Below are 95,125 nucleotides of genomic sequence, written 5' to 3'. Positions count from 1 at the left end.
TGTTTCCAGCTTATCAGATGTTTTCCGCTCCGTTTTCCGGAGTTTCATTCATTCGATTCGCTTTCGCCTTTCGGCGCTCCCGAACTCTATCAGAGCTTTTCGGTCCGTTTTCCCCGGTCATTCTCGAATTACTATTCGAGCTTGTTCCGAGGGGCCGTCCCGTGGGGCAACCCGGAGAACACTACTCCCCTCCGGGGCGGAGACCAAATGCTCAGACCGCCGGGCTCGGCCGGGTGACCCGCTCGGCGACCGCAACCGTGGCGCGTCGCGGCAGGAGCCGGGGTGCCAGGGTCCCGAGACGGTTGAGGAAGCCGTCGACGACGCTCGGCCGCCCCTTCTCCAGCGCCGCCAGCGTGGTGGCGACGACCTGCTCGGGCCGTCGGCGGATGCCCACAGCGGCCTGCTCGCCGGCGACGTCGAAGAAGGGGGTGTCGGTGGCACCGGGGCAGATCGCCAGGGCGCGGACGTTGCTGCCGCGGAGTTCGTTCGCCAGGGCTTCGGTGAAGGAAAGCACGTACGCCTTGGTCGCGCCGTAGACGGCCATCCGGGGAATCGGCTGGAATGCGGCCGTACTCGCCACGTTGACCACCGCGCCCCGGCCGCGCTCGACCATGCCGGGCAGCAGCCGGGCGGTCAGGTCGGTGAGTGTGGCGCAGTTGAGCTGCACCTCCTCGGCCATCCTCGTCGGATCGCTCGTGGCGACGGCGCCGAAGGTCGCGAAGCCGGCGTTGTTGATCAGGACGTCGACCGTCACCTCCAGCTTCTCGACGCGGTCCTGCAGCTCCGCGGCGGCGCCGGGGCGGGCGAGGTCGAGCGGGACGACGTGCACGGTGACGCCGTGCGCCGCTGTCAGCTCCTGCTGGAGGCGGTTCAGCTTGTCCTCGCTGCGGGCGACGACGACGAGGTCCGACCCGCGGGCGGCGAGCTCGCGGGCGAAGGCGGCCCCGATGCCGGTGGACGCTCCCGTGATCAGGGTGGTCTTGCGGGCGAAGTCCATGACTCTCCTCGATACGACGGGGTGCGGTTGTGGTTGGCGGCTGGCGCTCGGCAGTCGGCGGTCGGCGGTCGGCGAACACCCGGGTCCGCTCCACGGGCCCCAATGTAGACACCGACAACAATGTTGTCAATGACTACATGCTCGTATGCTGATGCCCATGCGAACGGGCCACTACCACCACGGAGACCTCCGCGCCGCGCTACTGGAACGCGCCGAACAGACCCTGCGCGAGCAGGGCGCCGACGCGCTGTCCCTGCGCGAGCTCGCCCGCTCGCTCGACGTGAGCCACGCCGCGCCCAGCCGCCACTTCAAGGACCGGCGCGCCCTGCTCGACGCCCTCGCGCTCGCCGGCGTCCAGCGGCTCACCGCCGCGGCCCGCAGCGGTCTCGCCAGGAGCGGGGACGGCTTCCGCGAGCGGGCCTTCGCCGTCGCCCGCGCGTACGTCGACTTCGCCGCCGACCACGGCGCACTGCTGGAGCTGGCCTTCGCCCGCAAGCACGACCCCGCCGTGACGGACGGACTGGAGCTCGCCTGGCAGCCGCTGAAGGACGACCTCCGCGCGCTCATCGCCCTCGGCCAGGCCCAGGGGCTGATCCGGGCCGGCGACGCCGACCGGATCGGCGCCATCCTCTTCACCGCCGTCCACGGCGTGGCCGCCCAGACCGCGAGCGGTCGGCTCTCCGGCCCGGCCCTGGACGAGGTCTTCGACGACCTGCTCACCCACCTGCTCCGCGGCCTGGCGCCGGGCACCGACGACGAACCGCTGGCCGCGCCCGCCGCCCCGACCTGCTGACCGCCGCCCAACGGCTGCCACCCCGCCGAAAGGCAGCCGACCGCACCCGGCCTGCGCCGAGTGCGGTCGGGTCGGGTCGGGCCGTCTCCTACTTGAACAGGCGGTCGCCGCTGGTGGCCATGCGGTGGGTGCCGCTGTGGCGGTTCACCCAGTCCTTGACCAGGTTGACGGCGTTGGCGCACTGCCAGCTGTTGTCGTACTCCCGCACGCCGGTGAAGGCGCCGTAGCCGGCGATGATGCCGTCCACCTGCGCGTCGCCCAGCAGCTTGTCGACGTACCAGGGGTCGTTGTAGGTGGTCGTCCAGGAGAGGGTGGCCGCGAGTCGTCCGGCGGCCCGGTCGGCGGCTCCCTTCTTCAGTTCCGCGCAGGTGTTGTAGGTGGCCTCCGTGCAGTTGCCGAAGCCCTTGGTGATGTCGCTGTCGCCGTAGTCCATCGCCCGGCGGCCGGCCGGGAAGCCGGCGCCGGACTTGGCGAAGGCGCTCTGCACCTGGTCGCGGGTGCCGGTCGTGGTGATGCCCTCCAGCGGGCCGAGCCTGCCCTCCAGGCTCTTCCAGCCCCGGCCGCCGACGTCCGGGGTGCTGCCGCCGTGGTACTCGTAGAAGCCGTAGAGCACCTGGATGCCGGCGGCCGTCAGCCGCTGGGCCTTGTCGCGCAGTCCGGCGACGCTGCAGGTGCGGTTGGGCTCCTCGCCGCAGTAGTTGGGGTCCTTGATGTCCAGCCAGACCAGCGACAGCCGGCGTCCCGCGTCGGCGTTGGAGACGATGCGGTCGAGCATGCTGTCGAAGCTGGGGCCGAGCCGGTTCTCGCCGGCCGAGGAACAGTCGTGGTAGGCGCGCCACTCGTTCGGGTTCCACCAGGCGCAGACGTCGATCTCGATGGCGTTGGCGCCGTGGTTGATCGCGGCGTCCACGCCGTCCAGGGTGTCGACCCGGTGCGCGATGGCGTAGATCGGGTGACGCTGGTCGGCGGCGGCCGCCGCCGGGGTGGTGCCGAGCGCGGTGGCGCCGACGATCCCGCACAGCGCCGCCGCCAGTGCCGGGAGGGTTCGCGAGCGGGCGCCGCGCCTGGGGTGAGTGGCCAAGGGGAACACTCCTTCTTGTTGGTGTACTGACAGGACGATCCCACCAACTGCGCCTCGGCGTACGGCGAACGGGCGATGAACGGCATCCGGGGGACTCGGCCAGGACACCGGAACGGTCGTCCGTCAGCCGAGCGGCGCCAGCACCCCGTGGTCGTCGGAGGAGTACGCGTCGAGGCCGGGGTGGCGCTTGAGCAGGTCCGCCACGTCGTCGAGCGCCCCGGGCTGCTCCGTCATCCGCCGCGGCACCACCAGCCGGCCGCCCTGCTCGGGCGGGACCAGCCCGCCCACCAGGGTGCGGCGGACGGTCCGCTCGTGCCGGGTGCCCCGGCCGGTGCTCCCGTACGGGTCTCGGGCCAGGGCGCTGACGCCGCCGCGGGCGGAGAGCTGGTCGAGCTCCGGTACCAGCCGCCAGACCTGCTGGGCGTGGTGGCTCTGCACCGAGCCGGCCAGGTTCGCCTCCAGGCCGTGGGCGTGGCACAGCTCCACGAAGAACCGGATCTCCTCCAGCGAGAGGATTCCGGCCCTGGCCAGACCGTGCCGGTCGGTGTCGTGGCGGTCGAGGTCCGCGAGCTCCGGGCTGCCGGCGGTGGAGACCAGTCCGATCCGGGCGACCTTCAGCAGGATGCTGGTGTCCACCATGATCGCGTCGGCACCGGCCGCGGCGCTGGCCTCGACCACCGCGCGGATCGCCTCCCGGTCGGTGCGACGGCCCGGCGTCAGGCCGTGACTCCGGTGGGCGAAGGGCTCGTTGACGGCCACGAAACCGGTGGGCGCCTCCGCCGGCAGGGCGCCGGACGCCCTCAGCCCGGCCAGGTCCGGCCGCCGGCCGTCGAAGAGCGGCCCGCCGTGCACGTCGAGCAGCGCGTCCGCGTATTCGGCGAGGTCGAACGCCCCGGGCGTGGACGGCGCGCACGGGTAGTACTCCCGCAGGCCCACCAGGGCGCGCCGCACCTGCGGCAGCGTCTTGCGGGCGTCCCACAGGTCGAGGTCCTGGGCGAACAGTACGGACATCACCCGGGTGTGCGACAACTGCTCGCTCCGGCGCAGCGTCGCCGTGATCTCGCCGAGCACCTCGGCCAGTTCACCGGTCCGCATGCCGTCCAGGCCGACCTTGACGATCCCGCAGGGATGCACCCGGGTGCCCATCGCCAGGGCGACTCCGAGGGCGGCCTGCGCCGCCTTGCCGACCTGCTCGTACGCCGACTTGGGCAGGGCCAGGCCGTTCTCCGCGCGCCGGAACAGCAGCTGGTCCTCACCGATGTTGGTGCTCAACTGGACCGGGAGGTCCCGCCGGGCGGCCAGCACCGCGTCCGCGATGTCCATGATCCGGCGCGGCTTGATGGTCCCGAGCGCGCTGCGCGGATCCTCGCTGTCGATGATCCGCGCACCGCCGAGGACCGCCTCCCGCGCCTCCTGCGGGTCGAAGACGCTGACCAGCAGCCGTCGATCCGCTCCGACCGCGCCGGGTATGCCGGACATTCCGATGGTCGACACCGTTCCCCCTCCGAAAGCTGACGCTCGTTTCGGGGGTCAGTCTTGACCGCCGGGGGACCCCTGCCGACCGATCGACGATCGGCCACCACTCGAAGGAGTGAAGATCCTTGACATTCCCCCTCCGCGACCTGCGCCCGCTCGCCCGAGGACCTCGCCGAACTCGCGGGCGGGCCCTGGGTCAGCGCCTCGGGCCGACAGCGGCGTACAGCGCGCCGCCGGTCACCAGCAGCGCCACCGCGGTCCAAGTGGACGCCTCCGTGCCGGGGGGAAAGGTCATCCAGCCGAAGGCCTTCCCCACGGTGGTGGGCGGCAGCGGCGGGACGAGGACGGCGAACGCCAGCCAGCCGGTCGGCAGGACCCAGGCCAGGTGCGCCCCGCAGAGCACCGCCCCGAGCGCGGCCAGGCCGACCAGGCCCGCGCTGTCCCGGACGACGACCTCGGTGGGGACGAACGTCGGACCCACCGCCTGGACCGCCAGCAGCGCCGCACCGGCGACCGCGCCGATCAGCACCGTGTGAGCCGCCCGGCGGGGCGCCCAGCGGATCGCGGCCGTCCGGTCCAGTGCGAGGTCCTGCCCGCCGAGCCCGACGGAGCCGGCCGCCACGCCCGCGGTGAGCAGGTAGAACGCGGTCGGGTCCATCGCATCCGTCGCGCCCGTACCGTAGCCCCGGGTGAGGGCCCACACCGCCAGCGCGACGAGCACGACCGCGGCGGCCGAGGCGGGCACCTGCCGTGAACGCGCGTACAGCGTCAGCCACCTCATCACGACACACCTCCCACCGGCACCTCGCGCAGCCTTGCCGTGCAGGAGAGGGCTGCGGTGCGCAGCTCGGCGATCCGCGAGCGCTGCTCGGCGGGCGCCATCCCCTTCAGCTCCTGCCAGAGGGCGTCGGCGTCCGCCCATGCCCTGCGCGAGAACGCGTCGGTGTCCTGCTCCGCCATCGGCCGGAGGGCGGGGTCACCGAGGGCCCAGCTCACGACGGCGCTCTGGAGGGCGACGTCGTTCTGTGACCCGCCCTCCCGGGAGGTGCGGGCGTGGCAGCTCGGTGCCAGCCCCTGGGCGACCAGTGCGCGGGTCAGGTCGTTGCCGGTCGCATCGATGAACAGCTGATCGTCGAAGTCGACCAGCACCGCGTCGGCGGGGAGCGAGCGGGGATCGCCGAGCGCGCGCAGCGCGGTGTCCTCCCGTACCGAGGTCGGCGCCTTGTCGCCCAGGGACTCGTGCAGCACGCGCAGCGCCTCCCGGCCGCGCGGCGCGAGCTCGGCCAGGTGCGAGCGGCTGGCCCGGGTCACGCACACCGGTCCGTCGCACACCATGGCCGCGGCGGCCTTGTCGACGACGTAGCTGTCGCGCGCGGCGGCCGGCAGGACCAGCAGGGCCACGGCGGCGCCGGCCAGGACGGGGGCCACCGCGAGCAGCCGGGCCCGGCGGGTGGCGGCCGCCAGCAGCGCGAGGCCGGTGGCGAGCAGGCCGAGCAGCCAGACCGTCTGGCCGAGGTGGACGGAGTCGGAGAGGGTCAGCAGCATCTGCCGCGGGTCCGCGGTCACCGGGGACAGCAGGCCGATCCGGTTCGACGTCCTGCTCTCCGGCACCTCCCCTTCGATCCGTATCCGCAGCATGCCCGTCACCGCGAGGCAGGCCACCACCAGGGCGGGCGGGGTGAGGACGGAGGGCAGCGTCCGCGCGACGCCCATGGCGAACACGGCGGCCGCGACGAGGCCCAGGACCGCCACCAGCGAGATCGGCAGCCAGCCGAGGCCCATGTAGGTGGTCGGGCCGAACGCCACCTGCGCTCCGCCCACGACGACGAGGAGGCCGAAGCCCACCGCCAGCGCGAGCGCGATCGCACCCGCCGGCAGCACCGCACGGCGCCAGGCCGGCAGCGGCGTGGTCGTCAGCAGTTCGGTCATCCGCGAGCGGGGCTCACGCAGCCCGTACACCGCCCCGATGCCGACCACGAGCGGCAGCCAGAAGGCCAGCAGGGAACGGGTCCACATGGCCATGGTGGTCCACTGGGCCGTCCACCCGGCGGTGCCCCTCGACCAGATTCCGTCGTACAGGAGGAAGACCGCCAGGCTGCCGCCCAGGACGACGGCTCCGGCCCACGGGGCGGCCGAGCGCTTCAGTTCGGTTCGCAGCACACGTCGGTTCACCAGGCGCTCCCCTGCTGTCCGGAGGTGCGGAGCAGCGCCGAGTAGCCGCGCTCCAGGGGGCTGTCGCCGGGGTGCTCGGTGCTGCCCGCGGCGGCCAGTTCGTCCGGCGTGCCCTGGAAGACGAGGCGGCCGTCGGCGAACAGGACCACGTCGGAGCAGGCCGCCGCGACGTCCTCGACCAGGTGGGTGGAGACGACCACGCAGGTGTCGCGGCCCAGGTCGTGCAGCAGCTCGCGGAAGCGCAGCCGCTGTGCCGGGTCGAGGCCGGCCGTCGGCTCGTCCAGCAGCAGCACCGCCGGGGAGTTGACGATGGCCTGGGCGATGCCGGCCCGCCGCACCATGCCGCCGGAGAGGGTCTTCATCCGGTGGTCGGCGCGGTCGGCCAGGCCCACCCGTTCCACGGCGCGCTGGACGGCCTCGGGGACGTCCTTCTTCGGGACCTCCTTCAACCAGGCCATGTACTCGACGAACTCGCGCACCGTGAAGCGCTTGTAGTAGCCGAAGTCCTGCGGGAGGTAGCCGATGCGGCGGCGCAGGGCCCGGTGGTCGCCCGCCCGGCCCAGGGAGGTGCCGAGCATCTCCAGTTCGCCCTCGGTGGGGCGCAGCACCGTGGCCAGGGTCCGGATCAGGGTGGTCTTCCCCGCCCCGTTGGGCCCCAGGAGGCCGTGGGCGCCGATGCCCAGGGAGAGGTCGAGGCCGTCGACGGCCATCTTGTTCCGTCCGACGCGGACCTTCAGGCCGTCGGCCCGGATCTCCCAGGCGTAGGTCTTCGGCGCGGTGTCGGCCGCGCTCGTCACGGGTGTCATGCGGTGGTCCCTTTCGATGGTGGACGTTCGAGGGTGGACATGGGTTTCACAGCGTCGAGTACGCGTCCCTGCGGGCGATCACGGCGCCGGCGCCGAGCGCGAGGAGCAGCCCCCACAGGGGCAACCGGTCCGGTTGCAGGGCCAGTTGCAGGACGGAGGGGACGCGGCCGGTGAGCGACGCGGGGGCCAGGACGACGGCGCCCCAGGCGAGCGCCAGCCCGACGGCGGCGCGGGTCACCCCGACCACGCTGCCCAGTGCCAGGGCGGTGGAGGTGAAGGCCAGGGAGGGCAGCAGCCACTGCGCGGCCGTCATGGTCCCGGTCAGCCATCCCCCCAGCAGCAGCGGGGGCAGGACCACCACGAGGACCGCGGTGGTGCGCCTGAGCAGCAGGGGCAGACCGGCCCGGGCGGTCGAGGCGGTCAGTTCGTGTGCCGGGTCCAGGCCGCTGGACCACGACGCGGCGACGCCGCACAGCGGCAGCACCGGCGCGATCAGCGACACCAGTGAGGAGCCGCCGAAGCGCTCCGCCGGCGCGACCGCGTCCAGCAGCAGCGCCAGCAGGGTGACGACGGCGGTCATGGCCAGCCACGGGGTCATCACCGGCGTCAGCCAGGACGACACCCATCCCGGCCGGTGCCTCCGCGGGGCCACTGCGGCCGCCGCGTCCAACTGCGGTTCCAGGCCGGCCCGGACGGTGTCGACGAGCGCGGCGATGCCGGGCACCCCGGTGGCCACGGAGGCCGCCAGCCGGCTCCGGCACGGCGCGCAGGTCTCCAGGTGGGCCTCCAGTGCCCAGACCGTGTCCGCCGCGATCGTCGTGTCGCCACGTGCGTAGTCGTCGATCAACTGCCTGGACGCGTGTTCCCTGCTCATGCAAGTGCCTCCCGCATCGCGATCCGGGCCCGACGGGCACGGGTCTTGACCGTGCCTTCGGGCAGTCTGAGCAGGACGGCGGTCTCCCGGACGGAGAGCCCGTCGAGCACCGTGGCCTGCAGTACCTCGCGGAGTTCCGGCGCCAGCCGTCTCAGGGCGTCGCCGACGTCGCCGCCGACGGTCCCGGCGAGCGCCTCCTCCTCGGCCGCGGGCACCACGGCCCGCTCGGCCGCGGCGACCGGCGGTTCGGCGTGGTGGGCGCGGCGCCGGAACGCGTCGACGAGGCGGCGTGCCGCGATCGTCCACAGCCACCCGACGGCCGTCCCGCCGACCGCGCTCCCGGCGAACGCGCCGGCCGCGCGCCACACCGCGAGATAGGTCTCCTGCATGACTTCGGCGACGATCTGCTCGTCCGCGCAGCGGCGGCGCAGCCGCACCGCCAGCCATGGCGACGTACGCCGGTACAGCTCGTCGAACGCCCCGCGGTCTCCCCTGGCCACCAGCCGGAGGAGGCGCTCCTCGTCCACCTCGTCCAGTGCTCTCCTGCGTGATCTCACACCAGCCAGACGCGAGATCCGGCGCCCGGGTTCTGGATCCGGCGTGACCTGCGCCACATTCCGCGCCCGGGCCGCCGGCTCCGGCTGATCGGTCGGTCAGCCGGAGGGCGGGACCGGCGCCCGCGCCGCCGGTAAGGTGGTGGATCGTGGCCAGTCGTAAAACGTCGATCATGGAAGCAGCGGCGCGGGTGATCGCGCGGCGCGGGGTGCGCGGACTGCGGGTGGAGGAGCTCGCGGCCGAGGCGGGTGTGTCCACCGCGCTGATCTACTACCACTTCAAGGACCGTACGGGGATCCTCCGGCAGACGCTGGAGTTCATCAACGACCGGGCGGAGCGGTACACGACCGAACGTGCCGAGGACGCCCCGCCGCTGACGCCCCGCGAGGAGTTGGAGCAGACGCTGCTGCTGGAGCTCCAGGACACCCCGGAGGTGCGGGAGAACAGCACCGCCTGGGGCGAGCTGCGGGCGAGCGCGGTGTTCGACGAGACGCTGCGCGAGGACCTGGCGCGGGCCACCCGGATCTGGGTGCAGGAGGTCGCGGAACTGCTCGGCGACGTGCGGCCGATGGCCTCCGCGGTCGCGCTGGCCGGCGCGGCGGAGCGGCTGACCGCGCTGCTGGAGGGGCTGAGCACGCGCTGGCTCAGCGGCAGCCTGCCGCTGGCGCACGCCCGCACCCTGCTGACCGAGGCGATCGAGGTCGAGGTGGCCCGGCTCGGGTCCTGATCCGCACGGACCGCGCAGGGCTTGTCACGCTGCGCGGGGATCCCGTCAAGGATGCGTTATGGCGCGCCCATGAGTTTGACTGAACTTTCAGTCAGTGCGAGCCTGAAGCCGCAGGAAGGGTGCTGCCGCCGGCCCGTCCCCGTGGTGCGCCACCGCGTCGCGGCGCGAAGAGTGGGATCCGGCGGCCCTCGGCGCCCTTCCCGGCACCGTCGCACGATCTGGAGACCCTCATGACCCACTACCCCGACGACCGCTCCACCGGGCCGTACCCCTGGGTGCCGGCGGACGACGTGCCGCACGCGCGGACCTGGATGTCCTGGCCCTCCCGCAGGGGCGTGTGGGGACTGCGCCTGGGCGGCGTCCAGGAGGACATCGCCCTGATCGCCCGCACGATCGCCGAGTTCGAGCCGGTGGTGATGTGCGCCCCCGACGACTGGACCGCCGGCAAGGCCCGGTCCCGGTGCGGCTCCGGAGTGGAGGTGATCACCGCCATCCCCACCGACGACCTGTGGATGCGCGACACCGCGCCGGTGTTCCGCCGGGACGGGTACGGCGGCCTGGACGCCGTGATCCTCAACTTCAACGGCTGGGGCAACAAGCAGGTGCACCACGACGACGCCCGGGTCGCCGAGCGCCTCGCCGCCCGCCGCGGCCTGCGCCACACCTACGCGGACTTCGTCGGCGAGGGCGGCGCGATCGAGACCGACGGCGACGGCACGGTGATGGCCACCGAGAGCAGCCTGGTCAACAAGAACCGCAACCGCGGCATGAGCCGGGCCGAGATCGAGGAGTCCGTCCTGGAGGCCTACGGCGCGGACACCATGATCTGGCTGCCGGGCATCAGGGGCGAGGACATCACCGACGACCACGTGGACGTCACCTCCCGGTTCGTCCGCCCCGGCGTGGTGATGGTGCAGCTGCCGCCGGCGGACCGCAACGACTCCTGGGCGCGGGACGCCCGCGAGCAGTTCGCGATCCTCTCCGCCGCCACCGACGCCCGGGGCCGCCGCCTGCACGTCATCCCGGTGCACGGCCCGGACACCGTCCGCTCCCGCAGCTCCAAGTTCGTCGACTCCTACCTCAACTTCGTCCTCGTCAACGGGGGCGTCATCACCGCCGAGTTCGGCGACGCGTACAAGGACGCCGCCGCCCGGGAGACGCTCGCCGCGGCCTTCCCCGGCCGCGAGGTGGTGCAGATCGACGTCGACCGCCTGATGGCCGGCGGCGGCGGCATCCACTGCTCGACCATGCACGAACCGCTGCCGTAGCCACCGGGCGGCCCGCGTCGCAGCCGCGGCCGCCGCACCGCACATCCCGTCCACCGCACCGACCACCACAGCCGGAGTGCCCGCATGTCCCCTGCCCTGTCCCGCCGTACCCTGATGCGCCGCCTCGCCGGTGTCGGCGCCGGTGTCGGCGCCCTCACCCTCGGCCTCACCGCCTGCGACCCCAACGGCATCGAGGACGGCGCCACCCTGCCGCCCCCGCAGCCCGGCGGCACCCCCGGTGTGCGCCGCTTCGGCGCCGAGTGGGAGAAGCACCTGCGCACCGTGATGTCCTGGCCGGCCTCCGAGAACATCTGGGGCGAGCAGCTGCCGGACGTCCGCCGGGACGTCGCCGGCCTGGCCCAGGCCATCGCGGCGCGCGAACCGGTCGTGCTGATGGCCCGCCCCGAGCAGCAGGACGCCGCCCGGAAGGCCTGCGGCTCGGCCGTCGAGGTGGTGCCGATCGCCGTCGACGACCTGTGGGCCCGGGACACCCTGCCGGTGTTCGTCGAGGAGGGCGGCACGGTCAAGGGCGTCGACTTCAACTTCAACGGCTGGGGCGGCAAGCAGCAGCGCGGCAACGACGCCAAGGTCGCCCGGACGGTACTGGCCAAGTACGGCGTGGAGCGGGTCGAGACCCGGCTGGTCGCCGAGGGCGGCTCCTTCGAGACCGACGGCCAGGGCACCCTGATGGTGACCGAGAGCTCCGTCGTCAACGACAACCGCAACCCGGGCATGACCCGGGACCAGGTCGAGGCCGAGCTGAAGCGGGTCCTCGGCGTGAGCAAGGTGATCTGGCTGGCGGGCGTCAAGGGCAAGGACATCACCGACGCCCACGTCGACTGCCTGACCCGCTTCGCCGCCCCCGGCGTCGTCCTGCTCGACCAGGCCTTCCCCGGCACCCCGCCGGACGTCTGGTCCCGCTCGGCCGACCAGGCCCGCGCCGTCTTCAAGGACGCCACCGACGCGACCGGCCGCAAGCTCCAGGTGGTGGAGCTCCAGCAGCCGGACCCGGACCGGATCACCGGGCGCGGTGACGCCTTCGTCTCCTCGTACATGAACTTCTACATCGGCACGAAGGGCGTCTACCTGCCGAAGTTCGGCGATGCCAGGGCCGACGACCGGGCCCAGCAGATCATGAAGCAGTACTTCCCGGGCAGGGAGATCGTGCCGGTCAAGATCGACGCGATCGCGGCCGGCGGCGGTGGCATCCACTGCGCCACCCACGACATCCCCGCCCTGGGCTGAGCGGGCGGCGGGCCGGCTCCCCGGGTCGTCCCGGAGGGTCGGCCCGGCGCCCGGGGCCGGGTCCGGTCGGCGGGCCGGACCCGGCCCCGCCTCGTCACGCCGCGGGCTGCTGCTGGGTGACGCAGTGGATCCCGCCGCCGCCCGCGCCCAGGCTGTCGATGTTCAGCTTTTCGACGGTGCGGCCGGGGAACATCCGGGCCAGGGCGGCCCGGGCGGCACTGTCGGCCTTGGTGTCGCCGAACTGCGCCGCGATCACCGCGTTGTTGCACAGGTAGTAGTTGGCGTAGGAGCCGACGAAGTTGGGGTCGGTCGAGCGGATCAGGTTGTAGTCGGGCCCCTGGATCTGGCTGACCCCGAACGGAGTTCCCTGGGCGCTGGTGGAGGTGGTCAGGATCCGGTACTGCTGCCGTGCGTCGTTCGACCAGGCGTCGGTGTCGCTCGCCAGCGGCATCTGCACCGCGGCCGTCCCCGCGCCGAGGAAGCGGGAGGTGGCGTCCACGTGGTCGTCGGTGATGTCCTGGCCGGCGACACCGTTGAACCAGATCACCTTGGTGGCGCCGTAGGCGGCGCACATCGCGCTCTCGACCGCGGCCTGGGACATGCCGGGGTTGCGGTTGGCGTTGAGGATGCTGCTCCGGGTGGCCATCAGCGTCCCGGCCGCGTCCGTCTCGATGGCGCCGCCCTCGGCGACCAGCCCGGCGGCGGTGAACGGCAGGCCGAGGTAGGCGGCGACGCGCCCGGCGACCAGGGCGTCGTTGCCGTGCGGGTTCTGGTGGTTGCCCCAGCCGTTGAAGTTGAGGCCGATCGTGTCCAGGCCGCCCGCGCCGTCGGTGCGGAAGACCGGGCCGGTGTCGCGCATCCAGCAGTCGTCGACCGGGACGTCCCCGATGACGGTGACGGTCGAGCCGCACATCGACCGCGCCTTGGCCACACTGGCCGGGTTGGCGCACATGGTGACCGGCTCGTACTTCGCGATGGTTCTGGCGATGAGGGCGATGTTCGACTGGACACCGCCGAGCTTGTTGCGCCAGATGGTGCTGCTGTCCGGCCAGGCCATCCAGGTGCGGGTGTGCCGGACGGTGTCCAGCGGCACCCGGAAGCCCGCGGCGAGGCCGGCGCCGGCGGCGGCACCCGTGGCGGTGCGGCGGTGCGCCGCCTGGGCCGGCCCGCCGGTCGCGGCCGTCAGCGCGGTGCCGGCGACGACGATCCCGGCGGCCGTCAGGAACCGGCGGCGGCCGAGCCCCTCCGCGGCCGTCGTCTCGGTTCTGGAGCGGTCGTCCATCACTGCCTCCATGTCAACGTCCACTGCTTGTGCAGCAGTTGACCGAAAAGGTAAAACTGGCCAAGCGCTCGGTCAATACTTTGCGCAGCCATCGTTCCCGATGCGCCCCTGCGGCACTCCCCCGGTCGTTACAGTGACGGCCATGGCGACACAGGCGACAGGCACGGCCGCACGAACGGCCTCCGCGGCGGGCGGCCCCGGCCGGACCCGCGCTTCCGCCAAGGGCGAGCAGACCCGGGCCCGGCTGATCGCCGCGGCCCGCACCCTGCTCGCGGGCGACGGCGCCGGGCGGTTCACCACCCGCAACGTGGCCGCGCTGTGCGGGGTCTCGCACGGGATGTGCCACTACCACTTCGCGGACCGCACCGACCTGATCGTCGCGGTCGTGGCGGACATCCGGCCCGAGTGGATCACGCCGCTGGAGGAGGCGGTCGCCGGTCCCGGCGGCTACGCCGAGCGCTCCGAGCGGGTCCTGACGCTGCTCACCCGGCCCGAGAGCCCCGACCTGGCCCGACTGCACGCCGCCCTGCACTGGCTCGCCCTCAACGACGAACGCGTCCGCGCGAGCCTGGAGGCCGAGTACGCGCGCTGGCGGGCCTCCTTCGTGGGCCTGTTCCGCTGCCTGCTGGAGGAACGCGGCGACGGCGGCGACCCGGTCCCGCTCGGGGAGGCCTTCGCCGCCGCCGTGGACGGACTCGCCGCCATCGGGTCGCTGGACGGGACGGTGGACGCCGAGCGGGTGCTGCGGACCCTGCTGGAATCGCTGTCGTCCACCCCCCGGCCGTCCGGCGCCTGACGGTCCGCGGAGGGACCGCACGCCGCCCGGACCCGCGTCACCCGACCGTCCGGAGCCCGACCCTCCACAGCCCGATCCGCACGGCCCGCCCCCGCGCCGCCCGACCCTCCGCAGCCCGACCGGTCACGGGGTGGAGCCGGGCGCCACGGGCTGCTGCTGGGTGGCGCAGTGGATGCCCCCGCCGCCCGAGGCGATGTGGTTGATGCCGACCTGGGTGACCTTGCGGCCCGGGTGGAGATCGCCGAGGATGCCGGCCGCCCGGTCGTCGGTGGCCTGGTCCCCGAAGCGCGGGACGATGACGCCGCCGTTGCAGACGTAGTAGTTGATGTACGTGGCCAGGAAGTCCTTGCCCGCGCCCGGGATCAGGGCGGTGTCGGGCTCGGGGAGGTCGACCACCTTGAGCGTGCGGCCCTGGGCGTCCGTCTCCGTCTGCAGCACCTGCAGCGCCTGCGCGGAGGCGGTGGTCCAGACGTCCGGCGGGGCGTCGGCGGCGGGACGGTGCAGGACCACGGTGCCCGGCTCGGCGAAGCGGGCGAGGGCGTCGACGTGGCAGTCGGTGATGTCCTGCCCGGCGACGCCCTGGAACCAGATCACCTTCTCGACGCCGAGCAGGTCCTTGAGGCTCGCCTCGATCTGGTCGCGGGACTTGCCGGGGTTGCGGTTGCCGTTGACCCAGGAGCTCTCGGTGGCCATCAGCGTCCCCTCGCCGTCCACCTCGATGCCGCCGCCCTCGCCGGTGATCGGCGCCTGGATGCGGGTGATGCGGTAGTGGTCGAGGAGGTAGCGGGCGACCAGGCTGTCATTGGCGTGGGTCTGCTTGTCGCCCCAGCCGTTGAAGTTGAAGTCGACCCCGGCCAGCCCCTGCGGGCCGGTGACGAAGGTCGGGCCGGTGTCCCGGGCCCACAGGTCGTCGACCTTCAGTTCGAGCACCTCGACCGAGGAGCCGACGGCCTGCCGGGCCTGGGCCGCCTGGTCGGGGCGGGCCAGCAGGACGACCGGTTCGAAGCCGGCGATCGCCTGGGCCAGCCCCGCGATGTCCTGCCGGACCCCGGGCAGCTGGTCGCCCCACACCTCCTCCAGCGCCGGCCAGGCCATGAAGGTGCGGGTGTGCGGGCCGGACTCGGCCGGCATGGCCCACCCCCCGGCCGCCGGGCTCGTGGACGGGGCCGCGCCCGAAGCCGTACCGCTCCTGTCGGACTGCTCCTCCGATCCGCCGTCGGAGGAGCAGCCACCGGCCAGGGCCAGCGCGGCGAGCGCGGCCCCGGACCGCAGGAGTGAGCGGCGGGACGGCCGGGGGTGAGCCATGGGGCCTCGTTCCGGTTGGTGTCGGGGTTCGGCTCCGCAGGCTACTGACCGGAAGGTCAGATTCCGGCGCGGCGCGCACCCGCCGTTCGGGGGAATCCGCTCACGGCCCCTCGGCCCTCTCTTTCGGATCACGTCAGGCGGCCGCCTCCCGCTCGCGGCGCAGCCGGTGCTCGGTGCGGATGCCGGACCAGGCGGTGCAGGCCAGGCTGGCGGCGATGACGCCCTCGGCCCAGAAGAACGCCACGTAGTCGATCAGTGATCCGATCGGCGGCGACCCGGGGGCCGCGTTGCGCATGCCGATCAGGGCGAACAGGCTCGCCGCCATCCAGCCCAGGGAGGGCCAGACCAGCCCCTCGCGCTTGCGGTACAGCACCTCGGCGGCGCCGAGGACGGCCAGGGCGATGGCCCACATGGCCGCGATCATGAACCAGGAGAGGATGAAGGTGCTGCGGGACCGGGTGATCCGCGCCTCCAGGGTCACGGCACCGGAGCTCGCGGTGGTGACCTGCGGGCGCAGTACGAAGAACGGGTCGGTGTCGGTGAGGACCAGGCCGACCGGCACGGCCGCGCCCCCGCTGGTGGCGGTGAAGCCGGCCTCGGTGCGGTAGCGGTCGAACGGGTAGTCCGTCTTGGTGCCGTCGTACGTCCCCACCTGGACGAGCTGGGACGCCGCGGCCTCCCCCTCGGCCGCCCGGATGGTCACCCTGGGGGTGCCGGTGACGGTGATCTCGACGGGGCGGGCGAAGGTCTGGGAGTCCGGCCCGGCGGCGAACCTGCCGTGCGGGACGGGCGTGACGTAGAGGGTCAGCTGCTGGGCGGTCGGGTCCACGTCCTGGGCGGTGACGTCCAGTTCGATCCAGTCGGGCGTCGACGGGATCGCGAGTTCCCTGGTCTGTTCGCGGGTGTCGCGCTCGTTGAGGTACAGCCCGATCCCCGACCCGCAGAGGGTGATGACCACCGCCAGGACGGCGGCGAACCGCCAACGGCGGCGGGGGGCTCGGTGCGCGGCCCGGTCGGTCGCGCTGGTGTCGTCGGTGGTGACCTGCACGGTCGTCCTTCCTGCGGCGGTGGCGCCGGGCCGGCAGGTTCGCTGCCGCCCGGCGTCGCCCGCCGGTGTTGCTCGGTCGCCCCGGCCCGGCGGGTCCCACCACCTGCCGGGCCGGGGCCGTCTTACAAGGCGCGGCGCGCGGCGGCGATCCGGTCGGGATCCCAGCCGGGCCGGGGGACGGACTCCAGCAGCAGCCGGGTGTAGGCGTGCTGCGGGGAGTCCAGGACGTGGGCGGTGGGGCCGGATTCGACGATCCGTCCGTGGCGCATGACGACGACCTCGTCGGTCACGCAGCGGACGACGCCGAGGTCGTGGGTGATGAACAGGTAGCCGATGCCGGTCTGTTCGCGGATGTCGGCGAGCAGGTTCAGCACCTGCGCCTGCACGGACACGTCCAGGGCGGCGACCGCCTCGTCCAGCACCAGGACGGCCGGCTGGACGGCCAGCGCCCGGGCGATGGCGACGCGTTGGCGCTGGCCGCCGGAGAGCTGCCGGGGCAGCGCGTCGGCCGCCCGGGTGCCGAGGCCGACCTGGTCGAGGAGCTCCCGGATCCGGGCCTCGTGGTCGGTGCCGGGGAAGTGCAGCCGCAGGGTCTCGCGGAGCGCGGCCTCGACGCTGGTGCGCGGGTCCAGGGAGAGGTACGGGTCCTGGAAGACCATCTGGACCTCGCGGGCGCGGGCCAGCCGCTCGGCCCTCCCCCGCACCCGGCCGCCGCGGGCCCGGCCCCGGACGGCGACCCGCCCCTCGTCGGCCTGTTCGAGGCCGACGACGATCCGGGCGGTGGTGGTCTTGCCGGAGCCCGACTCGCCCACGATGCCGAGCGATCCGCCGGCGGCGAGGGTGAAGGTGACGTCGTCCACCGCCCGTACGGTGCCGAAGGTCCGGCACAGTCCGGTGACCTCCAGTACGGCCTCAGGCATCGGCGCGGCTCCCTTCGAGCGGGTGGTGGCAGGCGACCGGGAGCGCCACGGGGGTCTCCTCGCGGCACCGGGAGGTCGCGTACCGGCACCGCGCGGCGAACGCGCATCCGGTCAACTCCTGGCGCAGGTCCGGCGGTTGGCCGTCGATCGCGGCGAGGCGGCGGCTGTCGGACTCCAGCCCCGGGGTGGAGGCCAGCAGCGCGGCGGTGTAGGGGTGGCGGGGACTCTCGAAGAGCGCTGCGGCGGGGCCCGTCTCGGCGATCCGCCCGGCGTACATGACGTAGACGCGGTCGCTGATGGCGGCGGCGAGGCCGAGGTCGTGGGTGACGAACAGCAGGCCGGTGCCGAAGCGTCGGCGCAGCTCCCCGAGGAGTGCGATGACCTCGGCCTGGCTGGTGACGTCGAGCGCGGTGGTGGGCTCGTCGGCGAGCAGCAGGACCGGGTCGCCCATCAGCGCGGCGGCGATCATGACGCGTTGGAGCATGCCGCCGGACAGCTGCCCGGGGTGGCGGTTCAGCAGTTCCGGGCCGAGGCCGACGGCGTCGAGCAGTTCGGCGGCGCGCCGGTCGGCGTCCTCCCGGCCCATGGCGCCGGTGAGGCGGACGCTCTCGGTGAGGAAGTCGCCGACGCGGCGCAGCGGGTTGATGGCCGCCCGGGGGTCCTGGAAGATCATGGCGGCCCGGCCGGTGCGCAGGGCGCGCAGCCGGTCGGGGCCCATGGTCAGGACGTCCTCCCCGTCGACCAGGACGCTGCCCTCGGCGGTGGCGCCGGGCGGCAGCAGGCCGAGGGCGCTGCGGGAGGTGAGGCTCTTGCCGGAGCCGGACTCGCCGACCAGGGCGACGGTCTCCCCCGGGCCCACGGTGAGGTCGACGCCGTCGAGGACGGGCCGGGCGGTGCCGGGCAGGCGGAGCCGCAGGCCCCGGACGTCGAGGGCGTTCACACGCTGCTCCGGTTCGTGGCTGCTGCGGTTCATGGGGTCCTCCGGGCGACGCGGTCGGCCCAGCGCTCGCCGACGACGTTGAAGGCGACCACGGTGAGCACGATGAGGACGCACGGCAGGATCGCGGAGAGCGGGTAGCCGTGCTGGATCGCGGTCTGGCCGTCGAAGACCATCCGCCCCCAGTCGGGGGTGAGCGCGGGGACGCCGAGCCCGAGGAAGGAGAGGCCCGCGAGGTCCATCAGGGCGTAGCCGAAGTTGATCGTGGACTGGGCGAGGACGATCGGGGCGATGTTGGGCAGGACGTGCCGCAGGCAGATCTGCAGGGTGGAGTGGCCCTGAACCTGGTAGGCGCTGACGTACGGGCGGGACCGTTCGGCGAGGACGAGCGAGCGGGTGAGCCGGGAGACGTACGGCAGGTAGGCGACCGCCAGGGCGACGACGGGGGCGAGCAGGCCCTCCCCGTACACCGAGACGATCAGGATGGCGAGCAGCATGCCGGGGAAGGCGAAGACGAGTTCGGTGCTGCGGGACAGGACGGAGTCGAGCCAGCCGCCCCGCCAGCCCGCGGCCAGGCCGACGGCCACGCCCGCGACGGTGGAGAAGGCGACCACGCCGAGCGGGCCGAGCAGGGAGGTGCGGGCTCCGAGCAGGAGCCGGGAGAGGGTGTCGCGGCCGGCGGTGTCGACGCCGAGCAGGTGGTCGGGCGAGGGGCCGGCCAGGGCGTTGCCGAGGTCGACGGCGTTGGGGTCGTCCGGTGCGATCCAGGGGGCGAGCAGGGCGGCGAGCACCACCAGGGCGACGATGCCCAGGCAGGCCAGGTGGAGCGGGGCGCGGGCGGCCTTGAGGCGGCCGAGACCGGGCCGGCGGGCGAGGGCGACACTCATGCGTCGGACCTCCTCGTGCCGAGGGCGACCCGGGGGTCGACCAGCGGGTGGAGCAGGTCGACGACCAGGTTCACGGTCATGAACAGGGCGACGACGAGCAGGGAGATGGCCTGGACGGTCGGGAAGTCCTTGGTGGTGGTGGACAGTTCGAGGAGCTGGCCGATGCCGCCGACGCTGAAGGCCGACTCCACCAGGATCGTGCAGACCAGCAGGGTGGAGACGATCAGGCCGCCGGTGGTCAGCACGGTGCCCAGCGAGTTGCGGAACACGTGGCGGCGGATCACCTCGCGTTCGGGCACGCCCCGGCTGCGGGCGACGGTGACGTGCTCGCCCTCCAGGGCGTCCAGCATCGCCGAGCGGGTGACCCGGGCGAGCATCCCGATCAGGTACAGCGCGAGGGCCACCGCGGGCAGGGTGAGGTGCCACAGCAGGTCGGCGAAGCCGTCGCCGGTGCCGCTGGTGGGGAACCAGCCCAGCTTGACCGCGAACAGGCCCTGCAGCAGGACGGCCGCGACGAAGGAGGGGGTGCCGACGGCGAGCGTGGTGGAGAGCAGGATCGCCGAGTCGGTCGCGCCGCCGCGCACCGCGCCGATCCAGCCGAGCGCCAGACCGATGACGACGACCACCACCAGGGCCATGGCCACCAGCGTCAGGGTCGCCGGCAGGCGGTCGGCGAGCAGCGCGGAGACGTCGGTGCGGTAGGTGATGGAGCGCCCGAAGTCCCCCTGCAGCACCTGGCCGAGCCAGCGGAAGTACCGGACCAGGAACGGGTCGTCGAGGTGGTACTGGTCGTTGATCGCCTGCAGGGCGGCCGGCGAGGCCGACCGGCCCGACAGGAGGAAACTCGCCGGGTTGCCCGGCGCCAGGTACATCGCGCCGAAGACCACGAAGGAGGCGCCGAGCAGGGTCGCGGCCATCTCCGCCAGTCGCCGGGCGGCGAATCTCAGGAAGTTCACCGGGCGGCCCCCACGTCGGCGGCCCACGGGTAGTACATGTACGCGATGGTGGTGGGGGCGCCGGTGATGCGCTTGTTGAGGAAGACGGCGGTCGGCCACTCGGCGACCGGGATCCAGAGCAGCTGCTGGGAGGCGGTCTGCTGGAGCTTCGCCTCGATCGCGCCGCGCCTGGCCGGGTCGTACTCGGCGGTGGCCTGGTCGACGAGGTCGTCGTAGGCCTTGTCGCTGTACCCGGCGAAGTTCTGGTAGGCGCCGGTCCGGAAGTTGACGAGCAGGTCGAGCGGGTCGGTGATGGAGTCGTAGTACGTCTCCGGGAACAGGTCGATGCCCTCGCGCGCCTTGGGGTCGGTGAACAGCGCGGTGAAGGCGTTCGGGGCGATCGTCCTCAGCTGGACGTCCAGCCCGATCCTCGCCCCGGCGGCCTGGACGGCGGTGGCGAGCAGGGAGACGTCCTGGCCGATGGTGCTGGTGGCCATGACGATCGTCCGGCCGCTCGCGCCGGCCTCCTTGACCAGGGCCTTGGCCTTGTCGATGTCCTGCGCCGTGGGGGTGAGGCCGTCGAAGGCCGTCCTGCGGACGTCGTCGGGGGCCGCGCCCCAGGCCGCCCTGGTGGTGAGGGAGCCGGTGACGGTGCCGGCGCCGGAGAGGCCGGCCTTGACGAAGCCGGAGCGGTCGAGGGCCAGGGACAGGGCCTGGCGGACGCGCAGGTCGCCGAGCGGGCCGTGCATGCTGGTGACGTTGACGTTGACGGTGCTCAGGCCCTCGCCGAAGTAGAGCGTGCCCGGGCCGTCCTTCTTCAGCCGGTCGTAGCTCTCGGTGGGGATCAGGTAGCCGCCGTCGACGTCCCCGGTGAGCATCGCGTTGGTGCGGGCGGACGCGTCGGTGAGGAAGCTGAAGACGACCTTCCCGGCCTTGGCCCTGGTGCCCCAGTAGCCGTCGAAGCGCTGGAGTTCGATCGACTGGCCCTTGGCCCAACCGCCCAGCTTGAAGGGGCCGGTGCAGTCGAGGCCGCCGCTGGTGCCGTAGTCCTTGCCGGCCGCCTCCACCCCGGCCCTGGCGGCGACCACGCCGGCGGCCGTCGCCATGTACTGGGGGAACTGGGAGTCGGGCTGCTTGAGCTTGACGGTGACCTGGAGCGGGCCGGTCGCGGTGACGGAGTCGACGTTCTGGAACACCTGCGCCCAGGCGGAGGCGTTGTCCGGGTTGGTCTGCCGGCCGAGGCTGTACACGACGTCGTCGGCGGTCATCACCGTGCCGTCGTGGAAGTGCACGCCGGCCCGCAGGTCGTAGACCCAGGTGGTCGGGTCGGGGCTGGACGCCTTCTCGGCCAGGCCGGGGGCCAGGGTGAGCTGGGGCGTCCAGCGCATCAGGCTCTCGCAGACGTTGGCGAGCACGGTGTTCTGCGGGTAGTCGAAGGCCTGGACGTAGTCCAGGGTGGGCGGTTCGGCGTAGGTGGCCCAGGTGAAGGAGTCGAGCTCGCCCTTGGCCGCCGGGGTGTCGGCGGAGAGCTGTACGGCCGACCCGCCCGCGCCGCGGGGCGGGCCGGAGCAGGCGGCGACCAGGGCCGCGGCCGAGAGCAGGGCGGTGGCGAGGACGAGCCGCCGCCGGGCCGCGGTGCGTCTCGCGGGCGCGGTGGGAGTCATGAGGGTTTTCTCCGTTCGCTGGCGAGGGTCAGGCGCGAGCAGCCGCGGACGGCGTGGCGGTGGTCTGCGTGGCATCGGCCTGCGTGGCGGTGGCCTGCGTGGCGGCCGGGATCTGCTGGGTGATGCAGTGGATACCGCCGCCGCCGTAGGCGATCACCCGGGCGCGCACGCCGACGACCTTGCGGTCCGGGTAGGCGGCGGCCAGCACGGCCAGCGCCGCCGCGTCCTCGGGGTGGTCGGCGACCGGCACCACGACGCCGCCGTTGGCGAGGTAGAAGTTCAGGTAGCCGACCTCCACCTCCCGGCCGTCGACCTCGACGAAGGCGGCCTGCGGCAGGTCGACGATCTCGAAGGGCCGGCCCTGGGCGTCCGTGGAGTGCTCCAGCACGGCGCGGTTGGCCCGCATCCGCACGTAGTCCGGGTGGTCGGGATCGGCCGGGAGCTGCACCACGACCTTGCCGGGGGCGACGAAGGCGCAGACGCCGTCGACGTGCCCGTCGGTCTCGGTGTCCAGCGCCCCGCCGTACGGCAGCCAGACGATCGTGGTGACGCCGAGCCGGGCCTTCAGCTCGGCCTCGATCTCCTGCCGGGTCATCTCCGGGTTGCGGTTGGGGTGGAGCAGGCACTGCTCGGTGGTGATCAGCGTGCCCTCGCCGTCGACGGTGATCGCACCGCCTTCGAGGATCATCTCGGAGCGGATCGCCGGGGTGCCGAGGTGCTCCAGCAGCAGGCCGCTGATCCGGTCGTCGGCGTCCCAGGGGCTGTGCTTGCGGCCCCAGGCGTTGAAGCGGAAGTCCACGCCGGCCCGGCGGCCGTCGCCGTCGAGGACGAAGATCGGCGCGGAGTCGCGGAACCAGGAGTCGTCGGTGGGGAGTTCGACGACGGTGATGCCGGTGCCGGTGCCGGTGCCCGTGCCGCAGTGGGCGCGCGCCTCGTCGCCGTGGCCGGGCGGGGCCACCATGGTGACCGGCTCGAACTCCGCGATGGCGCGGGCGACCGCCGCGTACTCGCGCTTCACCTCGGCCAGGGTGTCGCCCCACAGGTCCGGGCGGACGGGCCAGGCCATCAGGCAGCCCTCGTGCTCGGTCCACTCCGCGGGCATTCGGTACGTCACGGGAAACCTCTTCTGGTCGGTCCCCGGCCGGCCCGGCGCGTTCGGGGCGCGGGCCGGTCGAGGGGGAGGGTGGTGGGAGCGGAAGGATCCCCGGCGGCCCGCCTCCGTGGGGTACCGGACGGGCCGCCAGGGGGTCTCAGAGCGCCGGCGGGACGGCCGGCTGGGACTGGGTGGCGCAGTGGATGCCGCCACCGCCGGAGGCGATGGTGTCGATGTTCAGCTGGACGACGTCGCGGCCGGGGAACTCGGCCCGCAGGATCGCGTAGGCCCGGGCGTCGGCGTCGGCGTCGCCGAACTGCGGGACGAACACGGCGCCGTTGGCGACGTAGAAGTTGGTGTAGCTGGACAGGAAGTCCTTGCCGCGGCCGCGGATCCGGGCGCGGTTCGGGCCGGGGAGTTCCACGACGGTCAGCGGGCGGCCCTGGGCGTCGGTCGCGGTCCGCAGGACCTGCTTGGCCTGCTCGTAGACGTCGATCCAGATCCGGTCGGTGCCGGGGCCGGGCCGGTCGAGGAGCACCCGGCCGGGCGCGGTGAAGCGCGCCAGGCAGTCGATGTGGTAGTCCGTGATGTCCTGGCCCGCCAGACCGGCCAGCCAGATCACCTTGTCCATCCCGAGCGACGCCTTCAGGGCCTGTTCGACCTGGTCCTGGGACATCCCGGGGTTGCGGTTGGGGTTCACCAGCGAGCTGACGGTGGCCAGCAGGGTGCCCTGGCCGTCCGTCTCCAGGGCGCCGCCCTCGCCGACGAAGGGGGCCCGGACGCGGTCGACGCCGTACTCGGCGAGGAGGGCGGCGGCGACCGCGGCGTCCTCGGTGTAGCGCTGGTAGTAGGGGGTGCCGGTCTTGCCCCAGCCGTTGAAGTTGGTGTCGACGCCGGCGACGGCGCCCGGTGCGACCACGAAGGTCGGGCCGAAGTCGCGGATCCACAGGTCGTCGTTGGAGATCTCGACCACGGTGATCGCGTGGTAGGCGCCGGGGCCGCAGTAGTAGCGCGCGTCGGCGGCCTGGCCGGGGCGGGCGACCACGACGACGGGCTCGTAGCGGGAGATCTCGTACGCGACGCGGGCGATGTCGTCGCGGACCGCCGAGAGCTGGGTCCGCCAGATCGAGGACAGGGCCGGCCAGGCCATGAAGGTGCGGTCGTGCCGGTCGCTCTCGGCGGGCATCCGCAGCCGCGTGGTGCTGCCCGCCGCGGCCGGGGCGACGGCGTCCGCCGCGGCGGGGGCACCTGGCGGGCCGGCGGTCGCGGCCCGGGCGGTGGCCGGAAGGGCCGTCCCCAGGGCGATCAGGGGTACGGCGGCGGCGCCCAGCCGGAGCAGGCCGCGTCGTGAGGGTGTGGGGGTGTGCATGGCGCTCCCTGGATGACGTGGGAGGTGGGGGGTTGCCCCGCATCCTCTACCGTACTGAAAATTCAGTCAAGCTTTTGATGCAGGACTCCTCGAAAACCCTGAAACGATCATCAGGCAGCTGGCCCGACCAGCCGAGGAGCACATAGAGTGGGCGCCCATGTCGGACCGTCGGACAGAAATACTCAAGGCCGCCACCAGGGTCATCGCCCGGCGCGGCGTACGCGGACTACGGGTGGGCGAGCTGGCGAGCGAAGCCGGGGTGTCCACCTCGTTGATCTACTACCACTTCACCGACCGGGCCGGCCTGCTGCGCCGGACGCTCGACTTCATCAGCGACCGCGCCGACCACTACACCGCCGAACCGGACCCGGTGCCCCGGACCGAGGACCCCCGCGCCGACCTGGAACAGGTGCTGCTCCTGGAGCTCCAGGACACCGTCGAAGTACGGGAGAACAGCACCGCCTGGGGCGAGTTGAGAGCCACCGCGGTCTTCGACCCGGAGCTTCGCGAGGACCTCGCGCGAACCACCCACACCTGGGTGCACGACGTCGCCGAACTGCTCGCCCGGGCCGATCCGGGCGGTACCGCGCCGGCGCACGCGGCGGCCGCCGAACGGCTGACCGCACTCGTCGAGGGCCTGAGCGTGCGCTGGCTCAGCGGCTCGCTGCCGGTCGAGCACGCCCGCCGCCTGCTGCGCGGGGCGATCGAGGCGGAGCTGGGCGACCCCCGGTGAGGCGCCGGGGGCGGCGGGGACGCCGGGACCGGCGGGGCCCCGGACGAGCCGGCGGCGACGGATTCGGCCAATCCTGACGGAACCTCTAAACTCTGCGAGGCCGTGCCCGCCGCACGCCGCTTCCGCGGCCGTCGGGCCCCGCGCGCCCGAGTCCCCGACCGCCGACGTCCCGACCGCCGACACCACCGACCGCCGACGTCCCGACCGCCGACGTCCCGACCGCCGAGAGAGGCAGCCCGCATGTCCGCTGACCGATCCCCTTTCGCCCTCCAGCCGGTCTTCCAGGAGCTGACCCCGGACGACCCGCGCGAGGTCGGCGGCTACCGGCTGTACGCGCGGCTCGGGGCCGGCGGCATGGGCCGGGTCTACCTCTCCTACACCCCCGGCGGGCGGCCGGTCGCACTCAAGGTGGTGCGGCCCGAACTGGCCGAGGACCCGGAGTTCCGCGCCCGGTTCGCCCAGGAGGTGGCCAGCGCCAGACGCATCCACGGACTGTTCACCGCCCAGCTCGTGGACGCCGGCGTGGAAGCCGCCCCGCCGTGGCTCGCCACCACGTACGTGCCGGGCCCGTCCCTGCAGCAGGTGGTCCGGCGCTTCGGCCCGCTCCCCGAACGGACCGTCCTGCTGCTGATCGCCGGCATCGCCGAGGCGCTGCAGGCGATCCACGCCACCGGGGTGGTGCACCGCGACCTCAAACCGGGCAACGTGCTGATCGCCCCGGACGGCCCCCGGGTGATCGACTTCGGCATCGCCCGGGCCGCCGACGCCACCGCGCTCACCGGCACCGGGCTGCGCATCGGCTCGCCCGCCTACATGGCGCCCGAACAGGCGATGGGCCGGCCCGCGACCCCGGCCACCGACGTGTACGCCCTCGGCGCCCTCGCCGTCCACGTCGCCGGCGGCAACCCGCCCTTCGGCGACGGGCCGGACCCGTCGACGCTCTACCGGACCGTCCACGAGGAGCCGGACCTCACCCCGGTCCCGGCGGGCCTGCGCGAGCTGCTGCTGCACTGCCTCGCCAAGCGGCCCGAGGACCGGCCGACCACCGCCGAGGTGATCGCCGCCGCCCGGAGCCACCCGGCGGTCGGCGGGCACCTCAGGTTCGGCGACGACTGGCTGCCGCACCGTCTGACCAGCCAGATGACCCGGCACGCCGAACTGCCGCAGGTGCCGGCCGAGGCCGAGCGGGGTGATTCCGGCGGGCAGGGCGGCATCGGTGATCCGGGCGGTTCCGGCGGGCAGGGAAGTTTCGGTGATCCGGGCGACCGGACGGACGGGCCGGGCTGGGCCTCGGCCCGTACGGTCCTCGCCCCGGTGGCCGTCCCGACCCCCACCGTCGTCGCGTCCGGGCCGCTGCCGGAGCCCGCCGCGGCCTCCGGGCGGGTGCCGGCGCCCTCGGCGTCCGGCTCCGTCCCGGTGCCCTCGGCCGGGGGCGGCCCGGCGGGGCGCACCCGGGCCGGAGGAGGCCGCAGAGGGGCCCTCGGACGAACGGCGCTGATCGCCGCCGTGGCCCTGACCGTCGGCGCCGCGGCGGCGGTGTTCCTGCTCGACGACCCGGACCAGGTGGAGGCCGCCACCGAGGAGGCTCCGGTGTCCGGCACCGCCGCACCGGTCACCCCGGCCCCGCCCGGCCCGTCGGCCCCCACCGGATCCCCGTCCCCCACCCGGTCGGCCCCGACCGCGCCGACCGCTTCCGCACCGCCGCCCGTCACCGACTACGCCGCCGTCTACCGCGGGGTCGAGCTGACCTCGGCGGACTCCTCCTACGAGTTCGACCTCGCCACCGGGACCGTCGTCCCGGTCGACAGCGCGATCTGGTACGTCGGCCGCGGCGACGGCGAGTTCCTCGTCCCGGAGGCCGCCGACACCTTCATCGGCCGGGACGCCGGCCTGGGCGTCGCCGACTGCCTCAAGGGGCTCGGCGCCCGGCCGGCCGGGCGGGTGCCGTTCGGCGCCGTCGGACCGCGCGGCGCGTTCTGCGTCCGGTCCGCGGACGGCCGGGACCTCGCCGTGGTCCGGGTGCTGTCGACCGCCGGCGCGGACGGGCCGGTCAGGGTGTCCCTGGACCAGTACCGCCGCAACGGCTGAGAGCCGCCGCTCCCGCACCGACTGGTGGGGAGCGGCGGCTCTCGGACGTCCCGGGCGGTACGCGGCCGACGGGACGGTCAGGGGTGCCGGGCCGGTTCGGCCGGACCGCCGCCGGACGGACCGCCGCCACCGGAGGGGGCCGTGCCTGACCGGCCGGTGCCTGACGCGGCTCCACCCGGCTGGGTCCCGCCGGATGGGGCACCGCCGGACTGGCCCTCGCCCGCCGGGGCACCGCCGGGCGGGGCCGCCTCCTCCCGCAGGGCCGCCGTCTCGGACTTCAGGATCCGCATCGACTTCCCCAGTCCGCGCGCCATGTCGGGCAGCTTCTTGGAGCCGAACAGCAGCACCAGCACGGCCACCGTCACCAGCACGTGCCAGGGTTCCAGACCATTGCGCAGCATCGCCGCCTCACCCGGCCTTTCATCGTCGTGACCGGGCCGTCCGTTCGGCGGCCCGGTCGTCTCGGGGTGGTTTGGGTGACTTCACCGTAAAGCTTGACTGATTTTTCAGTCAATGCGAGAGTTCAGTCTCGGTGATGCCGGACGACCCCGTCCACCGGGACGACCTCGTCCACCGCCCAACCGGCGCCGCGCGACCGCTCCCCCGGAGCCCGCCCCTCCCGCCGAACCGGAACCACCCCCAGCCCCACCGGAGTCCAGCGTGTCCCAGCCCTCCCTCGCCCGCCGCACGGTACTGCGCTCGCTCGCCGGCGCCGGCGCCATCGCCCTCGGTGCGACCGCCTGCGCCGCCTCCGGCGACGACCCGGCCGACTCCGCGGCCCCGACGGCCTCCGGCACCCCCGGCCAGGCGCCGACGCAAGCGCCCGCACAGCCCCCCGCGTCCACCCCCGCCCCGGCACCCGCCCGCGGACGCCGGCTCGGCGGCGAGTGGGAGAAGCACGAGCGGACCTTCATGGCCTGGCCCGCCTCCGAGAACGTCTGGGGCGAGCAGCTCGGGGCAGTCCGCCGGGACATCGCCTCGGTGGCCAGGGCCATCGGCGAGCGCGAACCGGTGGTCCTGCTCGTCCGCCCCGGCCAGGAGGCCTCGGCCCGCAACGCCTGCGGCTCGGACGTCGAGCTGCTCTCCGTCCCCGTCGACGACCTGTGGGCCCGCGACACCGTCCCGGTCTTCGTGGAGGAGGGCGGAAAGGTCCAGGGCGTCGACTTCAACTTCAGCGGCTGGGGCGGAAAGCAGGAGCACACCAACGACGGCCGGATCGCCCGCACCGTCCTGGAGAAGTACGGGATCGAACGGATCGAGACCCCGGTCACCGCCGAGGGCGGCTCCTTCGAGACCGACGGCGAGGGCACGCTGCTGGTCACCGAGAGCTCCGTGGTCAACGAGAACCGCAACCCGGGCCGCACCCGCGACGAGATCGAGGCGGAACTCAAGCGGGTGCTGGGCCTCACCAAGGTGATCTGGCTCGCGGGCGTCAAGGGCAAGGACATCACCGACGCCCACGTCGACTGCCTCGCCCGCTACGCCGCCCCCGGGGTCGTCCTGCTGGACCGGGCCTTCCCCGGCACCCCGCCGGACGTCTGGTCCCGCTCGGCCGACCAGGCCCGCGCCGTCCTCGCCGAGGCCACCGACGCCGCCGGCCGGAAGCTCAAGGTGATCGAGATCGGCCAGCCCGACCCGGACCGGATCACCGGCCGGGGCGACGCCTTCGTCTCCTCGTACATGAACTTCTACATCGGCAACAAGGGCGTCTACCTGCCGAAGTTCGGTGACGCCAAGGCCGACGGCCACGCCCAGGAGGTCTTCAGGGACCAGTTCCCGGGCCGCGAGATCGTCCCCCTGCCGATCGACACCATCGCCGGCGGCGGGGGCGGCATCCACTGCGCCACCCACGACCAGCCCGCCGGCTGACCCCGCCGTCCCGCACCCGTCCCCCTCTGTCCCCCTCTGTCCCGCACCGTCCCGCACCGTCCCGCACCGAGGGAGAAGGGAACCCCTGTGCAGCTGACCCCCACCGAACGCGACCGGCTGCTGATCTTCACGGCCGCCGAACTCGCCCGCGCCCGCCGCGCCCGCGGCCTGCGGCTCAACGTCCCCGAGGCCGTGGCACTCATTTCGGACACCGTCTGCGAGGCCGCCCGCGACGGCCTCCGGCTGGCCGAGGCCGTCCGGCGGGGACGCTCCGTCCTCGCCGCCGACGATGTGCTGCCCGGCGTCCCCGACCTGGTCACCGAGATCCAGGTCGAGGCCGTCTTCGAGGACGGCACCCGGCTCGCCGTCATCGCCGACCCGTTCGGCGGCGGCACCCTCGGCGCGGCCGCGCCGGGCGCCGTCCTCCACCACGGCGACCCCGGCGACGGCACGAGCGGCCACGGCCACGGCGACGGCCGCACCGCGCCCGGGCCGGAGCCCGTGCACACCCTTACCGTGCGCAACACCGCGGACGTGCCGATCTCGGTCACCTCGCACTTCCACTTCTTCGAGGTCAACCCTCGGCTCGCCTTCGACCGCGCCGCCGCCTACGGCACCCACCTCGCGGTACCGGCCGGCTCCTCGGTGCGCTTCGACCCCGGCGCCACCGTCGAGGTCGACCTGGTGCCGATCGGCGGCGAGCGCGTCGCGATCGGTTTCGCGGGGCTCGTGGACGGCCCGCTGGACTCGCCGCGGGCACGGCAGGAGGCCCTGCGCCGGGCGGCCGAGCAGGGCTACCTCGGAGCGGCCGAACAGGGCCGCTCCGGAGCCGCCGAACAGGGCCGCCCCGGAGCAGTCGACGACGGGCAGGAGAACCAGCCGTGAGCAGCAGCATCGAAGCGTCCGATTACACCGCCGTGCACGGCCCGCGCGCCGGGGACCGGGTCCGGCTCGGCGACAGCGGTCTGGTCGTCCGGGTCGAATCCGACTCCCAGCGGCCGGGCGACGAGTTCCTCGTCGGCTTCGGCAAGACCGCCCGCGACGGCCTGCACCTCAAGGCCGCCGCCGTCCGGGACACCTGCGACCTCGTCATCAGCAACGTGCTGGTGATCGACGCGATCCAGGGCATCCGCAAGACCTCGATCGGCATCCGGGAGGGCCGGATCGCCTCCATCGGGCGGGCCGGCAACCCGGACACCCTGGACGGCGTGGACGTGGTCGTCGGCACCGGGACGGCCATCGTCTCCGGCGAGGGCCTGATCGCCACCGCCGGCGCCATCGACACCCATGTCCACCTGATGTCCCCGCGGATCATGGAGGCCTCGCTGGCCTCCGGCGTCACCACCGTCATCGGCCAGGAGTTCGGCCCCGCCTGGGGCGTCGGCGTCAACTCGCCCTGGGCACTGCGCCACGCCTTCAACTCCTTCGACGCCTGGCCCGTCAACATCGGCTTCCTGGGCCGCGGTTCGTCCTCCCACCCCGCCCCGCTCGTCGAAGCCCTCGCCGAGGGCGGGGCCTGCGGCTTCAAGGTCCACGAGGACATGGGCGCGCACACCCGCGCCCTGGACACCGCGCTGTCCGTCGCCGAGGCCCATGACGTCCAAGTGGCCCTGCACACCGACGGGTTGAACGAGTGCCTCTCGGTCGAGGACACCCTGAGCGTCCTCGACGGGCGGACCATCCACGCCTTCCACATCGAGGGCTGCGGCGGCGGGCACGTCCCCAACGTGCTCAAGATGGCCGGCGTGCCGAACGTCATCGGCTCCTCCACCAACCCCACCCTGCCCTTCGGGCGGGACGCGGTGGCCGAGCACTACGGCATGATCGTCTCCGTCCACGGTCTCAAGACCGACCTGCCCGGCGACGCCGCGATGGCCCGCGACCGCATCCGGGCCGGCACCATGGGCGCCGAGGACGTCCTGCACGACCTCGGGGCCATCGGCATCACCTCCTCCGACGCCCAGGGCATGGGCCGGGCCGGCGAGACGGTGCGCCGCACCTTCGCCATGGCCGGCAAGATGAAGGCGGAGCGCGGCCCGCTGGAGGGCGACGGCCCGGACGACGACAACGAGCGCGTGCTGCGCTACATCGCCAAGCTCACCATCAACCCGGCCATCGCCCACGGCCTCTCCCACGAGGTCGGCTCCATCGAGATCGGCAAGCTCGCCGACATCGTGCTGTGGCAGCCGGCCTCCTTCGGCGCCAAGCCGCAGCTGGTCCTCAAGGCGGGCTTTCCCGCCTACGGCGTCACCGGTGACCCCAACGCCGCCACCGAGACCTGCCAACCGCTCGTCCTGGGGCCCCTGTTCGGCGCTCACGGCGCCACGCCGGCCGACCTCTCCGTCGCCTTCACCAGCCGCGCCGCCGCCGAGTCCGGCACCCGGGACCGCCCCTACGACACCATGACCACCCGGCGCCGCCGCGTCGCGGTCCGCCACACCCGCGGGATCGGCCCGCGCGACATGGTCCGCAACACCCGCCTCGGCGAGGTCCTCGTCGACTCGCGCGAGGGTCTCGTCACCCTCGACGGCACGCCGCTGCGGTCCTCCCCCGCCGAGGAAGTCCCGCTGAACCGGCTGTACTTCCTCTGAGCCGCCCGCACTCCGCCGGCCTCCGTCGGGCAGCCGCCCGCCGTCCGAAGAGGGCCCGCACGGCGTCGCCCCGGGCGCCCTCGTGCCCGGGGCGGCGCCGTGCGCGGTGCCGTCAGTAGGTGACGATGCCCGGGTCGGAGAGGCCGGGGGCGCCGGTCTCGACGTGGCCGGCGAGGCGGCGCACGAAGTCGGCGGTCGCGCCCGAAGTGACGGTCACGTCGTACCAGTTGCGGCAGGCGCTCAGGTCGACGGTGCACGTGACGGTCGCACCCCGGCGGACGGTGAGGGCCTGCGGCGTGCCGCCGTAGGCGTTGGTGAGGGTCAGCACGACGTCCGCGGCGCCCGCGTTGGTGAGGGTGAGGTCGAGGTTGCCGGTGGTCGCGTTGTGGCGGGCGGCGACCTCGGGCCCGGCGGTCTTGCCGGGGTTGCGGAAGCGGCGCAGGAAGCCGTTGGGGCCGAACACGGTGAGGTCCGTGACGCCCTTGGAGTACGTGGTGTTCCAGGCGTCCGCGATCGTCCGGCCCGCCTCCGTGGTGTACGTCCACGGACCGTCGGTGCGGTTGGGCGAGGTCACCAGGAACTGGGCGCCCGCCGCCGCGCCCGCGCTGAAGGTGAGGCGGTACTTGCCCGCGGCGGTGTCGGCCGCCCCGTCCACGTACGGCGCGTACGCCAGCGGGCGGGTGGGCTTCGCGCCCGCCTCCTGCTTCGGCATGGTGCCGGTGGCGGGCGGGGCGGGCACGTAGTCCGGGTGGCGGTTGCGGTCCGCCGGGGCGTAGCCGGCCGTCGAGGGGAGCGCCGCCGCGGTCGTGTTCGACGCGGTGAAGTCGAAGGCGGAGGTCAGGTCGCCGCAGATGGCGCGCCGCCAGGGCGAGATGTTGGGCTCCTGGACGCCGAAGCGGCGCTCCATGAAGCGGATGATCGAGGTGTGGTCGAAGGTCTCCGAGCAGCTGTAGCCGCCGGTGCTCCAGGGCGAGACGACCAGCATCGGGACCCGCTGGCCGAGCCCGTACGGTCCGGCCGAGTAGCCGATGCCGCCGCCGAAGTAGTCGGCGGTGGTCGCCACGGTGGACAGGCCCTGCGAGGCGGAGGAGGGCGGGAACGGCGGCACGACGTGGTCGAAGAAGCCGTCGTTCTCGTCGTAGGTGATGAACAGCGCCGTCCTGGCCCACACGTCGGGGTTGGACGTCAGCGCGTCCAGCACCTGGGAGACGTACCAGGCGCCGTAGTTGGCGGGCCAGTTGGGGTGCTCGGTGAAGGCCTCGGGGGCGGCGATCCAGGAGATCTTCGGCAGGGTGCCGGCCTGCACGTCGCGCCGCAGGTGGTCGAACAGGCCGTCGCCCGCCTTGGCGTTGGTGCCGGTGCGGGCCTTGTCGTACAGCGGGTCGCCCGGCTTGGCGTTGCGGTAGTTGTTGAAGTAGAGCAGCGAGTTGTCGCCGTAGTTCCCGCGGTACGCGTCGCCGATCCAGCCCCACGAGCCGGCCGCGTCCAGTCCGTCGCCGACGTCCTGGTAGATCTTCCAGGAGATCCCGGCCTTCTCCAGCCGCTCGGGGTAGGTCGTCCAGCTGTAGCCGGCCTCCTGGTTGCCGAGGACCGGACCGTTGCCGGCGACCCCGTTGCCGGTGCAGCCCGTCCACATGTAGTAGCGGTTCGGGTCGGTGGAGCCGATGAACGAGCAGTGGTAGGCGTCGCAGATGGTGAACGCGTCGGCGAGCGCGTAGTGGAAGGGGATGTCCTGGCGGGTCAGGTAGGCCATCGTGGTGGCGGTCTTGGCGGGCACCCACTGGTCGTACTTGCCGCTGTTGAAGGCCTTGTGGCCGCCGGCCCAGTCGTGGTTGAGGTCCTGGACGAACTGCATCCCGAGGTCGCTGACCTGGGGCCGGAACGGCAGCACCTCCCGCTTGAGGCCGTCCGTCTGGTGCCACACCGAGCTGCCGCTCGGCAGGGTGACCGGGCGGGGGTCGCCGAAGCCCCGGACGCCCTTCAGCGCCCCGAAGTAGTGGTCGAACGAACGGTTCTCCTGCATCAGCACGACGATGTGCTCGACGTCCTGGAGGGTGCCGGTGCTCCCCTGCGGGGCGATGGACGCGGCGCGCGCGATGCTCTGCGAGAGCGACGAGAACGCGACGGTGGCACCGGCGAGTTGGAGGAAGCGACGACGATTCAGCTCTGCCATGGGTGGATTGACCTCAGCATGTCAGGAGGGTGGAGGACGGCGCCCCCAAGGACAGCGCGCGCGGGGTACCAACCGGCGGCCCGTTCATGACCGGCCGCCGTACGGCAGACGAACGCATCAAGTTGTACGGACAAGGTGTGAATCCGCTTCCGTGCGCCGCGAAGTCCACCAGCGCGCCCCGGTGCGAAGGGTGCGCAGGTGGTGCGCCGGACCGCAGACTGGGTCCCGACCCCTCACCGGAGGAACGACGATGCCCACCGCCAGCCGACCACCGGCCCCTCCCGTCGCACCCGGACGGCTCCCGCTGATCGGCCACGCGCTCGCACTGTGGCGGCGTCCGCTGGAGTTCCTCGACAGCCTCACCGCCTACGACCCGATCGTGGCCACCCACCTCGGCCCGAAGCCCAGCTATGTGCTGACCGGCCCCGACCTGGTCCACCGCGTACTGGTCACCGAAGCGGCGAACTACGCCAAGGGCCGCTCCTTCGACAAGCTCCGCCCCTACCTCGGGAACGGACTCGCCACCTCCGAAGGGGCCTTCCACCTCCGCCAACGGCGCCTGGTGCAACCGGCGTTCCACCACCAGCAGATCGCCCACTACGTCGACACCATGGCGCGGCTGGCCGCCGAGCGCGCCGACTCCTGGCGGCCCGGTCAGGTGGTCGACGTCACCCGGCAGATGCTGGAGCTGTCCCTCGCCATCGTCACCTCGACGCTGTTCTCCACCTCCCTCGACGCCTCCGCCGCCGCCGAGATCCGCCACGCCATGCCCGTCGTCCTGCACGGCATGTACACCCGGGTGCTGGACCCCACGAACCTGTGGCACCGGCTCCCCACACCGGGCAACCGCCGCCTCGCCGACGCCCACGACCGGCTGCGCCGCGCCATCGACCACCTGATCCACGCCGACCGGGCCGACCGGGCCGACCGGGCCGACCGCACGAGCGGGCGACCGGACCTGCTGTCGATGCTCCTGCAGGCCCGGGACGCCGACAGCGGCGAGGCCATGACCGACCGCCAGCTCCACGACGAACTCATCACCCTGCTGGTGGCCGGCACCGAGACCGCCGCCGGCGGGCTCGCCTGGCTCTTCCACGAACTGGGCCGGCACCCGCACCTCGACCGGCGACTCCACCAGGAGCTGCACGACCACGCCGTACTCCCCCTCACCGCCGACCAGTTGCCCCGGCTCGGCCACACCCGTCGCGTCGTCGACGAGGCCCTTCGGATGCGCAACCCCGGAGGCATCACGATCCGCCGCGCGATCACCGACGTCGAACTCGGCGGCTACCGCTTCCGCGAAGGCACCGAGTTCATCTTCAGCGCCCTCGTCCTCCACCGGAACCCCCGGCACTTCCCCCATCCCCTGCGCTTCGACCCCGACCGCTGGCTGCCCGACCGGCCCCCCGCCCCGCGCGGCGCGTTCGTCCCCTTCGGCGCCGGCCACCACCTGTGCATCGGGGAGGCCTTCGCGCGCACCGAGATGCTGACCGTGGCCGCGACCGTGGCGAGCCGCTGGCGGCTGACGCCCGCCCCGGGAGCACGGGTCCGGGGCGTCATGACCAGCACCAACCACCCCGACAACCTCCTCATGACGGTGGAACCGCGCCCAGAAGCCGACTGAACCACCCGCACCGACCGGAAGCCGACCACCCCGAACGGCGGGCCCGGTGCGCGGCGATCAGGTCGCGGTACCAGCCGTACGAGGCCTTCGGGGTGCGGTGCCGCGTCGCGAAGTCGACGTGGACCAGGCCGAAGCGCTGGCGGTAGCCCTCGGCCCGTCGAACAGCCTGTCGTTCCATCCGTGACGGTACTCTGCCAAGCCGTCGAGGAGAAGGTCGGCAAGCCAGCCGGAGGTACGGACCGGTGACGGGCAGCGCTGGCCGAAGCGCCGCCGCGTCACGGCGCGCGTGCGGTGCCGCCCGGCTCAGAGCCAGCCGCGACGGCTCGCCTGGACGCCGAGCTGGAAGCGGGTCCGCGCGCCGAGCAGCTCCTGGAGACGGGTGATGCGGCGGGCCACCGTCCGCTCGCTGACGCCGAGTTCGCGGGCGATCGACTCGTCGGTCAGGCCACCGCTGAGAAAGCTGAGGAGCCGCCGGTTCTCGGCGGTGGCAGTCGTCGCGAGATCGTCCCCCGTCTCGGCGGCGGGCAGCGGGACGGCGATCTGCCAGAACGACTCGAAGATGCCGATCAGCGCGTCGAGGAGGTCCGACCGCTGCACGAGGATGTGGTGGCGGCGGTCCCAGTCGCTCGCGGGAGGACACACCAGGGCGAAGCGGTCGTCGCACACGGCCATGTTCAGCGGAACGTCGGGAAAGACCCGTGCTCGCTCGCCGAGTTCCACGGAAGTCCGGACGGCCGCCCTGGCGGCCCGGTCGCGCAGGACGTGGGATCCGTAGACGACCGAACACGTGACGCCGCGCGCCAGGGCGTCCCGACTTCCCGGGGCCAGGGTGTTGGACTGCGCCGATCGGCCGGTGTAACCGATGGTCAGGGCGCGGATCTGCTCGGTGGCCTCGTCGTAGAGCCGCCGGACGAGTGCGCTGCGGGCCGCCGCCGTCCGGGCGATCTCGATGTAGTCGGCTCCTCCGACGTGGTGGTCGCGCCAGAAGCGGGACAGCTCCTCGATGCCGCTGCGCAGCGCGGCGAGTTCCCTGCTGCGACTCTCCACCACCGCGTCGAGGGCAGCCCGCGGGGGGCGGGCGACCAGCTGCGGTCCGTCCGGTTCCACCAGGCCGAGCCCGGTCAGTTCGCCGATCGCGGTGCTCATGGCACGCGAGCTCACGCTCAGGGCGCTCGCCAGTTCCGGCACCGCCGCCGGGCCGCGCTCGACGAGGGCGAGGTAGGCATTCTCGGCCGTTTTGCTGATATCTATACCAACAATCGAATGCATATGCCAATTCTCGCACGTACGGTCCCCACCGGGCGAGTGCCGTCGGACACAGCGCCCCGCGTCCGTTTCAGCACGGTGGGCGCGGTCGTCCGGCGCTCTCCGAGGACGTGGTGGTCCGGCGCTCTCCGAGGACGTGGTGGTCCGGCGCTCTCCGAGGACATGTGGGACCTGTCTGCTTCCTGCCATGCCGGATTTCGACACAGCGAACTCTTCAGTAACAGATCCGTTCCTCGCAAACTCTGCATACGGCACAGCCGACCGTTCCCCCCCTCCGCCGGAAACCCCCATGTCGTCTCGCACATCTAGGAGTTCACTCGTGAAGAAGACCCTCGCCTGGGCCGTCACCGTGGTGACCGCGGCGACCTGCACCCTCGGTGCCGCCCTGCCGGCCGTGGCCGCCGACACCACGACGCCCCCCGCCGCCACGTCAGCCGCCGTCACCTCCGCCGCCCCCGGCTCCACGTTCGACACCTCCCGCCTCTCCCCGGACCTGAAGGCCCTCGCCGACCAGGCCCTGGCCCAGCTGCCCGCCGACTGGCAGCAGCACCGCGATGCCGCCACGGCCGCGTTCGGCATCCACGACACCCAGTGGGCCGCCCTCCGCGACAGCGTCATCAACCCGGGTGACTACCAGTGCGAGAGCAACGCGCTGAGGGACTACCAGCGCACCCTGCTCCAGGGCGCCAACTTCGAGCCGCTCTTCTTCCTCTACTTCCTGGGCGTGTTCGACATGCCCACCTACGACGCGCTGTACTTCGGCAGTGAGTCGAAGTCCAACACCTTCGGCGTCAACGGCGAGTACACCAACGAGCTGACGTCCGAGAGCAAGGACCTGAAGAGGTTCTGGGACATCCACTCCGACGACATCCAGCTCGTGCCGATGCACGGCCGCGAGCTCTTCTCCTCCCCGGAGCGGCTGGCCCCCGTGGTGAGCCTGATGTACGGCATCCCGGAGGAGAACCGCAAGGTGGCGCTGGGCCTGGCCTCGCTGATCATCGACGTGATCAACCTCGACCCGGTCCTCCAGGGCGGCGACAACCCGTTCTTCACCCTCAACGCGTTCGCCTTCTCCGAGAAGGGCGCCCCGCACCCGGCGGGCATCGGCGACCGCATCGTCATGGGTGACGGCATCCTGGAGGCCATGCGGGCCATCGGTCTGGGCGCCACCGCCCCGCGCGCCATCCTCGCCCACGAGTTCGGCCACCACGTGCAGTACGAGGACGACCTGATCGGCGACCGGGACGGCACGCCGGAGGGCAGCCGCCGCGTCGAGCTGATGGCGGACGCGTACGGCACCTACTTCCTCACCCACTCGCGCGGCGAGGCCCTCAACGCCAAGCGCCTGCTGGACTCCGAGAAGTCCTTCTACCAGGTCGGCGACTGCGCCTTCTCCAGCCCCGGCCACCACGGCACCCCCAACCAGCGCTTCGCGACCGCCTCGTGGGCCGCCGGCGTGGCCAACGACGCCGCCAACCAGGGCCACATCCTGCCCTCGCTGACGTTCGACGCGCTCTTCGAGACGAAGCTCCCGGACCTCGTCAAGCCGGACGCGACGAACTGAGCACCCCGAGCGACCGGTTACGGCCCGGCAGGCCGCGAGGCCTGCCGGGCCGACCGACCGACCGACCGACCGACCGACCGACCGACCGACCGGGGCACTGTAGTCGAACAACGCCTCAACTACGGCTCCACGCAGGTCGGTTGCCGCTGCGGGCACTTGAGCAGTGACACGAAGTCCCGGACCGCGACGACGTGGTGCTCGTGGAAGGTCCGGACCCGCTCGACCGGGGACGGAATGCCCGGTCAGGTGACCAGGCCGTGGCGGTAGGCATGGACGACGGCCTGGACCCGGTCACGGAGTTGAAGTTTGGTGAGGATGCGGGAGACGAAGGTCTTGACGGTCTCCTGGCTGATGACGAGGGTTGCGGCGATCTCGCGGTTGGAGAGGCCGTCGGCGATGAGGCGGAGAACTTCCAGTTCGCGAGGTGTGAGCGGGATGTCTCGGTGGGTCTTCTCGGCGGGGCGGATGCGGGCGGCGTAGCGCCCGACGAGGCGGCGTGTCACGTCGGGGTCGAGGAGGGCCGCTCCGGTGGCCACGGTCCGGATGCCGTGGAGCAGTCGGTCCGGAGGGGCGTCCTTGAGGAGGAAGCCGCTGGCGCCGACGCGCAGTGCCTCGTAGACGTATTCGTCCAGGTTGAACGTGGTCACCACGAGGACCTTGGCGGGGTGGGGCACTCCGACGCCGGCCAGCAGGCGGGTGGCTTCGAGGCCGTCGAGGACCGGCATGCGGATGTCCATCACGACGACGTCGGGTCGCACCTTGCGGGCGAGGTCGACCCCGGTCCGTCCGTCTCCGCACTCGCCCGCCACCTCCATGTCGGGCTGGGCACCAATGATGGTGACCAGGCCGGTGCGGACCAGCATCTGGTCGTCGCAGACCAGGACCCGGATCGGTGCGCTCACGAGGTGCCGTCGGCGGGGATGCGCGCCCGGACGGTGAAGCCGCCGTCCGGGCCGCGGCCGGCGCTGAAGTCGCCGCCCAGAACGTCGACGCGCTCGCGCAGGCCCGCCAGGCCCCGTCCGCTGCCGGAGGCGACGGCGGTGGCGGTGGCGGCGGGTGAGCCGGTTCCGTCCGTGCTGACCTCCACGGTGATCTCCCTCTCGCAGCGCTGAACCCGCACGGAAGTGCGGCTGCCGTGAGCGTACTTGAGGGCGTTGGTCAGTGCTTCCTGCACCACCCGGTAGGCGACGAGGTCGGCGCTGCCGGTCGAGGCGGGCGCTGTGCCCCGCTCGGTGAAGTCCACGGGCTGTCCGGCCCGGCGGGTCTGCTCGACGAGCGTGAGGACCCTGCCGACGGCCGGTGTCCTGGCCTGCGCGGCCTCCGCCGGGCCGACGCCGTGGTCGGTGCCGTGGTCGGTGCCGTGACCGGGGTTGAGCAGGTCCAGCAGGTGACGCAGGTCGGTGAGGGCGCGGCGGCCGGTGTCGCTGACAGCGGTCAGGGACTGCTCCAGCCGCTCGGGTGCGGCGGTCAGGTAGCGGGCGGCCTCGGCCTGGACGACCATCGCGGTCACGTGGTGGGTCACCACGTCGTGCAACTCGCGGGCGATGCGGCCGCGTTCGGCAGTTCGGGTCTCGGCAGCCACACGCTCGCGGCGTGCGGCCTCCGCGGCCCGCGCGGAACGCAGCCACGCCCCGGCTCCCCAGGCCAGGGCGAGCGCCAGGTAGAACGTCACGAACCCCGTCGCCGTCTCGCCGCCCGAACCGAGCCGGGCGAGCGCGATCGCCAGCGGCACGTACGCCACGGACAGCAGGACCACGGTGGTGCGCCGGCGCCGCTCCAGATGGAAGCCGGCACTGATCAGCGCGACGGGCAGGGCGGTGCCGGCGGCCGAGTGGTAGCCGCACAACTGGTCAAGGGCGAAGCCGCACGCCACCAGCGCGAGACAGCTGACCGGCCACCGCCGGCGCACCACGAGGGAGAGGCATTCGAGCGCGAGGGCCACCACGGCCAGCGCGTCGAAGGGGCGGGTCGGCAGATCCCCGACCTGCGTCCCGTGGCCGCTCAGACCCGGCAGGAACGACGCGACCAGGAACAGTGTCCCGAGAGGGAGGTCGCGGAGGGTGACGTCGAGCCGGCGCCACACCTGACCGGCCCCCTGAAGGCTCATCACCGGGCGAGTGCAGCCAGGGCGTCGACGCGCTCGGCACGCCGGCGGGGGACGATGTGGCCGCGCCGACGGGCCAGCCACAGGAAGACGACTGTGAGCAGCGCGCCGAACAGCGTCGCGTACACGCTGGCCTCCGGGCCGAACTCACCGCCGGTGATCAGCTTGGCCCCCGACGTCGAGGCGTCCAGCAGTCCGTGCGTGTCGCCGTTGCCCGAGACCTCGGTGCCGAAGATGCCGGACTCCGCGAAGTTCCAGCCGAAGTGCAGGCCGATCGGCAGCCACAGGGAGCGGGTGGCGGCGTACGCGGCGGCGAGCATGCCGCCGGCCTCGATGGCGATGGCGAGGCCGCCCAGCAGGGTGGCGTCCTTGTTGAGCAGGTGGGACGCACCGAACACGGTGCCGGACAGGGCCAGCGCGAGGTACGTTCCGAGGCCGCGCTCCACGAGCCGGAAGAGCAGGCCGCGGAACATCAGCTCCTCCGTGACGGCGGCGCCCGCCATGAAGCCGACCAGCCCGATCGCCCCGGTCGGCGAGCCGAGGCCGTGCACCTCGTAGTCCCCGAGGAAGTAGATGTTCGCGATGACGGATCCGAACATCGCGACCCCGATCACCAGCCCCCGCAGGAGCGCCCCGGGCGCTCCCCCGCGGGCCAGTTCCGTGACCGGGCGCCGCTCGGTGCGCCCCACGACCCATCGGTAGACGAGCACCGAGAGCACGACCGTCAAGCTGCCCACGAGGAGCGAGAGCCACGGGTTGTCCTGGACCGCGGCGGCACTTTGGCCGCAGACCGCACCGACCAGGACCACGGCCAGGACCTGCCACACCGGTTTCATGACGACTCCCTCTTCGGTTCCGTTTCCGGTTCCCAGTCCGGTCCGCGACCGAGGCGCCGCGGCTGAACTGAACGTTAGGGAGACGGTGATCAGGAGTCGTCACCTCACAGGGGACACCTGCGCGTAGCTCTCACGGGGGACAGAACCCCGATTCCGGTCCGCTACCGCGCCGCGAGCTTCGCCCGGTGGGCGGCGATCAGGTCGCGGTACCAGGCGTACGAGGCCTTCGGCGTGCGCCGCTGCGTCGCGAAGTCGACGTGGACGATGCCGAAGCGCTGGTGGTAGCCCTCGGCCCATCGAACAAGCTGCCGTTCCATCCGTGGCGGTACTCTGCCAAGCCGTCGAGGAGAAGGTCGGCAACCACCTCCTCGACCGCGATGCGGATGCCCTCGCCGTCGAAGTCGCCGTGGTAGCGCAGGAATGCGCCGTCGTCGGAGAGTCGGCGCAGCAGTCGATCACGGCGGTGTTGGGCCAGCCGGAGATGCAGACCAGTGGCGGGCAATGCCGGCCGAAGCTCAGATCCGTTCCGCACGGCCGGCGGGGGCCGGGCCAAGGATCACGACGGTGTCTCCCGTCTGCGGAGACGGGATGTCGTGTTCGGTGACCGGAACCAGGCGGCCGTCGGTGCGCACCACGAACAGGGCGTCGTGCCCTGCCGGCGTCGCGCCGTTCACCGGTTGCGCCACGACGTCGGCCCCGGCACCGTACCGGCGCATCAGCCGAGGCCTGGTGAGCCCGGCACCGAACAGGATGTCACCGCCCAGGAACGGGGCGACGACGCCGTGGCTGGCTGCTGGAGGCCCGATCCGGTAGACCGGTCCTTCCACGCTTCCCCGCAGGACCACCGACGCCAGTGCGTTGAAGTCGTCCTCGGCAGTGAGAAGCAGTACCACGGTGATGCCCTCCAGCTCGGCGCCCTCCCCGGTGGCTGCCGCCAGCAGTTCTCCGGGTGCCAGCTCGAGTCCGGCTTGTTCGATGCGCTCACGCTGTTCTTCGAGACCGGCCCAAAGCAGCACCTGAAGACCAGCGGCTTTCAGGGCCAGGCCCAGGTCGACCACCCAGGGCTCACCGCCCACCAGCAGCGGCCGGGAACGGCCCGAGCGCACGACCCCCAGGCGTCGGGCGACGAGCGTCGCGGTCAGCCCGTAGAGCGTCACCGTGGCGACGATGACCACGAAGGTAGCCGGGAGGATCTTCGAGGCGCCGACGATCCCCTTGTTGACGAGGCCGGCCGAGAAGGTCGAGGCGGTTGATGCCGCGATGATGCCGCGCGGCGCCATCCAGCCGAGGAAGGCACGCTCCCTGCGGGGAATGTCAGTGCCGAGCGTGGACACCAGAGCCACCAGCGGCCTGGCGACGGCAACCAGGACGGCCGACAGGCTCAGCGCGGGGAGCAGTACGTGCCGCAGCGACTGCGGTGTCACGGTGGCCGAGATGGAGACGAAGAGCACCCCGAGGATCAGGGTGACCAGTGTCTCGAAGAACGGCCGACGCACTGGGAAGTCGAAGCGTCGCAGGTTGGTGACAGCCAGGCCCATCACGACTGCGGCGATCAGCCCGGTGTCTTCGCGGAGCACGTCGCAGACCGCCGCCACGCCGATCACCACGGCGAGCTGCGCGGCGGTGCCGAGCACCTCGCCCAGCCGCAGTCCCTGCACCAGCGCCCACAGCAGGACCGCTCCGACGGCCCCACCGGCCAGGCCGACGCCCACGCTCCCCAGGAAGTGTGCCGCCCCGCTCCCGAACCGACCCCTGGTACTGGCGTCGACCGCGTGGAAGACGAGCGCGCCCAGGATCGCACCCACCGGATCGATCAGCGAGCCCTCCCAGACCAGGAGGTGCCGCAGCCGGTCCGTCGGGCGGACGAAGCTGAGCAGCGGTCCCACGACAGTCGGCCCCGAGACCACCAGGATGGCCCCGAGCATCACGGCCGCTCCGTAGTCCAGGCCGAGCAGCGGTTTCGACACGAGCGTGCCGATCGCCCAGGTGAGAAGCACCCCGATCCAGATCAGCCGGATGACGACGCGGCGCATGTGCCCCTGCAACTTCGCCAGGTCGAGCCCGAGACCGGCGTCGTAGAGGATCACCGCCACGGCGAGCGACACCAGAGGCGAGAAGGCTGCGCCGAGCAGTCGCTGGGGATCGACGTCGCTGGTCAGCGCGCCTGCGGTGAAGCCGACGGGCAGCAGGACGATCAGGGCGGGGACGTGCAGTCGGCTGGCCAGGATCTGCGAGCCGACGGCGAGCACCAGGATCAGGCTCGTCCCGATGAGGATCTGGTTCGTCGTCATGTCATTGCTCCGGCAGGCCAGTTCACCGGAGGGGCTGGTAGCGGCTCTTGCCGGCCGGCCAGCGGCCGAGCAGCGGCGTCAGGGTGACGATCGCCCGGTCCTCGCGTTCCGCCCACCAGGTGCGCATCGGCGCGAGTCCGGCTCCCCCCGAAGCGGACGCGAACGTCGTCGGAAGCTCCATCACGAACGGGGCGGCGTGCCTCGGGTGGACAGGAGGACGGCTCCGATTACCACAGCCAGGCGCGCGAGCCACGCGAGCAGGACGGCAAGCCCGTTGCGTACGCCGTTCCGCGCTTGGAGGATCAGGATGAACGCGGCGATCGGCACCGGTTCCGGAGTGATCGCCAGGCCGATGAGGACGAGGTCGAGGAACCATGGCCTCGGTCACTTCCCCCATGGCGAGATGCCCCATCTGACGGTGTGCCGCTCGCCCGGTCCGAGGGCGACGATCGACGCACCGTTGCGGAGGGCGTCCGGCGGACAGGACATCGGTTCAATGGCGACCGCGCGACGACGTTCCCCCTCCGGCAGGGTGTCGCCGGTGTACACCTGCAGGAAGTCCGCCCCCTCGCCGAGCCAGACATCCGTACCGTGTTCCCCCGACGGGTGGGCCAGGCGTACCACGGCACGACCACGGGCGTCCCGGTCGAGATCGCCGAACGGGGTGTCCAGGTGCTGGGCGCCGATCGCCCTCGGTGTGCGGAAGTCGTACGGCGTGCCCGCGACCGGTTCGACGGCCACGGGCAGGCCCAGGTCATCGGTGCGGACCCAACTCCGCGCCGGAACGGTCAGCACCGCGTCGTCGACCGTGGCCGTGCCGACGGTGAGGTAGGGATGCTGGCCCACCCCGTACGGTGCGACGCTCGCGCCCTGGTTCAGAGCGGTCACGGCCACCTCGAGGCCCTCGTCGCCCAGGACGTACTCGGCTCGGACCCGCAGGTGGAAGGGATAGCCCGGCTGCGGCCACAGCGTGACTTCCAGCACGGCTCGGCTGTCCGCCTCCTCCAGCACCTGCCACGAGGTCCAGCGGAGCAGACCGTGGATCGCGTTGCCGTTCACCGGCTCGGTCAGCGGCAGTTGCAGGTCCTGTCCGTGCCATCGGTAGCGGCCGCCCCTGACCCGGTTCGGCCACGGCACCAGGAGTTGGCCGCGTCCTCCCGTGATCCGGTCGTCGGCAGCGAAGCCGTCGAGCACCGGACGTCCGCCGGTCGCGTAGTCCCGAAGGGCACCGCCCAGTTCGACGATGACCACGGACTGACTCCCATGACGCAACGTCAGCTGCCGTCCGGTCCGGCTCTCGCGCACGCGGCCTCCTCGCACTGCCCGAGGGTGGGCACAACCCACGAACCCGGGCGCCGTGGCGGCCCGACAGGTGCAGGCCCCTCGATCGGCAGGGTGCGGGCGCGCAGGGTCCAAATCAAGCGAGACACGATCCCGCCTCCGGAAGAGCTCGGTGGGTTCGCCCTTTGAGACGATTCCTGGCGCGGTGGGCGTCCTCATCAACCGTCCGGTGAAGCTCTCGATGAGATCCCCGCTCCCCGACAGCCCGAGCCGTTCGGCCAGCATGGCCCCCAACGTGCTCTTGCCTGACCCGGAAACGCCCAGAACCACGAGGATCGTCGTCCGGCGCGGTGATTCCGCGCTTCGTTGCCATGCCACGATCCTCGGACCACTCTTGGGCTGTCGCCTCCCGCAGTGCCGCCGTGGGTGTCAACGGCTGTTTCGAAGGCTGATCTGCCGCCAGATCGCTCGTTGGAACCTGAGTGTGAGGACACCCACCGCGATCAGCACGACGATGTTGAGCAGAAGCTGCAGCAGTGAGCCACGCGCCTCGCTCCAGCTCGCGAAGGCACAGGACACGCCGATGTCAGCGGCCGCCGGGACCGTGGTGACCGAGATGAACACGCCGAGCAGGGCGCTCGTCCTGGCCTGGGTCAGCGACATGATCCCGACCATGCCGGCGAGCACTGCGACGGCCAAGGAGAAGAAGTTCGGCGTGTTGATCAGGTCGGAGACCGGCCTGACACCCAGCGTGAACGCCTTCGGCTGAATTCCCAGACCCCGGACCAGTAACGAGAACAGGAGCGTGAAGGCCACGGCCAGCGAGAAGCCGACGAGCAGCGCAAACAGCCCTTGCCGAATCCGCGGCCCGTTCCTCCGGTCTATGCCCAGAGCCACGCTGGTGATGGCGCCGTACTCGGGCCCCACGACCATTGCCGCGACGATCAGGATCTGGGAGTTGGTGAGGATTCCCACCGAGCCGATGATTCCAGCGATGATCAGATAGACGTAGAAGCTCGGCAGATAGGTCCCCTCGGCCCGGATACGCGCCTCGACCGCCTCCCACACCGGTGCATGCGCGAGCGCCCCGAGCTGGTGTGTCTCCGCCTCCTCCGCGAGTCCGGAGAACGCCATGTCGACCGACTCGATCACGACCGAGCCACGCCGGTCGACGTCCAGCTCACGGAGGTTGCGCAGGACCTCGTTCGCCGCACCTGCCAGCACGTCGCACTCGATGGCGTCGCCGTCCGGGTGACGTGCCGTACTCGCGAGCACGACCAGGTTGAAGACGTAACGGTCGCCGGTCAGCATGTCGACCGTCTCGTCGGTGACGTCCGGCGGAGTCACCAGCCGGAGATGGACCATCTCCATGTAGCCCCTCCGCAGCCGGGGAAGTCCAGTGGCGGCGCGTGCGTACCGCCCGAGGCCAGTACCGCCGGGGGGACGATCGTCGGCAAGTCGAGCGGCCCGGCCGGTACCGCTTCCGGGCGGTCTGGGCCGCGGCCTGTCCCGGTCCTGCCCGCCGACGCCGGGCAGGCACGTGGCTGCTCCGCCTGGAGTACCAGGCGGGCAGACGCGCCCTTCCTGGTCACAGCGGATTCCGGGAGTCGTCGGCACCTGTCGTGGAGCGCGTGCGCGCGGCTGGTCGGATAGTGGAACGCAGGGGGTCCTCCCGAGATTGCGGAGACACCATGGACCGCTACCCGCCTATAGCCGACCACGGCCTGGTGGGCGACCTGCAGACCGCCGCGCTGGTCTCGTCGCAAGGGGTCGTCGACTGGTTCGCAGCTCCTCGCTTCGACTCGCCCAGCATCTTCGCCGCCCTGCTCGACCACGACCGGGGCGGCTACTTCCTCTTCGCACCGGAAGAGACGGAGGTCACGTACAAGCAGCTCTACTACCCCGACACGGCCGTCCTGGTGACCCGGTTCATGTCCCCCGACGGGGTCGGCGAGGTCGTCGACTGCATGCCGCCCGACCGGACGGGCAAGCCCACCGACCGGCACACGCTGATTCGCGTCGTGCGCGCGGTGCGGGGCACCGTGCGGTTCGTCCTGGACTGCCGACCGCGGTTCGACTACGGCCGCGCCACTCACGTACTCGATCTCCAGGGCGAGACCGCGGTGTTCCGTGCCCCGGAACTTGCCGGATACCTGCAGAGCACCTTCCCCGTGGAACGCAACGGGGACGACGTGCGCGGAGAGGTCACGCTGAACGCCGGGCAGCTGGCGGGTGCCGCCTTCACCGTCTGCGGCCCGGACGGGGCCCCGCCCGCGCCGATCACCGTGGAGGAGCTCAACGACCAGCTCTTCGACATCGGCAACTTCTGGCAGGGCTGGCTGCGCACCTCCACCTACCGCGGCCGATGGCCGAACATGGTGAACCGCTCCGCCATCACGCTCAAACTGCTCACCTACCACCCCACGGGCGCCCCGGTCGCCGCGGCGACCATGGGCCTTCCCGAGCAGGTCGGCGGCGAGCGCAACTGGGACTACCGCTACACCTGGGTCCGTGACGGCTCACTGTCCGTCCGAGCACTGCTCGACCTCGGATTCGTCGAGGAGGCCACCCGGTTCACCCACTGGCTGCGCGATCGCTTGGCCGAACGAGCGAGCTCCGACGGCGAGCGTCTGCAGATCATGTACCGGGTCGACGGCGATCCCGACATCCCCGAAGTGATCCTCGACCACTTCGAGGGCTACCGCGGCTCGGCCCCGGTCCGGGCCGGCAACGCCGCCATGGACCAGCTGCAGCTCGACATCTACGGCGAGGCGCTCTACGCCCTGGCCGAGGGCGGCACGGTGGGCCAACAGACGGGCTATCACGGGTGGAAGGCGCTCGCCGCCACCCTGGACTGGCTCGCCGACTCCTGGGACCGTCCCGACGAGGGCATCTGGGAGACCCGTGGCGGACGCAAGGACTTCACCTACAGCCGGGTGATGTGCTGGGCCGCCTTCGACGTCGGGCTGCGTCTGGCCACCGAGTTCAGCAGGCCCGCCGACCTCGCGCGCTGGACCACCGCCCGCAACGCCATCCTCGAGCAGGTGATGACCCGCGGGTGGAGCGACAAGGAGCAGGCTCTCGTCCAGCACTACGACGGGGACGTCCTGGACGCGTCCTTGCTGCTCATCCCCCGGGTCCGCTTCCTCGCTCCCAAGGGCCCGGGCTGGCTGTCCACGCTGGACGCCATCGACCGCAAACTCGTCTCCGACAGCCTCGTCTACCGCTACGACCCGGCCGCCTCACCGGACGGTCTGCGAGGCTCCGAGGGCACGTTCAGCCTCTGCACCTTCCTCTACGTCGATGCGATGGCCCGGGCCGGCCGGACCGAGCAGGGGCGCTACGCCTTCGAGAAGATGCAGACCTACGCCAACCACGTCGGTCTCTTCGCCGAGGAGGTCGGGCCGCGCGGGGAGCAACTGGGCAACTTCCCACAGGCGTTCACCCACCTCTCGCTGATCATGGCCGCCACCACCCTCGACGAAGCACTCGACCGCGAACAGACCCGCTGAGCATCCATGACGACGCACACAGGATCCGCCGGCCCACCACCGCTGAGTTCGGCCGAGTTCCGCGCGCTCTACCAGCGCGTGCGACGCGAGGCCTTGCGGGACACCGCCGACCGCGGCGCACTGGACACCCTCGCACCGACGCAGGTGCTGGCAGCTGCCGGTGAGGTCCGATCAGGTCGCACCGTCACGCTCGCCGCCGTCATGGAAACCCGGGTGCGCCCCGGCAATCCCGAGCCGTGCGAGCACCAGATGACCGGCGTCGTCGACGGCAACATCGAGGCGAACGGCCTGCAGTTCGCTGCGGACCGCTTCGCCATGAACGTGCACGGCGACGCCGACAGCCACATCGACGCCCTGTGTCACGTCGTCTACGACGGCACACTGCACAACGGCGTGGCCGCGAGCAGCCTGACCGTGACCGGGGCGACGAAGCTGTCCATCGACGTGGCGCGGGACGGAATCGTCGGCCGCGGCGTGCTGCTCGACATCCCCCGTCTGCGCGGCGTGCCGTGGCTCGAACCCGGCGACCACGTGACCGGAGAGGAACTGGCCGCCGCCGAGACCGCGCAGCATCTGCGGGTCACTCGAGGGGACCTGCTCTTCGTGCGGGTCGGCCATCGCCGCCGTCACCGCGAACTCGGGCCGTGGAACGCGACCAAGGCTCGCGCCGGGCTTCACCCCACCGCGATGGAGTTCCTGGCGGACCGGCAGGTCGCGGTGCTCGGCAGCGACGGCAACAACGACACCGCTCCCGGCACCACGGAGGGTGTGGCCTTCCCGGTGCACGTTCTCGGCATCCACGCCATGGGACTGCACCTGCTGGACTACCTGCAGTTCGAGGATCTGGTGCCGATCTGCGAGGAGCAGGACCGCTGGTCGTTCCTCTGCGTGATCGCCCCGCTCCGGCTTCCCGGCGCCACCGGATCACCCGTCAATCCCATCGCGATCCTGTGACGTGCGAACACTTCGAGAACGGGAGCCCATCGTGGCCGACGCCCAACACTACGACGTCATCATCATCGGCACCGGCGCGGGTGGCGGCACGCTCGCCCACCGGCTGGCGCCCTCCGGCAAGCGGGTGCTGATCCTGGAGCGCGGGGACTACCTGCCTCGCGAGATCGACAACTGGGACTCCACCAAGGTGTTCGTGCAGGGCAAGTACCTGGCGCAGGAGACCTGGTACGACCGGCACGGCCACGAGTTCACCCCGGAGGTCAACTACTACGTCGGTGGCAACACCAAGTTCTACGGCGCCGCGCTCTTCCGGCTGCGCCCCCAGGACTTCGGCGAGCTGCGCCACCACGACGGCATCTCGCCCGCCTGGCCCATCCGCTACGAGGACCTGGAGCCCTACTACACCCAGGCCGAGCACCTCTACCTGGTGCACGGCAAGCACGGCGAGGACCCCACGGAGGGTCCGGCCGGCGCGCCGTACGCCTACCCTCCGGTGGAGCACGAGCCGCGCATCCAGCAGCTCAGCGACGACCTGGAGAAGCAGGGGCTGCATCCCTTCCATCTGCCGATCGGCGTGAACCTCACGCAGAAGGAGAACGGGCGGGCGACCCATGACAGCGTCTGCATCCGCTGCAACCGGGTCGACGGCTTCCCCTGCCTGGTGAACGGCAAGGCCGATGCCCAGGTGGTCTGCGTCGATCCAGCGCTGAAGCACGACAACGTCTCGATGATCACGGGCGCCGATGTGCGCCGCCTGGAGACCGATCCGACCGGACGCACCGTCACCGGCGTGGTCGTGGAACTCGCGGACGGCTCGGCGACGGGGTTCAGCGCCGACATCGTGGTCGTCGCCTGCGGAGCAGTGAACTCCGCCGCCCTGCTCCTGCGTTCGGCCGACGACCGGCACCCGAACGGGCTGGCCAACAGCTCGGACGTGGTGGGACGGCACTACATGCGGCACAACAACCTGGCCCTGATGGCGATCTCGAAGGAACCCAACCCCACCCAGTTCCAGAAGACCCTGGCGCTCAACGACTGGTACCTCGGCTCGGACGACTTCGACTACCCGCTCGGCGGCATCCAGATGCTCGGCAAGTCGGACGCCGAGCAGATCCACGGTGAGGCACCGCGGTGGGCCGGCAAGTTCTCGCCGAACATGCCGTTCGAGGTACTCGCGCACCATGCGGTCGACTTCTGGCTGTGCGGTGAGGACCTGCCGCTGCCCGACAGCCGCGTCACCCTCGACGGCGACGGGAACGTCCACCTGTCGATCGACGAGAAGAACAACACGACCGGGCTGAGGAAGCTGCAGCACAAGCTGCAGGGCATGCTCGGGCAGCTGGGCATGCACGAGCACCGCCTGCTCGACCACAGCATCTACCTGCACAAGGGAATGCCGATCGGGGCCACCGCCCACCAGGCCGGCACCGTGAGGTTCGGCGACGACCCGAGAAGCTCGGCCCTGGACGTCAACTGCAAAGCGCACGACCTGGACAACCTCTACGTCGTCGACACCGCCTTCTTCCCGAGCATCGGCGCGGTGAACCCGTCACTGACCGCCATCGCCAACGCCCTGCGGGTCGGCGACCATCTGATCGACCGGCTGCGCTGAACGCCCTCAGGTCCGCACAGGACAGCGGCCGAACCGGAGGGGGCCCGGTCGGGCTAGGGGTTGTCGCCCGGTGCCTGAGCCCCTCGCGTATCGGAGTCGGTGAGGGGCTCCAGGTCGCCGAGCGTGTCGAGACGGTAGAGCAGGACGAGGGCCGGCCCGACCAGCACGACCGCGATCACCGTGACGATCGCCAACCAGCGCAACGTGTGGGCGGCTCCCGCGGCCTGTGCCACCGTCAACGATGTGGGCAGCAGGTACGGGCGCTGGGCGAGGCCCCAGGCGGCCACGGTCAGAGCGACGCCGGCCACCGAGGTGTAGCGGCACCAGCGGTACTCCCGCCGCGCGAGCAGCAGTGCGGTGAGGGCGGCGGCGAGGGCGGCGAGGATCACGAGCGCCAACCCGGCTCCATGGGTAAGGCCGTGCCAGACGTACTCGGCGTCGTGGTGGGTGACGGGGATGCCAATGACCGCCAGCACCACGATGGCTGCGAGGCTGCAGAGCGCTCGGAACCGGAAGTACCGGACCAGGTCGTCGGCTCCGAAGCGGCGCGCGTCCGCGGTGAGGAAGACGGCGCCGAGGTACGCGGTGGCCGCGACGGTGAGCAGCCCGGCGACGATGGACGTGGGATTGGCCCAGGCGTCGGAGGAGGCCGTGGCCCCGGGCGCGACCCGGCCGGAGGCGATGCCGCCGATGACCACGCCGAAGAAGAAGGGGGTGAGCAGTGAGGAGACCGCGAAGACCGCGCCGTAGATCCGCCGTCCGGCCAGGCTCCGGGTCGGCTTGCGCAGGGCGAAGCCTGCGCCGCGCAGGACCAGGCCGATGGCGGCCAGGGCCAGCGGCAGCCACATGGCACCGAACACGGCCTGGAACATCGTGGGGAAGCCGGTCCACATGATGATGAAGACGAAGATCAGCCAGACGTTGTTGGCCTCCCAGACGGGTGCCATGGCATGGTCGATCAGCCAGCGGGGCCGCTCGCCGCGCTCGGCTCCCCCGGCCAGCAGATCCCAGAACCCGGCGCCGTAGTCGGTGCCCCCGGCGCAGGCGTAGGCGGCGACTGCCAGCACCAGGACCCAGGAGATCGCGTCGGCCATCATGACGCACCACCAGGTGACTGCGGCGTACCGGGATCCGGCGCGGCTCCGGTGGTTGCCATGGTCCCTTCCCTTGGGCCGTACGGAGTGCCGGCCTCCGGACCGAGCGCGCCGGCCTGCCCGGCCGGGCTCTCGTCGGCGATCCGCCAGCGGGTGCGCATCTTCAGCAGCACGGCGAGGAAGGCACCGAAAATGAGCACATACACGGCCACCACGATGCCGAACATCGTCCACAGTGAACTCACGCGGGTGGCGGTGACCGCGTCGGAGACCCGCATGTTGAAGTAGACGATCCAGGGTTGGCGGCCGACCTCGGTGGTGATCCAGCCGCACTCCACGGTCAGCAGACTGGCGGCCCCGGCGACGGCAGCGCAGCGGAAGAACCACCGGGATCGGGGGAGATCACGGCGGCGCCACCAGCACCACGCGTACCAGAGGGCGAGCAGGATCAGCAGGCTGCCGATGGTCGCCATGATGTCGAAGGCCCAGTGGACGATGGTCGCCTGGGTGGCGGTGGGGCGGTCGTCGGCGGCCACCGAGGTCAGGCCGGTGACCTGGGTGCTGGGCTTGAATCCGGCCAGGATGGAGTCGAGTTGGGGGATCTTGATGCCGCCGGAGATCGTTCCGTCCTCGTTGAGGCGCCCGAACAGGTACTCCGGCACGTGGGTGTCGGTGTTCCAGACGATCTCGGCGGCGGCGAACTTGACCGGCTGCTTGTGGAAGACCTGCCGGGCGAGATTGTCGCCCAGGAAGAACTGGACCGGCGTGAGGATCGCGGCGACGGTGAACGGCACGGTGAAGCCGAGCCTGTGGTACCGGTCGCGGCGTCCGCGCAGCCAGCCGACCGCGTAGACCCCGGCGACCACGTAGCCGGCGGTCAGGAACATCGCCACCGCGAAGTGCCAGTACTGCGGGCCGAAGATCGGTGTGAAGATCGCCTGCCGCACCGTGACATCGACCGGGTTGCCCTGGGCGTCGAGAGTGAAGCCCTGCGGGGTGTTCATCCAGGAGTTCGCCGCGATGATGCCGAAGGCTCCCAGCAGCGCGGCCAGCGGCAGCGGCGTGCCGAGCCAGAAGTGCGTCCAGGGCCTGAGCCTGCGCCAGCCGTACAGGTAGATCGCGATGAGGACGGCTTCAAGGAAGAACGCCCAGGCCTCGACGCCGAATCCGAGACCGAACACGTCCCCCCAGCGGCCCATCATCCTCGGCCACAGCAGTCCGAACTCGAAGGAGAGGACAGTACCGGTGACGATCCCGATGGCGAACTGCACGGCCATCACCGCCGACCAGCGCCGGGCCAGCTTCAGGGCCACGACGTCACCCTTGCGCAGCCCGCGATGGTGCATCAGGAGCGTGATGAAAGGCAGCGCGACACCGAACGGGACCAGGAGGATGTGGGAGCCCAGGGTGAAGGCCATCAGCTCGCGCGCGGGCAACGTCTGGGGTGGGGTGTTCGCGAGAAGAAGTGTGGTGCTGTGCATGTGTGCCTCGATGGCTCGATCCGTGTGGCGCTGGGTCAGTGAGCCGGCGGGGCCGGGTCGGTCGGGGCGCGGGTTCCGGCGGAGGTGAAAGCGCGCTCGCGGCGGGACCCGGAGGCGAACACGATCAACCAGGTGAGCAGCGCTCCGATCCTGCTGCGGAAGCCGGTGAGGAAGGCGATGTGGATGAACAACCAGGCCAGCCAGCCCGTGACCCCTGACACGTTCAGCCGTCCGACCTTGACGACCGCCCGGCCCCGGGAGATGTAGGCGGCGCTGCCGAGGTCCAGGTATCTGAAGGGCTTCGGCTGTTTGGTCCGGCCTTCCACGGCGCGGCGGATCGCGCGGCCCGTGCAGGCACCCGATTGCATCGCGACCTCGGCCAGGCCCGGCAGCCTGTTCAGACTCATCAGGTCGCCCACCACGCGGATCTCCGGGTGGCCGGCGATCGTGAGGTCGGGCTCGACGAGGATCCGGCCGGCCCGGTCCTGCTGGGCGCCGGTCGCCCGGGCCAGCACCCCGGCGAGCGGTGGCGCCTCCATGCCGGCCGTCCACAGCACGGTGCGCGCGTCGATCCGGGTGATCGCGCCGGCACGGTCACGCGCCGTCAGGCCGCGCTCGTCCACGCCGATGACCATCGCTCCCATGTGGAGCTCGACCCCGAGGCCCTTCAGTGTCCCGGCCGCGCGGCGGGCCAGGGTCGGCCCGAACGCGGCCAGCACGGAGTCGGCCCCCTCGAGGAGCAGCACCCGCGCCTGCCCGGGCTCGATCGTGCGGAACTGCCTTTCGAGCGTGTGGCCGGCGATCTCGCGGATCTGCCCGGCGAGTTCGACTCCGGTCGGCCCGGCCCCGACGAGCGCGAAGGTGAGCCACGCCTGCCGCTCCCGGGCGTCCGTGGCCGACTCAGTCCGGGCGCAGCGGTCGACGAGGGTCACGGCGACGGGCGACCGGCGCAGCGCCCGGGCGGCGAACAACCCGGCGAATCCCCCGCCGAGGATCACCACTCGGCGGGGCGTGATGTGGTCCTCCATCGCGGTGTCAGCCGCCGGTTGCGAAGCCGGGGAAGAGCGTCATTCCGCCGTCCACGTAGAGCGTCGTGCCCACCACGTAGTCGAGCAGGTCGGAGGCCACTGCCACGACGGCGTTGGCGATGTCCTCCGGGTCACCGACGCGGCGATAGGGGATCAGCCGGAGGAGGTCGGCCTCGGCCTCGGGGGTGTCCCAGGCGTCCTTGTTGATGGGGGTGCGGATGGCGCCGGGGGCGACCGCGTTCACCCGGATCTTCTTGGGCGCCAGCTCTTGGGCGAGCGTCTGCATCATCATGCCGACGCCGCCCTTGGAGGAGGCGTAGTTCACGTGCCCCGACCAGGGAATGATCTGGTGGACCGAGCTCATGCAGATGATCTTTCCGGCGGCACGGGACACCTCCGGGACGACGCCACGCCGCAGGAACTCCTTGGCCGCCTCCCGGGCGCAGAGGAACTGGCCGGTGAGGTTGACGTCGATGACCTTGTTCCACTGGGCCAGTGTCATCTCCGTGACGGGAGCGTCCCGCTGCAGGCCCGCGTTGGCGACCATGATGTCGATGGTGCCGAGCTCGTCGACCATGCCCGAGACCATCTGGACGACCTGCTCCTCGTCGGACACGTCGGCCTCGTGCGCGTAGGCACGGACCCCGAAGGCCTCGATCTCCGCGACCACCTTCTCGGCCTCGTCCGCGCCGACAACGTAGTTGACGACGACGTCCGCGCCGGCCCGGCCGAGAGCAATCGCCGTGGCCTTGCCGATGCCGGAGTTGGCACCGGTCACCAGGGCCTTCTGCCCGGCCAGGAGCTGCGAGTGGATCACCCCGCGATTCTCACCGACACTGCCTGCCACGACTTCTCCTTCGGATCTGTGGGCGGCCCGGCGGGCAGTGACGGACCGCCCGCCCCGGTGCCCATGCTCTTCCAGGCTCCACACTTCTCGGCGAGAGAAGCACCATCAGGCACGACGAGCCCGAAGCGCCACGCAGTGCTCACCCGTTCGGTAGTGAGCGCCACGCAATCGGACTAGAAAGCGCCGCACGATCCGGAGATGTCGGCTCGAATGACCCTTGACGGTCCCGACTTCAGCAAAGCGTGGAGGAATCGGACCTTCTGCTGTCAGCATCGACCGAGTCGGCACAGTAGGTGGTGTCGGGAAAGCGACTTGATGTCACCGGACGAGCCCACGGGCGATCCTGCGGCGGCGCCGCCCGCCGACCCATTCGGCCCCCTGCGGACCAAGGGCTACCTGGCGCTCCTGGTCATCTCGGCCGTCCTCGGCGTGCTCCTGTCAGCGGGCGCGTACGGCTTCCTCCAGGCCGTCGACCAGCTCCAGAAGGCGCTCTACACCGATCTGCCGAACGGACTGGGATTCCACGGGGCACCGCCCTGGTGGCCGCTGCCCCTGATGGGGCTGGCAGGACTTCTGGTGGCACTGACCGTCCAGTACCTGCCCGGCAACGGCGGCCACCAGCCGGCCGAGGGGCTCAAGACCGCAGGCGTCCCTGCGGCCGCCGAACTGCCCGGGATCCTTCTCGCAGCGCTGGCGTCGCTGGGTTTCGGCGCGGTGATCGGGCCCGAGGCGCCCCTGATCGCGCTCGGCGGAGGCCTGGCCGTGTACGTCGTCCGGCTGCTCAAGCCGGGCGTCGATGCCAGGGCCCAGGCCGTGGTCGGCGCCGCGGGAAGCTTCGCGGCCATCAGCGCCCTGCTGGGCTCGCCCCTGCTCGGAGCGTTCCTGCTGATGGAGGCGTCAGGACTCGGCGGCCCGGTGCTGGGGATCGTACTGCTGCCCGGTCTGCTGGCCTCCGGAGTCGGGTATCTCGTCTTCATCGGGCTCGGCGCCTGGACCGGGGTCGGGGCTGGCACGCTGACGATTCCCAGCCTTCCCGCAGTGAGCCATCCGAACGTCGCCCAGTTCGGCTGGGCTCTCGCCATCGGGGTGGCGGCGGCGTTCGCCGGCACGGGAGTCCGGTGCCTCGCGCTCTTCCTCCAGCCGCGCGTCAACCACAGACGGTTGCTGCTCACACCGGTGGCCGGCCTCGCCGTGGCAGGGCTCGCCATCGCGTACGCCGAGGGCGTGGGGAAGCCGCCATCCGACGTCCTGTTCTCCGGTCAGTCCGCGCTGCCCCAACTGCTGCTCCACAGTACGAGTTACTCGGTGGGAGCACTGACACTGCTAATCGTGTGCAAGTGGCTCGCCTACGGTGTGTCATTGGCGGCATTCCGGGGAGGACCGATCTTCCCAGCGCTGTTCCTGGGTGCCACGGCAGGGATCGCGCTCTCCCACCTGCCCGGGCTGCCCGTCATCTCCTCCGCCGCCATGGGCATGGGCGCGATGTCGGTCGCCATGCTCAGGCTGCCGATGACCTCCGTACTACTGGCGACCCTGCTGCTGGGGTCCGACGGCGTCACCGCCATGCCGCTGGTGATCGTGGCGGTCGTGGTCTGCCATGTCACGTCGTCCAGGCTCGCCCAGCCGGAAACGTCACGACCGGTGTCCGGGACCCCGCACGCTTCCTGATGTCGTTGTCCAGCCGTCTCGGTCACCGGGGGTGAGAAGACGTGCTGGAGCCTGCGGTGGTAGACGCTCGGCCGGTGGAGGTTGCCCCCGTTCAGTCAGGTCAAACCAACCGTGCCTGATCGAGCCGCGGGCTGAACCACTGGCGAAGACCGCCCGACCCGTCGAACACCCTGTCATCCTCCCCGAGTGCGGTGTGCAGCCATGGGTTTGCGTTTCACGAAGCCCCGCCGGACCTGCTCGATCCTGACGGTTGCCACGTCCAACCCGGAGCCCAACTATCAACCGTGCCCGGATCGGTGGGCGGCGATCAGGTCGAGGCACCAGGCGTAGGAGGCCTTCGGCGTGCGCTGCTGCGTCGCGAAGTCGACGTGGACGATGCCGAAGCGCTGGTGGTAGCCCTCGGCCCGTCGAACAGCCTGTCGTTCCATCCGTGACGGTACTCTGCCAAGTCGTCGAGGAGAAGGTCGGCGACCACCTCCTCGACCACTGCGCTGCGCAGTTCGGCGATGGAGTCGACGAGCGCCCGGTCCCACGGGGCGGGCGTGAGGCGCCCCGGATCGGGGCCCCGGGGAACCCGGGACACGGCGGCCCGGTAGTCGTCGGCCGCCATCCGCCAGGGGACGGCTCCGGCCTTGGCCATGACGTGAGCCGCGATGCGGATGCCCTCGCCGTCGAAGTCGCCGTGGTAGCGCAGGGAGGCGCCGTCGTCGGCGAGTCGGCGCAGCAGGTGGATCACGGCGGTGTTGGGCCAGCCGGAGGTGCAGACCAGTGGCGGGCAGTGCCGGCCGAAGCGCCGTAGGGCGAGGGCGAGCACACTGGGGTTCTCGGTGACGTGCACCGGTCCTGCGGGACCGGTGAATTCGCCGGGTGAGCGCAGCTGGGCGAGGGTGAGGCTGATGGGGTGACCGGACGCGGCGCAGATCCGGGAGACCCCGGCGACCGGGCCTGCTCCCTCGGGGCGGAGGCCGACGGCGAGCACGGTGGCCGACAGTTCGTCGTCGGCGACGCCGGCTCGGCTCCAGAGCGAACGTCGCCCCTCGGCGGCATCCGGCATGTCGGTGCCGTACAGCACCGCCAGTGCACGCAGGACGAGGGAGGACAGCCGAGTCCCGTCGTCGAGGGCGTGCGAGTCACCGAGGAGGCGAGCGGCGAACACAGGCAGTGGCTCGCCATCGGCCGGGAGTGCGGCCAGGACGGCCAGCGCGGCGGTCAGGAGGCCCCTGGTCCGGTCGGGAGAGCCGTCGACGAGGCCATTGGCGCGTAGATGGCCGACCCATTCGAGAAGAACGGGCTGGGCGGTGACCACCTCGTGCCCTGCCAACCAGCCCCACAGGGCGTCGCGCTGACCGGTCCTGCGCTCACGCTCGGCGGCCCGGTCGTCGATCGGGCCGATGATCGCGGCCACCGCCTCCCGGACCGGCCGACCGCAGGCGTCCACCACAGCGGCTTCCAGTACCGCGAGGGGGATCGTCGGTTCGGCACCGGGGAGCCGGTCCAGTCCGAGGAGGTCGGCCAGGGCCTCCCGGCCGGCTTCGTCGAGCGGCCCCGACCGCACCCGGCTGACGGGGCGGCCGGTCGACAGGCGATCGTGGACGGCCGACCAGAGGGGCCTGAGTTCGGGACGTCGAGAGGATGGCGGCCTGTCATGCCGATCCCTCCGGGCCGGCTTCGTCGGGCAGCAGGTCGGCACCCGTCCAGGTGAACCGGACGCTGGTGACGGCATCGTCGCCGTCGCCTCCGGTGATCAGCTGGTGGACGGCGATCCCGGAGAGCTCCCGGTAGGTGCACCACTCGTGGTCGGAGGTGAGCACCAGGTCGAGGTCGAGCGCCGCGAGGAGGGCGAAGACCTGCCCTCGGTTGACGGTGTCGACGCCGACGAAGACCTCGTCGAGCAGGATCAGCCGCGGGGACTCCGGCACCGCCTCGTAGTGGGCGGCCACCGCGGCGAAGAGCGGCAGGTGGAGTGCGATGGCCTTCTCGCCGCCCGACAGCGCGCCGTGGAGCTTCTTGGTGAGCAGCTGCCACCCGGCGCCGTTGGCGCGGTCCAGCTTGACGACGAACTGGTGCCAGGCCGTGTAGTCGAGGACCTCCGCGAGCTGCTCTTCCCAAGTCGCCGCCGTGTTGCGGGTCTTGGCCTCCTCGATACGGCCCCGGAAGAAGGCGTGCAGGGCCTCGCGGTCGGCTTCGGTGATCCGGGCCGGGTCCTTGAGCAGCAGTTCACGGGCTGTCCGGGTGCCGGCGGGCAGGTCGGGGTGGATCTGCCACACCAGACGGACCGCCACCCGTGAGGCGGTGCGGACCCGTTCGAGGTGGCCGTTCATCCGCTCGACGAGTTCACCGGCCTGGCGGATCCGGGAAGCGAGGTGGCGGCGGGTGTCGCCGGTGAGGGTTCGGTCGAAGAGGCTCCGTTCGGCGGCGGTGATGTCGTCCTGGCTGCGGTCACGGTCGCCGGTGAGGATGGCGAGGAGGCTGGTCGCGCCGACACGGATGCCGTCGACGGTGGCGGTGAGGACGTGGATGTCCTCCTCGGCTTCGAATTCGAGGTCGGCACGGCTGCTGAGGCTCTGGCGGGCTCGGTGGACGGCCTCGGAGAGGCGGTTCAGGGAGTCGCCGAGGTTCCTGGTGCCGTGCGGCAGGTTGGGCCATGTCGCGGCGGTCTCGCGTGCCGCTTCGAGGGTCGCGCGAGTGCCGTCCACGGAGGTGAGGACGAGGTCGAGGCCCGCGTCCTCGGGGAATCCGAGGACGCACAGGCGCCGGAAGCCGTGGGCGGCCTCGTTCCGGACCAGCACAGCCTCATCACGCCGGGCCGCGTCCTGGGCCGTCGTGGCGCCCAGCGCGCCGATCCGGCCTTCGAGGGCGAGGAGCGACCGGTTGCCGGTGTCGATCTCGTGGCGGGTCCGGTCGAGCATCGTTCGGAAGTGGCTGATCCGGGCGGCCACTTGGCGGTAGTCCTCGCCGACGGTGCTCTCGACGGCCAGGAGCGCGGATCGGAGCCCGCGGGCGGCGGCCTCGGCGTCCTCGGCCTCGCCCAGGCTCTCGGCTGCCGTACCCCGGGACGCCTCGGCGTGGCTGCGGGCGATGTCCCAGGCCTGCTGGGCGGCCGTCCAGGCCAGGTGCGCATCGAGCCAGACGTCTGCCTGCTCGCGCAGCGCGTCGATCGCCGTGGCGGTCGCGTCCAGGGCGGCCCGTTCGGTCGGCAGGGCGTGCTCGGCCGAGGCGACGGCGAGTACGCGCAGCGCGTCCGCAACCACCTCCTCCTGCCTCGCCAAGCGTTCGACGGCCTCGCGAACGGTATCCTCGCGGGCACCCACCTCGGACTCGGACCGTTCCCAGACCCGCTTGGCCTGTTCCACCTCCCGGTGGTGCGGCCGGCAGCGGAGGTCGGCACCGAGCCGCGTCCGGCGGTCGGCAACGGCGCGCAGCCGCGTCTCGAAGCCGGTGACGCTGGTCTCGACCTCGGCCAGTTCGGCGGCGAGGTCCGCGATCCGTCGCTGCCTGGCGCGTTCCCGGGCCGCGGCGCCGATGTGGCTGGACTCCTCCTTGGTCCAGGAGCCGACCACCGTCGCCAGCCGCCAGCTTCCGTCGGCCGCCACGGCGGCAGGGTGGCCCGCCGGGAGCGTGGGGCCGTAGGCGATGCCGGCCAGCAGCCTCTGTACCCGGCCGGACGGCACCGGGCCGTCGGGTTCCGGAGCGAGGACGTCGAGCAGCGAGGGACCCGGTGCGGGAAGGGCCGATGCCGGGTCGGCCAGGGTGTCGTGTCCGGAGACGACGAGGCCTCCGTCGGGGGTCATCCAGGCGTCGAGCAGGCCGGCCGCTTCCAGAGCCGCTTCGATACCTGCCTGGTCGGCAGGCGGCACGTCCGGCCGGAACACCAGCAGTCGCCACAGTGGCGCGCCCGGCAGGACCGACCGGTCGGCCGTGCGGGTCCGTGGCGGCACCGGCGGGAGATCCGCCGCGGCCGCGGTGCGCTCCAGTTCCCCGACGACCAGGTCACGCCGGGCGCGGGCGTTGTCCCGGCCGGCGCGGGCAGTCGTCTCGTCCACGGTGATGGAGCTCTCCACGGCCCGGGCGGCGGCTTCGACCAGCGCGAGGACGTCGGTCTCGACGGCGGCGCGGGAGGCGATCTCCTCGACGTCATCTATCAACAGCTCGGTGCAGTCGGCCGTTGCCCACCGGCGCAGCCGGTCGGCGTGGGCATCGACGGCCGTCTCGTAGGCGTGGGCGTTCGCCTCGCGCTTCGCAGTCGCGTCGGCCAGCCGTTCGCGCGCCGTGTCGAGGTGCTGCTCCGCCGCCGTCCGGCCCGCGAGGGAACGCTCGTGACACTCGACGGCGGTGCGGACCTCGGCGATCTGGCCGTGCCGCGAGACGACCGCGCCGCGCAGCAGGCGGCGTGCCGTGCGCCCTTGCTCCTGCGCGTCCCCGGACGGCCCCGGTGCGGCGCCTAGCAACGTCTGCACCTCGGTGCAGACGGACTCCATGGCTGCTCGCCGTGCCGCGCCGCGCGTCTCCTCCCTGGCCACGCGGGTGTGTTCAGCCCGTTGCTCAGAGCGCAGCCGTGCCTCGTCGGCACGCCCGGCGTCCTCGTCGGCCGCCTGAACCTTCCGGTCAGCGGCGGCGCGGGCACGGGCGGCGGCTCCCGCGGCCTGGTCGGTCCTGCGACGGAGCTGATCGAGTTCCTGCCCCTGTCGGTAGGCCTCGGAGTCGAGCAGCCCCTCGACGGTGCCCTCGATCTCCTGTCGCCGGTGTTCGAGCTCCTCCCGCGCCCTTCTGTCCTCATCGCGCCGGCGCAGGGCGTCGGCGTGCTCCTCCTCGCTCTCCCTGGCGATGCGGGTGAGATTGTCCATCTCGGTCGTCGCGGAAATGAGCGCCGCCGCCCCCGCGCGCAGGACGCGCTGGGCGTAGCCGCGTTGCTGGGTCGCGACGGCGGTGGCCGCGGCCACCTCGTCGTCCAGGGCCTTCAGGTGCTCACGCTGGCGGTCGAGGCGTTCGAAGCCCTCGGCCAGTTCGGTGATCTCGCCCTGGCCGAGCGGGGGCAGGGCCCGCGAGAGCAGGGAGGACAGCAGCGACGGATCCAGGCGCTCCGAGAGCTTGGGGGTGCGGAGCTGGAGCAGCGCGGTGATCAGGGCGTCGTAGCGCTGCTCGCTCAGCCCGGAAAAGAGCCTGCTCCGGACCGTGTTGCGGTAGTCGGTCGGTGATCCGTGCAGCTCGCCCCGGCCTTGCAGCGCTTCGGCCAGCGCGGCACGGGTGAGCGGCTGGCCCGCGTCGTTGAGCAGGGAGAGACCGCCTGGGCGGTCGATCCGCGCGCCGGTGGTGAAGTAGTCGACGGTGACACCGGTGGTGTGCACGCTGGCCTGGAGTCTGGCGCCGCAGGTGAACCAGCCGGAACCGCTGTCGTCTTCTCCGTCGTCGCGGACGAACTCCAGCCACACGTACCCGACGCGGGTCTTGCCCGAGGCGCCCTCGCCCATCAGATTCCAGTGCATGGTGCGCTCGGATCCACCGAAGGTGGACAGCCGGTTGGGTCGCAGGCTGGCGTCGAGCAGGAAGGGCAGGAGCACCTCCAGCGCCTTCGACTTGCCGGTGCCGTTCTGTCCCCGCAGGAGCAGTCGGCCCTCGTGGAAGGTGAAGACCTCGTCGTAGTAGCGCCAGACATTGAGGATGCCGGCCCTGGAGGGCTGCCACCGCGTTGCTGCGGCCGCCGTCGGGAACGCGGAGGGCTGCGGGAACTGTGTCACGGTCATCGGCTTTCTTCCCTGGTCAGGTCGCGGGACCGTCGGGCACGGTGGTCCGGTACCGGAACGCCGCGGGCCGGGGGACGGTGCGGTCGCCGATCCGGCGGGCCAGGCCGAAGTCGCCGAGGATGCGAACGGCGTCGGCCGTGAGGCGCTGGGCGCCGTCCTCCGACTGGTAGCTCTTCGCCCACTGCGGGAAGCGCCGCAGGAGTTCGTTCGCCTCGGCCGCGAGCTGCTCCGGTGTCAGCCCGTCCGGAGCGGCTGTCAGCGGTTCCAGCAGGAGCAGGGCCGCCACACGGGCCGTCGCGGAGTCGTCCGGGAAGCGGCTGTCGGTGGCGATCCCGTCCGGGTCCACGAGCAGCAGGCCGTCGGCCCGTTCCTCCAGCACGAACCCGCCCTGCTCGGCGGCGCGCCGGACGATCTGGCGCCCGGTCGGCGAGGTGAGGTAGGCCATTTCGTCGGCGCCGAGCTCGTCGTGGTGGAGGACGGGATCGTCGAAGAGCCGACGCAGCACCGAGTGCCGCAGGCGGAGGTTGCGCTGCGCATCGGAGGCGTCGGCGCCACCGTACCGGCTCTCGCGCACCGTGCCCCGCAGGAGTTCCTCGAAGCGCAGCGGCACGTCCTCCGCCGGAACGGCCAGCCGGGACGGCCCGACGGGTGCGGCGAGGAGACGCATCAGTACGGTGGCGTCCACCCGGTAGAGGACCTTGGCCTTCGCCGAGTCGACGAAGCTCTCCGTGAGGCCATCCACGGTGAGGAGCGCGCCGTACGCCTCCAGCAGCTTCAGGACGTCCACGAAGGCCATGCGCTCGGGCCTGCTCGCCGTGTCGAAGGGCGGCAGCGCCTCGTCGGTGGCACAGGCCTGGACGACCCGGTCGGCGAGCAGGCCGACCGTCGTCACCGGGACCGGGAGCAGCTCGGCCGCGACGACGCACAGCAGGGTGTAGCGGCGGCGGTCGAACGGAGCCTTGCCGGACCGCAGCCGACGGGCGGGGCGCGAGGCGTCGGGGACGGTCCGGATCTTGAGCAGGCGCGCGTACCCCAGGCGCGGTTCCACCGCCAGCTGCCAACCGCAGTGGTAGTCGAACCACTTCGTCAACGGGTCCTGCCGACGGCGGATCACCTCGAAGGCGGACGGGTCTCCGCGTTCGGTGATCAGCGGCCGGCCGAGGAGCAGCTTGATGCCTCGGGCGACGTCCTGCCGCTCGGCCAGGACCAGCTGGTTCGCAAGGGTGCTCATCCTGCCTCCCGCCCAGCGGGCTCCCATGTGCTCCCCGCGCTGCGGATCTCCACCAGGTGGTCCGGTCCCTCCAGCTTCCCCCGAGGTGTCCGCAGAACGGCCCGCCCGCCGTCGGGCAGCGGCCGGAGGAGAATCTCGACCCGGCCGTCGGAGGTGACCGCCCGGCGCGTTCCGCTGCCGTCCGGTCGTCCGGCGAGCGCCCGGCCAAGGAGGTCGAGCAGCCGGTCGAAGACGGCGTGGTCCAGCGTGCCGAAGCCGGAGAGCCGCACCGGACCGTCAGTGGTCAGGACGTCCCAGGCCGCTTCGAGTTCGGCGCGTTCCTTCCGCGCCCGCTCGGCACGGGCCGCCTTGATCCCGCCGATGTCGCGCACCTTCCCGGTGCGGGTGAACCGCTCGGTGCGGCCACTGGTCCGCAGCAGGGCCGACACCTCCACCGGCGGAGCCTCGGCCCAGCTGCCCGACGAGGGAACCAACTCCGGGTCGGGGTGGGCGAGATGCGCGTGACGGGCCGGCCCCAGGCCGAAGGCGGCCGACCAGAGGCGGTGCAGGTCGTCCTCGGTGGGCGCCGCGGCGAACCAGCGGGCCAGCTCCCGGAAGTCCTGGACGGCGCTGGAGGAGCGGCGCCGTGACTCGGTGATCCGGTCAAGGACCTGCAGGAGCGTCACGATCGCGCGGCGCGCCACGTCATGCAGTTGCTCCGCCCGGGGTCGTGCCCCGTCCGCAGGCCGGAACCAGGCCTGCAGCCCCTGCCAACGCGCCCGGCGCCGCTCCAACCAGGCCGGCGCGGGATCACCCTCGGCGACCGGCGGCAGCTCGGCACCCCGCAGCGCCCGCTCGTGCAGCAGGCTCACGCCCCGCCCCTCGACCCGCTCCACGGCGGAGGCGACCGCCTGTCCCCGCTGGTCGAGGTTGACGAGGAACTCCTGGAGATAGCCCACCGTCGCGGCCTTCACCTCCCGGAAGGTCGCCAGGTCAGCACCTTCGGCGCGCAGCAGGCGCTGCAACTCGCCGTTGAACGCCTTGGTGTTGGCCAGCAGTGCCTCCAGGTGGCCCTCCAGCTCCTGCAGCGTCGTGAAGACCCGCCGGTCCGAGGACATGGGGTCCCCCAGCAGGACGTACAGCTCGTCGAGCCGGTCCGTGATCGCCTCCAGCACCGCCGTCTGGAGCGCACCGGACGAGGCGAGGACGGACAGCGCGTGCTCGACCCCGGCGGACGCGGCCTCACCGCGCCGGGTCAGCGAGTACTGGAGGTTGCGGCGCTCGTACTCCTCGGCGGTGCGGTAGTTCTCCGCGTGGTTCTGCACGACGTCCAGCAGCTGCCACTCCCTGAGCCTTCGCAGCGCGTCCTGGAGCTCGTCGTCGTCCACCGCGTCGAGCCAGCCGACCGTCCGCAGCCGGGCGCGCACGTCGTCCAGCCCCAGCGCGGTCTCCAGCCGCTCGTTGGCCGCGCCGAAGGCCTGCAGGATCGCACCGTAGAAGTCGGCCTTCTCCCCCGTCGTGAACCGGAACATCTCCGGCGGCACCCTGCGCAACGGCTCCCCTCCCCGTTTTCCGGGCACCACAGTACGCGGACGCGCCGTCTCGGACATGCACCGGAGTGGCTCCTGCAGGCGGATCGTCGACGGGAGGAGCGCCTGCAGCAGCCGGCGCAGGTCGGAGTGCGGCAGGTACAGCCGGCGCAGGTGTGCCGGAGCCTCTGGGGAGGCCTGCGTGCCGGCCGGCCCGGACCGGCTGGCGCATCGGGGAGGCGCAGGAGTCGCGGATGGTGCCGTCCGCGCCGACCGAGCCATGGCCGTCTGCCGCGCGGGTTGTGGTCACCACCGGTCCACGGCCGGCGACAGGCCTGCGGTGCGCGCGGCGACGCCCGCCTGGACAGCGAAGAGGCGGTCCCGCGCTTGCTGGTCGAGCGCGTGGAAGTGGCCGTGCGCCTCAAGGGTGACGAAGCCGTGCACGGTGGCCCAGGCCAGCATCAGGGCTTCCGCCGCGTCCGGCACCGGCGGGCTGCCGAGCCGGCCGCGTTCGGCCGTGTCGGCGACGAGTTCGACCATGTGCTCCATCGCCCGCCGGCCGGCCGCCACGGTCGGTCCGTCCGGTGGGGCCGCGTACCCGGGCACGGGGGCGCCGAAGATGAGGGCGAAGCGCTCCGGATTCCGCTGCGCCCAGGTGCGGTAGCCGATGCAGGTGGCCATGAAGCGTCCGTCCAGGTCGTCCGGCGGCACGGTCTCGCGGGTCGCCGTCAACGCGTCCGACAGGCTGTCGTACGAGTCGGCGACCAAGGCGGTGAGCAGCTCGTCCCGGTCGGCGAAGTAGCGGTACAGCGCGGGCGGGGTCATCCCCATGCTGCGGGCGATGTCGGTGAAGCGGAGGTTCGCGGCGCCGCGCTCGACGATCAGGCTCAGAGCCGCGCGCTTGATCTCCTCCACCGTGTCGGCGCGCAGGCGCTCACGGCGGCTCCGCCCCCCGCTCCCGTCGGTCGCCCCATCCGTCATCGCCTCTCCATCCGCTCGCCGCGCCAGTCACCGCGTTGACAATCCGTACCCGTCGAGGGAAACGTTACGCTTCGTAAGGCACGTTATGAAGCGTAACGCTTTGCCCGGGGCGGAGCCCCTGACGACGCACGGAGGACCACATGTCCCAGGGACTGCGCGAGGATCGGCGGACAGCCGCCGGGGAGAGCGGGTCGCACAGGCCCGGCCCGCTCGGCCGAATAGCCGGTTGGAGCTTCCGGAACCGGGGCCGCACGGTGCTGCTCTGGCTGCTCGCCGCCGGCGCGGCCTTCGGCCTCTCGGCCGGCCTCGGCGCCAAGTACAGCGCCGACTACACCGCGCCCGGCTCGGACTCCAAGCAGGCCCAGCAGCTGCTGGCACGGGACTTCCCCGGGCTGGGCGGTGAATCGATCAGCCTGGTGCTGACCTCGGACGGCAGCGTGACCGACGCCGCCACCCGCGGCCGGGTCGAGGACCTGCTCGCCCGGATGGCCGAGGTGCCGCACGTCAGCGGCATCGACGACCCGTACGGCCCGCGCGGCAAGGTGTCGGCCGACGGCCGCACCGCCCTCGGGCAGATCCACCTGGACGTCGCCGTCGCCCCCGACATGCCCGAGGCGGACACCCAGCGGCTGCTCGACCTCGCCCGCCCCGTCGACGGCGGCCTGCGAGTCCACCTCGGCGGCATGGCGGTCCAGCAGGCCGAGCAGGGCGCGATCGGCTCGGAGGGCATCGGCATCGCGGCCGCCGCCCTGATCCTGGTGATCACCTTCGGCTCGGTCGTGGCCGCCGGCCTGCCGCTGCTCACCGCGCTCGGCGGGCTCGCGGTCAGCAGCGTCCTGCTGCCGGTCCTCGCCGCGATCATGCCGGTCCCGGACTGGTCGACCTCGCTCGCCGCGATGCTGGGCATCGGCGTCGGCATCGACTACGCGCTGCTGCTGGTAACCCGGTTCCGCGAGTGGCGCGCCGAGGGGCTCGAACCCGAGGCCGCCACGGTCGCCGCGCTGGACACCGCGGGCCGCGCGGTCGTGGTCGCCGGAATGACCGTGGTGGTCAGCATGCTCGGACTGTTCGCGATGGGCCTGTCGTTCATGCGCGGCGCCGCGGTCTCTGCGATCCTCTCCGTGTTCGTCGTGATCGCCGCGTCCGCCACGCTCTTCCCCGCCCTGCTCGGCTACCTCGGCCGACACATCGAACGCCTCCGGCTGCCCCAGCGCCGCGCCGCCCGGGGCGAGAGCTCGGTGAGCGCCGGCTGGCTGCGCTGGAGCAGGCTCGTCGAGCGTCACCGCGTCCTCGGTGCCGTCACCGGGGTCCTCGTCCTGCTGGCGCTCGCGGCGCCGTTCCTGGGCGTGCGCTTCGGCTTCCCCGACGCGGGCAACGACCCCGCCGGGCGCTCGAACCGGCTGGCGTACGACGCAGTGGCCGCCGGCTTCGGACCGGGCAGCAACGGACCGCTGGTCCTGGTCGCCGAGTTGGCGCCGGGCACCCCCGCCGAGGCGACGGCCGCGCTGCCCACCGCGCTGAAGGCGGTGCCCGGCGTCACGGCCGTGACCCCTCCGGTGCCCGGCTCCGACGGCCGCTCGCTGCTGCTCACCGTCGTCCCGGACAGCGGTCCGCAGTCCAGCTCCACCAAGACCCTGGTCCGCGACCTCCGCGATCACGTCATCCCGGCTGCGGTCGGCCCCGGCGTCCGGGTGCACGTCGGCGGGGCGACCGCCAGCGCGATCGACAGCACCGACAACATCGCCCGCCGCATCCCGCTGCTGGTCGGCGGCGTGGTCACGGTGTCGATGCTCCTGCTCCTGGTGGCCTTCCGCAGCCTCGCCGTCGCCCTCAAGGCCGCTGTGATGAACCTGCTCTCCGTCGGCGCCGCGTACGGCGTGGTCGCCCTCGTCCTTGAAGGGGGCACCGCCGGCCGGTTGATCGGCATCGACAGCCCCACCCCGCTGCCGGCCTTCGTGCCGGTGCTGACCTTCGCCGTCCTGTTCGGCCTCTCGATGGACTACGAGGTCTTCCTGGTGAGTCGGATGCGGGAGGCCTGGCTTCGCACCGACGACAACGCGGAGTCCATCGTCAGCGGACTGGCGGGCACCGCGCGGGTGATCACCGCGGCGGCGGCCATCATGGTCGCCGTGTTCGCGGCCTTCGTCCCGGCGCCCGACCTGCCGATCAAGGTCATCGGCGTCGGCATGGGGTCGGCCATCCTGATCGACGCCACGCTGGTCCGACTGCTGCTGGTACCGGCCGTGATGCACCTGCTCGGCCGCGGCAACTGGTGGCTGCCGGCCTGGCTCGACCGCCGTCTGCCCCACCTCCACGTCGAAGGACGCACCGAGCTCTACCAGCCGGAGCCCGCCCCCGAGGCCCCCCGCTCCCCGGCGGTGGTCGGCTAGCGGCACCGGCGGACCGCAGGCGCCCCACGACGCCGCGGTCCGCCGGTCACGGCGGAAGGCGGCGACGCAGCGCCCGGATCGGTCCGGCTGACGAGCGGGTCCGTCAGCCGACCTTCCGGGCCCGACGCATGACCGCTGGCTCGGTCCGCCGCAGCAGCCAGTAGACCACCAGGCCGTAGGCCAGGCTGAGCACCAGCAGCATTCCGGTACTCAGCAGCCAGGTCCCCGCGCTGTGCCGGAACAGCGGATCGGCCGCCAGGTTGTTGCCGGGCGAGATGGCGTGCAGATCGACGGTGGCGGCCATCGCCGCCATCGCCCAGCGGGACGGCATCAGCCAGGAGAGCTGTTCGAGTCCCAGCACCCCGTACAGGCGCAGCTGGGTGCCGGTGAAGACGACCTGCACGATGGCCAGCAGCACCAGCAGGGGCATGGTGGCCTCTTCCTTGCCGACCAGCGCCGAGATCAGCAGTCCCAGCATCATTCCGGCGACGGCGAGCAGCGCCATCACGATGACGATCTCGGCGAGCGGCGGCAGGAAGACCCCGCTGCCACCCTCGGGTCTGAGCCGCACTCCCGCCAACGCGACCATGGTGAGCACCACGGCCTGAACCACCGTGACCGTGCCGAGCACCACCACCTTCGAGCAGAGGTACGCCGATCGGGAGAGCCCGACGGCGCGCTCCCGCCGGTAGATCACCCGCTCCTTGACCAGCTCGCGGACCGCGTTGGCGGCACCGGTGAGCACCCCGCCGACGCAGAGGATCAACAGCGCACTGAACACACTGCTGTCGGTGAGCCTGCCGCCGGCCAACGCCCGGGCCAGCACGCCCATCACGAACGGCAGCGCGATCATGATCACCGCGAAGGTGCGGTCGGCGGCCAGTGCGGCGGTGTAGCGGCGCACCAGGGTGCCCAACTGGCGGTCCCAGCGCTGCGGCTGAGGGGGCGGCTCGACCGGTACGGGCCAGGCACGGCGTCGCGCGGGCCGCGGGGACCTCGGGCTGCGCTGCCCGGACGGTGCAGAGGGCACACCACTGCGCCCGGCCGCCCCCGATGGCGGCATTCCGTCCGACTCGGCCGGCCCCGACGGCGCGACCGGGGCTCGGGGCCGTTCCACGGGGTCGATGTACCGGCGGTACGCGGGCGAAGCCCGGTACTCGCCCATCCAGTCGCGGTCCTCCTGGGTCTCGAAGTTCTCGAACACTTGCGGCCACTGCGAGCACCCGAAGTACTCCAGAGCGTCGCCGGGCGGTCCGTAGTACGCGGTGCGACCGCCCGGGGCGAGCATCAGCAGACGGTCACAGAGATCGAGGCTCAGCACGCTGTGCGTCACCACGACGACGGTGCGACCGTCGTCCGCCAGGTCCCGGAGCATCTGCATCACAGAGCGGTCCATCCCCGGGTCCAGGCCGGAGGTCGGCTCGTCGAGGAAGAGCAGCGACGGCTTGGTGAGCAGTTCCAGTGCCACACTGACCCGCTTGCGCTGGCCGCCGGAGAGGCTGGCGACCACCAGGTCGGCCCGCTTCTCCAGGCCCAGTTCGGCGATCACCTCGTCGACCCGGGCGTTCCGCTCGGCCGCCCCGGTGTCGCCGGGGAAGCGCAGTTCGGCGGCGTAGCCGAGCGCGCGCCGGACGGTCAGCTGAGTGTGCAGGATGTCGTCCTGCGGCACCAAGCCGATCCGGTGGCGCAGTTCGGCGTAGTCGCGGTAGAGGTCGCGACCGTCGTAACGCACCGTGCCACCGTCGGCGGGCCGCAGCCCGGTGAGCGCGTTCAGCAGGGTCGACTTGCCCGAGCCGCTCGGACCGGTGACCGCCAGCAGGCAGTCCAGGCCGACCGGAAAGCTGATCCCGTCGAGCAGTCGGCCGTCGCCGACCGTGACCACCAGGTCGGCCACGTCGAGGGTGATGTCGCCGGTGTCGACGAACTCCTGGAGTTCGCCGTCGACCAGGCAGAACTCCGAGTGGCCGATGCCCAGCAGGTCTCCCGGGCCGATCACGGCCTCCACCACCGGTTGACCGTTGAGGTAGGTGCCGTTGTGGCTGTGCAGATCGGTGATCGCGTACCGGCCGTCGGCGGTGGTGTGCAGTTCGGCGTGGTGGCGGGAAACCTCGATGTCGGCCAGGACCAGGTCGTTGTCGGGTGCGCGGCCGATCCGCAGGGTGCGGGCGATCAGCGGATGGATGCCGGTGGGCGGCCGGTACGAGCCGGTGATCGCAGTCAGCGCAGTGGGACGCGGGACGGCGGACTGCTGCGGGGGTGCCAAGGTGAGCTCCACCTCCGGGCCGTCGCCGGGGCTGCCGAACCGGATGACACTGTCGGTGCCGAGGTCACCGAGATCGAGGCGCGAGATCCGGCGGCCCCCGGACCAGGTGCCGTTGTCGCTGTCCAGATCGTCCAGCATCCAGTGTCCGTCGCCGAGGTGCAGCACCGCGTGGTGCCATGACACCCGGGGGTCACTGAGCGGGATCTCGCTGACCGGGTCGCGGCCAACGTGGTACGAGCGGCTCGGGGTGAGGACCCGCGAGCCGCCGGCAGTCGTCATTACCAGGTCCGGCGCAATGGGTGCGACCTGTCGCTCTCCCATGTATTCGACCATAGCCCCTCCGGCCCGCGGAGGGCTTCCACTGGTCGAGGGGCCCGTCGGGCGCCGGGCAGGCACCGCCCCGGTCGGGCCGGCACCACCGTCGCGGGTACCGCACGGGCCGGCCGTCCGGGCACGGCACCTCCGGGCCGGGATCAGCCGTGCGCTCCAAGCCGAGGGGCACGGGGTCGTCGGGCCGGCCGGGCGGACGTTCCCGGTCGGCGGCCGCATCGGGGTACTCCCGTCGTCGCCCGGATGAACCAGTGCGGTTCGCCGGGGGTGTCGACGGGGTGGGTCGGGGTGGCCACCGGGACTCGGACGTGTCGAACCTCTGCTCGTACCCCTCCGCCGGAGAGTTGCCGACTCCTAGGTCGTATACCGCGCCCGGTGGGCGGCGATCAGGTCGCGGTACCAGGCGTACGAGGCCTTCGGGGTGCGCTGCTGCGTCGCGAAGTCGACGTGGACCAGGCCGAAGCGCTGGTGGTAGCCCTCGGCCCATTCGAAGTTGTCGAGGAGGGACCAGGTGTAGTAGCCGCGGATGTCGATGCCTTCGGCGACAGCGGCGGCGAGGGCGTCGAGGTGGGCGGCCATGAAGTCGATGCGGGGCTGGTCGGGGACGGTCTCCTCGGTGACGGAGCAGCCGTTCTCGGTGATGGTGATGGGTGGGAGGGCCTTGCCGTAGGTGTCGCGGAGGGAGAGGAGGAGGCGGGTGAGGGCGTCGGGGACGACGGGCCAGCCGAAGGCGGTGTGGGGGACGTCGGGGATGTCGACGAGGTCGAAGGGCAGGCCCGGTTCGGTGGGGGCGGCGACGCGGGTGGGGTTGTAGAAGTTGAGGCCGAGGCCGTCCAGGCCGGGGGTGTGGATGAGGTCGAGGTCGCCGTCGCGCACGGCGCCGAAGATGTCGTCGGGGACGCCGAGGGCGGAGAGGTCGGGGTAGCGGCCGAGGAGGACGGGGTCGGTGAACAGCCGGTTGTGGAGGGTGTCGTAGGCGGCTGCGGCGGCGAGGTCGGCGGGCTCGGAGGAGGCCGGCTCGACGGGGGTGAGGTTGTTGGAGAGCATCGCCTCCAGGCCGCGGTCGTGGAGGACGGAGGCGGCCAGGCCGTGGGCGAGGAGTTGGTGGTGGGCGGCGGGGAGGGCCTCGAACATCAGGGTGCGGCCGGGGGCGTGGGTGCCCAGGGCGTAGCCGAAGACGGTGTGGACGAAGGGCTCGTTGAGGGTGATCCAGGCGGGGACGCGGTCGCCGAGGCGGTCGGCCACGACGGTGGCGTATTCGGCGAAGCGGTACGCGGTGTCGCGGTTCAGCCAGCCGCCGTGGTCTTCGAGGGCCTGCGGGAGGTCCCAGTGGAAGAGGGTGGGCAGCGGGGTGATGCCCGCCTCCAGCAGTGCGTCCACGAGGCGGTCGTAGAAGGCGAGGCCGGCGGGGTTCACCGCGCCGGCGCCGGTGGGCAGGACGCGGGACCAGGCGACGGAGAAGCGGTAGCCGTCGAGCCCGAGGCCCTTCATCAGGGCGATGTCCTCGGGGTACCGGTGGTAGTGGTCGCAGGCCACCTCGCCGGTGTGGCCGTCGCGGACGGCGCCGGGGCGGGCGGTGAAGGTGTCCCAGACGGACGGTCCGCGGCCGTCCTCCTCCACCGCCCCCTCGATCTGGTGGGCGGCGGTGGCGGCACCCCAGCGGAAGTCCGCCGGCAGGTCGAAGCGGTCGGGCATGACAGCCTCCTGAGGAGAACATGAGGGGCTGTCATATTACTGACGCCGCGCCGGAACACCAGAGGAGGCGACCCCGGACTTCGGCGGTCGGACCCCTATTCGGCCGGAGCCGTGCGCGGCGGCCGACCGGTGCCGGCCAGCGTCAGCCGACGGGTGCCGGCCGGCGCCGGGGCGAAATGCCATGGACCCGTTGCGCGGTGATCCCGGCTCAGTTCCCGTTCGCGAGGGTGTCACCGCGGACCAGGCCGGATTCCGCCGGCACGTCGGCCGGATCGGAGCCCTCGTGCAGGATCCGGTTGTTCTCGTCGACGAAGACCACCCGGGGTTCGAGCTTGCCGAGTTCGTCCTGGTGCACCTGCGCGTAGGCGATGATGATCACAAGGTCGCCGACGCCGATGAGCCGGGCGGCGGCGCCGTTGATGCCGATCACACCGCTGCCGCGCGGCCCCTCGATCACATAGGTGGACAGCCGCTGCCCGTTGTTGATGTCGACGATGTCGACCTTCTCGCCGGCCACCAGGTCGGCGGCCTCCATCAGGTCGGCGCAGATGGTCAGCGAGCCGACGTAGTGCAGGTCGGCCTGCGTCACCGTGGCCCGGTGGATCTTCGACCGCATCAGGGTGCGATACATGACTGCTCCTTCTTTGACGGGGTGTACTGGCACCGTGACGCCCTCGGCGAACACGGGAGACCTCTCCGCGGTTCCGGCTGACGCTCCGTCACGATCAGGGGCCCGCGGCGGGAAGTGCGGTGGTCAGGGGTCACAGATGCGGGTTGACGCGTTCGCGGCGTGATGTGACCATCGAACGGGTTCACGCCCGGGGACGCCGTGGCCGGCGGGAATCGTTGGGGAGGTTCTGCTCGCGTCCGGGGAATCGTCCTCGGCGCTGTGACCTGTCCGCGCGCTGCCACCGGGATCGCCGTCGAGTCCGGTTCGCGCAGGCCGTGACGTGGTGCCGATCGGGCACCCGTCGACGGCAGGGAGGCACCTTCGCGCGCGGTCAGCGAGTTACATCTGCACAAGGGGGAAAAATGATCGCTGCCTTGACGGATCCTCGACAACTCGGTGAGTCCGAGCACCGCGTGCTCGATGCGTACCGCGCCAGAATGAGCGACGCGGACGTCATGCTGGACGTTCCGGCGGGCCACGACCGCTCGCTCGCCGGGCTGCTGGTCGCCGGTCACGCGCTCGAACGGGGACGCAGCGTGGCCTACCTGACCGACGACAGCGACCGGGTGCTCTCGCACGCGAGCGTGCTGCCGGAGCTGCCGGCGGTGCGCCGGCTGCACGGGCAGAGCTCGCTGAGCGACATCGTCGCCTACTACAACGCGCAGGCGCTGGGCGTCATGGACTTCGCCACCTACTTCAACACGAGCCCCAAGGTCGAGCTGGCCGAGGTGGTGGTGTTCGACGACTGGCACACGGCCTGCGAGATGGTCGGAAGCCTGTTCACGCTGCGGGTGGACCGCCGGCTGCAGCGCCGGGCCTACGACGGCATCTGCGACCTCGCGCTGTCGCTCGGGGACGAGAGCTACGCCACGGTGGCGCGGATGCGGCACGAGGGCGCCGACAGCCTGCTCTCGCCGCGGCAGCTCGACCTGGCGGACTGGGCACGGATCGCCGACCGGGCCGCCGAGGTGCTCACCCCGGAACTGTGCACGGAGGACGACAGGTTCACCTGGCCGCGGCTGCAGCCCTGGCTGCACCAGTGCCGGGTGCTGATCGCGCCCGCCGGTGTCGAGATCCGTCCCCCGCACCAGCTCATCCGGACGCTGCCCGGCTACCGCCACGCCGACCAGCGGGTCTTCCTCACGCGGCAACCGGTCGAGTCGGCGGTCGAGCCCGCGAAGGTCGGACGGGACCTTCAGCTGCCGGACACCGACCGGCTCACGCTCTCGCCGAACATGCGGGCCGCCGTGGCCTACCTGCGGGGGAACTACGCGGACAGCGGTCTGACACTCGGTCGCGTCGCGCGCAGTGCGTACATGAGCCAATATCACTTCTCCCGCCGCTTCAAGCAGGAGACCGGCTGGCGGTTCATCGACTTCGTCACCGCGCTGCGGCTGACCGAGGCCGGACACCTGCTGCGCAACACCACCATGTCGATCACCGATGTCTCCCGTACGGTCGGCTATCAGGAACTGAGCCACTTCCAGCGCACGTTCAAGAAGTGGTTGGGCACCTCCGCGTCGGGGGAACGGGGGGGGGTGCGGTTTCCCCACCCCACCGGATCTGGAGGCCGGACAGGCACAATCAACACACCCGTACGACCACCCCCGCGCCCCCCTCTGGGGCGCACATACACCACCCCACCAACTCCCCCCCCCATTAATATTGGGGTGGGCCCCCCCCGGGGGGGGCCCGGGGGGGGCCCCCGGCCCCCCCGACCGCACGGTCAGTGCTGGCAGCACTGACGCATGCTCCACTCCGGACGGTGCCAGTAGTGAGCGGGGTCCTGCGAGGCCGACGGCGCGGCCGGGCGAACGGTCACGGCGGCCGCCTCGGTCGCCCCGGCCGCCTCCGCCGCCTTGGCCGCCTTGGCCGGCCGGAACGGCGCGAGGATCTCCGGCACCGTGCGGGTGACGCCGGCCACCATGACCGACCGCACCGCGGCCGCGGCGCGGATGTCGGTCAGCGGGTCGCCCTCGACCATGACCAGGTCGGCGATCCTCCCCGGCGCCACCGCGCCCAGCTGGTCGCCGTAGCCCAGCGCCCTGGCGGCGTTGCCGGTCGCGGTCATCAGCGCCTCGCGCGGGGTGAACCCGTACTTCACCAGCACGCGCAGGTTCTGGTGCGCGCTGACGCCGACGTCGTCCAGCGGCGCGTCGGTGCCGAAGACGACCAGGCCGCCCCCGCGGTGCACCCGCAGCAGCGCGTCCACCATGCCCTTGGTGATCCGCTGGTCGAGCTCGCTCTCCGGACCCGGCTGCGCGGCGCCGTCGGCCTTGGCCACCAGGCGCCGGTAGTCCCAGTCCGGGAACAGCACCTTGGTGCGCTCGTCCTCCACCAGCGACCGGTCGCCGGCGTACAGCTCGCTGGCGAAGATCATGGTCGACGACACCCACATGCCGCTGGCCACGAGCAGGTCCACCGCGTCCTGCGACATGCGGAAACCGGCGTAGCTCAGCGTGCGCGAGTAGTTCAGCCGATGGCCGCCGCCGGGGTGCTCCATGCCGTCCAGGCCGGTGTGCGCCGCCGGGTACAGATAGTGCGAGGTGACCGGCACGCCCATCGCGTGCGCCCTGGCCACGATGCGCTGCTCGAAGGCCACCGGCATCCGCATGTACGACTTGATCTGGTCGTAGTCCAGCCCTTCGGCGCGGTCCAGTTCCCGCTCCAGCTGCTGGGCGGTGTGGACCGGCCGCATGCAGTTGTAGAAGGCCCGGCTGCCGTCCAGCGCCTGTCCCGAGCCGAGGTAGCGGGGGCCGACCCTGGTGCCGGCCTCCATCGCCTCCCGGTTCTCCACCATCTGGTACGCGAGGTCGCCGGGCGACTTGCTCGTGGTCACGCCGTAGGACAGCCACAGCCGCCCCTGCCGGTCGCCCCACTGCTTGCCGCGCATGTTCCAGTGGTTGTGGGTGTCGATCAGGCCGGGCATCACCGTCAGCCCGGAGGCGTCCACGATCCGCGCGCCGCTGGGCACGCCGCCGCCCCTGGGCAGCACCGCCTCGATCGTCGTGCCGCGCACCACGATGTCGACGTCGCGGCGCAGCTGCTCGCAGGTGCCGTCCCAGAGCGCGCCCGCGCGCACGACCGTGGGCTCGCTGACCCGTACCGGACGGTAGGTGAGGTCGGCGGTGATCGTGCGGGCCGCGCCGCCGTCGGGCCCGACGGTGCGCAGCACGCCGTTGCACAGGTAGACGACGGTGCCGTCCGCGCTGATCGACAGCGAGTCGGTGACCTCGTCGGTCAGCTGCTGCGGCTCGCCGGTGATGGTGCCGTCGGCGGCCACCGGGACCCGCCAGGCGAGGCTCTCCGCGCCGAACACCAGGTGCCGGCCGTCGGAGGTCCACAGCGGGCCGTCGTTGTCGCGGGTGCTGATCGACCGGTCCGGCCCGATCTCCTGGTACCGGACCTTGTTGTCGGCCAGGTCCACGGTCAGCACCTGGTTGTTGCCGTTCGAGGTGCGCTTGGAGTACGGCATCAGCGCGGCCAGCGCGATCCTGCCGCCGTCCGGCGACCAGGTCGGCCGGCCCGGCTGGTAGAGCGCGGGCAGCACCTGGCGCACCGAGCGGTCGGCGACGTCGAACACCCAGGTCTGACCGGACTCGTCCTGGTAGGCGATCTTCGCGCCGTCCGGGGAGAACCGCGGCGCGAGCTGGCCGCCGGGCAGATCGGTGAGCCGGTCGGAGCGCCCGGTCGCCAGGTCCAGCCGCCACAGGTTGGCGGTGCCGGCGCGGTCGCTGACGTAGACCAGGGACCTGCCGTCGGGCGCGAAGTCCGGGTCGGCCGCGAAGTACCCGTCGTCCACGACCTTGCGGGGCCTGCCGCCGATCGGCAGCAGCCACAGCGCGTTCAGCGCGCGGAACGCCACCTGCTTGCCGTCCCGCGACACCGCGGGGTCGGCCATGCCCTTCGCCCGGCGCGACGCGTCCGACACGAGGTTGCGCCGCTTGCGCTGGTAGTTCCGCGCCGAGTACGGCAGTTCGGCGGTGAACGGGATCTCCCGCACGGCCCCGGAGAGCGAGCGGCGGCGCAGCCGGCCGCCGGAGCCGTAGACGAACTCCTGCGCCGAGGTCCACGACACCGGCAGCGGCGGCAGGTCCTCGCCGGTCACGATCGCCTTGGCCCCGAGCATCACCGTGGTCCCGGAGCCGCCCACGCTCAGGTAGCTGACCTGGCCGTCCGGGGCGTAGACCGGCGAGTACACCATGGCGTCGCCGGGTACGCCGGGCAGTTGCCTGCGCAGGCCCGAACCCAGGTCCAGCTCCTCGATGGCGCCGTCACCGACGACGTAGGCCAGCTTCGTGCCGTCCGGGGACCACACCGGGGCCGCGTGCACCTCGTCGGCGTCGGTGACGGCGCGCTGCTGCCCGCTGGCGAGGTCCAGCACCCAGATCCGGCTGACGTGGTCGCGGTCGGAGGCGAAGGCCACCTGCTTGCCGTCGGGTGAGAACCGCGGCTCCAGGTCGAAGCCCCAGCCGGTGGTGAGCCGGGTGAGCCCGGTGCCGTCGGCGTTGATCATCCACACGTCGTAGGCGGTGTCGAGGAAGGACTGGAACACGATCCGGCGCCCGTCCGGCGACCAGTGCGGCCGGGTCGCGTCGTGCTCCTCCGGCGTGATCCGCTGGGCCCGGCCGCCCGCGGCCGGCAGCAGCCAGATGCCGCCGGCGATGTCCACCGCGAGCCGGCGGCCGTCGGGGGACACCGCGACCCCGACGTTGGCGCTGTCCCGCACGGTCACGCTGCCCTCGCCGGGACGGCCGTCCGGCTGCGGCGTCTGCGCGGACGCGGGCACCGCGCCGGCGGGCACCGTGCCGGCGGTCAGCCACAGCGCGCCCGCGCCCGCGACGACCGCGCCGCCGCGCAGCACCTGCCGGCGGGAGAGCCTCTCGGATGGTGACGTGTGTTCCATGGTCTTCCTCGTTACTTTCTGCGCGCGGTGGTGTACCGGGGGGTGCCCCAGTGGTCCACGCCGTAGCTGATGCCGGTGAAGGCGTCCTGTTCCCGCAGCAGGGACATGACCACGTCGGCCTGCTCGTCGTCGTGCTCGATCGCGACGCCGCCGCCGGAACGCAGCAGCCGGGTGGCGGCCGCCACCACCGCGCGGATCACGACGAGTCCGTCCTGGCCGCCGAACAGCGCGGGCCACGGCTGGTGCTCCTGCCATTCCGGCGGCAGCACGACGCCGTCCACCACGAACGGCGGATTGGCCAGCAGCAGGTCCACCGTGCCGTCCAGGTCGGCGAACATCGCGGTGTCGGTGACATTGCCGGCGTGCAGGATGATCGGGGTGTCGCCGAGCTCCGCCTGCCGCGCGGCGTTGCGGCGCGCCCAGGTCAGGGCCACCGGGTCGAGCTCGATGGCGTGCACGGTCGCGTCCGGCCGGGCGTGCGCGACCGCCAGGGCGATCGCCGCCGATCCGGTGCACAGGTCCACCGCGAGCGGCTTGGACACCCCGCTCACCACGTCCAGCCCCCAGGCCAGCAGCGGCTCGGTGTGCTTGCGGGGCACGAAGACGCCCGGGCCCACCGCGACCTCGACACCGCCGAGCACGGCACGGCCGGTCAGGTACTCCACCGGCGTGCGGTCGGCCCGGCGGGCGACCAGCTCCCGCAGCCGGGCCAGATCCTCCCGGCCGAGCGTGGCGTCGAGGGGCAGCCGCTCCACGGCGCGGCCCAGCACGTACTCGGCCAGCTTCTCGGCGTCCCCGCGCGGCTGCCAGGCGCCGGCCTCGGCGAGGGTCTTCTCGGCGTCCGTCAGGAACGCACCCAGCGTCGGTTCACCAATGTCGGCGGTCATCCGTTCCGGACTCCTTCCAGGATGTTCGCGGCCGTCTCCAGATGGCCGCGTTCGTGCAGCGAGGACAGGGCGAAGCGGATCAGACCGGTGCCCTTGGCCACGGTGGGGAAGAAGGCCGGCAGGATGAGCACCCCGGCCTCCTTCAGCGTGGTGGCCGCGCGGAAGGCCGCCTCCTCGGTGTCGAAGTGCGCACCGCGCACCGGGGACCGCAGACCGGCGTTGACGAGCCGGTTGCCGGTCAGCTCGTCGAACACCTCGGTGTTGCGCCACAGCCGCTCCTGCAGCGCGGCGACCTCGCCGTCGAGGTGCAGCCGGGCCGAGGCGACGTTCGCGGCCAGCATCGGCAGCATGATCGAGTGCCCGAAGACCAGCGGGTTCGCGAACTTGCGCAGCACGCGCACGTCGTCCTCGCTCGGTACCACCGCGAACCCGCCGCAGCCGCCGAACGCCTTGGACAGCGAGCCGGCGATGACCACGTTGGGCGGCAGCCGGTCGCCGAGCGCCTCGAAGGCGTAGCCGGCGCCGTGCTTGCCCGCGACGGAGATGCCGTGCGCGTCGTCGATGTAGAGGTGTCCCCCGTGGGGCGCCAGCGCCTCCAGGATCCCGGCGACGTCGATCAGACCGCCCATCGAGCCGACGCCGTCGATCAGCACGATCGGCGTGCGCCCGTCGCGACGGGCGTCGCGCAGCGCGGACTCCAGCGAGTCGGGCGTCTCCAGGTCGAACCGGCGCGCGGGGCCGATCTGGTCGAGGACCCCCCGCAGCACCTGCATCGAGGAGTGCGCGGTCCGGTCCACCAGGAAGGTCGCGCCGCCGGGCGCGATCGGGTAGCTGGGCAGCGCGCCGGCGCCGAGCAGCGGCAGCAGTCCCAGGTGGACGGTTCCGACGGAGGTGAAGGGGACGACCTTGTTGCCGCGATACACCGTGGAGAGCAGGTCCTCCAACTCGCCGAGGTAGTGCGGGCGCATCCGGTTGCGGGAGGTCGACAGGTGCACGCCAAAGCGACGCAGCGCCTCCTCGGCGGCCGTCACCAGCGCGGGGTGCTCCTCAAGACCCAGGTAGGAGCAGGACACGAACTCCAGCGCCTCGGTGCCGTCCGCCAGGCAGACCACCTTGCCGGGCTTGCGGCCGGTGACCACGTGCCCGGTCAGGCCTTGCTCGAACGCCACGTCCAGGGAGTCGGACGTCTTGTTGATGCGGGACTCGACCCAGTTGGCCGGCTGTGTCTCCTGCTGCGGATGGATCATGTCGCCTCGATTCGGGTGGACGCGGACAGGGCGTCGAACAGGTGGGCGCAGGTGTCGCGGTGCTCGTCCAGGGCGGTGCCGAAGAGGTCGCGCAGCCGGCCCTGCGCCGCGGCGAACCCGGCTTCGTCGCCGCCGTCGATCAGGTCGGCCAGTCGGCGCACGGACGCGGCCAGCGCACCGCGGGCCCGCGCGGCGTCGGGATTGGCGACCTGGATGTCCCAGTACACCTCCGGTGTCCCGGAGGCGATCCTGGCCAGCAGGGCCAGCAGGGTCGCGTGCGGCGGCGGGGCGATCTCGCCGAGTTCGCCGATGTCGGTGCCGAGTTCCTCCAGCGCCAGCCCGAAACCGAGCACGCTGGCGTGGGTGAGCACCTGGGCGGCGGCGGTGAGCCGGTCGTGCCGCTCGGCGTCGAGCAGCACCGGTCGGCCGCCCCACTCGGCGAGCAGCCGCAGCAGTTCGGCCGCGGCCGGCCCGTCGTGCACCACGACGGTGGCGACCGGCTTGCCGGGCATGCCCAGGGCCGGCGCGAACATCGGGTTCAGGCTGACGGCCTGCACGCCCTCGACGCCCTGGAGCGCGGTCACCACGGCGTCCTTCACGGACAGCGTGTCCACCAGCAGCGCGCCGGGACGCAGGTGCGGAGCGATGAGCGGGATCGCGGCCAGCCCCGTGCGCTCGGGCACCGCCAGCAGCACCAGGTCCGCCTTGCCCAGCTCCGCGACCAGGGCGCCACCGGGCGAGGTGATGTCCCCGGCGATGTCGCCGCCGGCCGGGTCCACCACGACGACCTCGGCACCCGAACCGGCCAGCAGCGAGGCGAACATGCCGCCGACCGCGCCGGCGCCGCCCGCCACCAGGCAACGCCGCAGCGACCGAACTCCGGTCCCGCTCATGCCAGTCCTCCCAGCGCGGGGCGCAGCGCCGTCGCCGCGACCGCGGTGAGCACCGCGCGCGATTTCACCACGGTCTCCTCGTACTCCTCGTCGGGGTCCGACAGCGCCACGATCGCGCCGCCGACGCCGAAGCTCATCCGTTCGCCGGTGGCGACCAGGGTCCGTATCACGATGCTCAGATCCGCGGCGCCGGACAGGGCGAACCAGCCCAGCGAACCGCTGTAGACGCCGCGCGGGCCCTCCTCCAGCCGGTCGATGATCTCCATCGTGCGCACCTTCGGCGCGCCGGTCATGGAGCCGCCGGGGAACGCCGCGCGCACGCAGCCGACCGCGCTCTCCTCCGCCCGCAGCGTGCCGCGGACGGTGGAGACCAGCTGGTGCACCGGCGCGTACGTCTCCACGTCGAACAGCACCGGGACGTGCACCGAGCCGATCTCGCAGACCGTGTTCAGGTCGTTGCGCACCAGGTCGACGATCATCAGGTTCTCCGCGCGGTCCTTCTCGTGCGTGGAGAGGTCCAGCTTGAGCAGCTCGTCCTGGTCGGGGGTGCCGCCGCGGGGCCGGGTTCCCTTGATGGGCTTGGACTCCACGACGCCGTCGGCGCCGATCCGCAGGAACCGCTCCGGCGACGCGCTGAGCACCGCGACCTCGGCGAAGTCCAGGAAGGCCCCGTAGGGCACCGGGCTGATCCGGCGCAGCCGGGAGTAGGTGTGCCGGGGATCGATCCTCTCGTCCACGGTGACCGTGTTGGTCAGGCAGATCTCGTAGGACTCGCCGAGCCGGATCTCGTCGAGGCACTCCTCGATCCGCTTGAGGTAGCCCTCGCGGTCGTGGCGCGGACGGGCGGTCTCCCAGCCGGCCATGTCGGCGGCCTCGGCGCCGGCCAGTACACCCGTGCGGCCCGGGTCGTCCACGGCGGACCCGTCGAGCCGGGACAGCCGGGCCGCCGTCCCGTCCAGCCAGTCGAGCGCGGCCGCCTCGTGCTCCGGCGTGCTCAGCGCCAGCAGGTACGACCGGTGTTCCACGTGGTCGACGACCAGCGCGCGGTCGGCGAACAGCAGGGCGGCGTCGGGGGTGTCGGCCCGGTGCACCCGGGAGCCACCGGTCTCGGCCTTCAACTCGTAGCCCAGGTAACCGACGTAGCCCAGGTTGAAGTCGAACGGCAGACCGTCGGGTGTCGGCAGCGACCGCGCGGCCAGACTGTCCTGGAGGTAGTCGAAGAAGTCCCGGTGGACCTCCTCGACCCGGCCGTCCGAGTGGGTGACGGTGACCAGCTGCCGGCCGACGTCGTAGGAGACGTACTCGGCCAGCGGTCCGCTGTCGTCGCCCATGATCGAGAACCGCGAGCGTTCGTGGCGGGTCTCGCTGCTGTCCAGCCAGAAGCTGCGGGTGGAGCCGGAGAACAGTTCCCGGTGCGCCGCGTCCGGGTCCGGCTCGTGCGCCGCTTCGCGCACGTGCAGGCGCAGATCCGACGTGGCGTCAGCTGGCGTCGGTCGCGCGGCCGGTGGAGGCGGGGCGACGGCCGGAGCGGGGCGCGCGTCCATCGCGAGGTCGCGGAAGTTCGCCAGCAGCAGCCTGCCGTGTTCGCTGCTGATGGATTCGGGGTGGAACTGGACGCCCCACAGCGGGTCCGTCCGGTGGCGCAGGCCCATCAGCACGCCGTCCTCGGTCCACGCGGTGCGTTCGAGCACCTCGGGCAGGTCGGTGACGGTCAGCGAGTGGTAGCGCACCACCGAGAACGGCGTGGGCAGCCCGGCGAAGACGCCGTCGCCGGTGTGGTGCACCAGCGAGCTGCGGCCGTGCATGGGTTCGGGCGCGAGGCCGACCTTGCCGCCGAACAGGTTCGCGATGCCCTGGTGGCCGAGGCACACGCCGAGCACCGGCCGTCCCGACTCGAGGACGGCGCGGGAGCTGATGCCGAAGTCACGGGCCCGGTCGGGCCGGCCGGGCCCGGGGGACACCACGATGCCGTCGAACTCGGCCATCCGCTCCGCCGGGAATTCGGCGTCGTTGCGCACCACGACCGGCGCCCGGCCGGTCACCTCGCCGAGCAGCTGGTACAGGTTGTAGGTGAACGAGTCGTAGTTGTCGATCAGCAACATCCGCATTGCCCGGTCTGTCCTTCCTTCAGTGTGGCCGTGGTGCCTAGCTCGCCGGGGTGTTGCCCATGACCAGGTCCTCGACCCGGCAGGTCTCGGCGATGATCAGGTCGTACAGCCGGCGCAGGAAGTCCTGGTCGATCCCGTTGCGCTCGCCGTACCGCGCGGCCCGCTCCTGCACGATGCCGATGCGGTGCGGCTGCATCATCGGGACGCCGTGCTCCCTCTTGTGGTGGGCGACGCGCACACAGACGTCGATCCGGTCGCGCAGCACGTCCAGCAGACGGGCGTCGATGCCGTCCAGTTCGCCCCGCAGTTCCTCGAGTTGACGGTCCGCTCCGCCGGATCGTGCCGCCGAATCCCCCATGGTCACCTGGAATCTCCTCGTGATCGTCTCGCCCACCGAAGGGCTCTTCCAGATGTACCTGCCAACGGCGGTCCGCAGCAGCCCGCGCGGCGGTTGCGGCAACAAACGCGGTCTCGCGCAACAACCGACGTCCACATGCGCAAGAAAGACCTTGTCGCTTCCGGCACGCCCACGGACGATCGGTTCCCGGAAACCATCACCGGAAGGCGCGCCGATGACCTTGTCCGCTCGAACCCTGCTGTCCGCCGAGTCACGTGCGAAGCTCGCCGCGGATCCCCGTCTCGGGGGCGGGAACGTCCTGGAGTCGGCGCTGGCCGTCAGCCCGAACCCGGACCTGCCGTTCATCGCCACCGGCCGGCCGGTCGCCACCTGCGACGGCGGGACGACGACCGAGTTCAGCCTCCGCGGGCTGGACCGGCTCGTGCAGAGCTGGTCGGTCTGGTACCTCGACCGGGGCGTGCGGCCCCGGGACCGGGTCGCGGTCCACATCGAGGACTCCTTCGCCTACTCGGTCCACCTGCACGCGCTGGCGACCATCGGCGCGATCGCGGTGCTGATCAACAGCAAGGCCCCCAAGGAGAACGCGCTCGAACTGATCCGGCGCACCGAGCCGGTCGGCGTCTACACGACCCGCGGCCGGCACGACCTCCTCGGCCCCGAGCTCGCCGAACTGCCGGGCTCGCGCTGGGTCGTACTGGCCGAGGACGTGCCCGCGCCGCCCCAGGCCGAGCTGGACGCCGCCGCGCGGTTCCGGCACGCGCCCGACGACCCGGTCTCGATCCTGCATTCCTCGGGCACCACTGGCTTCCCCAAGCCGGTGGTGCAGACGCACGCGTCCAGCGTCGCCGGCCCGCGGTTCCGGCTCACGAACTACCTGGACTCGCCCGACGACCTGATGATGGCCGCGCAACCGCAGTCGCACCTGGGCTCGGTGGTGTACGTCAACTACGCCGTCCTGGCCGGCACGCCCATGGTCGCCCACTACGACCCCACCGGCGCCGACCTGGTCGACGCCATCCGCCGGTACCGGCCGACCACGGTGATGGCCTTCGCGCACGCGTTCACGGAACTGGCCGACGTCGAGGTCGCCGACGGCGCGGTCGACTCGGTGGACAGCTGGGTGACCATGGGCGACGCCATCCACGAGGCCCACCTCAAGGCCATCCTGGGCAAGCGCGACCCCGAGCTGCCCTCCGCGGTGTTCTACGACCGCTTCGGCGCCACCGAACTGGGCTGGGGCCTGATGGTGCAGCCGCGATCGCTGGCCTCGGAGCGCAACGACCGCTGCATCGGCCGTCCCGACGCGCTGTCCGAGGTCGTCGTGCTGCGCCGGGACGGCACCGCGGCCGACCGCGGCGAGATCGGACTGCTGGGCGCCAAGGGCCCCACCATCACCGCGGGGTACTGGAACGACTCCGACACCACCTACCGCAGCCGGCTGTCCGGGTACTGGCTGTCCGGCGACCTGGCGTACCAGGACGAGGCCGGCGACTTCTACCAGGTGGACCGGGCGGTGGACACCATCGCGACCGCGGCGGGCCCCGCGCACTCGGTGCAGATGGAGGAGCTCCTGCTCAACGAGCTGCCGGTGATCGTGGACTGCACGGTCGTGGCCGGCCGGCACGGCGGGAACACGGTCGCGGTGGCCCTGGTCGCCGCCCACGGCGAGGACCTCGACCCGGCGCAGCTGCTCGCCTCGGCCAACACCGTGCTCGGCGCGGCCGGCCACCCGACGCTGGCCGTGCTCGAACTGACCGGCTCCGTCACCGACATCCCGCAGGGCGTCACCGGCAAGGTGCTCAAGCGTCAGCTCCGTGAACGCTACGACACGCTCGCGGACTACCTCCTCGCGAGCGACCCCGCCGCGGTGGCCACCATCCTCTAGGCGGGCGGCCACCACGACGTGCGGACGTCATCCCCGGGCGACCTGAGTTCCCTCGGCGATGACGTCCGCGCCGGCCCACTCGGTGCCCAGCATCGCGTACACGGCCAGGTCCGCCCGCTGCCCCTTGAGCATCTCGCCCTGTACGAAGAACGCCTCCCGGCGCATGCCGAGACGCTCCATCAGCCGCATCGACGAAACGTTGTTCCCGTTGCACATGCCGACCACCCGGTGGAAGCCGTACCGCTCGAACGCCAGCCGCAGCACCTCGCGGCCGGCTTCGGTGGCGTACCCGCGGCCGCCGTGGTCGGGGTTCATCACGAAACCGATCTCGGCGCGGCCCAGTTCGGCGCTCAGCCAGTCCAGGTTGAACTCGCCGATGAGCCGGCCGGACTCGCGCAGCTCCACCGCGACGGCCAGGTTGTCGCCCTCCCCGGCCAGCTCGGACTCCGAGATCCTGGTGGCCAGCGCGGTGCGCGTCTCCTCGCGGGTGCGGGCGTCCCACAGCAGGTACCGGGTCACGTCCGGACGGCGCTGGATGTCGTGCAGGTCGTCGATATCCGCCTCGGTGAAGGAACGCAGCACCAGCCGGTCAGTGACAACAGGATCCACGGGTGAGACTCCGAATTGGATTATTCGATGAATGGTCCAGCGGATACTAGCATCCGAAAATCGGCATTTAGGGGAATCGTGAACACCTTGTTCCGCGGAGTACGCCGGTGATCCGTCGACTGCCGTTGATCGCACTCGTCGCCGCGTGCGGCGTCTCCTCGTGCGGCGCGACGATGACGATGATCGCCCTTCCCTGGTTCGTGCTGTCCAGAACCGGCAGCGGCCTCCAGACCGGGGCCGTGGCCGCCGCCGAAACGCTCGGGCTGGTCCTCTCGGTGGTGCTGGTCGGCCCGCTGCTGGACCGGTACGGCGCGTGGCGCGGCAGCATCATGGCCGACCTGGCGGCCTCCGTCGCGGTGATCGCGATCCCGGCCGCGGAGGCACTGGACCTGCTGTCGCTGCCGGTGCTCGTGGTCCTGGTGTTCGGGATCGGCGCCGGGCGAGCGCCCTCCCGCAGCGCCAAACAGGTGCTGCTGCCCGCCGTGCTGGCCGCGACCGGCGTCCGCGTCGAGCGGGGCACCAGCGCGGAGGAGTCCGCGCTGCGCACCGGAGACCTGCTCGGCGCGCCGCTCGGCGGCATTCTGATCGGGCTGATCGGACCCACCTGGGTCCTGCTGGCCGACGGCGCGGCGCTGCTCACCGCGGCGGCGCTGGTGGGCCTCCTGGTCCGGCCCGCGGCCGCCGCCGGGCGCGCGCCGGCCGGCGGCGCGCACGGCTACCTGCGGGAGCTCAAGCAGGCCGCCGAGCACTTCCGGCGCGACCGGTTGCTGCTGGTCATCGGCATGCAGTGCGCGGCCTTGAACGCCCTCACCGTCGGGCTGCTCTCGGTGCTGCTGCCCGCCTACGGACTGACCGTGTGGCACGACAGCACGCTGGTCGGCGTGCTGATCGCCGCGTCCAGCGGCGCCAGCATCCTGGGCACGGCGCTGTACGGCTGGCTGGGCGACGGCGGCCGTCGGTGGCGGGTGTTCGCGATCTGCTCCCTGGTCTCCGGCGCGCCCGTCTTCCTGGCCGTGGCGGCCGACCCGCACCCGGTGCTGCTGGTGCTGGTGGTCTCGGCCTGCATGATGGCGAACGGCCCGATCAACCCGGTGATCGCCGCGGTCAAGTACGCCCGGGTGCCCGAGGGGCTGCGCGGCCGGGTGTTCGCGGCGTTCCACGCCTCGGCCAACGCGGCCATGCCGGTGGGACTGCTGCTGGCCGGGGTGCTGCTGGACGCGGTCGGGCCGACCGCCGCGGTGCTCGTGCTCGGCGGGCTCTGCCTGCTCGTTTCGCTGTGGCCGTTCGTGTTCCGGGTTTGGCGGGAGTTGGACGAACCGGAACGCCTCCCGTCGACGGTCGGATAATTCGCGCAACAAATGCCGCCCTCAGCAAAAAATACCGCCCCATAACGCAAAGAAGCCGGTCGTCCGGTCGTCCGACGGAATCTAGTGTTCGGGCGTCGACGGAATGGGAATGGGACCACGCGAATGCCCGGTGCGGCCGGCCCGTCGGCGCCGGGGCCGCCCGGGCAGGAACGCGCGCGCTGCGCGGAGCGGTCCGGGCAGGCACGGCGATCGTGCGCGACGAGATCAGCACACAACGGAGGTTCCCGATGAACACCGGCATTCGGCTCGCCGCCGACCTGGACGCCATCAGCCGGGAGGAGATCGAGCGACTGCGGGCGCACAACTTCACGCGCTTGGTGGCCGCGGCCCGGCGCACGCCCGCGGTGCTGCGCCGCTGGCCCGGGCTCGACTCCGTGCACAGCCTGGACCGGTTGCCGGAGCTGCCCGTGCTGACCCCGTCCGCGCTGGCCGACGGCTGTCCGCCGCACTCGGTGGAGTTCCTGATCGACGGCGACCAGCCCGGCATGGTGCTTCGTTCCAGCGGGACCTCCAGCAAGGTCAAGATGATGTACCACTCCTGGGCGTTCAACGAGCAGGTGTCCGCGCTCGGCGCGCGCGGGCTGCGCGCGACCCTGCCCGAGCCGCCCCGCCGGGTGGCGAACTGCCTCTACGGGGCCGAACTCAACGGATCCTTCCTGTTCACCCAGGAGGTCGCTCGGCTGCTCGGCGCGCGGGTGTACCCCCTGGGCAACGTCACCAGCGTCGCGGAGACGGCGAAGATGATCTCCGAGCACGCGATCGACACCTTGGCCGCGCCGCCGGGGTACGGGGTGGACCTGCTCACCGGAACGCCCCCGGACCTGCTCGCCTCGATGCGGACCTACCTCTACATCGGGGAGAGCCTCGGCGCCGGCCGCACCGCGGCGCTCACCGCCGCCCTGCCCGGCCTGACGGTGCGCTCGCTGGCCTATTCCACCACCGAGACCGGGCCCATCGGCTACCAGTGCCAGTGGCTGTCCGGCAACGACCACCACGTGCACGAGGACGCGATGGTGGTGGAGATCGTCGACGAGGAGACCGGGCTCGCCGTGGCCGACGGCGAGGAGGGCGAGGTCCTGGTCACGCCGCTGAGCGACACCGGCATGGCCCTGTTCCGCTACGCCATCGGCGACCGGGGCCGGCTGAGCACCCAGCCGTGCCGCTGCGGCAGCCGGGCCTCCGTGCTCACCCTGCTCGGCCGGGCCCGGCAGTCGCTGAACGTGGACTCCGAGACCGTCTCCGCCGACCAGTTGATGTCGCGGCTCGCCCGGTTGGGCATCACCGATCCCGCCGACTGCCAGTTTCAGGTGCTCTGGACCGTCAACCGGTACCGGGTGCGGCTGCTGCTGTCACCGAGCACGCCCGGGGACATCACCGTCGACGCGGTGGTCGCGGCCTTCGCGGACACCGTCGAGCTCAACCAGATCGTCACCGGCCCGCGCTGCCTGGGATTCACCGTGGAGCACGTCGAGCGCGGCGACTTCGAGCGCACCGAGCGCGGCAAGGTGCCCACCCTCTACCAGCGAACGGTCACCGCATGAACCGGAACCCCTGCCCCGTCACCCGGTCCTACCTGGACGAATGCGCCGCCGAGGGGCGCGACGGCCTGCGCGGGGTCGTCGACCACCTGCGGTTCCCGCCGCACTTCACCGCGGCCTTCGACGGGCGGGTGCTCGGCCGGCCGCTGTTCGTCGAGGAGACCGCGATCCGCGGCGTCGCCGACCGGCTCATGCGGTTCCACGACCTGATCGTCTCGCTGCCCGGCCGGCTCCACGGTGGCGACGTGTTCGCCTACGGCGAGGCGCTCGGGCTCGACCGCCGGTCGGTGGAGATCGTCCGCCGGAACGGACTCGTGCCGCCGATCCCGTACGGCCGGGCCGACCTGCACCGCGACGGCGACTCCTGGCGGCTGCTGGAGTTCAACATCGGCGCCGACCTCGGCGGCATGGAGCGGACCGGCGACATCCCGCGGGCGCTGATGGACGTGCCCAGGTTCCGGGAGTTCGCCGAGAAGCACCGGCTGACCTACCCCGACATCGGGGCGGGCATCGCCCGCATGCTCACCCGCTGCGCCGAGAGCGTGTCCGCCGCCGGCACACCGGTGGTCGTGATGCTGGAGAGCAACGGCCGGGTGGCCCGGTACCGGAAGTACATGCTGCCCTTCCAGGAGTACATGCGGGGCAAGGGAATCGACCTGCGACTGGCCGAGGTGGGCGAGTTGAGCTCGCCGGGCGGGAAGATCCACCTGGACGGCACCCCGGTGGACGTGATCCTCCGCTACGTGTCGGTGGACCAGATCCTCGCCGACCCCGAGGTCGCCGCGGCCATGGAGCCGGTCTTCCGCGCCCACGAGGAGGGCCGGACCGTGCAGCTGACCCCGATCTGTACCGACCTGCACGGCAACAAGGGCATCCTGCCGATGCTGCACGACCCCCGGTTCCGGGCCGCCCTGGCCGAGGACGAGCTCGCCCTGGTCGACGGAATGCTGCCGTGGACGCGGTCGATGGCCGAGGGCACGGTCGAGGTGGACGGCGACGTGGTCGATCTGATCGACTACTGCCGCGCCCATCGGGAGGACCTGATCCTCAAGCCGAACAACGACGCGCGCGGCGGCGGCATCGTCGCCGGCTGGGAGACGTCCGACGGGGACTGGCGGCGGGCCCTGACGGAGTGCGACCGGCGACGGTTCCTGGTGCAGCGCAAGGCCCCGGCGCAGCCGGAGCCGGTGCAGGACGCGGAGACCGGCGAGGTGCGGGACTGGCTCGCGACCTGGGGCGTCTACCTGACCGACGAGGGGTACGCGGGCACCTACATCCGTGCGCTGTCCGAGTCCGCCGGCAGCGCGGTCGTCGGCTGGGACGCGCTGCCGCAGCTCACCGCCGTGTTCAGCTACCCGGCCTGACCCGTACTCGTGGGCGAGCCCGGGCGCGGCATTGCCTTAACCTTCATCCATTGCAACGATCCATTGCGTTCGAGTTCAGCGTCATTGCATCAATTTACCGCCGCTGAGCTGGAAAGACGCGTTCCACGCGATTGACGTCGAGTCAGAAACGGCCGTAGCTTTCCAGTTATCCGAACGTGCGGCAACGCGAAACGAGGAACGGCCATGGGTGAATCCCCGCACACCGTCACGACCATGCCGGTGGCACGCCGCCCCGGCTGTCCCTTCGACCCGCCCGCCGAGCTGACCGACGCCCGCCGGCACGCGCCGATGAGCCGCTACACCTTCCCCGGCGGGCAGCCCGGCTGGCTGGTCACCGGATACGACCTGGTCAGGGCCGTGCTGGCCGACACGAGGTTCAGCTCGCGCAAGGACCTGATGCTCCACCCGACCATCGACTACGGCGACTTCCAGATCCCGCCGGCGCCGCCCGGGGAGTTCGTCCTCATGGACGAGCCCCAGCACAGCCGCTACCGCAAGCCCCTGACGGGCAGGTTCACCGTACGGCGGATGCGGCTGCTCACCGAGCGCATCGAGCAGGTCACCACCGCCCGCCTGGACGCCATGGAGGCGGCCGGGCCCCCGGCGGACCTGGTGACCGCGTTCGCCAAGCCCATCCCCGCCATCGTGATCTGCGAGCTGCTCGGGGTGCCGTACGAGGACCGGGGCTCCTTCCAGGAGCAGGTCGACTCGTTCATGAACGGGGAGACGAGCGACGAGGACATGATGGCGGCCTACGCCTCGACCCAGGAGTACCTGGCCGAGCTGGTGGCCGCCAAGCGCGCCGACCCCACCGACGACGTGCTCAGCGACCTCACCGACAGCGATCTGACCGACGAGGAACTGAAGGGGATCAGCCTGATCCTGCTCGCGGCCGGTCTCGACACCACCGCGAACATGCTGGCCCTCGGAACCTTCGCGCTGCTGCGCAACCCGGACCAACTGGCCGCACTGCGGGGCGATCCCGCGCTCGCCGACCGGGCCGTGGAGGAACTGCTGCGGTACCTGAGCGTCGCCAAGACCTTCATGCGGACGGCCCTGGAGGACGTCGAACTCGGCGGCCGGACCGTCAGGGCCGGCGAGCGGCTGATCCTCTCGTTCAACACCGCCAACCGCGACCCCGAGCGCTTCCCCGATCCCCATGTGCTCGACCTGCGGAGGCAGGACGGCGGACACCTGGCCTTCGGCCACGGCATCCACCAGTGCCTGGGCCAACAGCTGGCCCGCATCGAGATGCGGGTCGCCTTCCCCGCGCTGCTCGACCGCTTCCACACGCTGCGCCTGGCCGTACCGCCCGAGGAGGTCGCCCTGCGCCCGGAGATCGCGGACATCTACGGGGTGAAGAGCCTCCCCGTCACCTGGGACGCGTGATCGATGAGGATCACCGTGGACGCCGAACGCTGCATCGGCTCCGGAATGTGCGTCCTGACGGCCGGCGAGGTCTTCGACCAGCGCGAGGACGACGGCACGTCGTTCGTGCGGCAACCCGAGCCTCCGGCCGAGGCGTTGGACGCGGTTCGCGAGGCGGTCGCCCTGTGCCCCGCCTCGGCGATCAGCCTGTCGGCCGACCCGCGGCACCAGGGCGGGTCCGACGCATGACCGTCCGGCGGAGGAACGGCGAGGTCCTCCGCCCGGCGGGTGCGGACCTCGGCGACCGGTCTCCGTGAAGAGTGGAGCCGGGTCCCGCCCCCGGCCAGGTGGTGGACACCCATACCGGAACGCCGGAGGTATGTGACGCCTCCATAGGGATGGCACTGCGGCGTCCGTAGCGTGTCGCGCACTTGGCCCCCGGTGTGGAGGAGTGAACGCGTATGCGAAGGAACGGGCGTGGCAGGCGAAGAGGACTGGGCTGGGTGCTCGCGGGCGTCCTGGCGCTGGCCGGTGCGGCCGTCCCGGCGGGGCCGGCCGCGGCCGCGGTGCCGGCCAACCTGACCCTGGAGGCGACCTACAGCACCGTCGCCAACGGCTGGGACCGGGTCGAGCGCTACCTCGACACCACCACCGGCTTCCGGCAGGAGCAGTACCCGCCGGACGGCCGCGGCGACCAGGACGGCCAGCGGCTCACCTTCTTCGGCGGCGTCAAGCAGCCCTTCTCCGGCCGTTTCCTGCTCTACTCGGCCCCGGGCTGGAACACCGGCGCGCACCAGGTCCCGGTGCTGCTGGTGCACGGCGCCAACGACAACCCGGACCGCGCCTGGGCCAACCCCGGCGAGTCCGGCGGCTACGGCTGCGGCTCCATGTCCTGCCCGAACACCGGGCTGATGCAGAACCTGGCCGGGCGGGGCTACCGGGTCTTCGCGATCGGCTTCGCGCACAAGCAGGGCGACAACCTGATGCAGGCCCAGGAGGTCGGCGACGCCGTCGCGCTGATCCGTGCCAAGCTCGGCGTCCCGCAGGTGGACGTGGTCGGCTGGAGCAAGGGCGAGATGTCCTCGCGGGCCTACGTGTCCTCGGTGAAGCCCTCCTGGGGCCGCCCGTACGCGGGCGACGTGCGCAAGCTGATCACCCTCGGCGGCCCGAACGGCGGCTACGACTACCCGTTCGCGCACGGGTGGGCGCACGACTTCTCGATCTGGCCGCAGTGCGGCGGTGCCGTCAACGCCCCGTCCCCGCACCTGCGCATGACCTGCTACGGCACCTACACCGCGCACCCGGAGTTCTCCTTCACCCCCTCGGGCGGCTACGACAACTACCCGGGACAGCGGCAGATGCTGGCCCGCTGGGACTCGGTGTTCGGCATCGACCAGACCCAGCAGGACTGGTACACGACCTACTACGGCGGGCAGGGCTTCTACACCGACGGCGGCGGCATCCAGGCCGCGATCAACGCCGGCTCGCTGATCGCCCCGCTGCACCAGGCCGGGGTGCCCTCCTCCGTGACGGCCTACCTCCTGGCCGGCGGCACGCCCAGCATCGTCGGGATCTTCAACGAGAACCGCGGGCCCAGCGACGGCGTGGTCTTCGTGGCCAGCGCGCTGGACACCACCGGCTACGGCACCGTCGGCGGCACCGCGCTGATCGCCCTCGCCAACCACCTGCAACTCGGCTGGGACAGCGCGGCGAGCGCGCAGGTCGCCGGCTGGCTGAACTGAGGACATCCCGGATGATCACCGACCGACTGATCGCCACCGACCGGCTCACCGTGGGCTACGCCGAGATCGCGGGCCGCACCGGGGAACCCGTGGTCCTGGTGCACGGCAACGTCTCCTCCGGCGTCTTCTGGCACTCGACCATGACCGGGCTCCCCGCCCGCTACCGCCCGCTCGCCCCCGACCTGCGCGGCTTCGGCCGCACCGAGCCGCTGCCGGTGGACGCCACCCGGGGCCTGCGCGACCACAGCGAGGACCTGCTCTCCTACCTCCGGGCGCTGGCCCTGGGCCCGGTCCACCTGGTCGGCTGGAGCATGGGCGGCGGCGTGGTGCTGCAACTGCTGCGCGACCACCCGGAGCTGGTCCGCTCGCTCACCCTGGTCAACCCGGTCTCCCCGTACGGCTTCGGCGGCACCCACGGGGTGGACGGGCGGCTCAACTCGCCCGACGGGGCGGGCTCCGGCGCCGGCGGCGCGGCCCCCGATTTCGTCCGGCTGCTGCGCGAGGGCGAGACGGGCGCCGACTCGCCGTTCGCGCCGCTCTCGGTGCTGAACACCACCTACGTCAGCGAGCCGCTGGCGGAGCCGGACCACTACGTGGCGGCGATGCTGACCACCCGGACCGGGGAGGACCACTACCCGGGCGACAGCCGCACGAGCGAGGCCTGGCCGGGCTTCGGTCCCGGCGAACGCGGGGTGCTCAACTCGATGGCGCCGACCCACTTCCGGATCGACGACCTGGAACTGGTCGAGCCGAAGCCGCCGATCCTGTGGATCCGCGGCACGGCCGACGTGATCGTCTCCGACACCTCGCTCTTCGACCTGGCCCACCTGGGCGCCATCGGTGCCGTCCCGGGCTGGCCCGGCGCGGACACCTGCCCGGCCCAGCCGATGGTGGCCCAGACCCGCGCCGTACTGGACCGCTACGCCGCCGCCGGCGGGCGGGTGCGCGAGGTAGCGGTCGAAGGCGCCGGGCACAGCGTGCAGTTGGAACGGCCGAAGGAGTTCCTGACGGCGCTGGTGGAGGTGCTGGACGGGGCCTGACGGCGGGACGGCCCCCGGCGGGTCGAGCGGTCCTGACGGACGGGGAAGGGGGGCCGGGCCGGGCTGCTGAGGCCCCCCGACACCTGTTGGCGCCGCCCCCCGCGGGCACCCCCCGCCCCCCGCGTGGGGCAGGCGCG

72 protein-coding genes and 5 pseudogenes are annotated in these 95,125 nt (G+C 72.2%); 26 read left to right on the top strand and 51 right to left on the bottom strand.

Features of this window, described 5'->3' with window-relative positions:
• Nucleotides 1-211 precede the first annotated feature (211 nt).
• The gene (locus tag ACFVHV_RS11275; RefSeq protein ID WP_380350765.1) at nt 212-997 is read right to left on the bottom strand and encodes an SDR family NAD(P)-dependent oxidoreductase; all 786 of its coding nucleotides are present in this window, start codon (nt 995-997) and stop codon (nt 212-214) included.
• Between the two features lie 157 nt (nt 998-1,154).
• On the opposite strand from ACFVHV_RS11275, the gene ACFVHV_RS11270 reads away from it, so the two are divergent.
• Nucleotides 1,155-1,790, top strand: coding sequence for a TetR/AcrR family transcriptional regulator (locus ACFVHV_RS11270; protein WP_380350763.1), 636 nt, complete (start codon nt 1,155-1,157; stop codon nt 1,788-1,790).
• An 88-nt stretch (nt 1,791-1,878) separates the two neighbouring features.
• Here the strand turns inward: ACFVHV_RS11270 and ACFVHV_RS11265 are convergent, their stop codons facing one another.
• The 7 genes from ACFVHV_RS11265 to ACFVHV_RS11235 form a co-directional block, all read right to left on the bottom strand.
• The gene (locus ACFVHV_RS11265; RefSeq protein ID WP_380350762.1) at nt 1,879-2,880 is read right to left on the bottom strand and encodes a phospholipase; all 1,002 of its coding nucleotides are present in this window, start codon (nt 2,878-2,880) and stop codon (nt 1,879-1,881) included.
• Nucleotides 2,881-2,994: 114 nt separating this feature from the next.
• A complete protein-coding gene (locus ACFVHV_RS11260; RefSeq protein WP_380350761.1) occupies nt 2,995-4,365 on the bottom strand; it encodes a (5-formylfuran-3-yl)methyl phosphate synthase in 1,371 nt (456 codons plus the stop codon).
• 178 nt (nt 4,366-4,543) lie between these two features.
• A complete protein-coding gene (locus ACFVHV_RS11255) occupies nt 4,544-5,128 on the bottom strand; it encodes a hypothetical protein (RefSeq protein WP_380350759.1) in 585 nt (194 codons plus the stop codon).
• A complete protein-coding gene (locus ACFVHV_RS11250; protein ID WP_380350757.1) occupies nt 5,128-6,519 on the bottom strand; it encodes a hypothetical protein in 1,392 nt (463 codons plus the stop codon). The genes ACFVHV_RS11255 and ACFVHV_RS11250 overlap by 1 nt, the downstream gene beginning before the upstream one ends.
• Nucleotides 6,516-7,325 carry an ABC transporter ATP-binding protein gene (locus ACFVHV_RS11245; protein ID WP_359899003.1) on the bottom strand — a complete coding sequence of 270 codons (810 nt, stop codon included), beginning with the start codon at nt 7,323-7,325 and terminating at the stop codon, nt 6,516-6,518. The genes ACFVHV_RS11250 and ACFVHV_RS11245 overlap by 4 nt, the downstream gene beginning before the upstream one ends.
• 46 nt (nt 7,326-7,371) lie before the next feature.
• Nucleotides 7,372-8,199, bottom strand: a complete 828-nt coding sequence (locus tag ACFVHV_RS11240; RefSeq protein ID WP_380350756.1) for a zf-HC2 domain-containing protein — start codon at nt 8,197-8,199, stop codon at nt 7,372-7,374.
• On the bottom strand, nt 8,196-8,699 hold the full coding sequence (locus ACFVHV_RS11235; RefSeq protein ID WP_097234875.1) for an RNA polymerase sigma factor: 504 nt from the start codon (nt 8,697-8,699) through the stop codon (nt 8,196-8,198). Before ACFVHV_RS11235 ends, ACFVHV_RS11240 begins: the two co-directional genes overlap by 4 nt.
• Before the next feature lie 227 nt (nt 8,700-8,926).
• Here ACFVHV_RS11235 and ACFVHV_RS11230 point away from each other — a divergent pair, with 227 nt between their 5' ends.
• The 3 genes from ACFVHV_RS11230 to ACFVHV_RS11220 all read left to right on the top strand — a co-directional run bounded on the left by ACFVHV_RS11230 (nt 8,927) and on the right by ACFVHV_RS11220 (nt 11,994).
• Nucleotides 8,927-9,481, top strand: coding sequence for a TetR/AcrR family transcriptional regulator (locus tag ACFVHV_RS11230; RefSeq protein WP_380350754.1), 555 nt, complete (start codon nt 8,927-8,929; stop codon nt 9,479-9,481).
• Nucleotides 9,482-9,711: 230 nt separating this feature from the next.
• Nucleotides 9,712-10,749, top strand: coding sequence for an agmatine deiminase family protein (locus tag ACFVHV_RS11225; protein ID WP_359898996.1), 1,038 nt, complete (start codon nt 9,712-9,714; stop codon nt 10,747-10,749).
• Nucleotides 10,750-10,833: 84 nt separating this feature from the next.
• Nucleotides 10,834-11,994 carry an agmatine deiminase family protein gene (locus tag ACFVHV_RS11220; protein ID WP_359898994.1) on the top strand — a complete coding sequence of 387 codons (1,161 nt, stop codon included), beginning with the start codon at nt 10,834-10,836 and terminating at the stop codon, nt 11,992-11,994.
• A gap of 94 nt (nt 11,995-12,088) precedes the next feature.
• Here ACFVHV_RS11220 and ACFVHV_RS11215 read toward each other — a convergent pair whose 3' ends face one another.
• Entirely contained in the window at nt 12,089-13,276 is a 1,188-nt protein-coding gene (locus ACFVHV_RS11215) for an agmatine/peptidylarginine deiminase (RefSeq protein ID WP_380350752.1), read from the bottom strand.
• Between the two features lie 142 nt (nt 13,277-13,418).
• Here ACFVHV_RS11215 and ACFVHV_RS11210 point away from each other — a divergent pair, with 142 nt between their 5' ends.
• Entirely contained in the window at nt 13,419-14,072 is a 654-nt protein-coding gene (locus ACFVHV_RS11210) for a TetR/AcrR family transcriptional regulator (RefSeq protein ID WP_380350750.1), read from the top strand.
• Between the two features lie 123 nt (nt 14,073-14,195).
• Here the strand turns inward: ACFVHV_RS11210 and ACFVHV_RS11205 are convergent, their stop codons facing one another.
• From ACFVHV_RS11205 to ACFVHV_RS11165, 9 genes are all read right to left on the bottom strand, one after another.
• On the bottom strand, nt 14,196-15,377 hold the full coding sequence (locus ACFVHV_RS11205; RefSeq protein ID WP_359898988.1) for an agmatine deiminase family protein: 1,182 nt from the start codon (nt 15,375-15,377) through the stop codon (nt 14,196-14,198).
• A 133-nt stretch (nt 15,378-15,510) separates the two neighbouring features.
• A complete protein-coding gene (locus ACFVHV_RS11200) occupies nt 15,511-16,425 on the bottom strand; it encodes a DUF4436 family protein (RefSeq protein ID WP_380350748.1) in 915 nt (304 codons plus the stop codon).
• A 122-nt stretch (nt 16,426-16,547) separates the two neighbouring features.
• Entirely contained in the window at nt 16,548-17,345 is a 798-nt protein-coding gene (locus tag ACFVHV_RS11195) for an ABC transporter ATP-binding protein (protein WP_380350746.1), read from the bottom strand.
• On the bottom strand, nt 17,338-18,318 hold the full coding sequence (locus tag ACFVHV_RS11190) for an ABC transporter ATP-binding protein (RefSeq protein WP_359898982.1): 981 nt from the start codon (nt 18,316-18,318) through the stop codon (nt 17,338-17,340). The genes ACFVHV_RS11195 and ACFVHV_RS11190 overlap by 8 nt, the downstream gene beginning before the upstream one ends.
• Nucleotides 18,315-19,169 carry an ABC transporter permease gene (locus ACFVHV_RS11185; RefSeq protein WP_359898980.1) on the bottom strand — a complete coding sequence of 285 codons (855 nt, stop codon included), beginning with the start codon at nt 19,167-19,169 and terminating at the stop codon, nt 18,315-18,317. Before ACFVHV_RS11185 ends, ACFVHV_RS11190 begins: the two co-directional genes overlap by 4 nt.
• A complete protein-coding gene (locus ACFVHV_RS11180) occupies nt 19,166-20,125 on the bottom strand; it encodes an ABC transporter permease (protein ID WP_380350743.1) in 960 nt (319 codons plus the stop codon). The genes ACFVHV_RS11185 and ACFVHV_RS11180 overlap by 4 nt, the downstream gene beginning before the upstream one ends.
• On the bottom strand, nt 20,122-21,768 hold the full coding sequence (locus ACFVHV_RS11175) for an ABC transporter substrate-binding protein (protein WP_359898976.1): 1,647 nt from the start codon (nt 21,766-21,768) through the stop codon (nt 20,122-20,124). Before ACFVHV_RS11175 ends, ACFVHV_RS11180 begins: the two co-directional genes overlap by 4 nt.
• Nucleotides 21,769-21,796: 28 nt before the next feature.
• Complete coding sequence (locus tag ACFVHV_RS11170; protein WP_380350741.1) at nt 21,797-22,882, bottom strand: agmatine/peptidylarginine deiminase; 1,086 nt, start codon at nt 22,880-22,882, stop codon at nt 21,797-21,799.
• A gap of 136 nt (nt 22,883-23,018) precedes the next feature.
• On the bottom strand, nt 23,019-24,230 hold the full coding sequence (locus ACFVHV_RS11165) for an agmatine deiminase family protein (RefSeq protein ID WP_380350740.1): 1,212 nt from the start codon (nt 24,228-24,230) through the stop codon (nt 23,019-23,021).
• Nucleotides 24,231-24,387: 157 nt separating this feature from the next.
• Here ACFVHV_RS11165 and ACFVHV_RS11160 point away from each other — a divergent pair, with 157 nt between their 5' ends.
• Both ACFVHV_RS11160 and ACFVHV_RS11155 read left to right on the top strand, forming a co-directional pair.
• Nucleotides 24,388-24,963 (top strand): TetR/AcrR family transcriptional regulator, encoded by a 576-nt coding sequence (locus ACFVHV_RS11160; protein ID WP_359898971.1) that lies wholly within the window; start codon nt 24,388-24,390, stop codon nt 24,961-24,963.
• Between the two features lie 240 nt (nt 24,964-25,203).
• On the top strand, nt 25,204-27,051 hold the full coding sequence (locus ACFVHV_RS11155) for a protein kinase (protein ID WP_380350738.1): 1,848 nt from the start codon (nt 25,204-25,206) through the stop codon (nt 27,049-27,051).
• Nucleotides 27,052-27,128: 77 nt separating this feature from the next.
• Here ACFVHV_RS11155 and tatA read toward each other — a convergent pair whose 3' ends face one another.
• Nucleotides 27,129-27,452, bottom strand: a complete 324-nt coding sequence (gene tatA / locus ACFVHV_RS11150) for a Sec-independent protein translocase subunit TatA (RefSeq protein WP_359898967.1) — start codon at nt 27,450-27,452, stop codon at nt 27,129-27,131.
• 259 nt (nt 27,453-27,711) lie between these two features.
• Here tatA and ACFVHV_RS11145 point away from each other — a divergent pair, with 259 nt between their 5' ends.
• From ACFVHV_RS11145 to ACFVHV_RS11135, 3 genes are all read left to right on the top strand, one after another.
• Entirely contained in the window at nt 27,712-28,920 is a 1,209-nt protein-coding gene (locus tag ACFVHV_RS11145; RefSeq protein ID WP_380350736.1) for an agmatine/peptidylarginine deiminase, read from the top strand.
• Between the two features lie 87 nt (nt 28,921-29,007).
• Nucleotides 29,008-29,805, top strand: coding sequence for an urease subunit gamma (locus tag ACFVHV_RS11140; RefSeq protein WP_359898963.1), 798 nt, complete (start codon nt 29,008-29,010; stop codon nt 29,803-29,805).
• A complete protein-coding gene (locus ACFVHV_RS11135) occupies nt 29,802-31,511 on the top strand; it encodes an urease subunit alpha (RefSeq protein WP_380350734.1) in 1,710 nt (569 codons plus the stop codon). The genes ACFVHV_RS11140 and ACFVHV_RS11135 overlap by 4 nt, the downstream gene beginning before the upstream one ends.
• A gap of 112 nt (nt 31,512-31,623) precedes the next feature.
• On the opposite strand, the gene ACFVHV_RS11130 is transcribed toward ACFVHV_RS11135, so the two are convergent.
• Nucleotides 31,624-33,684: a phosphocholine-specific phospholipase C gene (locus tag ACFVHV_RS11130; RefSeq protein ID WP_380350732.1), complete on the bottom strand. Its 2,061-nt coding sequence runs from the start codon at nt 33,682-33,684 to the stop codon at nt 31,624-31,626.
• 250 nt (nt 33,685-33,934) lie between these two features.
• Between ACFVHV_RS11130 and ACFVHV_RS11125 the strand changes: the two genes are divergently transcribed.
• Complete coding sequence (locus tag ACFVHV_RS11125) at nt 33,935-35,308, top strand: cytochrome P450 (protein WP_380350730.1); 1,374 nt, start codon at nt 33,935-33,937, stop codon at nt 35,306-35,308.
• Here ACFVHV_RS11125 and ACFVHV_RS11120 read toward each other — a convergent pair.
• Nucleotides 35,274-35,462: pseudogene (locus ACFVHV_RS11120) on the bottom strand (family 1 glycosylhydrolase); the annotation flags it as partial. The gene ACFVHV_RS11125 and the pseudogene ACFVHV_RS11120 overlap by 35 nt on opposite strands.
• Before the next feature lie 149 nt (nt 35,463-35,611).
• Nucleotides 35,612-36,577, bottom strand: coding sequence for a helix-turn-helix transcriptional regulator (locus ACFVHV_RS11115; RefSeq protein ID WP_359898956.1), 966 nt, complete (start codon nt 36,575-36,577; stop codon nt 35,612-35,614).
• A gap of 316 nt (nt 36,578-36,893) precedes the next feature.
• On the opposite strand from ACFVHV_RS11115, the gene ACFVHV_RS11110 reads away from it, so the two are divergent.
• Nucleotides 36,894-38,138: a hypothetical protein gene (locus ACFVHV_RS11110; protein WP_380350727.1), complete on the top strand. Its 1,245-nt coding sequence runs from the start codon at nt 36,894-36,896 to the stop codon at nt 38,136-38,138.
• Between the two features lie 119 nt (nt 38,139-38,257).
• On the opposite strand, the gene ACFVHV_RS11105 is transcribed toward ACFVHV_RS11110, so the two are convergent.
• From ACFVHV_RS11105 to ACFVHV_RS11065, 9 genes and pseudogenes are all read right to left on the bottom strand, one after another.
• Complete coding sequence (locus ACFVHV_RS11105) at nt 38,258-38,374, bottom strand: DUF3050 domain-containing protein (RefSeq protein WP_359899023.1); 117 nt, start codon at nt 38,372-38,374, stop codon at nt 38,258-38,260.
• A 6-nt stretch (nt 38,375-38,380) separates the two neighbouring features.
• Nucleotides 38,381-39,040 carry a response regulator transcription factor gene (locus ACFVHV_RS11100; protein ID WP_359898952.1) on the bottom strand — a complete coding sequence of 220 codons (660 nt, stop codon included), beginning with the start codon at nt 39,038-39,040 and terminating at the stop codon, nt 38,381-38,383.
• A complete protein-coding gene (locus ACFVHV_RS11095; protein ID WP_380350767.1) occupies nt 39,037-40,245 on the bottom strand; it encodes a sensor histidine kinase in 1,209 nt (402 codons plus the stop codon). Before ACFVHV_RS11095 ends, ACFVHV_RS11100 begins: the two co-directional genes overlap by 4 nt.
• Entirely contained in the window at nt 40,245-41,078 is an 834-nt protein-coding gene (locus ACFVHV_RS11090) for a CPBP family intramembrane glutamic endopeptidase (RefSeq protein WP_380350725.1), read from the bottom strand. Before ACFVHV_RS11090 ends, ACFVHV_RS11095 begins: the two co-directional genes overlap by 1 nt.
• A 161-nt stretch (nt 41,079-41,239) precedes the next feature.
• Nucleotides 41,240-41,374: pseudogene (locus ACFVHV_RS11085) on the bottom strand (family 1 glycosylhydrolase); the annotation flags it as partial.
• 113 nt (nt 41,375-41,487) lie between these two features.
• Nucleotides 41,488-41,610 (bottom strand): annotated as a pseudogene (locus ACFVHV_RS11080) (hypothetical protein); the annotation flags it as partial.
• Nucleotides 41,594-43,369 (bottom strand): sodium:proton exchanger, encoded by a 1,776-nt coding sequence (locus tag ACFVHV_RS11075; RefSeq protein WP_359898946.1) that lies wholly within the window; start codon nt 43,367-43,369, stop codon nt 41,594-41,596. The pseudogene ACFVHV_RS11080 and the gene ACFVHV_RS11075, both read right to left, overlap by 17 nt.
• A gap of 384 nt (nt 43,370-43,753) precedes the next feature.
• Complete coding sequence (locus ACFVHV_RS11070; RefSeq protein WP_359898944.1) at nt 43,754-44,674, bottom strand: aldose 1-epimerase family protein; 921 nt, start codon at nt 44,672-44,674, stop codon at nt 43,754-43,756.
• Nucleotides 44,675-45,079: 405 nt separating this feature from the next.
• On the bottom strand, nt 45,080-46,021 hold the full coding sequence (locus ACFVHV_RS11065) for a DUF389 domain-containing protein (protein WP_380350723.1): 942 nt from the start codon (nt 46,019-46,021) through the stop codon (nt 45,080-45,082).
• Between the two features lie 320 nt (nt 46,022-46,341).
• Between ACFVHV_RS11065 and ACFVHV_RS11060 the strand changes: the two genes are divergently transcribed.
• The 3 genes from ACFVHV_RS11060 to ACFVHV_RS11050 are packed head-to-tail and all read left to right on the top strand — an operon-like array spanning nt 46,342 to nt 50,728.
• Nucleotides 46,342-48,162: a glycoside hydrolase family 15 protein gene (locus ACFVHV_RS11060; protein ID WP_359898940.1), complete on the top strand. Its 1,821-nt coding sequence runs from the start codon at nt 46,342-46,344 to the stop codon at nt 48,160-48,162.
• Between the two features lie 6 nt (nt 48,163-48,168).
• Nucleotides 48,169-49,116, top strand: a complete 948-nt coding sequence (locus ACFVHV_RS11055; protein ID WP_359898938.1) for a cyclase family protein — start codon at nt 48,169-48,171, stop codon at nt 49,114-49,116.
• A 31-nt stretch (nt 49,117-49,147) separates the two neighbouring features.
• Nucleotides 49,148-50,728 carry a GMC oxidoreductase gene (locus ACFVHV_RS11050; RefSeq protein ID WP_380350721.1) on the top strand — a complete coding sequence of 527 codons (1,581 nt, stop codon included), beginning with the start codon at nt 49,148-49,150 and terminating at the stop codon, nt 50,726-50,728.
• Nucleotides 50,729-50,781: 53 nt separating this feature from the next.
• Here ACFVHV_RS11050 and ACFVHV_RS11045 read toward each other — a convergent pair whose 3' ends face one another.
• The 4 genes from ACFVHV_RS11045 to ACFVHV_RS11030 are packed head-to-tail and all read right to left on the bottom strand — an operon-like array spanning nt 50,782 to nt 55,178.
• On the bottom strand, nt 50,782-51,825 hold the full coding sequence (locus tag ACFVHV_RS11045; RefSeq protein ID WP_380350719.1) for a cytochrome d ubiquinol oxidase subunit II: 1,044 nt from the start codon (nt 51,823-51,825) through the stop codon (nt 50,782-50,784).
• Nucleotides 51,822-53,303, bottom strand: coding sequence for a cytochrome ubiquinol oxidase subunit I (locus ACFVHV_RS11040; RefSeq protein WP_380350717.1), 1,482 nt, complete (start codon nt 53,301-53,303; stop codon nt 51,822-51,824). Before ACFVHV_RS11040 ends, ACFVHV_RS11045 begins: the two co-directional genes overlap by 4 nt.
• A 35-nt stretch (nt 53,304-53,338) precedes the next feature.
• Nucleotides 53,339-54,331 carry an NAD(P)/FAD-dependent oxidoreductase gene (locus ACFVHV_RS11035; RefSeq protein ID WP_380350715.1) on the bottom strand — a complete coding sequence of 331 codons (993 nt, stop codon included), beginning with the start codon at nt 54,329-54,331 and terminating at the stop codon, nt 53,339-53,341.
• Between the two features lie 7 nt (nt 54,332-54,338).
• The gene (locus ACFVHV_RS11030; protein ID WP_359898928.1) at nt 54,339-55,178 is read right to left on the bottom strand and encodes an SDR family oxidoreductase; all 840 of its coding nucleotides are present in this window, start codon (nt 55,176-55,178) and stop codon (nt 54,339-54,341) included.
• A gap of 315 nt (nt 55,179-55,493) precedes the next feature.
• Here ACFVHV_RS11030 and ACFVHV_RS11025 point away from each other — a divergent pair, with 315 nt between their 5' ends.
• Nucleotides 55,494-56,846 (top strand): chloride channel protein, encoded by a 1,353-nt coding sequence (locus ACFVHV_RS11025; RefSeq protein WP_380350713.1) that lies wholly within the window; start codon nt 55,494-55,496, stop codon nt 56,844-56,846.
• A 278-nt stretch (nt 56,847-57,124) separates the two neighbouring features.
• Here ACFVHV_RS11025 and ACFVHV_RS11020 read toward each other — a convergent pair.
• The 6 genes and pseudogenes from ACFVHV_RS11020 to ACFVHV_RS10995 all read right to left on the bottom strand — a co-directional run.
• Nucleotides 57,125-57,250: pseudogene (locus ACFVHV_RS11020) on the bottom strand (family 1 glycosylhydrolase); the annotation flags it as partial.
• Between the two features lie 53 nt (nt 57,251-57,303).
• Nucleotides 57,304-58,569, bottom strand: a pseudogene (locus ACFVHV_RS11015) (TIGR02679 family protein); the annotation flags it as partial.
• The gene (locus tag ACFVHV_RS11010; protein WP_359898922.1) at nt 58,490-62,587 is read right to left on the bottom strand and encodes a TIGR02680 family protein; all 4,098 of its coding nucleotides are present in this window, start codon (nt 62,585-62,587) and stop codon (nt 58,490-58,492) included. The gene ACFVHV_RS11010 and the pseudogene ACFVHV_RS11015, both read right to left, overlap by 80 nt.
• Before the next feature lie 16 nt (nt 62,588-62,603).
• Nucleotides 62,604-63,818, bottom strand: a complete 1,215-nt coding sequence (locus ACFVHV_RS11005; RefSeq protein ID WP_380350710.1) for a TIGR02678 family protein — start codon at nt 63,816-63,818, stop codon at nt 62,604-62,606.
• The gene (locus tag ACFVHV_RS11000) at nt 63,815-65,329 is read right to left on the bottom strand and encodes a TIGR02677 family protein (protein ID WP_380350709.1); all 1,515 of its coding nucleotides are present in this window, start codon (nt 65,327-65,329) and stop codon (nt 63,815-63,817) included. Before ACFVHV_RS11000 ends, ACFVHV_RS11005 begins: the two co-directional genes overlap by 4 nt.
• Before the next feature lie 303 nt (nt 65,330-65,632).
• Entirely contained in the window at nt 65,633-66,307 is a 675-nt protein-coding gene (locus ACFVHV_RS10995; protein ID WP_380350707.1) for a TetR/AcrR family transcriptional regulator, read from the bottom strand.
• Between the two features lie 140 nt (nt 66,308-66,447).
• Here ACFVHV_RS10995 and ACFVHV_RS10990 point away from each other — a divergent pair, with 140 nt between their 5' ends.
• Nucleotides 66,448-68,697 carry an MMPL family transporter gene (locus ACFVHV_RS10990; RefSeq protein WP_380350705.1) on the top strand — a complete coding sequence of 750 codons (2,250 nt, stop codon included), beginning with the start codon at nt 66,448-66,450 and terminating at the stop codon, nt 68,695-68,697.
• A gap of 103 nt (nt 68,698-68,800) precedes the next feature.
• Here the strand turns inward: ACFVHV_RS10990 and ACFVHV_RS10985 are convergent, their stop codons facing one another.
• From ACFVHV_RS10985 to panD, 3 genes are all read right to left on the bottom strand, one after another.
• Nucleotides 68,801-71,281 (bottom strand): FHA domain-containing protein, encoded by a 2,481-nt coding sequence (locus tag ACFVHV_RS10985; protein WP_359898900.1) that lies wholly within the window; start codon nt 71,279-71,281, stop codon nt 68,801-68,803.
• 363 nt (nt 71,282-71,644) lie between these two features.
• A complete protein-coding gene (locus ACFVHV_RS10980; RefSeq protein ID WP_380350703.1) occupies nt 71,645-72,985 on the bottom strand; it encodes a GH1 family beta-glucosidase in 1,341 nt (446 codons plus the stop codon).
• Between the two features lie 208 nt (nt 72,986-73,193).
• Complete coding sequence (gene panD / locus ACFVHV_RS10975) at nt 73,194-73,616, bottom strand: aspartate 1-decarboxylase (RefSeq protein ID WP_359898896.1); 423 nt, start codon at nt 73,614-73,616, stop codon at nt 73,194-73,196.
• 476 nt (nt 73,617-74,092) lie between these two features.
• Between panD and ACFVHV_RS10970 the strand changes: the two genes are divergently transcribed.
• Complete coding sequence (locus tag ACFVHV_RS10970; protein WP_380350701.1) at nt 74,093-75,400, top strand: helix-turn-helix transcriptional regulator; 1,308 nt, start codon at nt 74,093-74,095, stop codon at nt 75,398-75,400.
• On the opposite strand, the gene ACFVHV_RS10965 is transcribed toward ACFVHV_RS10970, so the two are convergent.
• From ACFVHV_RS10965 to ACFVHV_RS10940, 6 genes are read right to left on the bottom strand one after another with little or no spacing between them, the layout of a single operon-like run.
• Entirely contained in the window at nt 75,382-78,561 is a 3,180-nt protein-coding gene (locus tag ACFVHV_RS10965) for an amidohydrolase family protein (protein ID WP_380350699.1), read from the bottom strand. The genes ACFVHV_RS10970 and ACFVHV_RS10965 overlap by 19 nt on opposite strands.
• Nucleotides 78,562-78,572: 11 nt before the next feature.
• The gene (locus ACFVHV_RS10960) at nt 78,573-79,448 is read right to left on the bottom strand and encodes a HemK/PrmC family methyltransferase (RefSeq protein ID WP_359898891.1); all 876 of its coding nucleotides are present in this window, start codon (nt 79,446-79,448) and stop codon (nt 78,573-78,575) included.
• Nucleotides 79,445-80,695 carry an aminotransferase class I/II-fold pyridoxal phosphate-dependent enzyme gene (locus ACFVHV_RS10955; RefSeq protein WP_359898889.1) on the bottom strand — a complete coding sequence of 417 codons (1,251 nt, stop codon included), beginning with the start codon at nt 80,693-80,695 and terminating at the stop codon, nt 79,445-79,447. The genes ACFVHV_RS10960 and ACFVHV_RS10955 overlap by 4 nt, the downstream gene beginning before the upstream one ends.
• Nucleotides 80,692-81,588, bottom strand: a complete 897-nt coding sequence (locus tag ACFVHV_RS10950; RefSeq protein WP_359898887.1) for a prephenate dehydrogenase/arogenate dehydrogenase family protein — start codon at nt 81,586-81,588, stop codon at nt 80,692-80,694. Before ACFVHV_RS10950 ends, ACFVHV_RS10955 begins: the two co-directional genes overlap by 4 nt.
• The gene (gene pabB / locus ACFVHV_RS10945) at nt 81,585-83,696 is read right to left on the bottom strand and encodes an aminodeoxychorismate synthase component I (protein ID WP_380350697.1); all 2,112 of its coding nucleotides are present in this window, start codon (nt 83,694-83,696) and stop codon (nt 81,585-81,587) included. The genes ACFVHV_RS10950 and pabB overlap by 4 nt, the downstream gene beginning before the upstream one ends.
• A 37-nt stretch (nt 83,697-83,733) precedes the next feature.
• Nucleotides 83,734-84,054, bottom strand: coding sequence for a chorismate mutase family protein (locus tag ACFVHV_RS10940; protein ID WP_359899017.1), 321 nt, complete (start codon nt 84,052-84,054; stop codon nt 83,734-83,736).
• A gap of 214 nt (nt 84,055-84,268) precedes the next feature.
• Here ACFVHV_RS10940 and ACFVHV_RS10935 point away from each other — a divergent pair, with 214 nt between their 5' ends.
• On the top strand, nt 84,269-85,939 hold the full coding sequence (locus ACFVHV_RS10935; RefSeq protein ID WP_380350695.1) for a class I adenylate-forming enzyme family protein: 1,671 nt from the start codon (nt 84,269-84,271) through the stop codon (nt 85,937-85,939).
• Between the two features lie 27 nt (nt 85,940-85,966).
• Here the strand turns inward: ACFVHV_RS10935 and ACFVHV_RS10930 are convergent, their stop codons facing one another.
• A complete protein-coding gene (locus tag ACFVHV_RS10930; RefSeq protein ID WP_359898881.1) occupies nt 85,967-86,548 on the bottom strand; it encodes a GNAT family protein in 582 nt (193 codons plus the stop codon).
• Nucleotides 86,549-86,655: 107 nt separating this feature from the next.
• Here ACFVHV_RS10930 and ACFVHV_RS10925 point away from each other — a divergent pair, with 107 nt between their 5' ends.
• From ACFVHV_RS10925 to ACFVHV_RS10895, 7 genes are all read left to right on the top strand, one after another.
• Nucleotides 86,656-87,894 carry an MFS transporter gene (locus tag ACFVHV_RS10925; RefSeq protein ID WP_380350693.1) on the top strand — a complete coding sequence of 413 codons (1,239 nt, stop codon included), beginning with the start codon at nt 86,656-86,658 and terminating at the stop codon, nt 87,892-87,894.
• Between the two features lie 248 nt (nt 87,895-88,142).
• Nucleotides 88,143-89,456 carry an AMP-binding protein gene (locus tag ACFVHV_RS10920; RefSeq protein ID WP_359898877.1) on the top strand — a complete coding sequence of 438 codons (1,314 nt, stop codon included), beginning with the start codon at nt 88,143-88,145 and terminating at the stop codon, nt 89,454-89,456.
• On the top strand, nt 89,453-90,817 hold the full coding sequence (locus tag ACFVHV_RS10915) for a hypothetical protein (protein ID WP_380350691.1): 1,365 nt from the start codon (nt 89,453-89,455) through the stop codon (nt 90,815-90,817). The genes ACFVHV_RS10920 and ACFVHV_RS10915 overlap by 4 nt, the downstream gene beginning before the upstream one ends.
• Nucleotides 90,818-91,021: 204 nt before the next feature.
• Nucleotides 91,022-92,227, top strand: a complete 1,206-nt coding sequence (locus ACFVHV_RS10910) for a cytochrome P450 (RefSeq protein ID WP_380350689.1) — start codon at nt 91,022-91,024, stop codon at nt 92,225-92,227.
• A 3-nt stretch (nt 92,228-92,230) separates the two neighbouring features.
• Nucleotides 92,231-92,455 (top strand): ferredoxin, encoded by a 225-nt coding sequence (locus ACFVHV_RS10905; RefSeq protein WP_380350687.1) that lies wholly within the window; start codon nt 92,231-92,233, stop codon nt 92,453-92,455.
• Nucleotides 92,456-92,667: 212 nt separating this feature from the next.
• On the top strand, nt 92,668-93,948 hold the full coding sequence (locus ACFVHV_RS10900; protein ID WP_359898870.1) for a lipase: 1,281 nt from the start codon (nt 92,668-92,670) through the stop codon (nt 93,946-93,948).
• Between the two features lie 11 nt (nt 93,949-93,959).
• On the top strand, nt 93,960-94,988 hold the full coding sequence (locus ACFVHV_RS10895; protein WP_380350685.1) for an alpha/beta fold hydrolase: 1,029 nt from the start codon (nt 93,960-93,962) through the stop codon (nt 94,986-94,988).
• Nucleotides 94,989-95,125 lie beyond the last annotated feature (137 nt).

The sequence above is a fragment of the Kitasatospora sp. NPDC127116 genome (assembly GCF_042677365.1).
Lineage (GTDB): Bacteria > Actinomycetota > Actinomycetes > Streptomycetales > Streptomycetaceae > Kitasatospora > Kitasatospora lactacystinica.
The sequence above is the reverse complement of the archived record's forward strand: the minus strand, read 5'-3'. Positions and strand labels throughout refer to the sequence as shown.

Excerpts from the sequence above, each read along its gene's own strand:
- ACFVHV_RS11275 (WP_380350765.1), bottom strand. The coding sequence starts at position 997 with ATGGACTTCGCCCGCAAGACCACCCTGATCACGGGAGCGTCCACCGGC.
- ACFVHV_RS11270 (WP_380350763.1), top strand. The coding sequence starts at position 1,155 with ATGCGAACGGGCCACTACCACCACGGAGACCTCCGCGCCGCGCTACTG.
- ACFVHV_RS11255 (WP_380350759.1), bottom strand. The coding sequence starts at position 5,128 with ATGAGGTGGCTGACGCTGTACGCGCGTTCACGGCAGGTGCCCGCCTCG.
- ACFVHV_RS11245 (WP_359899003.1), bottom strand. The coding sequence starts at position 7,325 with ATGACACCCGTGACGAGCGCGGCCGACACCGCGCCGAAGACCTACGCC.
- ACFVHV_RS11240 (WP_380350756.1), bottom strand. The coding sequence starts at position 8,199 with ATGAGCAGGGAACACGCGTCCAGGCAGTTGATCGACGACTACGCACGT.
- ACFVHV_RS11230 (WP_380350754.1), top strand. The coding sequence starts at position 8,927 with ATGGAAGCAGCGGCGCGGGTGATCGCGCGGCGCGGGGTGCGCGGACTG.
- ACFVHV_RS11225 (WP_359898996.1), top strand. The coding sequence starts at position 9,712 with ATGACCCACTACCCCGACGACCGCTCCACCGGGCCGTACCCCTGGGTG.
- ACFVHV_RS11220 (WP_359898994.1), top strand. The coding sequence starts at position 10,834 with ATGTCCCCTGCCCTGTCCCGCCGTACCCTGATGCGCCGCCTCGCCGGT.
- ACFVHV_RS11215 (WP_380350752.1), bottom strand. The coding sequence starts at position 13,276 with ATGGACGACCGCTCCAGAACCGAGACGACGGCCGCGGAGGGGCTCGGC.
- ACFVHV_RS11210 (WP_380350750.1), top strand. The coding sequence starts at position 13,419 with ATGGCGACACAGGCGACAGGCACGGCCGCACGAACGGCCTCCGCGGCG.
- ACFVHV_RS11205 (WP_359898988.1), bottom strand. The coding sequence starts at position 15,377 with ATGGCTCACCCCCGGCCGTCCCGCCGCTCACTCCTGCGGTCCGGGGCC.
- ACFVHV_RS11195 (WP_380350746.1), bottom strand. The coding sequence starts at position 17,345 with ATGCCTGAGGCCGTACTGGAGGTCACCGGACTGTGCCGGACCTTCGGC.
- ACFVHV_RS11190 (WP_359898982.1), bottom strand. The coding sequence starts at position 18,318 with ATGAACCGCAGCAGCCACGAACCGGAGCAGCGTGTGAACGCCCTCGAC.
- ACFVHV_RS11185 (WP_359898980.1), bottom strand. The coding sequence starts at position 19,169 with ATGAGTGTCGCCCTCGCCCGCCGGCCCGGTCTCGGCCGCCTCAAGGCC.
- ACFVHV_RS11175 (WP_359898976.1), bottom strand. The coding sequence starts at position 21,768 with ATGACTCCCACCGCGCCCGCGAGACGCACCGCGGCCCGGCGGCGGCTC.
- ACFVHV_RS11165 (WP_380350740.1), bottom strand. The coding sequence starts at position 24,230 with ATGCACACCCCCACACCCTCACGACGCGGCCTGCTCCGGCTGGGCGCC.
- ACFVHV_RS11160 (WP_359898971.1), top strand. The coding sequence starts at position 24,388 with ATGTCGGACCGTCGGACAGAAATACTCAAGGCCGCCACCAGGGTCATC.
- ACFVHV_RS11155 (WP_380350738.1), top strand. The coding sequence starts at position 25,204 with ATGTCCGCTGACCGATCCCCTTTCGCCCTCCAGCCGGTCTTCCAGGAG.
- tatA (WP_359898967.1), bottom strand. The coding sequence starts at position 27,452 with ATGCTGCGCAATGGTCTGGAACCCTGGCACGTGCTGGTGACGGTGGCC.
- ACFVHV_RS11130 (WP_380350732.1), bottom strand. The coding sequence starts at position 33,684 with ATGGCAGAGCTGAATCGTCGTCGCTTCCTCCAACTCGCCGGTGCCACC.
- ACFVHV_RS11125 (WP_380350730.1), top strand. The coding sequence starts at position 33,935 with ATGCCCACCGCCAGCCGACCACCGGCCCCTCCCGTCGCACCCGGACGG.
- ACFVHV_RS11115 (WP_359898956.1), bottom strand. The coding sequence starts at position 36,577 with ATGCATTCGATTGTTGGTATAGATATCAGCAAAACGGCCGAGAATGCC.
- ACFVHV_RS11095 (WP_380350767.1), bottom strand. The coding sequence starts at position 40,245 with ATGAGCCTTCAGGGGGCCGGTCAGGTGTGGCGCCGGCTCGACGTCACC.
- ACFVHV_RS11090 (WP_380350725.1), bottom strand. The coding sequence starts at position 41,078 with ATGAAACCGGTGTGGCAGGTCCTGGCCGTGGTCCTGGTCGGTGCGGTC.
- ACFVHV_RS11075 (WP_359898946.1), bottom strand. The coding sequence starts at position 43,369 with ATGACGACGAACCAGATCCTCATCGGGACGAGCCTGATCCTGGTGCTC.
- ACFVHV_RS11065 (WP_380350723.1), bottom strand. The coding sequence starts at position 46,021 with ATGGAGATGGTCCATCTCCGGCTGGTGACTCCGCCGGACGTCACCGAC.
- ACFVHV_RS11060 (WP_359898940.1), top strand. The coding sequence starts at position 46,342 with ATGGACCGCTACCCGCCTATAGCCGACCACGGCCTGGTGGGCGACCTG.
- ACFVHV_RS11055 (WP_359898938.1), top strand. The coding sequence starts at position 48,169 with ATGACGACGCACACAGGATCCGCCGGCCCACCACCGCTGAGTTCGGCC.
- ACFVHV_RS11045 (WP_380350719.1), bottom strand. The coding sequence starts at position 51,825 with ATGATGGCCGACGCGATCTCCTGGGTCCTGGTGCTGGCAGTCGCCGCC.
- ACFVHV_RS11040 (WP_380350717.1), bottom strand. The coding sequence starts at position 53,303 with ATGCACAGCACCACACTTCTTCTCGCGAACACCCCACCCCAGACGTTG.
- ACFVHV_RS11035 (WP_380350715.1), bottom strand. The coding sequence starts at position 54,331 with ATGGAGGACCACATCACGCCCCGCCGAGTGGTGATCCTCGGCGGGGGA.
- ACFVHV_RS11025 (WP_380350713.1), top strand. The coding sequence starts at position 55,494 with ATGTCACCGGACGAGCCCACGGGCGATCCTGCGGCGGCGCCGCCCGCC.
- ACFVHV_RS11010 (WP_359898922.1), bottom strand. The coding sequence starts at position 62,587 with ATGACCGTGACACAGTTCCCGCAGCCCTCCGCGTTCCCGACGGCGGCC.
- ACFVHV_RS11005 (WP_380350710.1), bottom strand. The coding sequence starts at position 63,818 with ATGAGCACCCTTGCGAACCAGCTGGTCCTGGCCGAGCGGCAGGACGTC.
- ACFVHV_RS11000 (WP_380350709.1), bottom strand. The coding sequence starts at position 65,329 with ATGTTCCGGTTCACGACGGGGGAGAAGGCCGACTTCTACGGTGCGATC.
- ACFVHV_RS10995 (WP_380350707.1), bottom strand. The coding sequence starts at position 66,307 with ATGACGGATGGGGCGACCGACGGGAGCGGGGGGCGGAGCCGCCGTGAG.
- ACFVHV_RS10990 (WP_380350705.1), top strand. The coding sequence starts at position 66,448 with ATGTCCCAGGGACTGCGCGAGGATCGGCGGACAGCCGCCGGGGAGAGC.
- ACFVHV_RS10985 (WP_359898900.1), bottom strand. The coding sequence starts at position 71,281 with ATGGGAGAGCGACAGGTCGCACCCATTGCGCCGGACCTGGTAATGACG.
- ACFVHV_RS10980 (WP_380350703.1), bottom strand. The coding sequence starts at position 72,985 with ATGCCCGACCGCTTCGACCTGCCGGCGGACTTCCGCTGGGGTGCCGCC.
- panD (WP_359898896.1), bottom strand. The coding sequence starts at position 73,616 with ATGTATCGCACCCTGATGCGGTCGAAGATCCACCGGGCCACGGTGACG.
- ACFVHV_RS10970 (WP_380350701.1), top strand. The coding sequence starts at position 74,093 with ATGAGCGACGCGGACGTCATGCTGGACGTTCCGGCGGGCCACGACCGC.
- ACFVHV_RS10965 (WP_380350699.1), bottom strand. The coding sequence starts at position 78,561 with ATGGAACACACGTCACCATCCGAGAGGCTCTCCCGCCGGCAGGTGCTG.
- ACFVHV_RS10960 (WP_359898891.1), bottom strand. The coding sequence starts at position 79,448 with ATGACCGCCGACATTGGTGAACCGACGCTGGGTGCGTTCCTGACGGAC.
- ACFVHV_RS10955 (WP_359898889.1), bottom strand. The coding sequence starts at position 80,695 with ATGATCCATCCGCAGCAGGAGACACAGCCGGCCAACTGGGTCGAGTCC.
- ACFVHV_RS10950 (WP_359898887.1), bottom strand. The coding sequence starts at position 81,588 with ATGAGCGGGACCGGAGTTCGGTCGCTGCGGCGTTGCCTGGTGGCGGGC.
- pabB (WP_380350697.1), bottom strand. The coding sequence starts at position 83,696 with ATGCGGATGTTGCTGATCGACAACTACGACTCGTTCACCTACAACCTG.
- ACFVHV_RS10940 (WP_359899017.1), bottom strand. The coding sequence starts at position 84,054 with ATGGGGGATTCGGCGGCACGATCCGGCGGAGCGGACCGTCAACTCGAG.
- ACFVHV_RS10935 (WP_380350695.1), top strand. The coding sequence starts at position 84,269 with ATGACCTTGTCCGCTCGAACCCTGCTGTCCGCCGAGTCACGTGCGAAG.
- ACFVHV_RS10920 (WP_359898877.1), top strand. The coding sequence starts at position 88,143 with ATGAACACCGGCATTCGGCTCGCCGCCGACCTGGACGCCATCAGCCGG.
- ACFVHV_RS10915 (WP_380350691.1), top strand. The coding sequence starts at position 89,453 with ATGAACCGGAACCCCTGCCCCGTCACCCGGTCCTACCTGGACGAATGC.
- ACFVHV_RS10910 (WP_380350689.1), top strand. The coding sequence starts at position 91,022 with ATGGGTGAATCCCCGCACACCGTCACGACCATGCCGGTGGCACGCCGC.
- ACFVHV_RS10905 (WP_380350687.1), top strand. The coding sequence starts at position 92,231 with ATGAGGATCACCGTGGACGCCGAACGCTGCATCGGCTCCGGAATGTGC.
- ACFVHV_RS10900 (WP_359898870.1), top strand. The coding sequence starts at position 92,668 with ATGCGAAGGAACGGGCGTGGCAGGCGAAGAGGACTGGGCTGGGTGCTC.
- ACFVHV_RS10895 (WP_380350685.1), top strand. The coding sequence starts at position 93,960 with ATGATCACCGACCGACTGATCGCCACCGACCGGCTCACCGTGGGCTAC.